Raw genomic sequence first — 90890 nt, 5'->3', positions numbered from 1 at the left:
TGCCTCGAGCGCCTGGACGTCGAGCTCTACAACCTCTACGGCCCCACCGAGGCCGCCGTCGACGTGACCGCGTGGGAATGCCGGCGCGACGATCCGCACCGCATCGTGCCGATCGGCCGGCCCATCGCCAACACCCGCCTCTATATCGTCGACGCGCAGATGCAGCCCACGCCGATCGGCGTGGCCGGCGAATTGCTGATCGGCGGCACCCCGGTCGGGCGTGGCTACCACGGCGAACCCGAACTGAGCGCCGAGAAGTTCATCGCCGATCCGTTCTCGGCCGACCCGCTCGCGCGCCTCTACCGCACCGGCGACCTCGCACGCTACCGGCACGACGGCAACATCGAGTTCCTCGGCCGCATCGATCACCAGATCAAGCTGCGCGGCCTGCGCATCGAACCCGGTGAAATCGAGGCGGCGCTGCGCGCGCATCCGTCGGTCGACGACTGCGTCGTGATCGCGAAAACCGAAGGAGCCCGAACGTTCCTGATCGCCTATGTCGCGACCGCCGCGCCGGACATCGCCGGTCTGCGCGGCTATCTGGGCGGCAAGCTCGCCGACTACATGGTGCCGTCGCAGTTCGTCGCCCTTGAATCCTTGCCGATGCTGCCCAACGGCAAGATCAACCGCAAGGCGCTGCCGCTTCCGGCGGATCGGGGCGACGCGGCCCAGCCGCACGCGCCTGCCGTCACGCCGCGGGAAATCCTGCTGGCGTCGATCTGGCAAGACGTGCTGCAGCTGCCTTCCGTCGGCATTCACGACAATTTCTTCGAACTCGGCGGCGACTCGATCCTGAGCATCCAGGTGATCGCGCGCGCCAATCAGGCAGGGCTGCGCGTGACGGCGAAGCAGCTGTTCCAGTATCAGACGATCGCGCAGCTGGCCGCCGCGCCCGAGGAGCGGGCAACCTGCGCGCCGACCTTGAGCCCGCTGGGCGATGCGCCGCTCACGCCGGTGCAGCACTGGTTCTTCGAACAGGAAATCGATGCGCCGTCGCACTACAACCAGACGGTCCTGATCCAGGTGCCGGCGGATATCGACGCGTCGAGGCTGGCCGACGCGTTCCAGCAGGTCTACGACCATCACGACGCGTTGCGACTGCGTTTCTCGCGCGATGCGGGCCGCTGGACCCAGCAGGTCGTCGCCGGCGGCGAGATGCCGGCGCTCTTCGAGAAGCAGGTGATCGCCGGCGACGCCGGCGAGCGCCTGGCGGCGATGCGTGCCGCCGCCGCTGACGCGGAGCGCGGCATCGACATCACGCATGGCCCGTTGCTGGCGGCCCGGCTCTTCTGCCTGGCCGATGAACCGCTCGCCCGCCTGTTCGTGTCGATCCATCACCTCGCGGTGGACGGCGTGTCATGGCGCGTGCTCCTCGAGGACCTGCATGCCGCCTACCACGGCCAGCCGCTGCCCGGGAAGACGACTTCGTTCCGCGAATGGGCGTTGCATCTGCAGCAACTGGCCCGGTCGCCCGCGATCGGCGACGAAGCGCGGCTGTGGCAAGCCCTCCTCGCGCAGCCCGTCGAGCCGATGCCGGTGGACTATCCGGGCACGGGCGCGGCCAACAACGCGGTCGACGACGCGTCGTCCGTTTCATTCGAGCTGGACGAAGCCGATACCACCGCGTTGCTGCGCCGGCTGCCGCGGGCCTACGACACCCGCATCAACGACGTCCTGCTCGTCGCGCTCGCACAAGCCTGCAGCATGGTCACGGGCAACACCCGCACGCGGATCGATCTCGAGAGTCACGGCCGCCACGTGTCGGATGCGCCGCTCGACCTCACCCGGACGGTGGGCTGGTTCACGTCCATCTACCCCGTCGTGCTCGACGCCGACGCGATGCACGCGCCGGAGCAAGCGCTGCGTGCCGCGCGGCAGCAGCTGCGCCGGATTCCGGCCGACGGTCTCGGTTATTCGCTGCTCCGCTACCAGAGCCCCGACGCCGCCGTGCGCGACAGTCTCGCCGCGTTGCCGAAGGCCGATATTCTCTTCAACTATCACGGGCAGCTCGATACCGTATTGCGGCAATCCGATGGCTGGCGCCCGGCGGCCGAAGACCTCGGTTCGCTGCGCGCCGGGCGGTCGCAGCGCACGCACGCCTTCGAGATCGTTGCGGCCGTTGCCGACGGCAAGCTCCAGGTGGACTGGCGCTACGGCGAGCGGCTCCACCGGCGGCAGACGGTCGAGAACCTGGCCGCGCACTTCAGGGACCGGTTGCTCGACTTCGCGGCGTCGGTCCCCGACACCGCAGCGAACGATATCGAGGACAGCTACCCGCTCTCGTCGCTGCAGCAGGGCATCCTGTTCCATTCGCTGTACGACCTCGATCCTGCCGCCTATTTCCAGCAGTTCAGCTTTGTCGTCAGCGGCCCGCTCCAGGTGCCGGCGCTCCGGCAGGCGTGGGCCCATGCGCTCGCGCGCCATGCCGTGCTGCGCACCGCGTTCGCGTGGGCCGATCGCGACCATCCCGTCCAGACCGTGCAGCACACGGTCGACCTGCCATGGACGTTCCTTGACTGGCGGCACCGCGATGCGTCCCGCCGCGCGCAGGATTTCGATGCGTTCCTCGCCGACGACCGGAAGCGCGGCTTCGATCTGCAGCGCGCGCCGTTGTTCCGCTGCACGCTGATCCAGGAAACGGACACCCGCCATCGCTTCTGCTGGAGCGCGCATCACATCATCCTCGACGGCTGGAGCACCGCGACCGTGATGAAAGAGGTGTTCGACGACTACCTGTCGCTCGCCCGCACCGGCATGCCCGCGGTCGCGGCGTCGGCGCCGGGATACCGCGCGTACATCGACTGGCTCGCGCGTCATCCTCGCTCGGCCGACGAAACCTGGTGGCGCGCCGAGCTGGCCGGCTTCCGGGCCGCCACGCCGATCGCGGCCAGTCCGGCCCGGCAGGCGACCGGCGACGCCGCGCGGCAGGACAAGCGCCGGACCCAGCAATTCCTGCTCGACGAGGCGCTGGCCGCGCGGCTGCAAACGCTCACGCGCACGCATCGCGTCACCCTCAACGTGCTGATCCGCGCGGTCTGGGCATTGGTGCTGCGGCGCCACGCCGGAACGGACGACGTCGTCTTCGGCGTCACCGTGTCCGGTCGCCCGCCGATGCTCGACGGCGTCGAGTCGATCGTGGGGCTGTTCATCAATACGCTGCCGCTGCGCCTGCGGATCGCGCCCGAGCGCCCGTTCATCGAATGGCTGGCAGAGGTCCACGCAGCCCAGACGGCGATGGAGCCGCATTCGTACAGCTCGCTGGTCGATATCCAGTCGTGGAGCGAACTGCCCGCCGGCGACAGTCTGTTCGACAGCCTGCTGGTCTTCGAGAACTTCCCGGTTGCCGCCGCGCCCGATCTCGGGCCGGACGACATCGAGATCCTCGACACCCGCGCGTTCGCGGAATCGAACTACCCGCTGACCCTGACCGTGCACCCGAACGAGCGCATCGGCTTCCATATTTCGCACGATGCCCACCGCATCGCGCCGGAGGTCGTGCGGCAGATGCTCGATACCCTCCGCACGTTGCTCGAGCGATTCGCCGAGAACCCGGGCCAGCTGACCGGCCAGCTCGCCGCTCCGCCGGCCGCCGACGGCCAGCCGAGCGCGCCGCGCGGTGCGGCCGGACCGGCAATCGAAGCCGCTGCCGGTGCGGCCACGGCGGCACGCGCCGTCGCCCATACGGCGGACGAAAGCACGTTGCTGGAGATCTGGCGGCGGATCTTCAAAAGAGACGACATTGCGGTCAGCGACAACTATTTCGACCTGGGCGGCCACTCGATCATCGCGATCCAGCTGATGGCCCATGTCGAGAAGGCGTTCGATCGCCGGCTGCCGATTTCCTGTCTCTTCGAGAATCCGACGATCGAGAAACTGGCGGCGGCGCTGGCCGCGAAAGAGCCGTCCGCGCCCGCCGGCGGACTCGTGCCGATTCGCGACGGCGGCCCCGCCGCGCCGCTCTTCCTGCTGCCGGGCGCCGGCGGGAACGTGGTCTACTTCCACCCGCTCGCGAACCACCTGAGCGGGGCTCACGCGATTCACGGGCTGGAAGCGCTCGGCCTCGACGGCGCGTGCGAGCCGCTCACCCGCGTGGAAGACATCGCGGCCCGTCATATCGAACGCATCTGGCCGCTGGTGGGCGCGGGTCCGTACTACCTCGCGGGCCACTCGTTCGGCGCGCACGTGGCGCTCGAAATGAGCCGGCAACTGGTCGCCAAGGGCGCCGACGTAAAACTGCTGGCGATCTTCGACGCGTCCGCGCCCATCGACAGCTCGGCCGCCACTTACTGGCAGGACTGGGACGACACCGAATGGCTGGTCGCGATCGCCCACGAAATCGGCACCTTCCTCGGGACCGACCTCCAGGTGACGCGAGCAGACCTCGTCCATCTCGATCCCGACGCCCAGGCCGGCCTGATCCTCGAACGGATCGGCGACCGCGGCAGCTGGTTCGCGGACGCCGGGTCCGACCGCCTGCGCGCCTACCTGCGCGTCTATCAGGCCAACTTCAAGTCGCACTACGCGCCGCAAGCCACCCGGCTGCCCGTGCCGATCGCGTTGTTCCGCAGCACCGAGCGCGATCCCGGCGACTACGCGCCGTCGCCCGAGATCGCGCAGCTTCGCCTGGACGCGACCTGGGGATGGTCCCGCTTCTCGGCGCACCCCGTCGCGGTAACGGACGTCCCAGGCGACCACCTGACCATGCTGCTCGATCCGCATGCCGGTGTCCTCGCCGCCCATGTCAATTCGTTTCTGGAAAAAACGCCCTCATGAAATCAACGCCGACGATCGACAATACCTTTGCCCGCAAGGTCTGCATCAACCTGGACCGGCGCCCCGACCGCTGGGAAGCGATGCAACGAAAATTCGCAGAGCAGAACATCCTCACGGTGGAACGGCTGCCTGCCGTCGATGCAAGGCTGGTGAGCGTGCCGGAATCGTTGAGCCATATGCGTGCGCAGGACTACGGCTGCACGATGAGCCATCTCGCCGCGGTGAAACAGGCGAAGGCCGCCTGTGCGAGCGAAGTCCTGATCTTCGAGGACGACGCGTTCTTCGACGCCGATTTCGCCGCGCGCTTTCCCGAGTTCATCGCGCAAGTGCCGGACGACTGGCACATGCTGTTCCTGGGCGCGTATCACTTCACGCCGCCGATTCCCGTCGCGCCGAACATCGTCAAGGCCGTGGAGACGCTCACCGCGCACGCGTACGTCGTCAGGGCCTCGCTTTACGACGCCTTCATCGCGATCAACGAAAACCCGCCGGCGATCAACGACCGCAACAACCTCGTCCTGCAGCAGACGTTCAATTGCTACTGCTTCGAGCCGAACCTGGTCGGACAGGAGTCCGGCTACTCCGACATCATGGACGAAGTGATGCCGGAGAAGCCGCTGACCTATTCCATGCCCATTCCGGACGGCTGGTAACACCTGCCGCCCGTGCTCGCCGCGATCCATCACTCGACAGGCCATTGAACATCATGCAACTCACCACCGTTGACCTCGAAGCGGCGTTCGTGCAGGCCGCGCTGGATGCGCTTCACCGGGACTGCAAGCTCGGCGACGCGATTTCACTGGCTTACGGGAAATGCGAATCGACCGCCGGCGTGATCGACCTGATCTTTCCGCTGATCACGAAGAAACTGCGGATCGATTACATCCTCATGTACAGCATCGAAAGCAATCCCCGCACGCTCCTGCAATTTCTCCGGCAGACCGAGTCGGGGCTGGCACGGAGCGAAAACTGGACGGCCGCCTCGGTCGAGGCCGCGTTGCGAAGCGTGGCCGATTCACCGGACGGCGTCGGCTGGGAGCGTGCGCAGCGCCTGCTGAAGTGCTGCATCCTGTTTTCCGATTCGCCGCTGGGAATCGTGGAAAGCATCACGTTCCTGGGCAAGCCAGAAACCTCGTCGAGGTTGAGATCAGCGGCAAGCAATGTCGAACTCAGCCACCTGATCAACTGAGACCTATTGGCCACTCATGGATTCCGCTCAAAGCAAATCGCCGCCATGGCATTCCGCCGCCACCCTGATGTGGCGCAGTCATCCCTGGCTGACGCTGGGCACGGTCGTGACGGGCCTCGTCAGCGGCATCGCGTCGATCGTGGGCGTCGGGTTGATCAGCACCGTGCTGCACGACCAGTCTGATCGACGGACGCTGTTGCTGCTGTTCATCGCGGTGAATGTCATCGCGGTGGTCTGCAGGAGCTGCGCTGCCGTGATGCCCTCCTATGCCTGCATGAAAGTCATGACGCGATTGCGCGTCAACCTGTGCAAAAGGATCCTGGCGACCCCACTGGATGAAATCGACAGACGCGGCGCCCCCAACGTGCTGACCATGCTGACACAGGATATTCCGCAGCTGAGCCAGACCCTGCTGACCATCCCGACGATCATCGTTCAATCAGTCGTCCTGATCTGCAGCATCGCCTATCTCGCCTATCTCTCGTGGATCGTGTTCGCGTCGACGATCATCCTGACCCTCGTCGGCCTGGTGCTTTATCTGTTTTTCTATCGAAAGGCGGTCAATTTCACGGAGCGGGTTCGCGATGAATTCGTCCAGTTCAACGAATACACACATGGCCTCGTGTTCGGCATCAAGGAGCTCAAGCTCAACCGGGCCCGGCGACGCTGGTTTACCCGCGCCGCGATCGAATTGTCATCGAAGCGCGTGGCGGGATTCAATTACATCGAACGTTTCTGGTTCATGAGCGGCGACAGCATCGGCCAGATCACGGTAGCGGTCCTGCTCGGATGCCTGCTGTTCGGCGTACCTTCGCTGGGCGTCGTGGATCCCTCCGTCCTCACGGCGAGCATCCTGGCCGTGCTCTACATGATGGGGCCCTTGACCATGCTGATCAATATTCTGCCGGTGGTGGCCGAAGGCAAGACAGCGCTCGCCCGGCTGGCGGAATTCGGCTTTCTGATCGACGACACGCAGGCTTCGCACGAGGAACCGCGCGCTGCCGGCAACGTGGAATCCCTGTCGGCCAAGTCATGGAAGGTCATCGAGTTGAAAGACGTGACGATGAACTACCGTGACAACGAAGCGTCGGTCGACTTCGTGCTCGGCCCCATCGACATGACGATTCATGCCGGAGAACTCGTCTACGTGATCGGCGGAAACGGCAGCGGCAAGAGCACGTTGGGCAAGGTCCTCAGCGGCCTCTATGCGCCTACCGGCGGCACGATTTCCCTCGACGGGAAAGTCGTTGACGACGCTGCCAGGGAACGGTACCGAAACCTGTTTTCCGCCGTCTTCACCGATTTCCATTTGTTCAATCGCATCATCGGACCGGATCGGGGCAATGAAAGCATCGAGCTTGCCCGGAAATACCTCGACACTCTGAAACTGGCGGACAAGATCGAGATTTCCGGCCGGACCTACTCGACCACCCGCGCGTTGTCGACAGGGCAACGCAAGCGCCTGGCGTTGCTTTGCGCGTACATCGAGGATCGTCCGATTTATATCCTGGACGAATGGGCCGCCGATCAGGATCCGGTGTTCAAGCGATTCTTCTATGAAGTGCTGGTTCCCGATCTGAAATCCCGCGGGAAATGCGTCGTCATCATCACCCACGACGATCAGTACTTCAAGCTGGCGGATCGGGTCATTCGCCTGGATAGCGGCCGCATCTTCTCCGATACGGCCTTGTGTGCCGTGCGGGCCGAGGCTGCCGGATGAGCAGCGATCCGGATGCAGAGAAGGTGCGCACCGTCTGTCGCAGACGCGCGGAACGGTCGCCGTGCGCCGTACCGGCTTCGACGGCCGGCGATGTAGCGTCTGTCCCGGCAATCCGTTACAGACGCGTTCGCATCCGGGTGTTTAAATCATGTCGGCATTCATGCGCACAAGCGCAGCTTCAACGTCTCATCAGGAATCCCTTCATGGAGTTCAGCAGATTGTTCGCACACGTCGGCGAAGCGATCTCGAGCAGCGGGAGCCGACGTTTTCCCCGGATGATGTACAACCTGATCGCCGCGGCGGTCCCCGTCGACGAGATCCGCATTTCGGAGCTGGCGGTCGACGACGCGCCTGACGGCCATCCCGAGGTGCGCAGCCTCGGCGCGGTCGGCGCGGCGCTCGCGAAGGCCGGCGCGGCCGCTGTCCGTTGCGGGCCGCAGATGCCGCCGCGCGCGGGCGCGAGCCCCCTGCACGTCGACGACACGCTCGCCGGCCACGGCCCGATCCACGCGCAGCTCGACCGCTTCATCCTCATGCAGGCGGCGATCGTGTCGCCGCGTTACGCGCAATTCCACCTCGTGACCCGCAAGCGGGGCCACTGTTATGTGATCTCGTTGTATCGCACCTGTACGTTCGACGATTTCTCGCCGCAGGAGCGGACCTTCCTCAAGGAACTCTCGCACGTGCTGTTTCCGATCGTCGAGAGCCATGTCGCGGCGCTCGATTCGGCTCCGCCGTCCGCCCGCGTGACAGCCGCCGCGCCGCCGGCGACGCAATCGGGCCGGGAGCGCGTGGCGCGGCGGTTCGCCGATCGCCTGCAGCAAGCCGGCGTCAAGCTGTCGACGCGCGAGATCGAGGCATGCACCGCACTGCTGGCCGGTGACACGGTGCCCGCCATCGCCATGCGCTTCGCGCTGCGCGAAAGCACCGTCGAAACCTACCTGAAGCGGGCGGCCGTCAAGCTGGGCTTCAGCGGGCGTCATGGGCTGACGCGCTGGATGCTCGACGAGACGGCCGGGGCCGCGACGGAAGCTGGCGGGGGCGAGATGAGAAGCGTGCGGCGCGACTACGTGGCGCCGCGCATCGGAACCTGAGGGCCCGCGGCCCGAACGCGCATGCCCGGCGGCGTGCGTCGCGCGTCCGCGGCGTGATGGCGTGACGGTGTCACGCCGCCGACGCGCACGGAACGGAATCGTCGATCATCCATTTCGTGAGCCCGTGCCGGCCGCTGATGCCGAGCTTCACCGCGGCGCGCTTGATGTACGTCTCGATCGTGCTCTCCTTCACACCGAGCTCGCCGGCCATTTCGCGCAGCATCTTGCCCGCGAGCAGGCCGAGGCACACTTCGTTTTCACGCGCGGACAGCACGACCCTCGCGCGCGCGAGTCGCGATTCGAACTCGTGGCGCAGCGCCTCGACGCCAGGCATGCCTGCCGTCGCACCGGGTGCCGTCGCGCCTTCACGCTCGCCGTGCCGGCACGTCGACGCATGCCACTCGACGAGCGGCAGCAGCGTATCGGCGAAGTTCTTCAGGAACGACATCTCCTGCAACGAGAAGTCGCGATGCGATGCCGTGCGATGCAGCGAGATCACGTAGCGGCGATTCGCCTTGCCCGACACGAGATGGCACTGAAATCCGCCGCCCGGCCCGCGCGGCGGCGCGACTTCGCCGCCATTGCCGCGCCGCATCAGCGGATTGATGTGAATGAGCTGCCGGTCGCAGGCCGCCAGGATCCGGTTCAACGGCGGATGCGCTGCCGGTTCCCGCTCGCCGTGCGCGGCCGGCGCGCCGCGCCCGTCATCGCCCGGCGCGCCGGCCGCGCCGAGCGATTGCACGCGGACGACTTCGCCCGCCGGCTCGTCGAGCGTCCATTCAGTCATCCGGGTGATCGCGAGCGGAATCGACTCGACCAGCAATGCATGCATGTCGGATGCGAACCGCTCACTGCCTGCGCTCGAAATCACCTTCCCGAGCTTCGCGAACATCTGACTCTCCTTGTTGTGCGTGCTTGAGGACCTGACGCAACGCAAGCGCCGGCGAACCGGCACGGCTTGCGCGGCGCGCGTCGGGTCGCGCTGCGTCGCGCGCCTTCTCAGGCGGGCAACGCGCCGCCGCCAGCGCGCGCCGATGCGTCCGGCTCATGCGAGACGACGGCGCGCCGCTCCCTGTTCAGCCCGATGCGAGCGACTCGCGAAGCCGCAAAAGGCTGAAACGTTCATTTCGGCCGATTCGCGTTGCCGGATGAAAACGCGCCGCCGCCGGACGTGCCGAAAACCTGAATCGGAAAACCCGGCGCCGGCTCGACGCGGGCGCGTTCCCGGCGAATTCAACGAAAAATCTCGATCAAAAAGCGAAACGATTCTTTCCATTGAATTTGATCCACGTATATCCCAGCCGCGTATGATAGCGACGATTCAAGACATTTGCAGTCAACCCGACATCTATTTTTTAAAAAACATCATTCATAAACTGGAAATCAATCAATTCGCGAGCCGTTCATTGGCATTATTACGGATACAAGGAAAAATCGACATCCGTTTACCACGAACTTTTGTAATAATCACCCAGGCGACGCATACCACGAATTTTCATCCGGGCGCCTTATTCGAGAGAATAATTACCGGATTTCACCATACCCCCGCCCATCGACCCGGTTTCAGGTATTGTCTTCCGGGCGTCATTTCGATTCACTCAACAATCGATTCTATATACGCGGCGGCAAAGCATAATTTGCGCTCCAAGCCCACGGCGGCGCGGCGCCGGCACCCGCGTTGCAAAATACCCACAAAGGACGAAGCCATTTCCCGTCATAAAATTTCCATATTAAATGACGCGAAATTCATCAACTCCGCCGCTTGTCACCCGATAGATAAATTGCTACGCTTCCGACCGAAATATACTACGTATCGTCAATCAACCTTGAACTGCGGCCGGGTTTATTTTAAAAATCGAAACATGAAGATTAATATTCACGTGAAATCATTTTTTATCGATCGTCTCGGCTAGCGCTTCGCCACACGCGATTCCGTCGAATCTCCCTATCTGCTTGCCGACAGAACAGGCCGACGGCCAATTGAAGCAATCGCCAGGCGGTTTTCCGATTTCCTATTAGACGTCCGTGGTGATGTGCGGCCGCGCATTGCCGAACGCACCGTCTTTTTCAATTCTGGCCCACCCACGCGCAACGCTTCCCGCGCGTCGCACCTGCTCGAATTGCCACACGAGTCTCAACGCGTCATTTGTCGTCTTTCCAATCTGCAAAACAATTCCGAAAAATTGGAGCACACCATGAGTCACGACTTCAGAGACGAACCTGCGCCGCGTCGCGCCTTCCTGGCCGACATGGCGAAGCTCGCGGCGGCCGGCATCGTCACCGGCTGGACACCGCTCTACCAGGTTGCGGCGCACGCGCGGACACCCGGCGACACACCGCCCGGCTTCCCGGCCGACATCCCGCTTTACAAGCAGGCGTTCCTGAACTGGAGCGGCGAGATCGCCGTGCAGGACGTATGGACCGCCGCGCCGCGCTCCGCCGACGACGTCGTCGCAACCGTCAACTGGGCGCGCGCAAACGGCTACCGGATACGCCCGCGCGGCTACACGCACAACTGGTCGCCGCTGACGCTGGACCCGGGCGCCGGCGCCGCGAACCTCGTGCTGCTCGATACGACGAAGTCGCTGACGGCCGTCTCCGTCGACACGTCGGCGCGTCCGGCGCGCGTCACCGCCCAAACGGGCGTCTCGCTGGAGTCGCTGCTCGCAACGCTCGAGCAGTACGGCCTCGGCGTGATTGCCGCGCCGGCACCGGGCGACATCACGCTCGGCGGCGCGCTCGCGATCGATGCACACGGCACCGCCGTGCCGGCGGCCGGTGAAACCTTGCAGCCGGGCCATACCTACGGCTCGCTGAGCAATCTCGTGGTCGCGCTCACGGCGGTCGTGTTCGATCCGGCCCGGCAGCAATACGTGCTGCGCCGGTTCGAGCGCACCGATCCCGAGATCGGCGCGTTTCTCGCGCACATCGGGCGGGCGCTCGTCGTCGAGGTCACGCTGACGGCAGGCCCGAACCAGCGGCTACGCTGCCAGAGCTACGTCGATATTCCGGCATCCGAACTGTTCGCCGCGGCCGGCGCGACAGGCCGCACGATCGCGTCGTTTCTCGACAGCTCGGGCCGGGTGGAAGCCATCTGGTTCCCGTTCACGACCAAGCCGTGGCTCAAGGTCTGGACGCCGACGCCCAGCAAGCCGTTCCTGTCGCGCGCCGTCACGCAGCCGTACAACTATCCGTTCTCCGATTCGATCTCGCAGTCCATCTCGGATCTCGTCAAGCGGATCGTGATCGGCGGCGAAGGCGCATTGACACCGCTGTTCGGCCAGACGCAGCTGGCCATCACGACGGCCGGTCTCGCACTCACGCTCAGCGGGGACATCTGGGGCTGGTCGCGCACCGTGCTGCAGTACATTCGGCCAACGACGCTGCGCGTCACCGCGAACGGCTACGCGGTACTGGCGCGGCGCGCCGACGTGCAGCGCGTGATCAGCGAATTCGTGCAGTTCTATCAGAACCGCGTCGACACGTACAAGGCGCGCGGCGAGTATCCGATGAACGGTCCCGTCGAGATCCGCGTCACCGGTCTCGACAAGCCGGCCGATGCCGGCCCGGGCGCGGCCGTACCCGCCTTGTCCGCGCTCAAGCCGCGCCCCGACCGGCCGGAATGGGATACCGCCGTATGGTTCGACATCCTGACGTTGCCGGGCACGCCGGCCGCCGATCGCTTCTATCGCGAGATCGAGCAATGGATGCTCGCGAACTACACCGGCTCGTATGCGACGGTGCGCCCGGAATGGTCGAAGGGCTGGGCCTATACCGACACGGCCGCCTGGCAGGACGACACGATGCTCACCACCACGATTCCGAACCTGCATCGTGAGGGCCAGCCGCCGTCGAGCAGCTGGGATACGGCGCGCGCGACGCTCGAGCGCTACGATCCGCACCGGATCTTCCGGTCGCCGCTGCTCGACCGGCTGATGCCGTAGCGATCCCGGCGCAAGCCGTCCGCCACGGCGGCCAGGCGCCACGACGCACGCATCACGCGGCGCCGTCGCGCCCCTTCGGAAACACGCCGTGGCTCATCGCATCGAGCTGCCGGCCGATCTCCGCGCGCAATTCGGCGGATATCTCGAGGCTGTCGAGCAGTTTCGAAATCCACAGCCCGTCGGCGGCGAGCCGGCAGATCATCAGCGTCGCGGCCTGCTCGAGCGGCACGGGATCAGGCCGCGTCCATTCCCGCATCGGCACCGACCAGCGCGCGCGCGTGTCCTGGTCGGTAATCATCGACGCGACCAGCACGCGCAGCACATCGGTACTCGCGACCGCGTGCGACTCGTCGAGCACCGCATGCATGTAGGCCCGCGCCACCGCGCCGGCGCCGTCGCCGTCCGCCGCCACCCGCGCGGCCATCTGCGCGGTGAACCGCTCGGTCGCCTGACCGAACAGCGCATCCAGCAACCCCTGCTTGTTCGCGAAGTGATATTGCAGCGCGCCTTTCGTCACGCCGGCCCGCTCGGCCACAGCATCGAGGGTCAGCGCGGCCACGCCGTGATGTGTCGCGATTTCCGATGCAGCCGCCAGCAACTGCGCACGCACCTGATCCGGCGCTTTTTTCCGACGCACGCCGGCGGTGGGGACGGCCGGCGCCGATGATGCTTCAGGCGCCTGCGCACCGGCCGTTCCAGCCGGTTCGACGAGCGCGGGCGCACCGAGCGGCGCGGGGTCGAGGTGTTTTTTCATGGTGCCGATGGTAGCACCCGGCGTCTCGATATAAACATTCCGGCCGGATGGTATGATCCGCCGCATGACTACAGCCACCCCCTCCCCCTGGTCCGCGCTCGACACCGCGATCGCCCGTGGACGCGACGCCCTCGTGCGTCTCCAGCAGCCCGACGGCAGCTGGTGTTTCGAACTCGAATCCGACGCGACGATCACCGCGGAATACATCCTGATGATGCATTTCATGGACAAGATCGACGACATCCGCCAGGAGAAGATGGCGCGCTACCTGCGCGCGAACCAGCGGCTCGACACGCATGGCGGCTGGGCGTTGTACGTCGACGGCGATCCGGACGTGTCGTGCAGCGTGAAGGCGTACTTCGCGCTGAAGGCGGCCGGCGACAGCGAACATGCGCCGCACATGGTCCGCGCGCGCGACGCGATCCTGAAGCTCGGCGGCGCGGCCCGCGCGAACGTGTTCACGCGGATCCTGCTCGCGACGTTCGGCCAGGTGCCGTGGCGCGCGACGCCGTTCATGCCGATCGAATTCGTGCTGTTCCCGAAGTGGGTGCCGATCTCGATGTACAAGGTCGCGTACTGGGCGCGCACGACGATGGTGCCGCTGCTCGTGCTGTGCTCGCTGAAGGCGCGCGCGCGCAATCCGCGCAACATTTCGATCCGCGAGCTGTTCGTCACGCCGCCGGACGAGGAGCGCCGGTACTTCCCGCCCGCGCGCGGCATGCGCAGGCTGTTCCTCGCGCTCGACCGCACGGTGCGCCATGTCGAGCCGCTGATGCCGAAGGGCCTGCGGCAGCGCGCGATCCGCCATGCCGAGGCGTGGTGCGCGGAGCGCATGAACGGCGAGGACGGGCTCGGCGGCATCTTCCCGCCGATCGTGTACGCCAACCAGATGATGCAGGTGCTCGGCTATCCGGACGATCACCCGCTGCGGCGGGATTGCGACAATGCGCTGGAGAAGCTGCTGGTCACGCGGCCGGACGGCAGCATGTATTGCCAGCCGTGCCTGTCGCCGGTGTGGGACACCGCGTGGAGCACGATGGCTCTCGAGCAGGCGCGTGGCGTGGCGGCGGCGGAAGACGGCGAGCCGGGCGACGCACGGCGCGCACTCGACGAACGCATCGCACGCGCTTACGACTGGCTGGCCGAACGCCAGGTGAACGACCTGCGCGGCGACTGGATCGAGAACGCGCCGGCCGATGTCCAGCCGGGCGGATGGGCGTTCCAGTACGCGAACCCGTACTACCCCGACATCGACGACACGGCGGTCGTCACCGCGATGCTCGATCGCCGCGGCCGCACGCATGCGAACGCGGACGGCACGAACCCGTATGCGCCGCGCGTCGCGCGCGCGCTCGACTGGATGCGCGGGCTGCAATCGCGCAACGGCGGCTTCGCGGCATTCGACGCCGACTGCGACCGCATGTACCTGAACGCGATTCCGTTCGCCGACCACGGCGCGCTGCTCGATCCGCCGACCGAGGACGTGTCGGGTCGCGTGCTGCTGTGCTTCGGCGTGACGAAACGCGCGGAAGAACGCGCATCGGTCGCGCGCTGCATCGACTACGTGAAGCGTACGCAGCAGCCCGACGGCAGCTGGTGGGGCCGCTGGGGCACGAACTACATCTACGGTACGTGGAGCGTGCTGGCCGGCCTCGCGCTCGCCGGCGAGGACAAGTCGCAGCCTTATATCGCACGCGCGATCGAATGGCTGCGCTCACGGCAGCACGCGGACGGCGGCTGGGGCGAGACGAACGACAGCTACATCGACCCGAAGCTGGGCGGCACCAATGGCGGCGAGAGCACGTCGAACTTCACCGCGTGGGCGCTGCTCGCGCAGATGGCGTTCGGCGACTGCGAATCCGATTCGGTGAAGCGCGGCATCGCGTATCTGCAGTCGGTCCAGCAGGAAGACGGCTTCTGGTGGCACCGCTCGCACAATGCGCCGGGCTTTCCGCGCATCTTCTACCTGAAGTATCACGGCTATACCGCGTACTTCCCGCTATGGGCGCTCGCGCGCTATCGGCGGCTGGCGGGTGCGGCGGCAGCGCGGGCGTCGGCCGCGCACGGTGCGACGGCCGTCAAGGCAGCGGACTCGGTTATCGCCTGAGCGGTAACGTGACGGCGCGAGGCCGTCACACGAAGCCCTCTTCGACCAGCGTGCAGCCGTGCGCCGTGATCTCGTGCCGCTGGCCCGAGCCGCCGACCACGCGGCTCCAGCTTTCGGACACGAGCACGGCCGCGGCGCCGTCGGTGCGCAGCGCATAGCCGAATCCGCCGTACATGCCCGGCACCCCGAACCACACGCGTTCGGCTTGCGCGTCGAGTTCAAGCAGCGGTTCGAGTTCGGGCAGGCGCAGCGCGTCGGCGCGCAGATGCGCGATGCGGCCGAGAATCATCTCGTGGAAGTGGCGCTGGATGTCGCGCAGCGTTTCGTCGGGCACGACGCGTCGCGGCTGCGGCGTCAGCAGATCGATCAGGTGCCGATGCCCGCGCTGCGCGGCGATATCGACCGGGCGCGCGCCGTGTGCATCGCGCAACATGCGCCACGCGCCGCGCTGCAACAGTTCGACGACGACCGCTTGCGGCGCGCCGCCGTAGGCGGCCTGGTGCAGCGGGGTATGAAGCGACGTCCCGCCGAGCCGAGTCGCGTTGACGAGCTTGTACTCTTTTGCAATGCAGTCGAGCATCGTCGCCCAGTCGCCCTTGCGCGCCGCGTCGGCCAACGCGTGCCGGCTCGCGACCTGCGCGTCGTCGAGCACGTCGGCGCCCGTGATTCCATCCCATGCGATGCTCAATCGCTTCTCCTTTCGTCTCTCGCGCATCCAGCTGCCGCGTCGTCCGCTCATCATAAGCGCTCGTCACGGCCGTGCGCTCGCGACACGGGAAGCGACGCCGGTAACCGCCAATATCGCCCTCAAGTATGGAATCATGCGAACGCGCCGTCGGCGCGTTCATTTCACTTCGACGAAGGATGCCAGCCGTGCTCGACATTACCGCCATCACCGATGCCCTCACCCCCAGCGGCGAACCCGTGCAATACTGCGTGCCGCCCGAGAAGCTGATTGCCGGCGACCCGCTGCAGACGCTCACGCCCGGCTTCACGAGCCCGTGCGGCCGCTTCTCGACCGGCATCTGGGAAAGCACGCCCGGCCGCTGGCGGGTCGCCTACACCGAAGCGGAATACTGCGAGATCCTGGCAGGCACGTCGGTGATCACCGATGAGGAAGGCAACGCGAAAACCCTTCGCGCCGGCCATCGCTTCGTCATTCCGCCGGGCTTTCGCGGCACGTGGGAAGTCGTCGAGCGCACGCGGAAGATCTTCGTCGCGTACGAAGAGCAGGCGCCGGAGTAAGCCGCACCGGCTCCGGCGCCGGAAGCGTTACCGCCGGCCGTCGAGCGCGCCGAGGATCCCGTACGCGGCCTTCACGCGGTCCTCGTTCGGATAGCTGCGGTTCGCGAGCATCACGATCGCGATCCGCTTCGACGGGACGAACGCGACATAGGTACTGAAGCCGTTGGTCGAGCCCGTCTTGTTGATCCACGTATCCGCGCTCGGCGCGAGCGGCGGCTTGATCGCGGTGGCCTGTATCCCGTCGCGCAGCATCTTCATCGAGTTGCCTTCGAGCAGCGTCGGCAGCGCGACCGGATACGGATACTGTTCCCAGATCAGGTCCTGGGTCAGCGGCCCCGCGCGGAAATAGCCGGTGTGCGTGCGTTCGAGCGCGCGCTGCAGGCGCGGTGCGGTTTCGATCAGCCCCATGTTCGCCTGCACGAAGCGCAGCAGGTCGGCCGCCGTGGTCCGCACGCCGTAGGCCGGCTGCCACAGCATGCCGCCCGTCATCCGGATCGGCTTGCCGTCCTGCGTGTAGCCCTGTGCATAGTCGGCCTGGCGTGCTTCCGGCACGTTGATGTACGTGTGCGTCATGCCGAGCGCGGGAAAGAGCCGCTGCTCCATCAGCGCCGCGAAATCCTTGTGCATCGCCTTCGCGGTGAGCCACCCGAGCATGCCGATCGCGACGTTCGAATACGTGCGATACGTGCCCGGCGCATACGCGGGCCGCCATGCTTCCAGATAGCGGATCAGGCCCGCGTCGTCGCGGATGCTGTCGGGCACCTGCAGCGGCATGCCGCCGGGCGTGTGCGTGCCGAGATTGAGCAGCGTCACGACGCCGAACGGCTTGCCCTGCACCGCGGGCAGATACTTGCCCGCGGGGTCGGCCAGCGACAGTTCGCCGCCCTCCTGCGCGTCGGCCGCGAGTGTCGCGGTCAGCGTCTTGCTGACGGAGCCGATTTCGAACAGCGTATCGCCGGTGACGGGCTTGCCGGTCTGCGTCGACATCACGCCGTAGTCGAACACGTAGGGCTTGCCGTCGGCGACGATGCCGATCGCCATGCCGGGAATCGCGTACTGCTTCATCAGCGGCGCGATGTGGCGGGTGACGGTGTCGTGGAGGTCGTCCTGCGTGGCGGCGGCCGCGCGGCCGGCCGTGGCGGTGACGCACGCGGCGACGAACAGGGTCGCGGCGAAGCGTGTCGCGTTGAATCGCATGGTTGCGGTTCCTTCGATTTCTGGTGGTTGCGTGGACAACGGTTCCGGCCGCACCGTGCGCAAAGCACGGCGGCCGGGCTGCCGAAGCAGGACTATCCGCTGTCGCCGCATCGCCAACAATCGACGATATGTTGCGCGAGCCTAAAGAAAAACTTTTGGCGCCGCCCCGGGCCGAACGGCGGGGGGATGCCCACGCCTGACGATGCACGTCCGCATCGGAAGATGTTCAACGCAGCGCGGGTATCTCGATCATGCGAGACACCGCATTCCCGTCAGGCGCACGCTCTTGTTCGCAGCCCAGCGATACTTTTCGGCCGCATCGCGCTGTCTTTCGCCCCGCACGCCGCACGGGACCGGGTAGAACCGCTTTCGTCGAACTGATGAAATCGGCAATGCGGTGGAGAACGCGGCCGCCGGCGGGCCGCGCGACGGTCACCCCGGCAGCCGCTCGAGAAACGCCAGCATCGCCGCGTTGAACCGCTCGGGCCGCTGCAGCGGCGCGAAATGGCTCACACCGGGCAGGGTCGTCAGCGTCGCGCCCGGAATCGTGCGCGCCAGGTACGCCGCGTGCTCGGGCCGGATGAATTCGTCGTGCTCGCCCAGCACGATGGTCACCGGCACGGCAATCGCCGCGAGATCCTGCTCACGGTAATCCGGTTGCGTGCGCATCATTTCGCTGACCGCCGCGACGAATGCGTCGAACTGGTCCGGCGTCGCCGACAGTGCTGCGTAGTCCTTGCGGTGCCGCGCGAAGCAGCGGTCGAGCAGCGGGCTCGGCACGATCTCCTTCGTACCGCTCGGGTCCATGTTGCACGCGAAGAAGAACACGCCGGCCGCCCGTTCCGGCGCGCGAGCGGCCAGCACGAGCGCGATGCACGCGCCGTCGCTCCAGCCGACGAAGCGTGCACGCTCGACGTGCAGCGCATCGAGCACCGCCAGCACGTCCGAGGCCATGCGTTCGTAGGAATAGGGTCGGGCGTCGCGCGTGCTGCGGCCGTGGCCGCGGCTGTCGATCACGATCGCGCGGTAGCCGGCCGCGAGCAGCGCCGGCACCTGGTTGCCCCAGTTGCCGCTGTGGCCGAGCCCGCCGTGCAGCAGCACGACCGCCGGGCCCTGGCCGAACGACGCGTGCCAGATGCGCGCGCCGTCGTGTTCCAGCCACCCTTGCTCGTCGGCCGCCGGCAGCGGCGTGCCGCCTTGCGATTCGAAGCGGGCGAGGTCGTCGTCGTTGAATTCCGCATTCATCGTTCAACCGTCCTGTCGAGGGAGACGAGCTTGCGATTGTAATGCGGGCGGCCGACACGGCCGCGACCGGTCAGGCCTGCGTCGACACCAGCCCGCCCGCCTGCGAGCCGCCCGATTTCGCGATCGCCGCCGCGAGTTGCGAAATCGCGGTCGAAAGCGCCGCCGAGATCGTGCTGGCTTGCGCGCTCAGCGACTGCTGCTGGATCGCCGCGGCCGGGTCGTCCTTCGCGCGCTGGCCCGCGCTCGCCATCTGCTGCTCCAGTGCCGCGAGCTGCTTCTGCAGCCGCTCGATCAGCGCCTTCAACTGGCTGACCGCCGGGTCGTCCGACGACGCGCCCGATGCGCCGAGCGTTTGGCCGCTGGCGCCGGTCGCATCCTTCGTGCCGGAAGTGGCGGTCGCGTCAGCCGTGCTGGTGCCGGTGGTGCCGGTGGTGCTCGTGGCGTCGCCGGTAGACGGCGTCGCGGCGGCCTTGGTTGCGGTCGCGCTGCTGTCGGCCAGCGGGGATCGCGTCGTCGTGGAGAAATCGATCTGCATGATGTCGGTCCGTGTGTCAGGAGGCGTCGTGACGGAGTAGGAAACGCCTTCCAGATTGTTTACGGCATTCGTCATACGAAACTTGAGTATCGGGGACGGACTGATTTGCCCGAAGATCGACGGGTTTAACCGCGAAAGGGCCAGATTGGGGGCACCGCGGCGCTGATAAAATCGCGGCTTCGCCAGCGGCATTCGCGCGCCGACCGCCTCCAGGCGCGAGCGCGCAATGCCGCCGGTCTCGACTCCCGCCCTTCCGGGCACGGCACGCAGCACGTGCCGGCGCCGCGGTCGCGGCCGCGCGGGTCGCCTTTCCCGTCTGCATGCGCGCCCCGCTCGCCGTTTCGAGCGGCGGACGCCATGCGGCGCACACACTTCTCACGCATTCGAGGAACACACGATGGCCCGCATCGGCGCCTTCTGCATCACGACGTGGCTTGCCGCCGCGATTCTCTACTTCGGCCAGCACTCCGTCGCGATGATCGTATTGAGCGGTGTCGTCGTATTCGGCGGGTTCGACCTGCTGCGCCCGTAAGCGCGCCTGGCGACGCCACCGCGCACGGCCGCGCTGGCCGATGCGATTGTGATAGCCTCTCCCGCACCATCCGTCAGACGCACGCGTCGCTGGCGAGAACAGGAGAACGGGAATTGAGTCACGACCTGAATCGCCACCCGGCGGCCCTTGCCTGCAAAGTGTGTGCTGCCCCCGCGCCCATCTGCGGCCTGGTCGATTTTTCGCGCTGCGGCGCCGACTTCATTGCCGGGAAAAAGGTCGACCCGTATGCGGGGGTGCCGGTCTACTACCATGCGTGCGAGCAATGCGGCTTCACGTGGGCCCCGATGTTCGACAGCTGGACCCACGACGATTTCGCGCAGCATGTGTATAACGCCGACTACCCGCGCCACGACCCCGAGTATCTCGAGATCCGTCCGCAACAGCATGCCGACCTGATCTGCACCAGCTTTCCGGAAATGCGGGAAGGCCGCGTGCTCGATTTCGGCTCGGGGCTGGGCTTGCTGGAACGGAAACTGGTATCGCGCGGCTTCACCGACGTGACGTCGTACGATCCGTTCTCGCACCCGGTTCCGCCCGAAGGCCGCTTCGATACGATCCTGTCATTCGAGGTGTTCGAGCATCACCCGGCGCCGGTCGATCTCTTCGACCAGATCATGCGCTATCGGAAGCCCGACGGCGCGCTGCTGTTCCAGACGTCGCTGATCACCCGGGACATCCTCGACCAAGGCATCGATCAGTGGTGGTACTGCGTGCCGCGCAACGGGCACATCTCGTTTCACACCGCCCAGTCCCTGACGCTGCTTGCCCAACGCCACGGGCTCGAATATGGCGCATTCGGTCCGTCGCTGCACGTCGTCTTCGATCGCGCAGCGACACCGCGCTGGCTCGACAAATTCCTCAAGCAGTAGCAGCCGGCGAGCCAGCTCGTACCGGCGAGTGCTGCGCTGTAAGACAGGCATTTCCGGCGCGATTTCGATTGCATGTTGTCGTTCTCCCGGATGGCATCGTCTCGACGCGCACGCACGGTGGCCGTTGCGCGTGCCCGCTGGCGTTCATCGCGCGCCGGCCTGGCGCATGCGTGTCGCGGCTGACGCTCCGCCGGCCGTCATCTGCGTGTAGTCCGCGTTCGGCCCGGACGGCGGTGTCAGGTTGTCGGCCGCCGCCCACTGCGTCGGCGTCGCGGACAGCGCGTAGCTCATCGTGCCGCCGTTGGCGATCTTGCCCAGCGGCAACCATGACCCCGCGTAATCCGCGCCGTTGACCTTCAGCGACTGGATGTATGCAAACGACGGGCGCCCCGCGCTGTCCATCGCGACCTGCTTGTCGCTTTCGAGCCGCAGCGTCTTGCCGTTGCCGAACCAGACGGTGATCCCGCTGAACTGCGGCGTGGACAGCGCCAGCCCCGCTTCCGACGGAATGACCGGGAACATCCCGAGCGCCGCCCACACGTACCAGCTCGACGTCGCGCCCATGTCGTCGTTGCCCGGCAGCCCGTCGCGGGCGGTCGTGAACGACTTCGACATGATGATCGGGAGAACGTACTGTGCGCCACTCGGCTGCCCGGCCCAGTTGTATCCCCACGGCGACTGGAACGACGGTTCGTTGCCGATGTACAGGTTGTTCGACGATTCGCCGCCGTTCAGGCTGCCGGAGGATGGCACGGTCGAGAACGGCGTCGTGATCGCGAACAGGGTGTTCAGCCGCGTGACGGCTGCCTGCTTGCCGCCGATCGCATCGATCAGCGCGCTCCAGTCCTGCGCGAAGGTCCAGAAGTAGTTCGGCTCCGTCGATTCGTGGAACGAACCCTGCACGAGCGTGCCCAGCGTGCCGGGCGCCGAGCCGGCCGGCGGCGCGTTGCGCGCGGCGATCACCTTGTTCGTGTAGTCGAAGATGTTGCGCCACCAGCCGGCTCGCGTGTACAGCGTGCCGATGTTGTCGGTCGTCACGCCGACCGACGGCGCGGTCAGCACGCTGGCGGGCAGCGCCTGCAGGAACGCGGCCGCGGAACGGTCGCTCAGCACGCGCTCGATGGTCGCCGACGACGAGTGACCGTCGTCGCTCTGCGACAGGTAGTGGGCCGTCAGGAAATTGGCGAGGCCCGCTGCGCTCGTGCGGTCGTTGCACGCGCTCGACGGATCGAACGCCGACTGCTTCGTCAGGCGGGCGGCCGATACCAGGTCGAAATCGGTCGCGCCGAACTTGTACGCGCCGGCAATCACGTTCAGTGCGTTGTCGCCCGCCATCGGCGTCGAGTCGTCGCTGCCGTCGACCCAGTGCGGGAATGCGCCGCACTGCAACCCGTCGACGACGAGCGACTGCATCATGTCGCTCGATTCCTTCGGCGCCAGCAGCGCCAGCAACTGCGCCTGCGACCGATACGTATCCCACAGCGAGAAACCCGTGTAGTGGTTGCCCGCACCGCCCTGCGATCCGTCGGCGCGCCGGAACGCGTAATCGCCAACCCTGGCCGTCGCGCGCGGCGGAATCGTGCCGGTCTGGTCGACCGACTTCGGATAGCTGCCGTCCGCGTTCCTGGGCTGGCGCATGCTGCGGAATTCTCCGTTCGTGTCGCTGTAGAGCGTCGGCGTGCCGAACACGCGATAGAGCGCGGTATAGAACTTCGTCAGGTTCGCCTTCTGCGTCGCATTCAGCGCGGCGGGTGTCGCGGCCTGGTCGATCTGGATCGTGTTGAGCCGGTCGTTCCACAGACCGGACGCGTTCTTGCGTGCATCGTCGAATGCGAGCGTCTCGCCCTCGGCTTTCAGGTTCGCCTGCGCATTCCGGACGCTGACGGACGACACCCCGACTTTCACGGTGACGGTCCGGTCCGCGTCGGTCAGGTCGAACTGCAGCGTCGCCGCGCCGTTGCTGGCGGTATTCACCGCCGAGGTGCCCGCCTGCTTGCGCAGCGGCTTGTCGAAGGTCGCGTAGAAATACACGGGCGCATTCCATACCGTGCCGTATGGCGTGCAGAACGCCGGCGCCACGGCTTGCCCGCTCATCGACTTGCCGTCGCTCGCGAGCGCCAGCGCGACGTTGTTCGCGGTGACCTTCGTGCTGCCCGAATCGCTGTTGCCGTTCAGCTTCGCGTCGATCGAGAAAAAGCCCTTGTCCTTGTTCGCGTACGTGAAGCGCGCGATGCCGGAGCGCGCGGTCGCGCTCAGCTCCGTCACGATGCCGTTTGCGAGACGCACCTTGTAGTACCCGGGTTCGGCCGTTTCATCCGCGTAGCTGTACCCGACGCCGATCGGCCGGCCGCCCGATGCCACGGTCGTCGCCGCATCGGTCGGCAGCATCGCGACCGCGCCCTGCCCCGGGCACCCGACACCGCTCAGGTGCGTCACGCTGAAGAAGTCGATCGTGCCGCCCGACCCGCCCGACGACAGGTAGCCGCCCGAGCCGTTGAAGTCGTAGCGCGGCGTGTTCGGCCCGAAATTCACCATCCCGAACGGCACCATCGCACCGGGGCTCACGTTGCCCGCGTAGCCGGAATCCGCATTGACCTGCGTGCCGATCAACGGATTGACGAACTGCGTCAACGCCATGTCGGTGCGCTTCGGCGGAGCCGGCTGATCCGGCTGATCCGGCTGACCCGGCTGATCCGGCTGATCCGGCTGCGAAGGTTGTGACGGTTGCGACGGCCCCGAGGTCGGCGGCACGGTCGACGGCGTCTCTCCTGCGCCGTTGCTGCCCGTCTGGACACCGTTCATGTCGTCGCCGCCGCACGCGGTCAGTGCCGCGCAAGTCAGTGCGGCGATGAGCAAGAGTCGTGGATTTTTCATTTTATCGCTTAGTACCATTAATTAAAACGATCGGTCCGGCGCCGACGATCATCCGGCACGCCGCCCGGCTTGCGGCCCTGCGCGGCACATCGATGCCGCGCGGCGTGACTTCGGCTGCCCCCCCCTAGCGACGTCACGCTGACCTTCACATGCGACTACCCGCCGACGATCGTTGCCACCGCAACCGTCGCCTCCTCCGCCCTGCCTCCGGGAACGTCACCCGCTTCCCGAGGGCTTACAGTGCCGCAACGACTGTTTATTCACTACAGGAAGTTTCCCGAATTTTCAGTTTGTTTAACTAAACAATTCGGCGTTAAGTGGCTTGGGGTACACATTCCCGCCATTGTTGCGTTGCAACGGCGGCGCACGGGGAGTGCATCGACAGGCGCCCGGCGAACCCGGGCGCCGCATGAACCTACGAAACTGAACGGGTCAATGCCGTGCGCATCAGCGCGGCAACGTGCGCAACGACGACGGCCCACCCGTCAGCGCGATCCGCTTGCCCGTATCGTGCAGCTTGCCGCCTTCGACCGAATAGAGCGCCAGTTGCCGTTCGACGTTGAACTGCACGATCACGTGCCGGCTGTCGGCGGTGAACACGATGCCTTGCGCGGCTTCGCCGCCGGCCAGCTCGCTCACCTTCACGGCCTGCCCGTTGCGGATTTCGAACAGCAGCACCTTGCCGATCTTGTGGCGGCCCGGGTTGTCGGCCGTCAGGTTCGAGCCGTCCATCGCCTGCACGGCGATCCACTTGCCGTTCGGCGAGATCGCGACGCCTTCCGGCAGCGACGGCACCGTCAGGTACTGGACCGTGCGGAACGGCACGCGCGACACGTCGATCAGCGCAACGGTATCCGCGTCGCCCGCGAGCGTGCCCGTATAGCCCGGCAGCCCCGCGAGCCCGACGTTGCTGACGACGGCCCAGCGGTTGTCGCTCGACACGTCGATCGTGTAAGGCGCGACGCCGGTGCTCAGGCGCGACCCGCTGTCGGTCACCTTGCCGTCGTCGACGTTCAGCACCGCGATGCCCTGCTCGTCGCGCAGCGACACGAGCGCATGCTTGCCGTCATGGGTGAAGCTGATCCCGGCCAGCCGCTTCTTGCCGATCTTCAGGCTGCCGTCGAGCGTCACGTTCGTGCCGTCGATGCGCAGGATCGACACGCTGCCGTCGACGTTCGCGACCAGCGCGAGCTTGCCCGCGCGGTCGATCGCGATCCCTTGCGGATGCGTGCCAAGCTCGATGCGCGTGATCGACGGCGGCGCGGCATCGAGATTCACGACCTGCAGGAACGTGTCGAACACGAGCTGCTTCGCGGCCGTGTCGTAGCGCGTCGGCGCGCCGACGAGCGCGAGCTTCGCGTCGGGCGTGATCGCGACGGCCTGCGGCGGCCCCTGGATGCCGTTCTCGACGTCGACCTGCAGCGCGACCTTCGGCGGGAACGTGCTGGCGTCGAGCAGCGTCAGCGTGTCGGCGGGCGGCGAAGCCAGATAGGTGTCGCGGCCCTCGACGCGCTGGTACTTGCCGTCGTTGCCGGACACGATCCAGTCGGCGGCGTGGGCGGCAACGGCCGTCGTGGCGAGGGTCAGCGCGGCGAGCAGGCGCGCGCTGCGCGGGCGAAAAGGATTCGAATGCATGTCGGTCGATTCTCCGGATCGGTTGCGGACACAAGGGATGGCATCGACCCTGCTGCTCGACGGGTCGGCGCCATCGCATGATGCCCGAAAGCCGGCCAATCCGGCGTCTCGCGCCCGGTTCGTTTCCGTCAATCCATCCGTCGTGCGCCGGACGACGACCACTCGCCCACATCGTCGAGCGGATACACGGGCCGCGCAAGACGCTCGTAATGGAACAACCCATAGTCCGAACCCGTCACGCCACGGCTGTCGCACTCGACCAGCGCGGCCGCGATCGGCACGAACACCGGCCGGCAATACATCCGCGACTTCAGCAGCAGGAAGCGGGCGCGGCGCGGATCGACACCGACGCTCTCGAATACGCCGAGATCCCACGGCTCCTGCGTACGCTCGGTGATGACCAGCACGGCCGCGCCGATGTCGAGCACGGCCGTGCGGCCCATGTACGCACGCTGGCCCGTGTAAGTGGGCCCCGTGATCACGTATTCGCCGTCGGTGAGCGCGCGCACGATGCCGGTCGCGCGAAACGGTGCGCGCCGCACGCCGCCGTGTGACGGCAGGCGGTTGCCGACCGGTACCGTGACGGTCGCGCCGACACCCGCGTCGATCAGCGCCGCGACGGCTTCCGGGTCGCACAACGGCCCGCTGACGATGCCGTCCAGCCCGTGCGCGAGCGCGGCTTCGAGCAGGTCCATCGTGTCGCACGGGCCGCCCGACATGCAGTTGTCGCCGTGATCGAGCATCAGCACCGGGCGATCCGCGCCGCGCGCGAGCGCCGCGGCCTGCGCCACCGATTCGGCGAGCGGCGCGCTGCGATACACGAAGTCGTCGCGCGCGTCCCAGATCTGCCGTGCAATACGCTCGGCCACCGCGTCGGCCGCGGCCCGGTCGCCATCGGCTACGACCACCACGCTGATGCACGGTGCGGGAATGTCCGCGAGCGAGAAGCCGGGCAGCACCGATACCGCGAGCATCCCGTCGGCCTCGGCCGCACGCGCGGCCTCCACCGCGCGCCGCATCGCGCCTTCCGCGCTCGCGCTGCGCAGCGTCGACGTCATCAGCGGCGGTTGCCGCCACGCGAGCACGGGCCGCGTGCGGCCGTGCAGCCGGTCGAGCAGCACGCGCGCCGCATGCTCACCGGTCTCGTACATATCGACGTGCGGATAAGTCTTGAAGCTGACGATCACGTCCGCGTGATCGACCATCTTCTGCGTGACGTTCCCGTGCAGGTCGAGCGCGACCGCGATCGGCGCGCCGGGCAACGCCGCGCGCACGCGTTCGAGCAGGTCACCCTCGCCGTCCGCGCTCTGCTCGGCGACCATCGCGCCGTGCAGGTCGAGCATCACCGCGTCGCAGCCGGGCGCGGCCGCGACGATCGCGTCGCAGATCGCCGCATACGCGTCGGCCGCGACCGGCCCGCTCGGATTCGCGGCCGCGGATACGGGCGTCACGATGTCGGCGCCTTCGCGCTCGGCGGCGTCGAGGAACGCGGCCATCGCGGTACGCATCCCGCGATTCGCGCGATACGCGTCCTCGCCCCAGTCGGGGCCGTTGCGGCCGAACGCGGCTAGCGGCGTCGGCACGGGCGAGAACGTGTTGGTCTCGTGGTTCATCCGGGCGATCAGGATTTTCATCGTGCCGAGCCCTCCGCGATCCCGGCAGCGCCCAGCATCGCATGCAACAACACGTTGCAGCCGGCTTCCAGGTGGGCCGGATCGGCGTCTTCGATCTCGTTGTGGCTGATTCCGTCCTTGCACGGCACGAAGATCATCGCGGTCGGCGCCACGCGCGCGAGATACACGGCGTCATGGCCTGCGCCGCTGATCACGTTCATCGACGACAGTCCGAGTGCGCCCGCGCCGGCCCGCACCTGCTCGACCAGCGCCGGATCGAACGGCTGCGGCGGGAAGCACACGACTGCAGCGATGTCGATCTGCATCCCGGCTGCCGCCCCCAGGTTCGCACATGTCGAGCGCAATTCCGCATCCATCGCCGCCAGCGTCGCGTCGTCGGCCGCGCGCAGGTCGACGGTCAGCGTCACGCGGCCGGGAATCACGTTGCGCGAATTCGGGTGCACGTCGACCCAGCCGACCGTGCCGCGTCCATGCGGCGGATGCGCGCACGCGATGTCGTTCACCTTGCGCACGAGATCGGACGCGACGAGCAGCGCGTCACGCCGCAGCGCCATCGGCGTCGGGCCGGCGTGCGCCTCCATGCCGTGCACGGTCACGTCATACCAGCGCTGCCCGAGCGCACCCTCGACCACGCCGATCGTCGTGTCGTGCGCCTCCAGCACCGGGCCCTGCTCGATATGCGCTTCGAAATACGCGCCGACCGGATGCGCGCCGCGCCCGTCGTTCGCATCGCCCGCATAGCCGATCGCGGCCAGCGCATCGCGCACCGACACGCCGTCGCGGTCGCGTTGCGCGAGCGCATGGTCGAGTGTGAACGCGCCCGCGAACACGCCGGAACCCATCATCACCGGAACGAAGCGAGACCCTTCCTCGTTAGTCCACACCGCGACCTCGAGCGGCGCCAGCGTGCGCACCCCGGCGTCGTCGAGCGTACGCAGCACCTCGAGGCCGGCCAGCACGCCGTAGTTGCCGTCGAACTTGCCGCCAGTCGGCTGCGTATCGATATGGCTGCCCGTCGCCACGGGCGGCAGGTCGTCCCGTTCGCCCGCGCGCCGCGCAAAGATATTGCCGATCGCGTCGACACGCACCGTACAGCCGATTTCCCTCGCCCATGCGACGAACAGGTCGCGCGCCTCGCGATCGAGTTCGGTGAGCGCGAGGCGGCACACGCCCCCTTTGTCGGTCGCGCCGATCCGCGCGAGACGCATCAGGCTGTCCCACAGCCGCGCGCCGTCGACGCGCAAGCCGGACGCCGCGACGCCCGGTGTCGAATCCTGAACTTGCATCGATGGAATTCCTCGCATTGAAAGGGCGCGGCGCTTACGCGACGCCGACACCCAGGTAACGGTCCTTCACCTCGTGATCGGCCGCGAACGCCGCGTTGCTGCCCTCGTAGACGATCACGCCCTGCTCGATCACGAAGTGGCGATCCGCGAGCTGCGTGCACACTTCGAGGTTCTGTTCGACGAGCAGGATCGCGACGCCGGCCGCCTTGATCTGCTTCAGCTGCTCGACGATCTCCTCGACGATCACCGGCGCGAGCCCTTCCACCGGCTCGTCGAGCATCAGCAGCCGCGGGTGGTTCATCAGCGCGCGGCCGATCGCGAGCATCTGCTGCTCGCCGCCCGACAACTGCGCGCCGCCGTTGCGGCGGCGCTCCTTCAGGCGCGGGAAGATCCGGTAGATGTCGTCGAGCTGCCACGGTGAATCGCGGCGCGCGCCGAGCCGCAGGTTCTCCTCGACCGACAGCAGCCGGAAAATGCCGCGATGCTCCGGCACGAAGCACAGGCCGCGCGCGGCGATCCGGTGCGCGGGCTGCCCGGACACCGGCCGTCCCGCGAACGTCACCGCGCCGCCGGTCGGCGCGACGACGCCCGCGATCGTCTTGAGCGTCGTCGACTTGCCCGCGCCGTTGCGGCCGAGCAGCGTCACCGTCTCGCCTTCGTTCACGTTCAGCGAAATGCCCTGCAGGATGTGGCTCTTGCCGTAGCAGGCATGAACTTCCTTCACGTCGAGCATCATGCGCGGCCTCCCGTGATCATGTTGCCGAGATATGCGCTGCGCACGCGCTCGTCGCCGCGAATCGCGTCCGGCTTGCCTTCGACCAGCACACGGCCCTGCTGCATCACCGTGATCGTGTCCGAGATATCCATCACGATGCCCATGTTGTGTTCGATCAGCACGACGGTGTAGTCGTCGCGCAGGCCGCGAATCAGTGCCTTCATGTCGTCGAGATCGTCGATCCCCATGCCCGACGTCGGCTCGTCGAGAAAGATCGCGCGCGGTCGCGCCGCCAGCGCCATCCCGACCTCGAGCCGGCGCTGCTGGCCGTGCGACAGCACGCCGGCCGCCGTATCGGCGAAGCGCTGCAGGCCGAGCCGCTCGAGCACGTCGTCGACGATGCCGTCGTGCGCAAGCGCTCCGCGCGGAGGCGCCCACGGATTCAGCGCGCGCCGCGATTCGACGCCCTGCGCGGCGACGCGCAGGTTCTCGCGCACGCTCAGGTTCGGAAACAGGCTCGTCACCTGGAACGAGCGCGCAATGCCACGCCGCACGCGCTTGTGATCGGGTTCGCGCGACACGTCGTGACCGTCGAACAGGATCGAACCCGACGTGATCGGCAGCGTGCCCGTCAACGTATGGAACAGCGTCGTCTTGCCGGCGCCGTTCGGCCCGATCACCGAATGCACGGTGCGCGGCATGATCCTCAGATCGACGCCGCCCAGCGCCGTGAACTTGCCGTAGCGCTTGACGATGCCGCGCGCCTCGAGAATCGCTTCGCTCATTGCCGCTCCCCGGTCGTCGTCGCCGTCCGTCCGCCGCGCCGCAGCGACGCCACGACGCGTTCCCCCAATCCCCACAACCCGCGCTGCATGAACAGGCTGACCGCGATCAGCACGAGGCCGAGCAGCAGCAGCCAGCGCGGCCACAACGTCGACAGCCAGTCCGCGAACAGCACGTAGAATGCCGCGCCGAGCACCGACGCGAACAGGTTGCCCGTGCCGCCGATCACCGTCATCACGAGGATCATCTCGCTCGTGTGATAGTCGATGTTCGACAGCGGCGCGATGCCCGTCATCAAGGCATGCAGCGCACCGGCGAACCCCGTGACCGCACCCGACAGCACGAACGCCGCGAGCTTGAAGCGCTTCACGTCGTAGCCGGCCGCCGCCGCACGCGCCTCGTTGTCGCGGATCGCGAGCAGCGTGCGGCCGAACACGGAGCGCGACACGCGCAACAGCAGCCAGAACACCGCGACGAACAGCACCGCGACGAAGCCGTAGTAGCGCCACGGCGAATCGAGTGAAACGAGCGGATGCCCGAACAGGGACAGCGCTGGGCGCGGGATGTCGAGCAGCCCGTTGTCGCCGCCCGTGACGTTCGGCGTCGTGTAGGCGAGAAAGTAGAACAGTTGCCCGAACGCGAGCGTCAGCATCACGAAGTAAGTGCCGCGCTGCCGGATCGAGAACCAGCCGACGAGCGCGGCCGCGACGGCACCGAGCACGGTGGCCGCAACCAGCGCGGCAGTCACCGATGCGACGCCGTGCGTCAGCACCAGCCCCGCCGCGTAGCTGCCGAGCCCGAAGAAGATGCCCTGCCCGAACGACAGCAGCCCCGTGTAGCCGAGCAGCAGGTTGCAGCCGAGCGCGGCGAGCGCGAACACCAGCACCTCGGTCGCGAGCGAGCCCGAGCTCAGCGCAACCGGCAGCGCGCACACGACGGCCACCGCGAGCCAGCCTTCCGGCCGCTGCAATGCGCCGCGCCACGGCTGCGGGTGTGACGCGGCCGCCGTCCCGGGCGGCAGCGGTTTCGACGATTCGATCATGCAGCCCTCCCCAGCAACCCGTTCGGACGCAACAGCAGCACGGCCGCCATCGCGACATAGATCATCAGCCGCGCACCTTCCGGCCACAGCGTGCTCATCAGGCTCTGCACGATGCCGACCAGCAGCCCGCCGACCAGCGCCCCGAGAAAATTCCCCATCCCGCCGACGACGACCACGACGAACGCGACGCCGAGCGCCTCGATGCCCATGAACGGGTCGACGCCGCGGATCGGCGCGGCGAGCACGCCCGCAAGCGCGGCCGTCGCCGCGCCGAGCGCGAACACGAGGCTGAACACGCGCGTCACGTTGATGCCGAGCAGCGACACCATCTCCGACGATTCGCTGCCCGCGCGCACCGTGCTGCCGAGCCGCGTGCCTTCCAGCACCCACCACAGCAGCGCGGCGAGCACGGCCGTGAACGCGATCACGAACAGCCGGTATTTCGGGTAGACGAAGCCGCCCCAGATCACGACGCCGTTCAGCGCATCGGGCGGCGGCACGTTGTCGCCGAGCGGGCCCCACGCGAGGATCGCGCACTCCTGCAGCACGAGCGCGAGCCCGACCGTCGCGAGGATGTGGAATTCGTGCTGCTGCGCGTACACATGACGCAGCACGAGCTTTTCGACGCTCCACGCGAACGCGCCGACGACGAGCGGCACGACCGCGAGCGCGACCCAGAAATTCGCCGACCATTGCAGCGCCTGGTAGCAGAGATACGCACCGAGCAGGTAGAACGCGCCGTGAGCGAAGTTCACGAAGCGCAGCAGGCCGAACACGATCGACAGGCCGACGGCGAGCAGGAAATACAGCATGCCCACGCCGATGCCGTTGACGATCTGCAGCAGATAGACGTTCATGGCTTCCGTGTCAGAAAGGAAGGTAACGGACGTCCGCGGCGCGCGACGGCCGCGGACGCGTGCACTGCGTCACGCGAGCTTGCAGCTCGTCTTGTCGACCGGCAGGAACGACTGGCCCGAGCTGACGATGTCGGCGTAGTCGTCCGCGTTCTTCATCCGGCTCTTCGGCTTGCCCTTCAGCAGGTAGTAGTTCTTCAGCACCTGATGGTCGCCCTTGCGGATTTCCTCCGGGCCGGTGAGGCCGTCGTACTTCATGCCCTCCATCGCCGCGACCACCTTCTTCGGATCGGCGCTGCCGGCCTTCACCATCGCGTCGACCAGGATCTTCGAGCAGATGTACGAACCCGCGAGGCTGTAGTTCGGGTTCGCCTTGAACGTGGCGTTCGCGCGCTTCACGAGGTCGCGGTTCAGCGGCGAATCGATGGCGTGCCAGTACTGCGCGCCGAAATACACGCCGTCGCAGATGTCGGGCCCGAGCGCCTCGAACTGCTCGAGGCCCGACGCCCAGGCGAGCAGGATCGTGCAGTTGCGCTTCATCCCGAAGCTGACGGCCTGGCGCAGCGTGTCCGACGACTGCGAGCCGAAGTTCAGGATCAGCAGCACGTCCGGCTGCGCGGCCGCCGCGTTCGTCAGGTAGCCGCTGAACTCCTTCTCGGCGAGCGAGTGGTAGCTGTTGCCGACATGCTCGATGCCCTTTTCCTTGAAGATCGCCTTCGCGGCCGACAGCAGGCCGTCGCCGAACACGTATTGCGGCGTGATCGTGTACCAGCGCTTCGCCTTCGGCAGCATCTGGGTCAACGGGCGCACCGTCTGCTCGATCGCGCCGAAGGTCGGCACCGACCAGCGAAACGTCGCGGCATTGCAATCCTTGCCGGTGATCTCGTCCGCGCCGGCCGTCGTGATGAACACGCCGCCCGCCTTCTGGACTTCCTTGCCCATCGCCAGCGATTCGGACGACAGGATGCCGCCCGCGAAGAAGCGCACGCCCTTCTGCTGCGCGATCTCCTGCACGCGCCGCACGGCGGTCGCGGGCTTGCCCTCGGTGTCGAGCGCCGTGTAGGCAAGCGGCGCGCCGAGCACCTTGCCGTACTGCTGGACGACGAGCTGCATGCCGAGATCGGCGTACTTGCCGTTGGCGGCGAACGGCCCCGACATCGGCACCGGGCACGCCAGCTGGATGGATGAACCCTGCGCGAACGCGGCTCGGGACGACATGCTGCCGAGCGCGCCCGGCACGGCCGACAGCGCGGCCAGTTTCAACAGTTCTCGGCGATTCAAGTTGACGCTCCTGATAAAGGGGGACACACGCGATGCGACCGACTGCCAAACCGTGCCCACGCCCTGCAGGATGCGCGCCGCCGGTTGATCCTATTTATCATGATAAATAGAATGAACCTGATGCTAGAGTTGATCAAAATTGGTGTCAATCAGGCAAAATTCCGTACCCGCGCCGGCACGGATCGTCGACGATGACGCGGCGCGCAGTCAGACAAAGGAGTCGTAAAGATGGTCATGGACCGAGCCAGGGCGGGCCTCGCGGTCGAAATCAAGCAGCCGAAGCGGGCCGATCTCGTCGCCGAGGAGATCAAGCGGCTGATCACCGAGAAGGACCTGAAGCCGGGCGATCGCCTGCCGCGCGAAGCCGAGCTGCAGCAGCTCTATGCTGTGAGCAAGAGTACGATCCGCGAGGCGCTGAAGTCGCTCGAGGTGCAGGGGCTGATCAAGGTCACGACGGGGCCGTCGGGCGGCGGGATGGTCGTCGAGGTGCCGCTCGACCGCACGCTGCAGCTCCTGCAGAACTACCTGTTCTTCAAGGACGTGACGATCGACGACATCTACACCGTGCGCAAGCTGCTCGAACCCGAGCTGGCGGCCGGTGCCGTGCCGCATCTGAGCGAGCGCGACTTCGCGGCGCTGGAGGCGAACATCGCGTGCTGCGACGGCGCATCGGGCGTGCACGACCGCGGGCACATGCTGCGCCAGCGCCAGGAGGACACGACATTCCACGACATCCTCGCGGCCGCGAACCCGAACCCGTTCCTGCGCTTCAGCTGCGAGCTGATCAACGAGATGATCCGGCAACTGATCGAGTTCCGGAACGATACGCCGCTCGTGGAGCACAAGCGCTTCGGCGAAGCGAACGTGTCGATCCACAAGGCGATCCTGCAGGCCGCGCGCGAGCGCGACACCGAGCGCGTCCGGGCGCTGATGGTCGAGCACATGACCGAGGCGCCCAAGCATGTGAAGCGGATGAAGGGCAAGCTGCGCGGGCGGTTGATCCTCGATTCCGAGATCCGCCGGCGGGCCGCCGCGCCCGTTGCGGGATCCGATGCGGGCGCAACGGATCCCGACGAGGATTGATTGCCGGCGAGCGCGGCGTCGGCTCGACGCCGCGTGCTTCGCAGCGCACGGGAAGTATCCGCCACGCCGCAACTGCCGACACTGTGCGTGGCCGTGGCGGCCAGCCGCCGCGAGCGGCGCAGGTAACGGCGCATGCGCGTCGCGACTCGCCCGTGCGGGCGCAGCATCGTACGTACGCTCAAGCGTACCCCGTCGTCCCCTTCGTCTCCAGATACTCGACCAAGCCGAACTCCGCATACTCGCGGCCGTTGCCCGAGCGCTTGTAGCCGCCGAACGGCGCGGCCGGGTTCCATGCCGGGTAGTTGATGTGGACGTTGCCCACCCGCAACCGCGCCGCCACCCTGCGCGCACGCTCGATATCCTTCGACTGCACGTACGCCGCGAGCCCGTAGACCGAATCGTTCGCGAGCGCGACGGCTTCTTCTTCGGTCCGGTAGGTCATGATCGACAGCACCGGTCCGAAGATCTCCTCGCGCGCGATCGTCATCGCCGGCGTGACGTTCGAGAAAACCGTCGGCCGCACGTAGAACCCGTCGCCGAGCCCGTCCGGCCGCCCCGGCCCGCCGGCGACGAGCGTCGCACCCTCTTCGATCCCGAGCCGGATGAAGTGCTGGATGCGGTCGAACTGCGTGCGGCTGACCACCGGCCCGATGCCGGTTTCCGGTGAACGCGGATCGCCGACGACCGTACGCTCCGCCTCCCGCCGCGCCGCTTGCTCGGCAAGCGCGAGATGGTCGGCGTGCACGAGCATGCGCGTCGGCGCATTGCATGACTGGCCACTGTTGCTGAAACAGCTGCGCGCGCCGCGCATGACCGCATCCTCGATATCGGCGTCGGGCAGGATCAGGTTCGGGCTCTTGCTGCCGAGCTCCTGGTGCACGCGCTTCACGGTGTCGGCGGCCGCCTTCGCGACTTCGACGCCCGCGCGCGTCGACCCGGTAAACGACACCATGTCGACATCCGGATGCCGCGACAGCGCGTCCCCCACGTCATGCCCGTAACCATGCACGAGATTGAACACGCCGGGCGGCACGCCGGCCTCGTGCAGGATCTCCGCGAACAGGATCGCGCTGAACGGCGCGATCTCGCTCGGCTTGAGCACCATCGTGCAGCCGGCCGCGAGCGCCGGCGCGACCTTGCACACGATCTGGTTGATCGGCCAGTTCCACGGCGTGATCAGCGCGCATACGCCGATCGGCTCGTGCGACACCAGCAGCGAATCGGTCTGCGTGCTGAAGCGGAACGACTGCAACGCGCGGATCGTCTGCTCGAGGTGCGCGGTGCCGACCGCGGCCTGCGCCGCGCGCGCAAATGCAATCGGCGCGCCCATCTCCTGGCTGATCGTCTGCGCGACCTCCTCATGGCGGCGTTGGTAAATGTCGAGCACGCGCCGCAGCAGCGCGACGCGCTCGTCCACCGGCCAGCGCGAATACGTGTCGAAGGCCTGCTTCGCCGCGCCGACCGCGCGATCGACGTCGGCCGTGCCGCCGATCCTGAGCTGCGCATACGGCCGTGCCGTGCTCGGGTCGATCACGTCGATCGGCTTCGCATCGGCCGGGTCGAGCCACTGGCCATCGATATAGGACTGTCGTGACGTTCTCATCGAATTCTCCTGGAATGAAGGACGCCGCGCTCAGCGCGTCGCCCGCGCATAGGTGTCGACGAGGATGTCGCGAATCTTCGCGACGAACCACACGATCTCGTCGCGCGACATCACGAGCGGCGGCGAGAACTGCACGATCGGCGTGCCTTCGTGATCGACGCCCGCGCGGCACAGCAGCCCTGCGTCGAAGATCGCGGGTGCGAGCAGCGTCGACACGAATGCCTGCGCGCTGATGCCGGCCACCCAGCGGCGCGCGGCCTTGTCGGTCACGAGTTCGAGCGAGTAGTGGTAGCCGTCGCCGCGCACGTCGCCGACGCACGGCAGTTCGAGCAGGCCGTCGAGCGCCTGGCGGAACACGGCCTCATTGCTGCGGACGCTCTCCAGTACGCCTTCGCGCTCCATGATCGCGAGGTTCGCGAGCGCGGCCGTGCACGCGACCGGGTGGCCGCCGTAGGTCGCGCCGTGCAGGAACATCTGCTGCGGGCCGTCGAGCACCGTGTCGACCACCGCGTCGCTCGCGATCACGCCGCCGAGCGGCACGTAGCCCGATGCGATGCCTTTCGCGAACGTGATGATGTCCGGCTTCAGCCCGTAACGCGCGGAGCCGAAATATTCCCCGAGCCGACCGAACCCGCAGATCACTTCATCGGCCACCAGCAGCACGCCGTGCCGGTCGCAGATGTCGCGCAACCCGGCCGCGTAACCGGCCGGCGGCGTCAGGCTGCCGCCCGCATTCTGCAGCGGCTCGACGACGATCGCGGCGACGGTATCCGGCCCCTCCTGCACGATCAGCGATTCGATCTCGTCGAGCAGGTGACGCGTGAACTCCGCTTCCGTCTCGCCCATCGGGCGGCCGTAGCGCTTCGTGTTGCCCACGTGCCGCACGCCCGACATCAGCGGCTCGAAATGCTTGCGGAAGTTCGTCATCCCGTTCAGCGCGAGCGCGCCGAACGACGTGCCGTGATACGCGACCCGCCGCGCGATGAACTTGCGCCGCTGCGGCTCGCCGCGCGACTGGTGATACTGGCGCACCAGCTTGATCGCCGATTCGTTCGACTCCGAGCCGCTCGACGTGAAGAACACGCGGTTCAGCCCCTCCGGCGCGAGCGCGGCGAGCTTGTGCGCAAGCTTGATCGCCGGCTCGTGGCCCACACCCCAGTTGGTCGCGAACGGCAACCGCACCATCTGCTCGCGGATCGCGTCGCCGATTTCCGCGCCGTGGCTGTAGCCGACCTGCACGCAGTACAACCCCGCCAGCCCGTCGAAGTAGCGCTTGCCGTTGCGATCGACGAGCCAGCAGCCTTCGCCGCGGTCGAACACGGTGAGCGCGTTGTCGCGATACGCATCGGCATGCGTGAAATGCATCAGCAGGTGGCGTTTGCCGATGGCCTGCAGGTCCGCATCGAGATTGACGTCAACAGCGTTCATGGATGATTCCTCCTTCAGGGTTTCAGAGCCGGCGGCCGGCGGTCGGCCGCCGGTCATTCAATTCATCGACAGCGTCGGCGCCGGGCGCGTGAAGCCGCGCGTCAGCCACACGAGCTGGCAGAGTCCGAGCACGAGCCAGCCGATGCCGACGTAGAACGTCTGGCGCGACAGGCCCGACCAGAGCCACACGTTCATCGCGAAGCCGATCGCCGGCATCACGCCGAACGTGATCCAGCCCGCGAAGCGGCGATGCTCGGGGCGGCACAGATAGCTGCGCATCACGCACAGGTTCACGACCGCGAACGCGACGAGCGCACCGAAGCTGATCATTGTCGACGCGAGGTCGAGCGTGATGAACAATGCCGACAGCGACACGATGCCGACCGCGAGCGTCGCGCGCACCGGCGTACGCAGCCGCGCATGCAGATGGCCGAATACGCGTTCGGGCAGCACCCGGTCGCGGCCCATCGCGAACAGCACGCGCGTCACGCTTGCCTGGCCCGCCATCGCGCTCGCGAAGCAGCCGGCCACGTACACCGCGACGAAGAACGCCGACAGCGTGCCGCCGCCGATGCGCCGCATCAGTTCGAGGCTGGCCGAATCGAGATCCTTGAATGCGTGCCAGTCGGGAAACACCACTTGCCCGACGTAGGCGACCAGCATGAACAGCACGCCGCTCGCCAGCGTGCAGAGCAGGATCGCGCGCGGCACGGTACGCTTCGGCTCACGCGTTTCCTCCGACAGCGTGGTGACCGCATCGAAACCGAGGAACGACAGGCACAGGATCGCGGAGCCGGCGAAGATCGCGCGCGCATCGCCCGACGACGGCAGCGCGACGGCCATCGACAGCCCTTCTCCCGATGCGACTCGCGCGGATGCGATGAAGAAGATCGCGATGAACACGAACTGGCTCGCGATCAGGATCAGGTTCACGCGATTGACGAGCCGGATGCCGACGATGTTCAGCCCGGTGATCAGCACGATGCTGCCGACGATCCACACGCTGGCCGGCACGCCGGGGAAAATCTGCTTCATGTAGATGCCGATCGCGAGGTAGCTGATCATCGGGATGAACAGGTAGTCCATCAGTAACGCCCAGCCGACCATGAAGCCGGCCGACGTGCCGAAGTTGCGGCTCGCGAACGTGTAGGCCGACCCGGCGCTCGGCATCAGCCGCGCCATGTGGCCGTAGCTACGCGCGGTGAACAGCATCGCGACCAGCGTGACTGCGTACGCGGCCGTCAGATGCCCGTTCGTCTCGCTCGTGACGATCCCGTAGGTCGTGAATACCGTCATCGGCAGCATGTACGCGAGGCCGAAGATCACCAGCGTCGCGAGCCCGAGCAGGTGCGGCTTGCGGCGTTCGTCCGCGTCGCCTCGCATCGCGTGCGCGCCGAAGTCATGCGTCGCGGCGGCTAATGCATATCGACCTGGGCTGTCGTTGTCCATGCTGTCCTCACGTGGGTGGCGTTCACGGCTTCAACACTCGTTCGCCCGGCATGGCCGGCGGCGCACGACTGGGAGAAAGTGTGGTGCGCCAAAAAATCGGCCACGAATGAGAAAAGCGGACGTAATCGGGGGATATTTCCGGACACATCGCCGCGTGTCGCGCCGACGAGCCATGCATGCTGCTGTGCGGCACTGGCGTTTTGCGGACATTCCGGCTATGTTCTACGCGACCCGTCGCCCCGTCAGCACCATGAACAGCCGCTCCCATCCCGACCAGAGCCGGGCCGAACGCAGCCTGCGTTCGTCGCTCGGCCTCGCGCGCCCGGCCGGGCGCCAGGAGGACATTCCCGCCACCGTCCACGCGATCGCGGTCGCGCTGGACGAGTGCCGCGTGCGGCATATCGACGGCGCCGCGCTGCTCGAAGGCACGGGGCTCGGCGCGGAAGAAGTCGCGTCGCCGAACCTGCACGTGAATCGCGGCCAGGAGCAGCGCTGCTTCCACAACCTGCTGCAGCGCAGCGGCGTGCCGTCGATCGGGCTGTCGATCGGTGCGCGGCTGCACGTGTCGACGCTCGGCCTCGCTGGCTATGCAATGCTGATCAGCGGCTCGGTGATGCAGGCATTCCGGTGCATGGGCCAGTTTCCGCTGTTCATGGGGCTGTATTTCGATGTGCGTATCGATGCGCATGCGGACGGCATGAGCGTGACGATCAGCCGCTACAACGGCGAGCCCGATCTCGAGGTGTTCCAGGTCGACATGTGCCTGTCGAGCCTGCGGCTGATCGTGTCCGATCTCGTCGGCAAGCCCGTCTGGCCCGAGCAGGTGCAGCTCGCGCGCCGCACGCCGCGCAACGCGGCCGACTACACGCGCCACTTCGGCTGCAAGGTCACGTTCAATGCATCCGACAACCGGCTCGTGTTCACGTCGGTGAACGGCACGGAGAGGCCGCTGCTCGCGAACGAAGTCAGCTTCAATGCGCTGCACGGCCAGTGCGAGGCACTCGAACGGCAGTGGGCCGCGTCGGTCGGCACGCGCTTCGCCGATCGCGCGAAGGAGCTGATGGCGCGCGATCTCGCGCGCTTCAAGTCGATGACGTCGCTCGCGGATGCACTGCACCTGACCGAGCGCACGCTGCGCCGGCGGCTCGACAAGGACGGCCTCACGTTTCAGTCGCTGCTCGACGACGTGCGCCGCGACGAAGCGGTGCGGATGCTCGACGATCCCGCGCTGACGGTCGCCGCCATCGCGGAACGTCTCGGCTACAGCGAGCCGCGCAGTTTCCGTCATGCGTATCGACGCTGGACCGGCAGGACGCCGCGCGCCGATCAGGATGCTGACGCGTAACGCGCAATCGACGCCCGCTCGGCAGACCTGCAGCAGAAGCCTTCCCGACGCACGTCGGCAAGCCGGTTTCATCGCCGACATCGACACTTCGCGCACACGCCGTTCATGGCCGGCGCCTGAACGGCGTCGCGCTCGACATGGCTGCAGTCATCCGAGTCTTCTCGCGTAGAATGCCCGCAACAATCAAATCAAGCATCAAGCCGAGCGGGCCGCCCTTCCATTCCACTCGCACCGGCGCAACGCGAACACGACAACACGAACAAGACCCGCGGCATCCACCGGCGGCGCCGACCCGACCGGGCGTGTGCCGCCACGACGATCGCCCGCCGACGACGCCACCATGAGCAAACCGATCCTGTACCTCCTCGCCGGCAACGGCAGCGCGGCCGACTGGTGGGACGATGCACTGCCCCACTTCCGGCATTACCGGCCCGTGCCGCTGGAACTGCCGGGCTTCGGCGACAACCCGGCGCCGCCCTGCGAGGATCTCGCCGCGTATGCGCAAGCGCTGCTGGACCTGACCGAGGCGGGCCACGCGATCATGGCGGTCGGCGTGAATGCACTGCTGGTGCTGCACGCATTGCAGCGACGCCCCGGCCACTTCAGCCGCAGCGTGCTGCTCGCGCCCGTCGGTGCGTTCCTGTGGGAACGGCGCCTGCCGAAACTGATGGCGCCGAAGCCGCTGCGCAAGACCATCCACTGGCTGCTCGCGCACTACCCGACGCTGTTCGCCCGCAAGTTCTCGAACCTGACCTGGACGCGCGCACAATACCGCCGCATGGGCGCCGGCTATGCGCGCTGCCGTGCGTTCCTGCCGCACTGGGATCTCGTGCGCGCCGATACCGCGCTGCCGCTGCTCGAGTGGGTCGCCGACCGCATCGAACTCGTGTGGGGTGACCAGGACAACGTGCTCGGCGTGCGCCAGGCCGCCGCGTGGTCGGCCATCCTCGCACGCGCCGACCTCACCGTCACGCTGCAGGCCGGCTGGGGACACTATCCGTGGATCGACACACCGGCGGCATTCGTGCACTGGCTCGAAGCGGGCGGTGCCGGCTTCGTCGCGCATACCAAGGGCGGGCGCCTCGCACTGGCCACGATGGCCGGCCTGCCCGTGCCGCCCGCGCTGTCGCTGACCCGCGCCGACGATCCGCGCCTTCCCGGTTTTCTCGCGAGCCAGCCCGACGCCGAGTGGGCGATCCGCTCGTCGAGCCACGGCGAAGACCAGGCCGATGCGGCCAACGCCGGCCTGCATACGACGTTCCTGCGCGTACCGGCAGCGCAGGCGGCCGCGCGCGTGGCCGAGCTGCTCGATGGCGGCCTCGAGGAAGCGGTCGTGCAGCGCTTCATCACGCCCGTGCTGTCCGGCATTGCGTTCGTGCGCCATCTGGCAGTCGAAGTCGAATGGGTGGAAGGCCACCTCGAAACGCTCGCCGACGGGCAGGCCAGCCCGCAACGCGCGATCCTGTCGCGGCTCGGCGAACCCTGGCAGCGCGGCACGTTCCCGACCGCACACGGCTTGAGCGCGACGCAGCTGTGGGCCTTCCTGCAGCGCGTGCTGCGCGCGTTCCACTACGTGCCGGGCGACGTCGAATGGGCGTGGGACGGCAAGCAGCTGTGGCTGCTGCAGTACCGTCCGATCAGCAGCTACGGCTGGCACCGGCACCTGACCGCCGCGAACATCGCCGAGATCCTGCCGCCGCAGCCGAGCCGGCTGGTCGAGTATGCGCAACGACGCGCGGCCGGCAGCATCCCGGCGATCATGGCGCGCTGGGATGCACGCGTACTGCAGGACAACGAACCATTTACCGCACTCTATGGCGGCGCGTCGTACATCAACAACGACCTGTTCCTCGCCCGCCTCGCCGACTGGGGCGTGTCGGCCGGCAACTACAGCGGCGAGATCGGCGGCGCGACACCGCCGCTGCGCTGGCGCCCGCTGCGGCTGCTGCGTTCGCTGCCGGTGTTCTGGCGCATGCTGCGTGTCGCGCGCGGGCACCTGCCGACGCTCGAGCGCGGCTTGCAGCGCTTCGACCAGGAACTCGCGACGCTCGTCGAGCGACGCGCCGACGGCCAGCAACTGGCCGACTGGTTCACGCGCTTCTACGTGTTCGTCGTGCAGGGCAACCTGTGCATCGCGTCGTCGCTGGCCAGCAGCGGCGGCGCACTGTGGGGCCGTCCGCCGACCGCATACGGCCAGCTCGACGACAGCCCGCACCGGCTGCCGTGGGAAACCGATCCGGGCACCGCACGGCCCGCGCCCACCCGCCTGCCGCTGCAGGCGTTTCCCGACTGGCCGCTGCCGGTACGCGTGCTCCATACGCTCGGCGCGCCCGGCATGCGCGGCTGGTATCTTCAGGTGCGCGAGTGGTATCGCGACAACCTGATGCGCGTGTTCTTCCGCCTGCATCATGCGATGCCGGCCGCCGATCGCGACACGTGGTTCGCGCCCCATCCCGATCGCCGCGAACGCAACGGCAGCTTCTGGCAGGACGGCGGCGAAGGCACCGACGAGGCAGCCGGCTTCATGATCTATCCGGGCCACACGCAAGGCGTGCTCGGCCACGACATCCTGCTGGAAGACACACTCGACCCGGGCCGGCACGCGCAGTACCAGGCCGCGCGCGCCGTGATCGCGCGCATGGGCGGCCGGCTGTCGCACGGCGCGACGCTGCTGCGCGAGCTGCGCAAGCCGTCGGCCGTGCTGCCGCGCGTCGATGCAGCGTGGATCGGGCGCGAGGTGCGGCTCAGCGACGGCCAGCTGACGCTCGTCGAATGAACGCGATGCGGTTGCCGCGCACCCGAGCACGGGCCCGGGCCTGAACTGCTGGTCAGCGTACCGGCGTGCGGACGACTCCGTCGACCTTCAGCGTGCGCCGGTCGTGCGCGGCTTCGTATTCGACCGTCTGCGCGGGCGTGACGGCGCCGTACGAACGGCCGTTCACATAGACGGTGCCGTCCCGCAGCTCGACCCGGTCGCCGTTGACCGTCGCGGTGGCACGTTCGCCCTGCAGCACCGCGCCCGAACAACCTGCAGTCGAAAAACTGCGGACCGACGTGCCCGGCATCGCGGCGATCCCGCCCTGGTCCGCCGCATGCGCCGCGCTGCACGGCGGCGCATCCATGCTGCCGGCAGCGTGGACCGCGCCGGCGCTGATGCCGCATCCGGCAAGCAACGCAATCGTCATCGGCTTCAGATGGTTCATGGTGAGCTCCATTGTCCGCCGCCGCGGATCGATGACCGGCCGACGCCCGTGCTCGCATGGCAGGCCGGCCGGCCGGCCGGATGCATCCAGTATGCGTCCGGTTCGCGGCATTCCGCCATCGTCGCCGGTACCGCTCATCGCCGCCCTGGTTCGCTCCGACACCGGCCTTTGGAAGCACCTCCCGCGGGGCAACCCGTCCCCATGAAGATCCACCTTGATCAAGTTGCGACCCGCAACTATTATTGATTGCGATCCGCAACCTTTCCGGACCCGCAATGGACCTCATCGACGCTCCCGCCAAGCCCCGCGAAGCCACGATCCTCGAGCTGCGCGACTTCTCCCGCAAACTGGTTCGCGAGCTCGGCTTCATGCGTGCGACGCTGGCCGACAGCGACTGGGCGCCTTCGGCCGTCCACGCGATCCTCGAGATCGGGATGGCGCCCGGCATCAACGCCCGCGATCTGGGCAACATCCTGCGGCTGGACAAATCGAACACGAGCCGGCAACTCGCGCGACTCGAGGCCGCCGGTGTCGTCGAGCGGCGCGTGTCGAGCGACGATGCACGCGCGATCGAGCTGTACCTGACCGCCGACGGGAAAAAGCTCCAGAAAAGAATCGATACGTTCGCGACGGACCAGGTATCGAATGCGCTGCGCCGCATGGTGCCTGCCGACCAGCAGGCACTGCTGCGCTCGCTCGCGCTGTATGCCGATGCGCTCGCGCAGGACAACGCCGCGAAAGCGCCCGTCGCAACACTCGATGCGCCGGCGATCCGCGAAGGTTACCAACCGGGCTGCATCGGCGATATCGCGAGCCTTCACGCGCGCTTTTATTCGGAACACTGGGGCTTCGGCGCGTTTTTCGAAAAGCGGGTGGCGACCGAGCTGGCCGAGTTCGTGGGGGCGCTGCCGGCCGACGGCAAGGCGCTTTGGCTATGCCAGGAAGACGGGCGGACCCTCGCGTCGCTCGCGATCGACGGCGACCCGGCAACCGGCGTCGCGCACCTGCGCTGGTTCATCGTGAACGATGCGCTGCGCGGGTCGGGCATCGGGCGCCGGCTCATGACGGAAGCCATGCGCTTCGTCGACGCGCAGCGGTTTCGCGAAACCTACCTGTGGACGTTCAAGGGGCTGGACTCGGCACGCCATCTGTACGAGTCGTTCGGCTTCGCGTTGACCAGCGAATCCGCGGGCACGCATTGGGGAACCGAGGTGGTCGAGCAGCGCTTCAGCCGACCGGGGCCGTCGGGCGATTGAGGGTCAGCAAGCGTCGAAGTAGCGGGCGTCGGACGACGTGCAGGGTCGCGCGCCCGTTCTACTTCGAACACCGCAGGACTGCGCCGGGCAGTATGCGGTGGGCAAGTTCACGGCTCCACGCGACTCGCGAGGAATTCGAAGAGCAAGGCGACCGGCCGGCCAGTCCCGCCTTTCGTCGTGCCGCTTCGCCATGCGGTGCCTGCGATATCGAGATGCGCCCACGAATATGCCTGCGCGAAACGTGACGGAGAACGGGCCGCGGTAATACTGCCCGCCACGGGTCCGCCAATATTCGCCAGACCGACGAAATTCGATTTCAGCTGCTCGCCGCCCTCGTTCGGCACGTCGCCTCATAACGATTCGACGATTCATTGGTTCCCTCGATCACGCGGCGCTCGTATCGTCCACGATTCATCCGACTTATCGGCCGATGGCAGCATGGCTGATCGTCGGCGAAATGACAATGCGGAATATTGCGTTGGTTTCAAGCCACTTCGAGTCTGGCGTTTTTTGTAATGGCATACTCAAGCTGAGACGCTGCGCAGAGGCGTTGTTACTTCCAGAGGTGTGGCGGCGCAAATAATGTGCGCCTCCTCATGTGCTGTTTTCGTGCACGCTTTCGTGCCTTGACGCCCCTCGTCCAGGAATCAGTTTCAGATGAATTACAGTTCACCGATCAGTGGCGCCCCCACAGGATGCGATGTCGACGAACGCACGCGCTCGCGCGCGGCGTGGTTGACAAGTGAATTCCGCACGAGCTATGCGTGGCTGAAGTCGAAACTGCAAAGACGTGTCGGCTCGCCGGCCGACGCGGAAGATCTCGCATCGTCGTCGTTCGCCGAACTTGCGGATGTGCAGGACGTGACAGCCGTGCGCGATGCGCGGGCCTTTCTGACGGTCATCGCACAGCGCCTCACCTACGAAATGTGGCGGCGCCGCGACCTGGAACGCTCGTACCTTGAATCGCTCGCCCATCGGGAAGAAGCAGTCGCGCCGTCGGCAGAAAGCCTCGCGGAAGTCACGCAGGCACTCCTGCTCGTGGATCAGGCGTTGAACGGCCTGTCATCTAACGCAAAAAGCGCCTTCGTCATGAGTCAGATAGACGGCCTCACGCACGCCGAAATCGCCGAGCGGCTCGGCGTGTCGGCGAGCATGGTGCGGAAATATATCGCGCAGGCGTTGACTCAGTGCTATCTGATGACGTGAACCGGCTGCACCAGCGTCGGTGCTCGGCTGCCGGCTGGCATCCTCCGATGCCGATCGTTGTCGCGAATACGTCTCTTTCACTGGGCCGCGCTGGGGCGCTCCAGTTGCCGTGCGACGATGTCGATCACTCGGACGGGCGCTATCTCGAGTTGTAAATCATGATCCGTCACGAGCGCCGAAAAGGTGAGAAAAGCGGCGGGATCGAATCCGTAGCGGCCTACCTCGCCCGATTCATATGCGTTGCCGGCGATGCGCTCGTACTCGTCGGCTGTATGCAGGCGTCGTCCGCCGTAGCCGAGCTCGCGCAGCAGCGCGGCGGCCATCGCCACGCGCAACAGGATGCGCAGCGCAGTCAGCGAGCCGGCGCCGGCGCGCAGCGCTTCGAGCTGAAGGTGATACTCCAGTGAGAGTGCATCGCGAATGGCCTTCGGTAAAGGCTGGAGTTCCGTCTTGTCCGCCCGCGACCGGACTCTCGACTGGTCGAGACGCTGCGCCCAGCCTCTCATCTTCGGCTCACCACCCGTCCGCACGCGTTCATCACGCCGTTCCGCCCACCGTCATGTCGTCCACGCGAACGGTAGGCTGCCCCACGCTCACCGGCACCGACTGGCCGGCCTTGCCGCACACGGCACGGCCCGTGTCGAGTTCGAGGTTGTTGCCGACCATGCCGATTTTCTGGATCGTTTCGAGCCCGTTGCCGGTGATCGTCGCGCCTTTCACCGGTGCGCAGAGCCTGCCGTTTTCGATCAGGAATGCTTCTGATGCCTCGAACACGAACTGCCCGCTCGTGATGTCGACCTGCCCGCCCTCGAGCCCCGCCACGTATATCCCGCGCTTCACCGACGCAATGATCTCCTCGTGTTCGCAATCGCCGTTGAGCATGAACGTATTGGTCATGCGGGGCATCGGCAACACCGCATAGCCCTCGCGCCGGCCATTGCCCGTCGGCTTCATGTTCATCAGGCGCGCACTGAGCGCGTCCTGCATGCAGCCGCGCAACACGCCGTCCTCGATCAACACCGTGCGTTGCGTCGGACAGCCCTCGTCGTCGAAATTGAGCGAACCCCGGCGGCCTTCGAGCGTGCCGTCGTCGACGATGGTGACGTTACGCGCCGCCACGCGCTCGCCGATGCGGCCGGCGAACACCGAGGTCCTGCGGCGGATGCCGTCGGCCTCGAGACCATGGCCCACGGCTTCGTGCAACAGCACGCCGTTCCAGCCCGGCCCGACGACGACGGTCATTTTTCCCGCCGGGGCGGCCCGTGCATCCAGTTTCGTCAGCGCGGCGTCGACGCGGTCGCACACCAGCGTGCGGATGTCGTCATCCGACCACGAAGCGATCCCGTAGCGACCGCCGATTCCCCCGCTCGCGCTTTCGATCCGGTCGCCGGATTTGACCCGAACGTTGATCGCCAACCGCAGCATGGGCCGCACGTCGCCGACGCTGAGCCCGTCGCAACGCGCGACCCACACCGTCTCGTGCGTCGCGGCGAGCATCGCGTTGACCTCGACCACGCGCGGATCCTTCGAACGCGCCAGTTCGTCCACGCGCTTGAGCAGCGCGAGTTTCCGCTCCGCGCCGATCGCGCCGAGCGGGGCTCGCGGGACATAGATCGATCGCGCCGCCGCGAGACCGGCCGGTTCGCCGCGGGGCGCTGCGTGGGAGAGCTCGTCCGGTCCCGAACGAATCTGCCGCGCGATCGTGCGCAACGCTTCCGCCCCAATCCTTTGCGAACTCGCGAACGTCGCTTCCTCGCCGTTCAGCACGCGCATGCCGAATCCCGAATCGCACTGCCAGGCGCCGCCCCGCACAGCGCCGCCTTCGAGCGACCACGATTCCGCGATCGACTCCTTCAGATAGATGTCGGCGAAGTCGCCGGACTGCCCGAGCGCGCTGTTCAGCGCGGCGAACAAGTGCGTTTCGTCGATGCCGTGTTTGTCCAGCAGCCCCGCATACGCCGCGCGACGCATGTCGTGGAGCGAGGGGCCGCGGGTGTCGGTCAGGGTTTGGTTCGTGTCCAGCATAGTGTCGTACCGGTGTGTGACGGAAAAGGATGGTCGCGCGCACCGAGCGCGTCAGCTCCCGCCGATTCGCATTTCATCGATCAGCCACGAGCCCGTGCGGAAGCTTCCTCTGGTCGCGGTGTCGGCCCCCACGGCGAGCAGGCCGGAAAACATCGCATCCAGATTCGACGCGATCGTGATGCCGGTGACCGGAAAACTGATCTGGCCGTTCTCCACCCAGAACCCTTTAGCGGCACGCGAGAAATCGCCGGTCAGCCGATTCACGCCGCCGCCCGCCATCTCGGTGACGAACAAGCCTCGACCAAGCCTTTCCAGCATCGTGTCGATCCCGTCCGAGTTGGCGGTTTTCGCGCTACGCACTTCGAGGTTGTGCGGGCCCCGGCCGTTTCCGGTCGGTGCCATGCCGAGGCGCCGGGCGGCATACAAGCCCAGAAAATAGCCGCGCAACACACCTGCCTCGACGACCGATCGCCGGGACACGGCAACACCGTCCGAGTCGAAGCAGCGACTCGCCATGCCTTTCGGGACGAACGGATCTTCGTACACCTGAATGTGATCGGCAAAGATGCGAGTACCGAGACGGTGGCTCAGGTATGAGCCCGTCCGATAAAGCGCATCGCCGGATGCCGCGTTGACGAACTCGCCGAGTAGCGACATTGCGGCCAACGGCTCGAACAACACGGAGCAACGCTGCGTTTCGACCTGCGTGCTGCCCAGCAGCGCGAGCGCGCGCGTCGCGGCTTGCGTGCCGATCCGTGCGGGTGCGTCCAGGTCGGCATAGGCGCGCGCGCCGTCGCTCCAGAATCCCATCTGCTTCTCGCTGGTGCCTGCCGCGACAGGCATGCACGACAAAAAATGCGTGGACCACGGCACGCTGTGCCCAAACCCCTCGCTGGTCGCAAGCAGCGACAACCCCGCGGAAGTCCCGACGCTGGCACCGTTGGTCGTCACGATGGCCGGGCTCGTGGAGAACGCGGCCTCTTCCGCGCAACGGGCGTCTTCGAGCATGTCATCGAGCGACAGATCGAGCGGATGATACAAGTCCAGATCGATGAAGTCCGTCGCGAGCAAGTCCGCCTGAGCCAGGCCGGCGGCGGCATCGGCGTCCGTGACCGACGCGATGTCGATGGCCGCCGCGACCGCGCCGGCGAGACCGTCGGCGGACAAATCGGACGAGGTCGTCGCACCGCGTCGGCCATTGCGATAGACCACGAGCGAGACAGCCGAAGACAGTCGAAGGCTTCGTTCGGCCGGCACCCGGTTGCGCACGGTGGCTGTCCGTGATTCGACATGATCGATCTCCACACGGACGCCGTCGGCCCCTGCGCGTCGGGCAAGATCGAGCGCACATTCGGCCGCCGCCTCCAGATTGGATTTCACGTTGCGCCACTGCGTACCGCCGTCATGCATGGAAATCACTCCGAGTGTTGAATTGCCGTGTGCCCGTGAATCCGACTTTCCGTCGGGACGTTTTCGCGTCGCTTCGAGCGGAAGCACATTGAAAACAGTGTATCGAGGGCGATCGAAATTTTTTTATGAAACAAATCGCCGTATCGCGGAATCGTGGAATCGTTTTGCGCGCGCGCCAGCGCATCCGGAATTTACGTTCGACGCGCGCCTTTTCGACGATGATTCACGCGCAGCGCTTCGTCAGCCCGATCAAACGATCGCCGATGCTCGCGCCGACCTTTTTCAGGGCCTGCGTGCCATTGCCGTAGTGCGATCGAAACCGCGCAATGAGTTCGGCATCCACCAACCCAATTCGCTCGAGAGTCTTGTCGCCTTGCGAAGCCTCTTCGCCGCGCTCCACCGCGCGATTCGACGTTTCTTCCGCGAGCTGCATGAAGCGTCGGTCGTCATCGCGCGTCCAGTTGCAGGCCGCGCGCAACAACTCCCAATGCGCGCCCGCAAGGCCGAACATGAAATCGGTGACGATTGCGGCATCGCCGAGCGGTTGAGCGACCAACACGAGAAGCCGTGTCGCCAACGCGTGCGCAGCGCCAGCCGGGGTGGCATCGGCCTTCGCGAGCGCCTGCTTGATCGCGGCCAGCTCCGAATCGAGCGGCCCTTCCGCCCGAGCGGGGTCATGCTGCGCGGCAAGCCGATCTCGAATCGATAGCAACGTGGCGTCGCCGCGGATCAACTCGGTCATCTCGCCGCCGGACAGCAGATCCGTGAGCAGCATTTGCGGCAGCCGCGCGAGATTCGCACCCACCGGAACGGCATCCAGCCAGTGCGCGATGAACTCCGCGCCGTTCAGATGCGTGCTGCGATAGCTCGACAGTGATTCCACCACGGCCAGCACGTTCGCCGGAATGCCCAGCATCCTTGCGCAATCGTCCACGTCCGCGGTATTGCAGACGAACTGAATGGCGCTGCCGATTTCACCATCCCACATCGCTTCCGACGGCGCGGCCCGCTTGCGGTCCAGCCACGTGCGCAATGCGGCAAGGCGCTCCGCCTTGAGCTGGGCGTCGCCGCCGAACGCGTTCGGCGCAACGGCGATCGCCGCCGGCAACGGCGTGACGGAGCCGAGGTGATTGTCGATGAAGCCGGCCAGTTGCGTGGCGGAGCGATTACCGACCACGCGGCCGAGCTCCTTGCCGCCGCGCAGCAGGATCAGCGTCGGAATACCGCGGACACCGAATCGTTCGCGCACGCCGGCATTCTCGTCCACGTCGATCTTCACGAACGCCACGTTGCCTTCAAACTGCTCGCTCAATTTCGACAACGTCGGCGCGAGTGCCTTGCACGGACCGCACCACGGCGCCCAGAAGTCAATCAGCACGGGCAGCGGGTTGTTGATCACGTCGGCTTCGATTGTTTCCAGCGTCACTGATTTCAGATTGCTCATGGATCGACCTTGTCCTGTTTCACGTGTTGGCGCGCCGTGCATTGTTCAAATGCACGGCGTCGGTTGGGATCGTGGCGCTCAGCACAGCTGCGTTCCCGCGTATGCTCCGCTGCTGGTGTGTGCGCCCTCTGCTTCGTCGGCCGCATCCCGTCGTGCTTCCGGTGCGGGGAAATCGAGCGTCGTGTCGTGAAACGCCAGCAGTTCCTTGCGATGCGCGACGCTGACGACCGTGGCCTGAGGCAAACGCTCGATCAAAAGACCGTAAAGTTCCTTCTCGCTTTGGCTATCGAGCGCAGACGTGCACTCGTCGAGGAACACCGCGGAAGGTCTGGCGAGCAGCACGCGCGCAAATGCCACGCGCTGTTGCTCGCCGCCGGACAGCCGTGTGCTCCAGCGATCCTCGACATGGAGCTGGGAGGCATAGGCCGACAATCCGCACGCGCGCAGCAGTTCCTCGCACTCGCTGTCCGGGTACGCCGCAGCGTCGCGCGGATAGGTCACGGCCGCCTTCAGCGAGCCCGACGGGATATAGCTGCGTTGCGGCAAGAAGAACGTGCCGGCCGCCGGCCGCAGGATCGTGCCTTCGCCGTAGGGCCATAGGCCGGCCAGCGCCCGCAGCAACGTGCTTTTCCCGCATCCCGAGCGACCGCGCACGAGGCACCTCCGGCCGGCTGGGAGCACGAAGTCGGGCACGCGCGACAGCGTGTCGCCGGACGCGTCGCGCAAGACGAGCCCGCTCGCGGCGACCGCTCCTGTGCGGCTTTCGTGAAGCGCGATGTCCTGCCGCGGCTCATGCTCGCTCACGTGCAGGAATTCGCGCAAACGGTTGGCCTCCGCACGCCACGACGTAAACCCCGGATAGGCTTGCCAAAAAAATGCCAGCGACCCCGTGACTGAATTAAATGCGCTGTTCGATTTCATTAACCCGCCGAGCGTCAGTCCACCCGACATCAGTTGCGGCAGCATCAGCAAAGTCGGAATGATCGGAATGACCGAGCTCAACTGACCGACGATATTGTTAAAGAACGAGACGCGCGTCCTCACCCACAGCGTCGCGTAGAGATTCGATACCACGAAGCGAAACGATGCCTGCAGACGCCCATGCTCGGCCGTCCGCCCCTGAAAGAACGCGATCTGTTCCGCGAATTCACGCACGCCCACCATGAGCACGCGAAAATCGCCCTCGAGACGATGCTGTCTGGCCGTCAGCGTAATGAGCCGGCGGCCCAGATAATGCGTCGCCACGAAAATGACGCTGGTGTAGGCAAATGCGGCGAACACCAGATAACCGTGCAATACGTACGACGATCCGCCGACATCGACCTGCAACGGGCCACCCATGCGCCACAGCACGATGCTGAACGACACGACGCTGACCGGTACCGAAAGAAACCCAAGCCCCAGCAGCAGCGTGTCGTTGACGAACAGTTTCACGTCCTCCGCGATACGCTGGTCGACGTTCTCGAGTTCCCGGTCGCGTTCGATCCGGTAGTAGTTGTTGCGTGCGAGCCATTTTTCGGCGAGCCATGTCGTGAGCCACCGGCGCCAGCGGATCTGCACGATCTCCTGCAACACACCCCCCGTAATATGCACGGCCGCGCCGGCCATCGCCACGAGCAGGAAACGTACGAGCAGCTCCGGCAGCACCTTGAATCGGGACGCGCCGATCGCATCGTAGAACGTGCCGGTCCAGTTGTTGTTCCATAGCATCACGTACGTCGTGGCCCAACTCGACCCGATCACGAGCATCAGCAATATCAGCGAGAACACGCCTTCGCGCGTACGCCAGTACGGCAGCAGGAGACGCCACACCGGTGGAAAGCGGCGGCGTGCTTCCGCGTCTTCCGCGCGATCAATCGGGAAAGCGCGATTCACCGTCATTGGTGCGCCTCGGGCGGTTGCATCACGAAGTTGATCTTGTTGAGGCCGCCGCCCTGGAGCGCCGCGAGAATGGTCGCGACCTTGCCGTACTCGACGTGCTGATCCGCGTTGATGTTGACCGCCGGCGGCTCGCCCTTCGCCGCGGCCTCGGCCACGCGCGCCTTCAACGCCTCCGCATCGACCGGCTGCTTGTTCCACAGCACCGTCTTGTCCGCCGTGATCGACAGATCGATGTCCTGCGTCTTCGACACGGCCGGCTGCGCCGCCGCCTGCGGAAGATCGACTTTCACCGCCTTGTTGATGACGGGCAACGTCACGATGAAGATGATCAGCAACACGAGCATCACGTCGATCAGGGGCGTCATGTTGATGTCGTTCATGACGCCTTCGTCGCCGCCGCCCTCGGTAATCATTGACATGGCGGGCTCCTTCAGGCGGCGAGGTTGGGCGTCGCGCGCTTGGTCGCTGCCGGCGCGCCGACCGGCCGGCTGGCGTCGGCACGGGCCTTCGCGCCGGTGACGAAATACACGTGCAGCTCGTGCGCAAAGCGGTTCAGTCGATGGCTCACGCGCTTGTTGCCGCGGTTCACGTAGTTGAAGCCGAGCACCGCCGGAATGGCGACAAACAGCCCGATCGCCGTCATCACGAGCGACTCGCCCACCGGGCCTGCAACGTGATCGAGGCTGGCCTGCCCCGACATGCCGATCGCCATGAGTGCGTGATAGATGCCCCATACCGTGCCGAACAGCCCCACGAACGGCGCCGTGCTGCCGATCGAGCCAAGCACGGCCAGGCCGTTTTGCAACCGCGCGACTTCGTCGTCGAATGCATTGCGCAACCCGCGCGCCACCCATTCGCTCGCGCTCAGGCTTCCCTGCATCGACGGTTCATTACCTGAATGCTGCTCATTCGCTTCGCGCCCGGCAAGCACTAGCGCACGATAGGGATTGTCGCCGCCCTCGCCCAGCGCCTCGATGCCCTCGCTGATCGACGAGCTGGACCAGAAACGCGTTTGCGCGCGCTTGCCGAGCGATTCGAGGCGCCGATTGGCAAATCCTTTCGTTAGTATTACGAACCATGAGACGACCGACATCCCGATCAGGAAAACGAAGATGAAGCGGGTGACGAAGTCACCCTGTTGCCAGACGTTGGCGATGCCATACTGTTCCATGTGTTGCTCCGATTGGTGCGGGTTCAGTCGTTCAGGTTGAATGCGATGGGTTGGGTAGCTTCTACCGAGCGCGCGATGCCCGCCGTCTCGTACGGATGACAGCGCCCGGCACGGATCGCCGCGACGGCGGCCGCGTCGAGCAGCGGCGAGCCGCTGCTCTGCGCCACGCGCGCGGACGTCACCGCGCCGTCGGCGCCGATGCTCAGATGCACGACCACGGTGCCCTCCTGTTGCAGCCGCCGCGCTTTCGCCGGATAGTCGGGTCGCGGCATCTGGCATCCCAACTGCTTCAACTCGCCCGCGCTGATTTGCTTCGGCGCGTCCAGCAGGTTCGGCCCCGGCGCGGCTTGCGCGACAGGTTGGGCCGGCGCCGCTTCGGGTGCAGGATGGGGCGCCGGCGCCGGCGCGACCGGCTGCGTTTCGGCTGGTTTCGGCGTCTCCTGGGGCGCCGCTTCCACCGTGCGCGGGCTCGGCGCGTGCGACGCCAGCACGTGCGCCTTTTCCGGCTTTGCCGGCGCCACGGGTTTCGGCGGCTCGGTGCGCGGCTTGGGCGGCGCCGGCGGGGTTGGCGCAGGCCGCGGTGCCGGCGCGGCAACCAGTTGCACCTGCACCGTGCCGCCCGCGGGACGCCCGGCCTCGAGCCTGAGCGTCACCGCACTCTGGTGGACTGCAACGTACAGTCCCAGCGCATGCGCGAGCAGCACCCCTGCGGCACACGCGAGGCGGCGTGTGCGCGCATAAGGCGCCTGGGACGTGTTCTCGCGCACGGCGATGTCGTCCCAGGGGCGGGCGGGCAAGGAATCAGAAGTCATAGGTTCCGGTCAGCATGACCGTCCGCTCCGGACCCATCGGGATCAGGCTGGACGTCGTGCTGCTGTAGTAGAGCTTGCGATTGAACACGTTCTTGATCGAAAGATTCAGGCCGTACCCCTTCTTCCGATAGAACACGCCGAGGTCCGTCTCCACCTGGCTCGGGATGCGGTAGGCCGAGCCCGATTCGACGTACTGCCCGCTTGCAAAGAACAGCCCTGTGCCGACCCCGAAGCCCTGGAGTGCTTCGGTCTGGAAGTTGTAAGTCGCCCACAGGCTGGCGCTGTTCTTGGGTAGGTTCACCGCAAGCTTGGTGCCGGCGGGCTGCACGAAGTCGTTGTACGTGTAGGTACCGACCACGTTGACGCCGGGCAGCGGCTGGCCGTTGATCTCCGCTTCGAATCCGCGGCTGACGGCGCCGCCGGCAGGAAGATAGAAGCCGCGATGACGCGGATCGGCGACGTTGTAATTGCTGAACGAGGTGCGGTAAGCCGAGGTCGTGATGGCCAGCTTGTCGTCGAGCAGATTGAACTTCATGCCCACTTCGACTTGCTGGCTGATCTGCGGAGGCAGGATGCCGCCACCGAACTGAGGCGCCGAGCCAGGCCGGAAGCCACGGTTGTAGCTGGCATAAGCCGAAACCTCGGAGGTCAGTTCATAGAGCAGGCCGAGACTTGGGCTATAGGCGTTCTGATGGTTTCCCGGCGACGCCGTGCCGCCGATCGTACCCGTCAGGTAAGTGTCCCGCCTCACCGAAGCGAGCGCATGGAAATTCCTGTAGGAAAACTGATCCTGAAGATACAAACCCGTTTCCGTGTACCGACTGGCGGATGTCGGCGCAAGGTTACCCGTATCGGACGAGGGCAACGAAGGGGGGCCGAAAACGTTCGGAACGGAAATGAATTTCGAGGTCGTGGTATCGACCTGATACCGGTTGTAATGATTGAAATCCCACCCTGCTATCACGGTGTTCTTCACACCGCCGATATCGAACTTGGCTCGCAGGTAATTCTGGAAGCTCCAGCTGTAGTAATCCGAAATAGAATCGAAGTTGAAGAACGCCGCGCCGTTGGTCGGCGAGAGCGTCGTCGCCGTCGCCCAAGCCTGCTGCGTTTGCTGGGTACGCGTATAGGAACCCTTGCTCACGAAGGTCAGCGCCTTGCCGAGCTTCTGTTCGAGGTGAAAGAAAATACTGTCGGTTTGCGCGCCGAAGTGGTCGGACGGTGAGCCGAGCGGACGGTCGATATAGTTTCGGTAGATGTCGCCCGCGGCATAGCCGACCGTGAACTGCGGAACCGGCTGGCGATCGACCGTGCGCTCATAGCCGACCGTCAGGTCCGTGGTCGAATCCTTCCATTGCACGGTCGGCGCAAAGTAGAAATTTCTCTGGCCGTCATACCCCATGGCATTCTGGCCGACCCGCTCCCCCGAGATGATGAAGCGATACCGGAGCTTCTTGTCGTCGGTAATCGCGCCCGTGGTGTCCAGCGCGATCTGCGTGTCACCGTACGTGCCATAACCCAGTTTGATTTCGTGAAACGGGTCAGCCTGCGGCGTCTTCTTGACGATATTGATCACGCCTCCCGGCGGGCTGTTGCCGTTCACGATCGCCGACGGCCCCTTGATCACTTCCACGCTCGAGATCGCTATCGTCGGCGTGACGTTGGGCGCGGACCCGACAGTCGCAAGCCCGTCCGAAGTCAGATTTTCCGCTGCAAACCCGCGAATCATGTACTGCGGCACACCAAGCGGCCCCGGCCGCGTGACGACACCGGACGCATTCCTCAGCACATCGGAGAGCGACTGAGCGGCCTGGCTCTGGATCACCGCCGCGTTGATGACGCTGACCGATTTCGGCGTCTCGCTCAGCGGCACGTCCGAGCGCGCATAGGTGGACGACGATTCCGCGACGAAGCCGGTGCCGCCGGAGTCCCGGCTGGCCGCCACGCTGATGAGCGGAAGCGTGGTATCGACAGGCCCCACGGAGGCCGCCGCGGCCGACGCCGCAACGGGCGCCGCGGCAGCCGGCTTCGCAACCGCCTTCTGGATGGTCAGGCCACCGCTGCCCGTCGCGACGAGATCGAGACCGGTGCCCCGGAGCGCTTGTCGAATCGCGGCCTCGGCGGTATAGCTGCCCTCGACGGGCGACGATTTCAACGATTGCACGAGGCCCGCGTCGTAGCTCAACCTCACGTTGGCCGCCTGGGCGATTTCGACCAGCGTGCGATCCAGCGGACCGCTTGCGAGATGCCACGACTGCTGGGCAGCCTGTTGTGCATGCGCCGACGCCGCCATGAAAACCTGTGCAACGGCGACCGCGATGGCAACCCCTGATGCCTGGCTCGAGATAGCCCGGCGTGTTCCGATATTGAGCTTCACGTTTGAACCGCTCCCTTGTCGAATGTATTGGCTCTTCGTCCGTTCTATCAGTATTCCTACGCGTGACCACGTCATCATCGTGTCGCAAAGTACCGTCATGCTTTCAATCGGGCTTCGGTCAGCCTCTTGCCCGAACGCGTCATCGATGAAACAAGTCTATCGTCCGGGCCTGGAATGTTTTTTTAAAACAATTCGCTTGCGCTGCCCGTTTTGGAATTCCATTCCGCGGTTTCCGCCGCGCCGGTGAAATTCCGTCCTTCTCCGTTCCTGTCGATACACTGCCCGGCCCGTGCGGTCACAGCATGTAATCGAGCGGTAATACGGTGGTCTGTTTAATGGTCTCCATCGCGAAGCTCGAACTGACGTCGAAGATGTCGACGGCGCCGATCAAACGCCTGTATACGCTGTCGTACGCGTCGATATGCGGCACCACCACCTTGAGCATGTAGTCGATGTGTCCGCTCATGCGATGGACCTCCACCACCTCGGGGATCGTCTCCACGACGTCGCAGAAACGCCGCAACCATGCGGCGGTATGTTCCGCGGTCTTGATCTCCACCAGAACGGTCACGCCCACGTTGAGCTTCTTCGCATCCAGAAGCGCCACGCGACGCGCTATCACGCCGTCCTGCTCGAGCTTCTGAATGCGTCGCCAGCATGGCGTGGTCGAAAGATTCACGCGGTCGGCGATCTCGGCCACCGAGAGCGTGCTGTCCTGCTGCAGCACGGACAATATGGCCTTGTCGATAGCGTCGAACACAATGCCTCCACTCGAGTGCACGGGTTGATGTCGAGCGATTGATGCGCTCTTGATTACCTTGTGCAACGAGCGGCGAAAAGTGACACCGCAAATCGAAAAAAATCTGGAGGGGGGACTGGAGGGGCTGCCTGCGGTTTCAGGCAGGTGTGGCGACGGCGAGCATCTTGCCGTACAGATTCAGGGAAAACCCGAGGCTTTCGGCCAGTTGCCGGAGCGCGGCCGGCGCGTCGTCGAGCGGAAAGACGCCGCTCACGCGGCGCGACAGCGCGGCCTCCGGAAAACGGATATAGCCGCCGAAGTAACGGCCCAGCGTTTCGATCACGTCCGGCACCGCGCGGTCGAGCACGACCAGCGTGCCGCGTGTCCACGAGAAGATGTCGGCCGACGTTTCGGGCATGCGTGCGATCTGTCCGCCCGACAGGGACCACGCCGATCCATCAGGTACCCGCAAGCGGCGCCCGTGAGGCACGGCAAGGACCGCGTCGCCGCCTTGCACGGCCACGACGGTATGCAGCCGCAGGACGTCCACGCTCACGCGCGCGCGCTCGGTGCGGACCGTGCCGTCGCGGGTGGTCACGACGACAGACAGATGGCCCGCGCGATTCGGATCGGTTGCAACCTGACCGGCGGCAAGATAGAGGTCGGCTTGCTCACGTGCACGGGTATACACCCGCGTGGCCGCGCCGGCCGTGACCGAAACGTTGCCGTCGAACTGGACTCTTTGTGGGACCACATCGCCATTGTGGTAGTCCGCGTCGAGCGAAAACGTCGAAACGAGCTGGCGCGTGGCGATCCCCGCAAGCACGATGCCCCCCAAGCCAGCGCCGGCTTTCAGCAATCGTCTGCGGTGACGCGACGGCTCGTCGAGCGCCCGCCGCACCGCCTCACTCGACGTGCCCTGCAACGGACCCAGCCTGCCGAGCCGCTGCTGCAGCCGCGCCCACGCTTCTTCGTGGGCCGGATCCGCGCGCCGCCATGCCGCGAATGCGTCGCGCTCCTCCTGCGAAATCTCGCCGGAGCGCAGCCTCACTTCCCAGTCAATCGCCTCTTGCGCCACCGGATCGAGCGTGGAGTTACCGTTCATGAGCATCAATCAATCGCGGGCGAACGGCCGTGCCGCAAACGCGGCCCGTTGCCGAGCGGATAATTCCGGAACATGTGTTTCGCGCGGAGCATATCACGCTCTCGCGTTGGCATGCGGCTCCTCAATGTCTGCCGACAGCCACGCACGACATCGCTCACACCAGCCCGTCAGGTACGAGCGGCCCCGATTGGCCAGCCCTCGTCAAGACGTGCTCGAGCGTCATCGAACTTGTCGTCGCACTGCCATCCATCGACCGTTCCATGCGCGATCCCTGGATAACCACTTCATTCCCGACGCCACCGCGGAAGGTGAACCTGCTCGTCTTCACGGCATCCCTCCTGGTCTTGATGAAAACGTCACGCCGGAATTCTCGATTTCCAAATGGGACGGTTTCACAAATCAGGGGCACATGCAGATGCCCGACCCTTCACATTTTGGAAACGGTGCGTACACCGAAACGCTCAACGCGTGCCTCGTCACCTGATCACAATGACCTCATGGCGCACGGGCTTCTCTTATTCCAGATATCCGGGCGCACAGCATAGGCAAACGAGATAGTGGTAATGGAGACGATGCAGGCCCTGAATATTCTTTTCTCCGATGTGGCCGCGCGCCACTTCGACGGCGAGATCGCGCGAACGCTTGGCGCAACGCCTTTCCGCCTGCTGTCGCCTGGCGACGCATCGAGCGCCGAAGCGCATGTCGCATTCGTGAGCCGCGACGTGACGGGCCGCTCGACCAAGCACGACTTGACGCCGGAAACCCGCCACTTCTACGACGCGCTGCGCGCCGCACCGAACCTGCGCTGGGTGCATGCTCATTCCGCGGGCGTCGATCGTCCGATCTTCATCGAGATGCGGCAACGCGGCGTGCAGGTGACGTCGTCTTCCGGCGCAAACGCTCGCACGGTCGCGCATACGGCGCTGGCCGGTCTGATGGCGCTGGCACGCCGCCTGCCGCTGCTGCACGAAGCGCAGCGCGAACACGCATGGCGCCCCTTGCTGCTCGACGCCGCCCCGCGCGATCTCGCCACTCAGACCGCGGTGATCGTGGGCTACGGTGCAATCGGTCAAAGGCTCGCCCGCTTGCTGGATGCGCTGGAAATGACCGTCATCGTCGTACGCCGCGAGGCACAGGGCGAAAGCGTCATCGATTTCTCGATGCTCGATGACGTGCTGCCGCGCGCCGACTGGCTTGTGCTCGCCTGCCCGCTCACGCCGCAGACGACGAAGCTGATCGACGCAAGCCGTCTCGCGCGTCTGCCGAAGCAGGCGCATCTGGTCAACGTCGCGCGCGGCGAGGTCGTGGTCGAAGCGGATCTGATCGCCGCGCTGCGTAACGGTGCGCTGGCAGGCGCCTACCTCGACGTGTTCGAGCACGAACCCCTGAGTGCGGCATCGCCCTTGTGGGATATGCCGAACGTGATTCTCACTCCGCATATGGCGGGACAGTCAGACAGTCAGTACGCAGCCGTCGGCCGCATCTGGCTCGACAACCTCGCGCGCTGGCATCGAGGCGAACCGCTGCTCAACCTCGCGCGCTGAAACAGCGACCGGACGATGGCGCGCCGCTGGCACGCGACACCGGCGTGGATCTGACGCATACGCCATTCCCACAATACAAGGAGACAACCATGCACGAAACGATACCCGCCGACCTCGATGCCGCAACGCGTCCGCTACGTCGCCGCAGCGCGCTGCGATCGATTGCGGGCGGTTCCATCGGCAATCTGATCGAATGGTACGACTTTCACGTTTATACGACTTTCTCCATCTTCTTCGCCGCCTCGTTTTTTCCCCGCGAGAACCGCACCATTCAGTTGCTTTCGACGGCGGCGATCTTCGCCATCGGCTTTCTGCTGCGGCCGGTCGGAAGCTGGCTGATCGGCCTGTATGCCGACCGGCGCGGACGCCGCTCCGCGCTCACGCTGTCCGTCATCCTGATGTGCGCGGGCTCGCTCGCCATCGGCCTGTGTCCGACCTATCCGCAGATCGGCATGGCCGCGCCGCTCGTCTTGCTGCTCGCGCGGCTCGTGCAGGGCTTTTCCCTCGGCGGCGAGTACGGCGCGAGTTCGGTGTACCTGAGCGAGATCGCGAAGCCCGGCCATCGCGGCTTCTACAGCAGCTTCCACTACGTCACGCTGATTCTCGGCCAGTTGCTCGCCACGCTCGTGCAGGTCGTATTGCAGGCGCTGATTCCGCGTGCGGAACTGATTGACTGGGGCTGGCGCGTGCCGTTCATCACCGGCGCGGCGCTCGCGCTGGTGGCGTGGTGGGTGCGCCGCAATATCGATGAAACCCCGGACTTCCGCGCGCTCGGCGAGAAGGACAAGCGCGGCGCGTCGCTGTCGGCGCTGCGCGAGCACTGGCGGCCCGTTTTGCTCGTGTTCGGGCTCACCACGGGCGGCACGCTCGCATTCTTCACCTACACGGTTTATATGCACAACTATCTCGTCAATACGGTCGGACTGAGCCCGCAGACGAGCGCGTGGCTTTCGCTGTCCACGCTGACGCTGTTCATGGTCATGCAGCCGTTCTTCGGCGCGCTGTCGGATCGTATCGGGCGACGCGCACTGCTGCTGTGGTTCGGAATTGGCGGCACGTTCGCCACCTGGCCGCTGCTCACGGCGCTTGCGCGCACACACAGCGCAACAACCGCGTTCCTGCTGCTCACGCTCGCACTGATGATCGTGTCCGGCTACACGTCCGTGTGCTCCGTCATGAAAGCCGAGTTGTTTCCCGCGCGGTTGCGGGCGCTGGGCGTGGGCGTGCCGTATGCCATCGCGACGGCCATATTCGGCGGCACGGCCGGTTACGTCGGACTCTGGTTCAAGAGCATCGGCCATGAAAGCGGTTTCTACCTGTATGCGTCGGCATGCATCGGCTGCACGCTGATCGCCACCTTGAGCCTGCGCCGCAGCGACATGCAAATGCAGTCGTAGGCGACGCACGGCCTGCTCTTTCCGATCAACTTCGACGAGGAATCTCGAATGACCACGCTCCCCGAATTCTCCATTCCATCGATGCGCGAGCAATGCTCCGAAGCCGAATGGAAAACGCGCGTCGATCTGGCCGCCTGCTACCGGCTGACCGAGCTATACGGCATGTCGGACATGGCCGCGAACCACATCTCGGCGCGCGTGCCGGGCGAGGAAGGCGCGTATCTCATCAACGCTTACGGCATGCTGTACGAGGAAGTCACGGCATCGAGCCTGATCAAGATCGACATCGATGGAAATATTCTCAGCAAGCCCGTGTTCGTCGGCATGGACTACGGCATCAATCGCGCGGGCTACGTGATCCACGGCGCCATCCACGAAGCGAACCCCGAACTCGAATGCGTGATTCATACGCACAGCTGGCCGGGCATGGCCATATCGGCGCTCAAGTGCGGGCTGCTGCCGCTCACGCAGACTTCCATGCGCTTCTACAAGATCGGCTACCACGATTACTGCGGCGTGGTGCTGGATGTCTCGGAGCGCGAATCGCTGGTGCGCGATCTCGGCGAGAACAACGCGCTCATTCTGCGCAATCACGGCCTGCTCACCGTCGGCAAGACCATTCCCGAAGCGTTCAACGCCATGCATCGGCTGGAGTTGTCGTGCAGGACGCAGCTCGCGGCCATGGCGTGCAATACCGAACTGAACGCGGTTCCGCACGACGTGCTCGAAGAGACGTACATGAACTATCAGCCGCAGACACGCCGCCCTTATGGTGTGATGGAATGGCCCGCGCTGCTGCGCAAGCTGGATCGCATCGACCCTTCCTATCGACGATGAAAACAACGAAGCCCGACGCAAGGCCGGGCTTCGGTCGCGACGCATCGAAACGGCGTCCATCAGGCCGACGCCGACGCCGACGCCGAAGCATTACGTGCGGCGCCGCGCCGGTATAACCCAGGCTTTCGCACAAAAGGCCGCGAACCGCAGCGAAACCCCTGCCAGTAGCCAGACGCGGCCCAGTCATGCATCACCTGAGTGAGACAGGTGGACACGGCCGGCGTGAAACCGCCAAGCAGCGCCGTCGCAAGACCGAACGCTGGCGAAATACCCGCGACGCGCACTTCCCCCGGCATCACTTCGGTCAGCGCGGCGACCAGCTTTGCCCGCGTCCGCGAAGTTGCCATTGCGAATTTTTCGGGATCTCACCCCCCTTGCAATCGCCGAGCACCGGTCCGAAGGGGCGACCATGGCAAGCGAACGGTTCGTACAGGTGAGCGACAGAAGACGTATCTTCCCTATTGGCCGGCGTCCAGCTGTTCAAACCATGCTCAAGGAAGTTGCAGGCGACTCACTTCGTCGCCGTCTCAACAACCCTGTCCCGGATTGTTATAGTGCCGGGTCAGCAGCTGAACGATTCAACAGCGATGAAAGAGGCCCTACCGCCTCCGACAAATGGCTTCCGATCAACAGTCTCGCGACCGAATATGATGAAACTTGATCTTCAGAGTCTTCGCATCTTTGTTTCGGCTATCGAGTCAAAAAGCTTGACCAAGGCGGCAGAAGATAATGCCCTCGTAACGTCAGGAGCCAGCAAGCGGATCGCCGACCTCGAGAGCCGGCTCGGCGTGGATCTCCTGATCCGCCATGCGCGCGGCGTTCAGGGCACGCCGGCGGGTTTGTCGCTGTATCATCATGCGAAAGCGATCTTGCGCCGCGTCGAAATAGCGCAAGACGTTGTGGCTGAATTTGGAAAGGCAGGAAATCCAAAAGTCAGATTGGCCGCGAATCCGTCATCAATCATCGCGTATATACCTCCGATAACACGGAGATATCTTGCGGAGTCTCCTGCCGCTCGCATCGATCTGCAAGAGCGCTACAGCTACGACATTCCGCGGCTGGTCGCGGAAAATGAAGCGGATGTCGGGATTTATCACGCATTGTCGCCGGCGCCCGGCGTGACGTCCTATCCATTCCGGCGGGACCGCATTGTCCTGGTTACACGCCGAGATCACGCGCTCGCGGTTTTTGATGAGCTGTTCCTGGAAGCTGCCAATTCCTACCCGTTCGTCGGGTATTTTCCTCGGCACACCTATGACGCATTCTCATCGCTTGCCGGACGAGGCTTGTCACGTCCGCTCGATGTCAAAATCGAAGTTGGAAATTACGAGGCAAGATGCCGCCTCATCCAGGAAGGAATAGGAATTGGCGTAATTCCAGAACCAAACGCCTCCCCATATCTGAATCTTTACAATCTGAAGGCGATAAGACTGCTGGACGAGTGGGCGGAACGACAACTTTACGTGTGCGTCGCGAATGATCGAGATTTTTCGGATTATCCGGAGACGAAACGATTTCTTGAATGCCTGTTGGATAAATCCGATTAAAGCGTAAAATCCCGCCCGCAAGCCGTCATTCATGACGGCGCGCCACCATGCCCGTTCATCACGATCGGCCCCGAAAAGTCGGTAGCCGCGCCTTACCGCGCCAAAACCCGCTCCACCAACCTCACGAAATAACTCGCTCCCACCGGCAGCAACGCATCGTTGAAGTCGTAACTGGCGTTATGCAGCAGGCAAGGCCCGCCGCCATGCCCATGCAGGCGATGATCGCCGACCCCGTTCCCGAGGAATGCATAACAACCCGGCTTCTCGCGCAGCATGAACGAGAAATCCTCCGCCGCCATGGTCGGATCGACGGCCGCGTTCACATGCGCGTCGCCCACCAGCTCGCGCATCACCGCCACCGCCACCGCTGTCTGCCCGGCGTCGTTCACGGTAGCCGGATACTGGCGCTGGAAATCCACCTCGCTCTCGCAATCGAAGGCCGCGGCCGTCGCGGCCACCACGGCGCGCATGCGCGTCTCGATCAGGTCGAGCGTCGCATCGGAGAAAGTCCGCACCGTGCCGCCGAGCCAGGCATCGGTCGGCACCACGTTCATCGCCTCGCCCGCATGCACTTGCGTGACCGACAGCACTGCGCCGTCGATCGGATTGCGGTTGCGCGTGACGATCCCCTGCAGCGCACTCGGTACTCGGTGAGGGCTTCGTCTCGGATCTAAAGGCCGGGCCGATGCCGCAGTTCTGCCGGCAGTTCCCCGGGATCCGCGTCAACCTCGACGTGGGCAGCACCAACGATGTAATCCGCAAAATCTCGAACGACGAGGGCGAGATCGGCCTGGTCTACAACCCGCCCGCCGAACCCAAGCTGGTGTCGCGCGCCTCGAAGCGGCAGCCGATGATGGCGATCGTCGGCCCCGGCTTCCCGCGCCGCAGCCACAAGGTGCTGACGGTGCAGCAGCTCGCCGCCTACCCGCTGGCGGCCACCCACCCGTCCTACGGTACGCGGCAGATGATGGAGGCCGTGGAATACGCCGAACGCGTATGGCTCACGCCGAGCGTCACCACCAATTCCTTTGCTATCCTGAATGAGTTCGTGAAATCGGGGCTTGGCATCGCGCTGATGCCAGCCTTCGCGGTGGCGACCGAACTGCAGGCCAAGGAACTGTTTGCGATCGAGATCGCGCATCCGATTCTCGAGAACGCCGAGGCGCACATGGTCACGCGCGTGGGCCGCAAGCTCTCGGTGGCCGCCAACAAGATGCTGCAGATGATGAAGGGGCAGATGCAGGCGTTCCGCCAGGAGCCCTGCCCCGGCTCGCAGCCCTGCTCCTGCCCGCGACGCGAGGCCGCCGCGGACGCAGCCGGGCGCGATCGTTGCGATCCCAATCCAGGCCAGCGTGACGAGCCGGCCGACGCGCACGCCCCGGATCGACGAACTGCCTTTCGAAGGCGGCGCTTGCCTCGCTGCGCTCAATTCCGCAGGAAGTCGACCACCATCCGGTTGAATGCATCCGCATGCTCCCACTGCGCCCAGTGCCCGCACCGGTTGAACACATGCAGTTGAGCGTTCTGCATGCCGGCGATCAGCCGCAGGCCGGTATCCATCGGTACGAACCGATCGTCGCGCCCCCAGATCACGAGCGTCGGCGCCGCGATCTCGCCCAACCGCGGGCCGTAATCGGTGAACTGCTTCGGATTGGCCGCGAGGCTCTTCACGAAGTTCTCGAGGTGATCGCGCCGCGCGAGCATGTTGTCGAGGCGCGCCTTCATCAGCTCGTCGGTGAGCGCGCTCGCATCGTAGACGAACACGTTCATCATCCGCTTCAGGTTCTCGATCGTCGGTTCCCGATACAGGCCCTGCAGCAGCTTGATGCCCTCGGTCGGCATCGGCGCGAAGTTGCTCGGCCCGCCCGTGCCGCCGCCCATCAGTACCAGCTTGCCGACACGCTCCGGGTTGCCGAGCGCGAACGCAACCGCGCTATGCCCGCCCATCGAGTTGCCGAGAATATGCACACGCTCGATATCGAGCACGTCGAGCAGCCCCTTCAGCACGCGGCCGTTGAGTTCCGAGCGCGACGACGTACAGACGATCGGATCGCTCTTGCTCCAGCCCGGGCAGTCCATCAGGATCACGCGATAGCCTGCCGCGACCAGCGGCTCGACGTTGCGGTTGAAGTTCGCCCAGCCGCTCGCGCCAGGCCCCGAACCATGCAGCATCACGACCGTCTCGCCGGTTGGTCCGGCGCCCGTGTCGTTATAGTGGATCCGCAGTTCGAGGTCGCCGTCCTTCACGCGTGCAAACCGGCTCGTCGACGCTTCCGTGATCGGTGATGTCGTCGCAGTCATGATGATGTCCTTTCCGAAAAAATGAATGATCTCGATCGCGGGCCGCGCTCGCGCAGCCCGCCCGAATCGCTACGCGCGCTGCGGCTCGCCCGTGCGCTGCCGCGCAAACGCGCCCACCACCGTCAACGCCGCCACCGCGGCGATCACGATCAGCGGGATGCTCGCCGACACCAGCATCGACGGGCTCTGACCGAGCGCGAACAACTGTCCTGCCACCAGCGGCCCGAGAATCGAACCGAGCCGCCCCACCGCGACGGCCGCACCCACGTCCGTGCCGCGCACCTCGGTCGGATACGCATGGCCGGCCAGCGCATACAGCACCGACTGGCCGCCGACGAGGAACAACCCGCACAGCAAGCCGCCGATCGCCATCGACGTCGCGCCACCCGCGCTCGCCAGCGCGATCAGCGCGACAGCGACGCCGACATACATGCCGATCACCGTGCCGCGCCGTCCGAAGCGGTCCATCAGCGTCGCGATCGCGACGGCCCCGATACCGCCGCCGATGTTGAACATCATCAGCACGACGTTGGCCTGCACGCGTGTCAGCCCCCGCGACAGCACCATCGACGGCAGCCAGTTCATCAGGAAATACAGCACGACCAGCGTGCCGAGATAGCTGATCCACAGCGCGATGGTCGTACGCGCGCGGCCGTGTCGCCACAGCGCGTCACGCACGCCGGGCAGGCCCGCGACATGGGCCGCCACGGTCGACCGGGTCGCCACGAACTGCCGCGACTCGTGCAGGAACATCCCGAGCAGCGGCACCATGACGAGCGGCCCGACTCCGCCGACGTAAAACACGTGACGCCAATTCGCATCGCCTGCGCTCGCGATGCCGATCACCGCGGCGATCGCCGCGCCGAACGGCATCCCGCAGTACATCGCGCCGACCGCCGTGCCGCGCTGCCGCGGGCCCGCCGCCTCCGAGCACAGCGCGATCAGGTTCGGCATCGCGGCGCCGAGCCCGCAGCCCGTCATCAATCGCGCAACGAGCAGGCTCTCGAAGCTCCAGACCTGCGTCGTCGCGAGCGAGAACAGGCCGAACATCGCGACCGACCACATCAGCACGCGCTTGCGGCCGAACCGGTCGGCCAGCCGGCCGCCGAGCGCGGCACCCGGCAGCAGGCCGAGCGCGCCCGCGCTGAACGCCCAGCCCATCTGCGCGACGGCGAGCGAAAATTCCTTCGCCATGCGCGGGCCGGCCACCCCCGCCGATTGCAGGTCCAGCCCTTCGAGCAACGCAATCGCGAGGCACAACATGATCGTCGCGTGTCCCGTGCGTCCATGTCGCGCGGTATCGCCTTCCGTTCGTGACGTATTCATCCAAAGTCTCCAATGATTGATAGGCAGGCCGCTCTTGCCGGCGGCTGTCATGTATCGGACCGCGACGTGTGCGGTCCTGCCGTGCGTTCCTATGCGGCCTCGCCACGCTTCTTCAGATCGAGCGCGACGTCGACGATCATGTCTTCCTGGCCGCCCACCATCCGGCGCTTGCCCAGTTCGACGAGGATGTCCACGGTGCTGATGTCGTACTTCTTCGCGGCCGCCTCCGAGTGACGCAGGAAGCTCGAATACACGCCCGCATAGCCGAGCGCGAGCGTTTCGCGGTCGACGCGCACTGGACGGTCCTGCAACGGCCGTACGATGTCGTCGGCGGCATCCATGAGCGTGTAGAGATCGGTGCCGTGGTTCCAGCCCATCCGCTCGGCCGCCGCGATGAACACTTCGAGCGGCGCATTGCCGGCGCCCGCCCCCATTCCTGCGAGCGACGCATCGATCCGGTCGCAGCCTTCTTCCACCGCGACGATCGAGTTCGCGACGCCGAGCGACAGGTTGTGGTGCGCATGCATGCCGGTTTCCGTTTCGGGCTTCAACACCGCCTTCACCGCACGGAACCGATCGCGCACGTCCGACATCGTCAGCGCGCCGCCGGAATCGACGACGTAGATGCAGGTCGCGCCGTAGCTTTCCATCTTCTTCGCCTCGACGGCCAGATTCTCCGGCGTCGTCATGTGGCTCATCATCAGGAAGCCGACCGTGTCCATGCCGAGTTCGCGCGCATATTCGATGTGCTGCTTCGAGATATCCGCCTCGGTGCAGTGCGTCGCGACACGCACGATGCGCGCGCCGGCGTCGTATGCGGCCTTGAGGTCGTGAATCGTGCCGATGCCCGGCAGGAGCAGCGTCGCGATCCGCGCGTGTTCGACGACGTCCGCCACCGCCTCGATCCATTCGAGATCGGTATGCGCGCCGAAGCCGTAGTTGAAGCTCGACCCTTGCAGGCCGTCACCGTGCGCGACCTCGATGCTGTCCACTCTCGCACGATCCAGCGCACGTGCGATGTCCTGCACGTTCGCGATCGAATACCGGTGTCGAATGGCGTGACTGCCGTCGCGCAGCGTCACGTCGGAGATATACAGTTTCTTGCTCATCGCCGTTTGCTCCTTACGCGCTCACGCGCGCCTGCGCCATGCGTTCGGCGGTCGCGAGCGCGGCGGAAGTCATGATGTCGAGATTGCCCGCGTAGGCAGGCAGGTAGTGTGCGGCGCCCTCCACTTCGACGAACACCGACGTTTTCAGGCCGCTGAATGTTCCCAGGCCCGGAATACGGATCGGTGCGCTCGCCGGAATCTCGTCGAATTGCACTTTCTGCTTGAGCCGATAGCCAGGCACGTACGCGTGTACCTTCGCGACGGTGTCCTCGATCGACGCCTCGATCTCCGCGCGAGACGCGAGGTCGGACAGCGTATAGACCGTGTCGCGCATCATCAGCGGCGGCTCGGCCGGGTTCAGCACGATGATCGCCTTGCCCTTCGCGGCGCCGCCGACCACCTCGATCGCCTTCGACGTCGTTTCGGTGAATTCGTCGATGTTCGCGCGCGTACCGGGGCCCGCGGACTTGCTGCTGATCGACGCGACAATCTCCGCGTAGTGCACCTTCGCGACGCGCGACACAGCCGCGACGATCGGAATCGTCGCCTGGCCGCCGCACGTGACCATGTTCACGTTCGGCGCGTCGATGTGCGCGTCGAGGTTGACGACCGGCACGCAGTACGGGCCGATCGCGGCGGGTGTCAGATCGATCATGCGAATCGACGGCTTGAGCGTGCGCAGCAGCGCTGCGTTGCGAACGTGCGCGCCTGCGGACGTCGCGTCGAACACGAAATCGATCTGGTCGAATACCGGCAGACGCGTGAGCCCTTCGACGCCTTCGTGCGTGGTCGCGACACCCAGTCGCGCGGCACGCGCGAGACCGTCCGAGTTCGCGTCGATACCGACCATCGCCGCGATTTCCAGATGCCTGCCGTGACGGAGGATCTTGATCATCAGGTCCGTGCCGATGTTGCCGGAGCCGATGATCGCAGCCTTGAGTTTTTCGGAAGCCATGCGAGTTCCTGAGTTAAGCCGTAAAAGTTGCCCGGACGCTGCCGAGCCCGTCGATCTGCGCGACATAGGTGCCGGCCTCGCGGACGGCGACCATCGGACCGAGCGCGCCGGTCAGCACCACGTCGCCGGCGCGCAGCGGCGTGCCGAGTTGCACCATCCGGTCGGCCAGCCACACGGCAGCGTTGAGTGGATTGCCGAGGCAGGCGGCGCCGCTGCCCTTCGACAGCACTTCGCCATCGCGGGCGAGCGTCATTGCGCAGCTCGTCAGATCGAGCTGCGAAAGCGGCACCGGACGGCTGCCGACCACGAAGCGCGCGCTCGATGCGTTGTCGGCGACCGTGTCGACGAAGCGGATGTCCCAGTCCCGGATGCGGCTGTCCACCACCTCGATCGCGGCGAGCGCATAAGCGCTTGCGCGCAGGATGTCGACGAACGTGTGCCTGTCAAGCGTGAGGTCGCGATCGAGCACGAGCGCGATCTCCGCTTCGACCTTGGGCTGGATCAGTTGCGCGAGCGAAATCGGCGCGCCGTCGCCGCAAGCCATGCTCGCGAACAACGCACCGAAATCGGGCTGGTCGACGCCCAGCTGGGTCTGCACCGCGAGCGACGTCAGGCCGATCTTGCGGCCGACGATGCGCTCGCCGTTCGCGACGCGCCGGTCGACGTTGGCCTGCTGCACCGCGTAGGCCAGCGTCATCGCGTCGAGCGGGATGCCGCCCGCGGCGGCTTCGCCGCGCAGCGGCGCGATCGTGCTGCGCGACGCCTCGGCTTCGCGCAGTCGCGCGGCCAGTGTCGTCACAAGGTTCGAATCGGACATCGAGGTCTCCTGGAGTTCGGTCACGCCGCCGCCGCGACGGCGGTCGACGACGTGGCGTGCATGGTGGCGAAACCCGCGATCCACTCGGGAATCGCGCGGTAGTAGTCGAGTGACGCGTGATACGGGCCATATGCGGCGAGCGCGGCGAATGCGGCGACCCACGTGCGGATCTCGTGCGCGGACTTGCCGCCGTCGCGCGTGATCGCGTCATTGGTCATGCCGTCCAGTGCGGTCAGTTCGCCGGATGCGAGTCTGGCAAGGAATGCGCGATCCCATTCGGGATTGAGCGGATGCAGCGGACTGTCGCCGGCGGCAAACGAACGGGCGGCGGCCACGGTACGCGCCTGGCGCGCCGCGCGCGACTCGGCTGACGGATGGCGACCGGCGATCAGCCGCTCCGCCACTTCGGCGGTCGCGCCGATCAGTTCCGGTACAGGCGGCTCGTGCGAGATGCCGCCCGAGCCGACCACCAGCACGCGGCGGTCGGTACGCGCGAGATGGCGGCCGATCGCATCGCCCAGCAAACGCGCGCGGCGCAGCGTCGCCATCGGCGGCGCGACAGAGTTGATGAATACCGGGATCACCGGATAGCGATCGAGTCCGCCGGTGAGCACTTCAAGTGCCTGCGCACAGCCGTGGTCGACCTGCATCCGGTACGACAGCGCGACATCGACGTCGGCGGCCAGCACGCCTTCCGCCAGCCCGTGCGCGAGATCGCCCGGCACCGGCAACGTGCCGGCCAGGCTCTTGAAATCACCGATCGCGTCGGCGCGTGCGCCGATGCAGAACGGCGGCATCATGTCGTAGAAGAATCCGTTGAAATGATCGGGGGCGAAAACGACGATCAGGTCGGGCCGGAAACGCTCGACACGTTCGCGCGCGGCCCGGCCGATGCGCTCGACTTCGGCAACCACGTCGGGCGCCGGATCGACGTAACCGTGCAGCGGCGTATGGGACAGACATTCGAGATGAATCGGCATGCTCATGCTCCTGCCACGTGTGTGAGGACATCGCGATCGCACACCGGGCGCGGCGAAGATGGCGCAACGTCGCCGTGCTCGTGCCGCGCGCCTGCCGTCATGCCGAGCTTTTCCGCGAGCGCGACAATCGCCGAGGACACCTGCTGCGGCGCACATACACCCGCGACGAAACGATCGGGACGCAGCAGCACGACCGACTCCGGCAGACGGCTGAACCAGTCCTTCAACCGCCCCGTCACGTCACCGATCGCGAGCACGTCCGACGGCACGTCGTCGGCGTAAGCGAGCTGCGCGTCCGGCTTCGCAACCACGAAGCGGCCGCCGAGCCGTGCCCACGACGCACGCGCCTGCGGCGTCATGCCGAAGGTCGGATCCGCGCCCCAGCCCAGCAGGACGAAACCGGTGCCGATCGCGTCGTCGAGCAGCACGGTGCGGCCGTCGGTCAGCCGCACGCGCGGCTGGATGAACATGCGACCGACCGGTGACGCGGCAAACGGATCGCGACCGTATGCGAGCCGGCCGATCAAGGAATCGCGCTTTTCGCTCATCAGGCCAAGCAGCCGGCCCGGCGCGGAATTGCCCGATCGTTCGAGCACGCGTGCAAACCAGCCGTGCCTGCATGCATGCGCGGGCAGCAGTACCGCGCCCGCCTCGTAACGCGGCATCGGCTTGAAGCGCATTTCGACGAAGTAGCGCTTCACCATCGGGAACAGGTTCAGCGCACGCACGAAGGTGTCGCGAAAGCGCGCGCCGAAACGTGTCGTCGGCGCGAATATATCGCCCGCCACTTCGGAAAGATGGATCATCGAACGCGCATGCGCGCGACGCTCGACGGTATAGGTTTCGAGCAAGCGGCTGTCTGCCAGCCCCCGCGCGACCATCGCGAGCTTCCAGCCGAGATTGTTCGCGTCGCGGATTCCGCTGTTGTAACCCTGCCCCTGCCACACCGGCATGATGTGCGCGGCGTCTCCGGCGAGCAGGACGCGGCCCACGTGAAACGTCGACGCGAGACGCGCATTGTGCGTATAGACGCGCTTGCGGATGTAGTCGACCGCATCCGGATCCGCGACCACCTTGCGGATCAGCGCAGCCATGTTTTCGGGTTTCGACAGTTCTTCCTCGGTCTCGCCCGGCATCACCATGAACTCGAAGCGGCGAATGCCGTGCGGCAGCGCCGCCGACACGTACGGCCGTTCGTGATCGCAATGCATGTAGATGTGCGGCGAGCCGATCGGGTCGTTGCGCACGTCCACGACGATCCACTGGTTCGGCTTCGTGCGCCCTTCGAACGGCACGTTCAGCACGCGGCGCACGAAGCTGTTGCCGCCGTCCGCGCCGACCATGTACGCTGCGCGCACGGTCCGGCGTTCGCCATCCGCATCGTCCACGTCGATGCTGACGCCGTCGGCGTCCTGCGTGAACGATGCAACGCTGTGCCCGAACAGCACCTGGACATGCGGGAAACGCGCGAGGCCTTCGTGGAGCACGCGATCCGCGAGCGGCTGGATGAACGCGTTGCGGCGCGGCCAGCCGAATTCGTCGGTGCGCGGCTCGATCGATGCGAAACAGTGACCGTCCTTCGTCACGAAACGCATCCAGTGATCGGGCGTCGTGTGCGGCACGAGTTCGTCGGCCAGGCCGATCGACTGGAACACGCGCAATGCTTCGTCGTCCAGACCAATTGCGCGCGGGTAATCGATGATCTGTTCGAGCTTCTCGATCAGCGTGACACGCACGCCCTGAAGGCCCAGAATGTTGGCGATCATCAAGCCGACCGGGCCTGCGCCAATGATTGCGATGTCGGTGGAAAGCCGGTCGCGCGGGTCGCGATGCGCGGCTGGACTGGGTGTGGGATTCATGTGTCTCCTTCCTCGCGCGACTCGGTGGTCGCTGCGTATGCCGATGGATACCGGCCGGGGCACGTCGCGGGTTCCGTGTCGCGTCGTGTGGCGGCGGGATGGAGGCAAGTCTAGGGAGCGGCAGATACGCACTCAACAATTTCAACCAAATGTGCAAGGAATGCACGTCGTTGATTTTTAATACATTTTCCGATGAGCAAGTACGCAAATGTCCGAGGATTGTCGCGTGGCCTGCAGGTGCTGCAGGCCCTCAATGCGCTGGAGAACGGTCGCGCGACGAGCCAGCAGCTGAGCGAAGTCACGGGGCTGCACCGCACGACCGTGCGGCGGTTGCTGGAAACGCTGGTGGAAGGCGGATTCGTGCGACGCAGCGAGTCGGACGACACGTTCCGACTGACGCTGCGTGTGCGCACGCTGAGCGAAGGGTTCACCGACGACGAACACATTGCGACGGTCGCGCCGCCGATCATGGCCACGTTGCTGCAGCGTATCGTGTGGCCGTCGGACCTGACGACGCCGGACGGCGATTCGATGATCATTCGCGAGACGACTCATCGGTTCAGCCCGCTGTCATTTCATCGTTCGATGGTCGGGCGCCGACTCCCGATGCTGCTGACGGCGTCGGGCCGCATCTACTTCGCGTCGTGCCAGGACGCGGAGCGCGAAGATATTCTCGACCTGCTGCGCACCGGTGCCGGCGGAGAACAACAACAGCGACTCGCATCGGACGATGCATTCATTCGCAATCTTGTAAGGCGGACACGCGCCGACGGTTTCGGATCGAACCATGGCGACTGGACCGAACAACGCAAAATCGGCTCGCTCGCCGTCGCGGTCAGCGCGCATGATCGAGTGATGGCGGCGCTGAACGTGATCTACCTCGAACACGCGATCAATCCGGCGGACGCCGTGAGACGCTTTCTGCCTTCGCTGCAACACGCCGCGCAGGAGATGACGAGCGCGCTCGATGCACCAGGGAATTAGCCGGGATGGATGGCCGGGCGATATGCCACCGCGATCCCAGCCCGCAGGAATGTCGCAGATCACGTGGAAAACCGGCATGACGCTGCACCCAGGATCAAACGGCCATGCCATCAAGCAACGGCGCCAGGCGCGAAATCGACGTCCGGCGCGAGCACTTGACGATGCTCCCTGTCATCGGGGTACGGGTACGGTCTAAGCCCCCAGGTGCGATCCTTTTTGCAGGTCTACGCGTTCTGCCGCTCCCACATCGCGACCTGCGCGAGTTCGGTCGCGAACGCGTTCGTGTCGAATCCAGGTCTTTCAACCGGCTTTCCGACGATCATTCGGTAGCGATCCGGGCTGCAAGCCGTCGAATATTCTCATCACTTCGTGCGGTTGCTGACCACCCGAAGCAGCGTTGCCGACGCGATTTTCCCGTCATCACCACCGCGCCGAACACGCTCATCGGCCCTCCGGTCCCTAGGGAAAATCCCGAGACATCCTTACAGCGATTTACCTGATGATTCATGGAAGCGTCACGTTTCGGCGATTCAGGTGTCCGCCAAGCTTTCAATTCGCGTCTCGAAGCCGATGCCGCCGCGCGGCAATTGCGATGACCGAAACCTGGAACGGCAGCCGCTGGCGAATCGTCAGGTGTTCAATACTTTCAACAACCCGGTCGAGAGTAATCGTGAGATTCCGTGGCCCGCTGGTGCGGTGGAGACGAGGCGATGCGCGAAACCTGCGCGCTACGATCGCATCCCCCGACGACAGTGGCGGCGGGCAAAGCCCTCGCCTGCCGCTGTCGATCTACACCATCCTGTCCCGCCGCTCCGTTCGCCGCCACAACGCCGTCGCCGCGCGTGCATACCTCGCGATCCATACCGACGACGTGGCATCGCTGCTGCCTTAGCGCCCCGCCGCTTTCCCTGATTCCGTTCGACCCACTCGCCGTGTCACCAGACCGGTGACGAGATCGGCTCGCGCTTCGTTTCCGCACGACCCGGCCTGAAATCAAACGGACTCCTGATCGACGTGCACCACGCTCGCTCGCCGCGGGCGGCGGTCACGCACGTCTGCTTCATCCGATGAACCATCGCGCCTTGACCCGCCCCTCGCGGATCGACACGCGCACCGAAATGGAAAACCACGTCATGCGAATCCGCACGCTTCGCCGCGCCCTTGCAACCGCCGCCATCCTGTCGGCCGCCGCGGCTGCCGGCACGACCGCCCACGCGGCCGGCGAACTGAACATCTACAACTGGTCCGACTACATCGCGCCGGACACGATCCCGACCTTCCAGAAGCAGACAGGCCTCCACGTCCGCTACGACAACTACGACAGCGACGACACGCTGCAGGCAAAACTGATGTCGGGGAATTCCGGCTACGACATCGTCGTGCCGACATCGAACTACATGGCCAAGCAGATCCAGGCGAGCGTCTACCAGCCGCTCGACAAGTCGAAGCTGCCGAACCTGGCGAACCTCGATCCGCTGTTGATGAAGATGGTCGCCGATGCCGACCCGGGCAACCAGTACGGCGTGCCGTGGGCGTATGGCACCGACGGCATCGGCTACAACGTGCAGGCCGTGAAGAAGGTGCTCGGCGACAAGGCGCCGGTCGACAGCTGGGCGCTGGTGTTCGATCCGGCCAACATGGCGAAGCTGAAGAGTTGCGGCGTGTCGTTCCTCGACCAGGCCGTCGACGTGTTCGCGGCCACGCTGCAGTACATGGGCAAGGATCCGAACAGCACGAACCCGGCCGACTACCGCGTGGCGTACGACGTGCTGAAGAAGGTGCGCCCGTACATCACGCAGTTCAACTCGTCGGGCTACATCAACGATCTCGCGAACAACGACCTGTGCGTGGCGTTCGGCTATTCGGGCGACGTCGGCATCGCGCACCGTCGTGCCGCCGAAGCAAAGCGCCCGTACGAGATCGGCTTCGCGAACCCGAAGGAAGGCGGGCTGCTGTGGTTCGACATGATGGTGATTCCGAAGGACGCGCCGAATCGCGACGCCGCGCTGAAGTGGATCAACTACGTGCAGGATCCGAAGGTCAACGCCGGCATCACCAACGCGGTGTTCTATCCGACCGCGAACAAGGCCGCACGCCAGTACGTGAAGCCCGCAATCGCGCGCGATTCGTCGGTGTATCCGTCCGATGAAGTACTGAGCAGGATGACGCTGCTCAAGCCGATGCCGCCCGAGATCCGCCGGCTGCAGAACCGGCTGTGGGCGCAGTTGAAGACGGGCCGCTGAACCGCGCGCCGAGGTAACGAATCGTGCCGCCGGCGGCTTGCGCGCGCCGGCGGTACGTCGTCGCACCGAAACCGGTGACATCGTGTGCCAGCGTCGCAACGACAGTAGTCGAACCGGCCGCGCGAATTATCGGAGCGGCAGCTCCGCCGAAAACGCGTGTTCCACAAAGCGGATCACGTCGTCGAGCGACGACGTGCACGTGGCGCCCGCCGCGAGCTCGCGAAACGCACCTTCCGGCCCGAAACAGATGAGCGGCTTGCGCCAGCGCCGCGCGAGCGCGATCTCCTCGGCCGTGCCGTGCCCGCCCGGCAGCGCGACGATCAGGTCGCTGCTCAGCACGTTCACGTAGTTGCGGTTGATCGTATCCGGCGCGGCGCCCGGCTCGCGGCGCGGCAGCGGCGTGAGGATCGGGACGTCCACGAACGGATGCGGATAGCCGTCGAGCGGCGCGAAGCCCGCGAGCGGATCGGCCCGCGTCGGCAGGATGCCGATCGATCGGCCCGCCCGCCCCGGCACGCCGGCGAACGCACGCGCGACCGCCAGCATCACGCCCTGCCCGCCGCCCGTCAGCAGGTTGAAACCCGCCTGCGCAAGCCAGGCGCCGAGCGGCTCCGAAAACGCGAGCCACGGCTCCTTGCCCGAGCCCATCACGCCGATCGTCTTGTTCTTCCGTTGCATCGTGGTCATGAGTGAGGTCGTTGGATGGCGCGCGATGGCCGCGCTCATTCGAGTTCTACGCCCTTGAGTTCGGGAATCAGGAACAGCGTCGCGACCATGTCCAGCACGTAGAGGCCGGCGAGCAGCGCGATGGCCGTCTGGAACGAGTAGTGCGCGGCCAGCGCGCCGACCGCGACCGGGCCGAAGCCGCCGACCGCGCGGCCGATGTTCCACAGCACGTTCTGCGCGGTGGCGCGTGCGGCCGTCGGATAGCCTTCCGACATCAGCGTCCCGTAGCCGCCGACCATCCCGTTGACGAACATGCCCATCAGCGCACCGGCCCACAGCATCGCGGTCGGGTCCGACAGCCGCGCATACGCGAGAACCGTCACGACCGCGCCGAGCTGGTACAGCAGGAACGTCGGCTTGCGCCCGATGCGGTCGGCCAGTTGCCCGAACACCCAGACGCCGATCATCATCCCGACGACCGTCGCCGCCGTCCACAGCCCCGACTTCGTCAGCGAGAAGCCCATCTGTTTCGACAGGAACGTCGGCAGCCAGATCATGATCCCGTAGTAGCCGAAGTTCTGGACCGAACACAGAATCACGATGCCGAGGCTCGTGCGCGCGGTACGGCCGTCCGCGACGAGCAGGCGGAATGCGTTGGCCTTCGGCTGCGCTGCGCGCTGCACGAACGCTTCAGGCTCGTGCAGCGTGTTGCGCATCGCCCACGCGAGCACTGCCGGCAGCACGCCGACCAGGAACATCCCGCGCCAGCCGATGTGCATCAGCAGGAACGGCGTCAGCAGCGCGGCCAGCAGCACACCGGCCTGCCAGCCGAGCGCGACATAGCACGACACGCGTGCGCGCTTGCTCGCCGGCCACGCTTCCGCCGCGAGCGCCATGCCGATCCCGAATTCGCCGCCCAGCCCGATGCCCGCGATGGTGCGGTACACGAGCAGATCCTCGAAGCCCTGCGCGAACGCGCACAACCCGGTGAAGATCGCGAACAGCAGGATCGTCCAGGTCAGCACGCGCACCCGCCCGTAACGGTCGCTCAATGCACCGAACAGGATGCCGCCCGCCACGGCGCCGATCAGCGTCCACGTGACCAGCGCGCCGCCCTGCCCGGGCGTCAATTGCAGCGCCGACGTGATCGCCGGCAGCATGAAGCCGAGGATCAGCAGGTCGAAGCCGTCCATCGCATAGCCGATCGCCGATCCGGCCAGCGCTTTCCACGCGTACGCGCCGACCTGCTCCACGCGCGGGGCCGACGGGCCCTCGAGCGACGAAGATTTCATGTTTGCTGCCATGGTGTCCTGCCACGATTGTCCGGCGACATTCTAAGGCCTGTGCCGGTGCCCGACGGGCCGGCAGACCTGCCGGCGGCGGCGGTGCGCGCACGGCGGCATCCGCTTGCAGGACGTCGAGCGGGAATCCGCTGGCAATGTACGGGAGGGGAATATAAGCGATCCGGTGTCGGCGGCGAAGCCGGTGATGTCGCGGTCAGGCCGGACACCGGATGAAAGACAGCATGCTGGCGGAGTGTTACCGGCCGGTTCGCGCCAGCGGACCGGCCGGCGCCGGGCGGCCTCGCGGCCCGGCCGGCTTCAGCCTTGGTCGTCTCCGGGCCACCAGGTCTTGGCCTCGCGGTCGACGGCGAGCGCGGCGAGATCCTTGCCTTCGAGCCATTTCGGGCGCGGGCCGCGGCCCGACCATGAGCGGCCGGTCGTCGGATCGTAGTACTTGGCAGGCGCCTTGCGTTTTCGCTGGACGATGTAGCCAAGCGCGCTCAGCACTTCCTGCTGCGAAATTCCCAAAAGCTCGACCTGTTCCTTGAATGCCGCGAGCGCGGCCTGCTTCTCCTTCTGCTTCGCATCCGACAGCTTGATATTCAGGTCCCGAAGTTGTGCTTCGAGTTCCTGCAGGGCCTGGGTCATGTATTCATCCTCTTTGGGCATGTTTTCGCAAAAAGCTCCGATGGCGGAACCTACCACGAAGTTCCACCGATGGGGGCTGTCAAATCGGTGCATCGTTTGCCTGAGCCGGCATGGCTTGCGCGATACGCACTAAACGACGTCGCGCGTCAATCAATGAGACAAGACCGGCCGGCAACGCGCAGCCCGCCATGTATGAGGCACGGCGAACGGCTGCAGCAAGTAAGCGCCGCACCTGACACGGGCGCGGCATGGCGCGAATGATAGCAGTGCTCGGCGTCGTGTTACAGAAGGCGTCGATGCGGATACGTCCGATTACAGGCCGACGTCGCGGGCGTCCCACGCGATCCGGTCGAACAGCGCGCGCAGCTTCGCGCCGCGCGCCGCGTTCAGCGCGGCCGCATGCGCGACGCGCCCGGCGAGATGCGCGCGGAAATCCGGATGCGCGTCGCGATTCTGCGACGCCGGGCCGTGGCGGATGCAGTTGGTCAGGATGGCCTTCAGGAGATCGAACGCATCGCGCGCCAGGTTCGGATGACGATTGACGACCACGCCGGCCAGTTGCTGCCGCACGCCGCGCCGCATCACGCGGGTTTTGCGCAGTTGCAGCGCAAAGCCCTCTTCGAGCGCGATCGCGGCAACGCGGACCTGCAGCCGCTCGACGTCGCGCGCCAGCGCGCCGCCGCCGGAAAAGGCGAGATCGTCGGCATAGCGCGTGTAGGTTGCGCCGAGCGAACGCGCGAGCGCGGCGAGCCGCATGTCGAACCGGAACGCGCACAGGTTCGCCAGCGCCGGCGACGTCGGCGCGCCCTGCGGCAGATGTCGTTCGCGATAACGCTGGCGGCCGATCCAGTCGAACCGGTCGCGCAGGTCCGGCGCGAGCAGCCGCGCGGACGGCACGCGGTTGGTGCACAGCCCGGTGAGCGTGCGCGCGACTTCGGCCGGATACCCGAGCGTGACGAACAGCGCGTGCACGCGGGCGGCGCGTATCGACACGAAGAAATCCGCGAGATCGAAACGGACGACGACCTCGCGATCCGCATGGGGCGCGGCGAACGACACGATCCCGTGCCCCTTGCGAAAGCCGTGTACCGCACCGTGCGGCGCGATGCGATCGAGCAGCCCGTGCAGGATGCGGCGCTGCGCTTCGCGCAGCCGGCCTTTCGGAATTTCGACGAGGCGGCTGCCGCCGCTGCGCTTGTCGTGCGCCACGTACGTGTAGTGATGCAACGGCGTGGCGCTGCTGCGCGCGTCGACGCGCCAGTGGTCGGACAGCCAGTCGAGCTCCGGCGCGCTCACGCCGAGCCAGCCGGCAAGATCGCCGGGCGTCGCCCATTGCGGCACGTCGCAGCCGGCGAGCGGCGCCGGCAACGGCCGCTGGACGGGCGGACGCCGCACGACGCGGATCACGTTCGGCCGATCATCGCGATACCAGGCGCGCACGAACGCGGCCGCATCGGCCAGCACCGCCGCAAGCACGTCGATGTCGACGTCGTCCCAGTTCGCGCCGAAACGGGCGAGCGCGGCGTCCGCACATTCGTGCACCCACGGTTGCGCATCGCCGAGCACGGCCGCCATACGCGCGATGACGCCGCCGCGCTCGGGCGGCCCGGCGAGCATCGCCTCGGCAATCGTGCGGGTGGTATCGCGCAGGGATGAATGCATGGAGAAAGATGGGCGGGACGATGAGCCAACGTGACTGGTGCTGCGAGGAGTCGCGTTGCGCAACGCGCAACCGTGCTCCTTGCGACGCATCGGGGTGTCAATCTGATCCACGGGGTAGCCCCGTAGTCCTGGAACATCGGCTGCCTGTTCCGGGCGTGTGCTTGACCCACCGGCCCGCGATGCGACTTTAATGGCCGCGAACGCGGCGTGTCAAACCGGGCGGCGATCCGGCGCCGCCGGGGTGCGCCGGATCGCGGCGAACGACCTACGCGTGCCGGGAAAACAGTTCGCGGTACGCGATCGGCGCGACGCCGACGCCGGCCATGTTGTTCAGCATCGTGGCCCACGTCGCGTTGTCGACGCTGACCGGAAACGATCGCACACGGTTGGCGAGCAGCCAGAAGGTGCGCGTCATGCCGTTGCTCATCGCGACTTCGTACCCGCTTCCCTCGAGCCAGTAACCGACCGGCGGCAGCGCCACCGGCTCGAGGCGGCCGGCCCGGAACGCGGCGGCGGCTGACGCGTATTTGCTGTCGAGCGGCATGACGCGGCGCGGCACGCAGTCCTGCGAATTCAGTTGCGGAAACGCCGGGCTCGTGCCGAGCCACAGGCCATAGAACTTCTGCGCGTCGAGATGCACGACGAAGCGCTCCGTTTCGGCGGGCATCGCCGCCATGTAGCAGTCGGCCTGGCCGGGAACGACCACGCGCCATGTCGCGCGCTGCGCGCTCAGGTCGACCAGCTCGCTCGGCAGCGGCCGCGGCTGGATGGGAGACGGACGTCCCGCTTCGCGCAGGTCGCGTGCGCGATCGAGTCCGATACGAAGACGTGTCAGCATGGGCCCTCTCTTTCTCTCGTGATTTGTTCGAATGTGTCAGGGGGCGGGCGATTACATCGTCACCTGTTTGCAATACGCGGGCCCGGTGTCCTGATGCTCCCTGTGTGGTCGGGAACTGGCGCAGTGTAGCGTCTTTCCGGGGCGGCACGAATCAATTCGGCCGGCGCCGGCTGCAGTATCGACGGATATGCGCTGCGCAGTCCGCGCGCCAGGCGAACCACGCACCCGAACGCTCGATCCCACATGAACGCCCATGCGCTTCGCCCGCCACACCATCAACCGTCGAATCAATATTCGCCGTCGATTATTTAAATATCGAAACAATCAAAAACAAAACAACATCCCGCATAATTCAATAAAATCAAATTCAAACAAAAATTATCGAATTTTATTAACGATAAATTAATACGATTGGCGCACTCAAAATCAACTAAATAATCTGTGTTGTGCGCCGCAACACCGTGATTCAAAGATCAACGAGATACGGAGGCGCAGCACGAATCGCTTCATTCGTGCTTTGTCGCAAAAGTTTCCACCTTGTCAGGCCACCGTTGATTTCCACGCATTTGTGAATCAGCAATCCGGAAAGGCATACCTGTCTTCCCGGACGTGACCGATGTCGTCAAATCGCATAAATCATTCAATATCAAAGGAAAGTCATGAAGAAGATTGCAACCGTGCTGTTTTCAGCACTGATGCTCGCCTCCACGTGCGCGTCCGCCCAGGCGCTTTGCAAGGCCGGCAAGATCGACAAGATCGAAACCGACGCCACCGGCAACCTGCTGGTGACCATTAACGACGGCATCTACTCGTTCAGCGCGAAGGAAGTTTATTCAATTATTTACCAAGCGTATTCGGAAAACAGGAATCTGTTTATCTACGGAAACAATTGTTCGAATGGCTCGCCGGCAACCCGCTTTGCCATTCGTTAATCGACCTTAAACGCTCGACGATTATCAATACGTGGAGCACGGGGCTGGATTGACTTCCGAATCCAGCCCCGTCGCGGGCTGTGGTGTCGGCGCTGCGCGTCATGACATCCCAGCCCGCGGCCCGCCGCACTCCCGTTCCGGTATCCATCGAGCAGCCGTGCTTGCCGCTACGAGCCAAACGTTGCCGGGTATTTTTCATCCCGACCACCTCCGGCGCCTGCAAGGACAGCGCCGACCCGCATCGCGACGGCCTTCGTGCTCAATCGGCGAACGCGGGCCGAATCGAACGTCTTCACGCGCCACCCCGACGAACGCAGAAAGCCTGCGATCGCGGGAAACTACCGCAGAAACGGCGCCAGCGCGTCGGAAGCTTCGGAGAACCGCTGCTCGAGGAAATCGAGCAATGTACGCACGCGCGGCGCCATATAAAGCGTTCTTTGAAACAGCGCGTTCACCGGCACGTCCGGGCAGCGCCATTCCTGCAGGAGCAGTTTGAGCCGCCCGGCCTGAAGATCGGCGCCGATGTCCCAGATCGATTTCATTGCCACCCCGCGCCCCTCGATCGCCCATTCGCGGGCAAGGGAACCATCATTGGTCTGACGGGAACGGTCGAGCGGCGCGGTGAACGACGCGGTCTCCCCGTCGCGCGCGAAACGCCAGTTGTTCGCGGCGCCAGCCGCCGAAGAAAGGACGATGCATCGATGCTCGCGCAAATCGTCGGGATGGTTCGGCATCCCGTGCTCGGCGATGTAGTCCGGCGACGCGCATAGCGCGCGGCGATTGTCGGCCATGCGCTTGGCGACCATCGAGCTGTCCGCCGGCACGCCGAACCGGATCGCGAGATCGATATCGTCCTGCAGCAAGTGTGACAGTGAATCCGAGAGCACGAGCGTCAGCGTGACGTTCGGATGGCGTTCGTTGAATTCGTCGAGCCATCGACGCAGCACGGTGCGCCCGAAATCGGAGGTGGCCGATACGCGCAACGCCCCGCTCACCGATGCGCGCCCGGCCTGCAACGCGGCACGCGCATCTTCGAGCGTTTGCAGCGCATGCTGGCAATGTACGAGATACAGACGACCTTCATCCGTGAGCCGCAGCTTGCGGGTCGAACGCTCGAACAGCTGAATGTGGAGCTCTCCCTCGAGCTTGACGAGCCGGGCGCTCGCCGCTGCGGGGGACAGTCCGAGCTTTCTGCCGGCCGCCGAAAGACTGCCCAGGCTTGCTGCTTCGACGAAAAGGCGAATGTCACCGAGATTGTCCATGGTCGCGTCGCGCGAAAGGGATGTTGGATTGTGCCGCGCGATGCGCCGCGAAGACCGGGCATGGTAACGCGATGCGGACCGGCGAGGAAAAGGCCGATCGGCAGGATCGGCCCCCGCCCGCTTACTTGGCGACCACACCGAGCTGTTGCAGGAACGTCAGGTTGTCTTCGAGATGCCAGTTGTCGGTGATCTTGCCGTCGCGAATGCGATAGATGTCCGTGGCGATGAAGTCGACCGCCTGCCCCTTGCCCTGCACGCCGTTGAAGGTGCCGGTGAAATGACCGGTGAAGTGCAGATGGGTGACGACGCGGTCGCCGGCGACGATCATCTGTTCGACGTCGGCGTGGACGTCCGGCACGGCGCGATGGAAGCCTTGCGATGCAGCCAACGGCCCGGCGATGCCCTGCGGCCGACCGGCGGGCAAGGTGCGGTCGGTGAAATCGGCCGCCAGCGCTTCGCGGGCCTGGGCCTCGTCGCCCGTGCTCCAGAAGGTACCGTAAAGGCGTGCCGCGCGGATCTGTTGCTCGGCCTGCCGCTTCGAGAGGCTCTTGTCGACGATCAGCGTTTTCGGCTGCACGAGATCGTCGCCGGTCGCGGCGACGGCAGGCAACGCGGCAGCGGAGGTGGCTGCGGCCAGCGCGATGCGGGAAACGGCGGAAAGGAAGGTGCGGGTTTTCATGACGTGCTCCTTGAGTGAATACTCGATGCTCGATGAACGGATTGAATCCGACAGTGGTGCGACTTGGGTCATTCAGGCTTGAAAGCGGGCGGGGCGATTCGCTTGTGCCGTCTCGCGTCGATCAAGCCGGGACGCGAAAGCGTTCACCGCAATCGCCATCAGCGTCACTGCGGCGGCCACGAGCGTGCCGCTGCGCAGGTGGCTTCTGGCGAGAAACTCGGGGGAACCGTGCGAGGCCCGCGCCAGGCGCGGCAGCTTCGGCGAGCGCTTCACCGTGGTTGATGCGGAAGCGGGACTCGATGGTCAGCGCGACCGTTTGCCCGTGTTCGACGAACTCGAGTGGCAGGTCGCGGCCCGTGGTCGGCATGCGAAACGCCATGAGGCGATGCTTCCGTCAATCGTCAAGCGCACGAATGGTCGGATTGGCCGCTAGGTAATCCGGATGCGTGCACAGGATCAGCGCCCCTTCGCCCCTTAGCCCCTTCGCCGATGCGACGGGCGACAAGCGAAGCGTCGTCCAGCGCATTCGCACGCTCGAACCGGTGCGAAGGCGCCGGCGCAACCCGCTAGATCGTCTCGCTTTCGCGTACCGTAATCGGGCTTTGCAGGACGAACCGCGCGATGTCGTCCTTGCGCATGAACACAACGCCGGGATGGCTCTTTGCATGACGCAGGAACGCATCCCATGCACGCGTCATCTGCGGCGTGCCGCTGATGCGGTCATGCGCGCTGATCGACATCATGCGCCGACGCGTTCCCGCTTCCTCGTACAACTGATCAAAATCGAACTTGATCTGTTCGAGGAATTTCTCAGGCGAGTAATTCCGCCCCTCCACCAGCAGGATGTCGTTGTTGCGCAGCGTATACGGAATCACGACGAAATCCTTGCCGTTGACCTTTTCGATGAACGGCTCGTCGCGGCTCGTATCATCGATGTGATAGACGTAGCCCAGCTCCTGCAGCAGCGACAGCGTGTTCGGCCCGCGTCGCAGCCAGTTCGCGTTGTAGCCGATCGGACGTTGGCCCGTCACGTCCTCGACCATCGATCGCGCCTGGATCAGAAACTCGCGTTCCTGCGGTCGCGACATCGCGTACTGCGAGTTCCACGTCGGCCCATGACCCGCCGCTTCGTGGCCGCGCGCCACGATTTCGCGCGCCACCTGCGGATGCCGCTTCGCCGCCTCGCCGATCATGTGACTCGTCACCTTCACGTCATGACGATCCCACAGATCCAGCATTCGGGGAATTCCCTCGCGATACCCGTACGCAAACCACGCTTGCGCGGCAAGATCGGCGGGAACGCTCGCCGGGAAATCGACTTTCGGAAACGGATTGTCGGCACCCTTAGGCGGCTGCCCGCCCGCCTCGAACTGCATCGAGATCGAAATGACCAGCCGTGCACCGTTCGGCCAGAATTCCCCCTGCGCGGGCGCGGCTACCGGCTTCGATCCGGTGCTGCCCGTTTGCGCACCGACCCCGGTGGATTGAAGCATCGCACCGACGGCGAACGCGCCCGTGCCGATTCCGGCCTTGGTCAGGAAGGAACGGCGCGCCGGTTGATCGGGCGCCTGCTCGGCCGGATCACGATCCACATGATCGACTTGAATTGCCATGGACAATCTCCTCATGACGCGCAAGCGCGTCTCTCGCACCGCAACGCGATGCATGATGACGAATGAACGGGTTTGGAATGTCACGCAGATTGATGCGCGTACAACCAATTCTCGGAAATCGGTCCCGCTTTGAAAATGGGCCTTGAAATGAATAGACTTTCAATCCAGACCAAAAAATCGGTGTTCCGTCCGGATACGGCAAGCCTGCTCGGCCTGCCGCGCTTCAATGCGTCGATGCCCTTCGGTACGCGACGGTGAGCGCCATCGCCGCCGAGGCGCTCAGCGCCAGCAGCAAGGTCGGCGCCGTCGCATCGTGATGGCGATCCTTCAACCATCCGAACACGATCGGCCCCGCGAATCCCGCCAGGTTTCCGAAACAATTGATCGTTGCGATCCCCGCCGCCGCGGCCGCGCCGGTCAATCGCATGGTCGGCAGGTGCCAGAACAGCGGCAGCGCCGTCAGCGTGCCCGCAGCGGCCAGCGAGAGCCCCGCGATCACGGCGGGCAGAACGCCGCTGAACAACGCGCTCACGACGAAACCGGCCGACGCCATGCAAGCGCCCCCCGCAACATAGGCCGCCCAGTTGCCACCGCGGTCCGCGCGACGGGCGCCCATATTCATCACCAGCACCGCGATCAGATAGGGAATTGCACTGCAAAAGCCGATCCACGACAGTTTCGTCAGCCCCGTTTCCTTGACAAGCGTCGGGAGCCAGAAGCCGATCCCGTACAGACCGACGAGAAGCAGGAAATAGATCGTCGTCAGCAACGCCATCTCCGATGCCGGCAACCGGGGTGCGCGCCGCGCATCCACGGTATGACCCGCATCGACCTCGAGGCTTCGCAATACCGCGTCCGTCTCGTCCGGCGACAGCCAGCGCGCATCCGTCGGACGGCTCGGCAACAGATAGTGCACCGCGAGCCCCACGCCGACCGTCGGCAGGCCTTCGATCACGAACGTCCATTGCCATCCGGACAGCGCACCGAAGCCGTCGAGATGCGTCATGATCCAGCCCGACAACGTATTGCCGACAATGCCTGCGACCGCTGTCGCGCTCATGAACAGTGTCGTCATCCGACCGCGCCGGTGAGCAGGAAACCAGTAGGTCAGATACAGCACGATGCCGGGGAAAAATCCGGCCTCCGCCACGCCGAGCAGCAGCCGCTGCAAATAGAACGTGCCGGGAGAATGTACCCATGCCGCAGCCGCCGAGACGATGCCCCAGGTCACCATGATGCGGGCGATCCACACGCGCGCACCCACCCGATGCAGCAGAAGGTTGCTCGGCACTTCGAACAAAAAGTAGCCGATGAAGAATAAACCGGCGCCGAGACCGTAGACGGTGTCGCTCAATCCGAGCTCGCCCGCCATCTGCAGTTTCGCGGCCCCGACGTTGACCCGGTCGAGATATGCAAGAACCTGTGCCACCAGAAGCAGCGGCATCAGCTTCCAACCGATGCGCCGATACAGTGCGTCGAGATACTCCGGCGACCTGTCTGCCGGCATTGCCTTTCGTTCGTCGGGCGTATCGCACCCGGTGCTGCGCGTGATGTCCATTGCTGTCTCCATGAATTATTGTCGACGCGCGCCGCGTCATGCAGACGCGCCGGTGTCGGAGCGGGTGCCGTCACGGACCGTCTTGATGTAAGGCGCACCGCTGAAATCGCAGACGAGTACGCAGCACTGCCAGCCGAACGCCGGTTCGACCCGCTCGACGGCATCTCGCACGACGTCGTGAATCAGTCTCCCCATGTCGTTCAGTACCGGCTCGCTCCTCGGCTTCGTCAGCAATAGCCTGACGACGATGAATTCGTGTGTCGGGTCATTGCCTGACAGGAATTGATCGGCCGTATGAACGCGACTCTTCAATTCGGCGAGTAACGCGTGTCCTTGCGCGGCGAGCTGTTCGTGCAACGCGCCCATCAATGACCGGAAATCGAGCAGGCGCGCAATGTGGGGCGTGGCTTCGATGATCAGATGCGGCATCTCTTCACCTCCGTTGAAAGAATGCATCGACGGGAGGTTAGGATTCGGTGTGCCTGATGTAAATTAATGTTTTGCGTGTTGATTCATCAGGATCCGTTATGCATTCAGCGATCGATCTTCGCCTGCTGCGCAGCTTCATTGCAGTCGCTCGCGCCGGCAGCGTGACGCGAGCCGCAGCTCGGCTGCACCTCACTCAACCCGCACTGTCCCAGCATCTGCGCGAGTTGGCGGATCTGCTCGACGTGACGTTGTTCGATCGGGTGGGCCGCGGGATCCTGTTGACGCAAGCGGGGGCGGATCTGTTCGCGGAAGTCGAGCCGATCCTGTCGAAACTCGACGTGACGCTGGCCAATGTCCGAAACCGCTCGCGCGAAGTTCACGGCGCGTTGCGCATCGGCGCGATCGACACGTACGCACGATCGCTCGTCATGCCGACGATATCGGCCCTGCTCGCACGACACCCGCAGTTATACGTGTCCGTTCAGGAACTTCCGGCTGCGGCGATCGACCAGGGGCTGGTGGAAAATGAACTGGACATCGGCGTGTCGTTCTCCCATCTGTCGCATGCGGACATCGAGCAGAGAACGTTGTTCATCGAACGGCTGGCGCTGGTGCAACGATCCGCCGGTCGCAAGATCCGGAAGACCGTCAGCCTGCGGGAAGTGGCGACGCATCCGCTTGCGCTGCTGAATCGGACGTTCGCCATGCGCGGGCAGATCGACACCGCATGTGCTGGCGCAAACGTTACGCTGAACGTGCGGGTCGAGGCGGCCAATGTCGACTCGCTGATACGGCTCGTCGAGCGCGCCGACTACGCGACCATCGCGAGTCCGCTCGCGATTCCGCACCGCTCGAGGATCGTGGCGGCGACGATCGCGGACGATGGCCTGTCGCGCATCGCCGCGTTGCGCTGGCGTCGCGGCAAGACGTTCACGCCTGCCATGGAGCGTTTTGAAGAAGCGTTGTCGCACACGATCCGCTCGTCCGGCCTCGACATGCCGGACAACGATTCGGTACGGACATCGAAACGATCGCCGCCTGCGGGCACCAGAAAGCGCTGATGGCATCCCGAATATGCCGGCGCCCAAAAACGGTTGCGGCGCAGACGCTCATGCTCGCCCGCGCGCCCGAGATCATCCGGCGCCGCACACGGCGCGCAGAATCCGGGCACGCGCGCACGGTCAACCGGCGACGCGTCTCGATTCGAACTTCAACCGACCGGGCCGCTACGCGATCGCACCGCCACCGTCGACCAGCACCGTCGAGCCGGTCGCGTACGGGGTCGACGCGAGGTAGAGCACGGCGTTCGCAACGTCCTCGGGTTGACCGACACGGCCGGCCGGCAAGCGCGCCGCAGCGCCTTCGTACATCCTGTCCCGCGCCTGCGCATCGAGCTTCGACCAGAGCGGCGTCGCGATCAGGCCCGGGGATACCGTATTCACCCGCACGGGCGACAGCTCGAGCGCAAGCCCGCGCGCCAGCGATTCAAGCGCCGCGTTGATCGCGCCTTGCAGGACCGAGGTCTTGCTCGGCCGCACGCTCAGGAAGCCCGACACGAACGTCAGCGACCCGCCCTGTCGAATACGTACGGCCCGCGCGACGCGATAGGCTCCCCAGAACTTGCTGTCCATCGCCGCGTACGCATCGGCGAGCGCGAGACCACGCATCGGACCCGTGGGTGTCTGCGCGGCCGACACGACAACGTGGTCGAATTCGCCCGTCGAATCGAAAAATGCACGTACGCTGGTGTCGTCGGTCGTGTCCATCACACCGGTTCGCACGCCGTGACCGATCCTCGCTGCGCTCGCCGCCAGCCTGGCCGCGTCGCGCGACGCGATCGTCACGCTCGCCCCGCCCGCCGCAAAGGCCCGCGCGGCCGCTTCGCCGATCCCGGAACTTCCGCCAACCACCAGCACGTTTTGTCCATCGAATTGCATCGCTCGTTTCCTCCGATCAAAAGCGTGTTCCCGAGCGTGAAGCAGTGCCCGTCGCACGCGTCAAATGTTCTGAATACCGCTTGCGGCCAAGGGTTGTCGGCCGCCCGTGCCGAATCGCCGCTGTCGCGGCCTGTCGCCGGCGAAGTCGGCAAGCGCCATGTGTTTCGCAAGACGATTCGGCAGATCCGGTCATCCGTTCGGAATCCCGTACCGCTTGTCGGCACCGAGCGTCGTCACGAATTCGACGGAAACCCCCGGCGCAATGGACACGAACAACTGCAGCTCGTTGGACAACGGTACTTCGCTCAACGAGTAGTCGATCCGCCTGCTGGACAGTCGATCGATCAACGTCGCCCATTCGCGGTGCGTGTCGACGCGAAGCGCAATGTGATCGATGCGCGGCGTGCTGCGGCCTTCGCGCGCAGGCAGCGTTGCGCGCGTGACATGAATCATCGGGCGGCTATCGAGGTACAACCAATAGCCGTCGACCCTGAACGGCGGTCGAGGCCCGGTATCGAGACCGACGACCTCATCGAAAAAGCGGCGTGTACCGTCAATGTCATCGGTAACGATGGTGGCGTGGTCGAAATGCATGCTTCGTGTCCATGCTGGAAAGCC

Annotated in this window: 77 protein-coding genes and 5 pseudogenes; 27 read left to right on the top strand and 55 right to left on the bottom strand. The window is 65.7% G+C overall.

All coding sequences use genetic code 11. The features are described from left to right. The 5 genes from FFS49_RS20705 to FFS49_RS20685 all read left to right on the top strand — a co-directional run. A partial coding sequence (locus FFS49_RS20705) for a condensation domain-containing protein (RefSeq protein WP_171026800.1) occupies positions 1–4773 on the top strand: 4773 nt, incomplete at its 5' end. Continuing rightward, a complete protein-coding gene (locus FFS49_RS20700) occupies positions 4770–5426 on the top strand; it encodes a glycosyltransferase family 25 protein (protein ID WP_105818473.1) in 657 nt (218 codons plus the stop codon). The genes FFS49_RS20705 and FFS49_RS20700, both read left to right, overlap by 4 nt. Before the next feature lie 53 nt (positions 5427–5479). Further along, positions 5480–5962: a hypothetical protein gene (locus FFS49_RS20695; RefSeq protein WP_105818472.1), complete on the top strand. Its 483-nt coding sequence runs from the start codon at positions 5480–5482 to the stop codon at positions 5960–5962. Between the two features lie 16 nt (positions 5963–5978). Continuing rightward, positions 5979–7682: a cyclic peptide export ABC transporter gene (locus FFS49_RS20690; protein ID WP_105818471.1), complete on the top strand. Its 1704-nt coding sequence runs from the start codon at positions 5979–5981 to the stop codon at positions 7680–7682. Continuing rightward, positions 7679–8776 (top strand): LuxR C-terminal-related transcriptional regulator, encoded by a 1098-nt coding sequence (locus tag FFS49_RS20685; protein ID WP_224755627.1) that lies wholly within the window; start codon positions 7679–7681, stop codon positions 8774–8776. The genes FFS49_RS20690 and FFS49_RS20685 overlap by 4 nt, the downstream gene beginning before the upstream one ends. 70 nt (positions 8777–8846) lie before the next feature. Here FFS49_RS20685 and FFS49_RS20680 read toward each other — a convergent pair whose 3' ends face one another. Beyond that, positions 8847–9668, bottom strand: coding sequence for a helix-turn-helix transcriptional regulator (locus tag FFS49_RS20680; RefSeq protein WP_039355071.1), 822 nt, complete (start codon positions 9666–9668; stop codon positions 8847–8849). A gap of 19 nt (positions 9669–9687) precedes the next feature. On the opposite strand from FFS49_RS20680, the gene FFS49_RS20675 reads away from it, so the two are divergent. Together FFS49_RS20675 and FFS49_RS20670 are read left to right on the top strand one after the other, a co-directional pair. Then, on the top strand, positions 9688–10689 hold the full coding sequence (locus FFS49_RS20675) for a hypothetical protein (RefSeq protein WP_137910109.1): 1002 nt from the start codon (positions 9688–9690) through the stop codon (positions 10687–10689). A 282-nt stretch (positions 10690–10971) separates the two neighbouring features. After that, positions 10972–12720 carry a cholesterol oxidase substrate-binding domain-containing protein gene (locus FFS49_RS20670; protein ID WP_105818469.1) on the top strand — a complete coding sequence of 583 codons (1749 nt, stop codon included), beginning with the start codon at positions 10972–10974 and terminating at the stop codon, positions 12718–12720. 52 nt (positions 12721–12772) lie between these two features. Here FFS49_RS20670 and FFS49_RS20665 read toward each other — a convergent pair whose 3' ends face one another. Beyond that, a complete protein-coding gene (locus tag FFS49_RS20665; RefSeq protein ID WP_105818468.1) occupies positions 12773–13474 on the bottom strand; it encodes a TetR/AcrR family transcriptional regulator in 702 nt (233 codons plus the stop codon). A 52-nt stretch (positions 13475–13526) separates the two neighbouring features. Between FFS49_RS20665 and shc the strand changes: the two genes are divergently transcribed. Then, on the top strand, positions 13527–15581 hold the full coding sequence (gene shc / locus FFS49_RS20660; protein WP_105818467.1) for a squalene--hopene cyclase: 2055 nt from the start codon (positions 13527–13529) through the stop codon (positions 15579–15581). A 25-nt stretch (positions 15582–15606) separates the two neighbouring features. On the opposite strand, the gene FFS49_RS20655 is transcribed toward shc, so the two are convergent. Continuing rightward, complete coding sequence (locus tag FFS49_RS20655) at positions 15607–16269, bottom strand: ankyrin repeat domain-containing protein (protein WP_105818466.1); 663 nt, start codon at positions 16267–16269, stop codon at positions 15607–15609. Positions 16270–16445: 176 nt separating this feature from the next. Here FFS49_RS20655 and FFS49_RS20650 point away from each other — a divergent pair, with 176 nt between their 5' ends. Continuing rightward, a complete protein-coding gene (locus FFS49_RS20650; RefSeq protein WP_105818465.1) occupies positions 16446–16826 on the top strand; it encodes a cupin domain-containing protein in 381 nt (126 codons plus the stop codon). Between the two features lie 27 nt (positions 16827–16853). Here FFS49_RS20650 and ampC read toward each other — a convergent pair whose 3' ends face one another. From ampC to FFS49_RS20630, 4 genes and pseudogenes are all read right to left on the bottom strand, one after another. Continuing rightward, entirely contained in the window at positions 16854–18023 is a 1170-nt protein-coding gene (ampC, locus tag FFS49_RS20645; RefSeq protein ID WP_105818464.1) for a class C beta-lactamase, read from the bottom strand. 92 nt (positions 18024–18115) lie between these two features. Then, positions 18116–18409: pseudogene (locus FFS49_RS42640) on the bottom strand (hypothetical protein); the annotation flags it as partial. 46 nt (positions 18410–18455) lie between these two features. Continuing rightward, the gene (locus tag FFS49_RS20635; RefSeq protein ID WP_105818463.1) at positions 18456–19268 is read right to left on the bottom strand and encodes an alpha/beta hydrolase; all 813 of its coding nucleotides are present in this window, start codon (positions 19266–19268) and stop codon (positions 18456–18458) included. A 70-nt stretch (positions 19269–19338) separates the two neighbouring features. Further along, entirely contained in the window at positions 19339–19803 is a 465-nt protein-coding gene (locus FFS49_RS20630; RefSeq protein WP_105818462.1) for a hypothetical protein, read from the bottom strand. Positions 19804–20200: 397 nt separating this feature from the next. Between FFS49_RS20630 and FFS49_RS42955 the strand changes: the two genes are divergently transcribed. Then, positions 20201–20335, top strand: coding sequence for a hypothetical protein (locus tag FFS49_RS42955; protein ID WP_006767081.1), 135 nt, complete (start codon positions 20201–20203; stop codon positions 20333–20335). A gap of 113 nt (positions 20336–20448) precedes the next feature. After that, positions 20449–21225, top strand: a complete 777-nt coding sequence (locus FFS49_RS20620; RefSeq protein WP_039355109.1) for a class I SAM-dependent methyltransferase — start codon at positions 20449–20451, stop codon at positions 21223–21225. A 144-nt stretch (positions 21226–21369) separates the two neighbouring features. On the opposite strand, the gene FFS49_RS20615 is transcribed toward FFS49_RS20620, so the two are convergent. From FFS49_RS20615 to FFS49_RS20575, 9 genes are all read right to left on the bottom strand, one after another. After that, a complete protein-coding gene (locus FFS49_RS20615; RefSeq protein ID WP_105818461.1) occupies positions 21370–24099 on the bottom strand; it encodes a glycoside hydrolase domain-containing protein in 2730 nt (909 codons plus the stop codon). Positions 24100–24546: 447 nt separating this feature from the next. Then, positions 24547–25734, bottom strand: coding sequence for a beta-propeller fold lactonase family protein (locus FFS49_RS20610; protein ID WP_105818460.1), 1188 nt, complete (start codon positions 25732–25734; stop codon positions 24547–24549). Positions 25735–25862: 128 nt separating this feature from the next. Then, on the bottom strand, positions 25863–27368 hold the full coding sequence (locus tag FFS49_RS20605; RefSeq protein WP_105818459.1) for a M81 family metallopeptidase: 1506 nt from the start codon (positions 27366–27368) through the stop codon (positions 25863–25865). Continuing rightward, positions 27365–28654, bottom strand: coding sequence for a Zn-dependent hydrolase (locus FFS49_RS20600; RefSeq protein WP_105818458.1), 1290 nt, complete (start codon positions 28652–28654; stop codon positions 27365–27367). Before FFS49_RS20600 ends, FFS49_RS20605 begins: the two co-directional genes overlap by 4 nt. A 34-nt stretch (positions 28655–28688) precedes the next feature. Beyond that, positions 28689–29390 carry an ABC transporter ATP-binding protein gene (locus FFS49_RS20595; RefSeq protein ID WP_039355122.1) on the bottom strand — a complete coding sequence of 234 codons (702 nt, stop codon included), beginning with the start codon at positions 29388–29390 and terminating at the stop codon, positions 28689–28691. Beyond that, positions 29387–30154, bottom strand: coding sequence for an ABC transporter ATP-binding protein (locus FFS49_RS20590; RefSeq protein ID WP_021160139.1), 768 nt, complete (start codon positions 30152–30154; stop codon positions 29387–29389). Before FFS49_RS20590 ends, FFS49_RS20595 begins: the two co-directional genes overlap by 4 nt. Next, the gene (locus FFS49_RS20585) at positions 30151–31194 is read right to left on the bottom strand and encodes a branched-chain amino acid ABC transporter permease (protein WP_105818457.1); all 1044 of its coding nucleotides are present in this window, start codon (positions 31192–31194) and stop codon (positions 30151–30153) included. Before FFS49_RS20585 ends, FFS49_RS20590 begins: the two co-directional genes overlap by 4 nt. Next, complete coding sequence (locus tag FFS49_RS20580; RefSeq protein ID WP_039355129.1) at positions 31191–32051, bottom strand: branched-chain amino acid ABC transporter permease; 861 nt, start codon at positions 32049–32051, stop codon at positions 31191–31193. The genes FFS49_RS20585 and FFS49_RS20580 overlap by 4 nt, the downstream gene beginning before the upstream one ends. 69 nt (positions 32052–32120) lie before the next feature. Continuing rightward, positions 32121–33329 (bottom strand): ABC transporter substrate-binding protein, encoded by a 1209-nt coding sequence (locus FFS49_RS20575; protein ID WP_046547136.1) that lies wholly within the window; start codon positions 33327–33329, stop codon positions 32121–32123. Between the two features lie 228 nt (positions 33330–33557). Here FFS49_RS20575 and FFS49_RS20570 point away from each other — a divergent pair, with 228 nt between their 5' ends. Beyond that, positions 33558–34412: an FCD domain-containing protein gene (locus tag FFS49_RS20570; RefSeq protein WP_039355135.1), complete on the top strand. Its 855-nt coding sequence runs from the start codon at positions 33558–33560 to the stop codon at positions 34410–34412. Positions 34413–34590: 178 nt separating this feature from the next. Here FFS49_RS20570 and FFS49_RS20565 read toward each other — a convergent pair whose 3' ends face one another. From FFS49_RS20565 to FFS49_RS20555, 3 genes are read right to left on the bottom strand one after another with little or no spacing between them, the layout of a single operon-like run. After that, the gene (locus tag FFS49_RS20565) at positions 34591–36015 is read right to left on the bottom strand and encodes an aldehyde dehydrogenase family protein (protein WP_105818456.1); all 1425 of its coding nucleotides are present in this window, start codon (positions 36013–36015) and stop codon (positions 34591–34593) included. 30 nt (positions 36016–36045) lie between these two features. Further along, positions 36046–37443: an aspartate aminotransferase family protein gene (locus FFS49_RS20560; RefSeq protein WP_105818455.1), complete on the bottom strand. Its 1398-nt coding sequence runs from the start codon at positions 37441–37443 to the stop codon at positions 36046–36048. Positions 37444–37500: 57 nt separating this feature from the next. Further along, positions 37501–38892 carry an APC family permease gene (locus tag FFS49_RS20555; protein WP_105818454.1) on the bottom strand — a complete coding sequence of 464 codons (1392 nt, stop codon included), beginning with the start codon at positions 38890–38892 and terminating at the stop codon, positions 37501–37503. Positions 38893–39142: 250 nt separating this feature from the next. Between FFS49_RS20555 and FFS49_RS20550 the strand changes: the two genes are divergently transcribed. Together FFS49_RS20550 and FFS49_RS20545 are read left to right on the top strand one after the other, a co-directional pair. Further along, a complete protein-coding gene (locus tag FFS49_RS20550; RefSeq protein ID WP_105818527.1) occupies positions 39143–40237 on the top strand; it encodes an AraC family transcriptional regulator in 1095 nt (364 codons plus the stop codon). 340 nt (positions 40238–40577) lie between these two features. Further along, complete coding sequence (locus tag FFS49_RS20545; protein ID WP_171026798.1) at positions 40578–43013, top strand: PEP-utilizing enzyme; 2436 nt, start codon at positions 40578–40580, stop codon at positions 43011–43013. A 52-nt stretch (positions 43014–43065) separates the two neighbouring features. Here the strand turns inward: FFS49_RS20545 and FFS49_RS20540 are convergent, their stop codons facing one another. Further along, positions 43066–43440: a sugar ABC transporter ATPase gene (locus tag FFS49_RS20540; RefSeq protein ID WP_071335775.1), complete on the bottom strand. Its 375-nt coding sequence runs from the start codon at positions 43438–43440 to the stop codon at positions 43066–43068. Between the two features lie 275 nt (positions 43441–43715). On the opposite strand from FFS49_RS20540, the gene FFS49_RS20535 reads away from it, so the two are divergent. Further along, complete coding sequence (locus FFS49_RS20535; RefSeq protein WP_105818453.1) at positions 43716–44696, top strand: helix-turn-helix domain-containing GNAT family N-acetyltransferase; 981 nt, start codon at positions 43716–43718, stop codon at positions 44694–44696. 107 nt (positions 44697–44803) lie between these two features. Here FFS49_RS20535 and FFS49_RS20530 read toward each other — a convergent pair. Further along, a pseudogene (locus tag FFS49_RS20530) lies at positions 44804–45022 on the bottom strand (leucyl aminopeptidase); the annotation flags it as partial. Positions 45023–45353: 331 nt separating this feature from the next. Here FFS49_RS20530 and FFS49_RS20525 point away from each other — a divergent pair. Beyond that, entirely contained in the window at positions 45354–45902 is a 549-nt protein-coding gene (locus FFS49_RS20525; RefSeq protein ID WP_105818451.1) for a sigma-70 family RNA polymerase sigma factor, read from the top strand. A 77-nt stretch (positions 45903–45979) separates the two neighbouring features. Here the strand turns inward: FFS49_RS20525 and FFS49_RS20520 are convergent, their stop codons facing one another. From FFS49_RS20520 to FFS49_RS20470, 11 genes are all read right to left on the bottom strand, one after another. After that, positions 45980–46408 (bottom strand): Fis family transcriptional regulator, encoded by a 429-nt coding sequence (locus FFS49_RS20520; RefSeq protein WP_105818450.1) that lies wholly within the window; start codon positions 46406–46408, stop codon positions 45980–45982. 31 nt (positions 46409–46439) lie between these two features. Further along, entirely contained in the window at positions 46440–47927 is a 1488-nt protein-coding gene (gene tldD / locus FFS49_RS20515) for a metalloprotease TldD (RefSeq protein WP_105818449.1), read from the bottom strand. A gap of 51 nt (positions 47928–47978) precedes the next feature. After that, a complete protein-coding gene (locus FFS49_RS20510; RefSeq protein ID WP_105818448.1) occupies positions 47979–49337 on the bottom strand; it encodes a metallopeptidase TldD-related protein in 1359 nt (452 codons plus the stop codon). Positions 49338–49560: 223 nt separating this feature from the next. Next, a complete protein-coding gene (gene trxA, locus FFS49_RS20505) occupies positions 49561–50823 on the bottom strand; it encodes a thioredoxin (RefSeq protein WP_226285413.1) in 1263 nt (420 codons plus the stop codon). Positions 50824–50859: 36 nt separating this feature from the next. Further along, positions 50860–52662, bottom strand: a complete 1803-nt coding sequence (locus FFS49_RS20500; RefSeq protein ID WP_105818446.1) for an ABC transporter ATP-binding protein/permease — start codon at positions 52660–52662, stop codon at positions 50860–50862. Beyond that, positions 52659–53081, bottom strand: coding sequence for a biopolymer transporter ExbD (locus FFS49_RS20495; RefSeq protein WP_105818445.1), 423 nt, complete (start codon positions 53079–53081; stop codon positions 52659–52661). Before FFS49_RS20495 ends, FFS49_RS20500 begins: the two co-directional genes overlap by 4 nt. A gap of 11 nt (positions 53082–53092) precedes the next feature. Continuing rightward, positions 53093–53833, bottom strand: coding sequence for a MotA/TolQ/ExbB proton channel family protein (locus FFS49_RS20490; protein WP_105818444.1), 741 nt, complete (start codon positions 53831–53833; stop codon positions 53093–53095). A gap of 23 nt (positions 53834–53856) precedes the next feature. Then, positions 53857–54645: an energy transducer TonB gene (locus tag FFS49_RS20485; protein WP_105818443.1), complete on the bottom strand. Its 789-nt coding sequence runs from the start codon at positions 54643–54645 to the stop codon at positions 53857–53859. Further along, on the bottom strand, positions 54635–57022 hold the full coding sequence (locus FFS49_RS20480) for a TonB-dependent receptor (protein WP_226285412.1): 2388 nt from the start codon (positions 57020–57022) through the stop codon (positions 54635–54637). Before FFS49_RS20480 ends, FFS49_RS20485 begins: the two co-directional genes overlap by 11 nt. A gap of 295 nt (positions 57023–57317) precedes the next feature. After that, positions 57318–57782, bottom strand: coding sequence for an Lrp/AsnC family transcriptional regulator (locus tag FFS49_RS20475; protein WP_105818442.1), 465 nt, complete (start codon positions 57780–57782; stop codon positions 57318–57320). A gap of 136 nt (positions 57783–57918) precedes the next feature. Continuing rightward, on the bottom strand, positions 57919–58872 hold the full coding sequence (locus FFS49_RS20470) for a DUF4880 domain-containing protein (protein WP_071335764.1): 954 nt from the start codon (positions 58870–58872) through the stop codon (positions 57919–57921). 181 nt (positions 58873–59053) lie between these two features. Here FFS49_RS20470 and FFS49_RS20465 point away from each other — a divergent pair, with 181 nt between their 5' ends. From FFS49_RS20465 to FFS49_RS20450, 4 genes are all read left to right on the top strand, one after another. After that, complete coding sequence (locus FFS49_RS20465; protein WP_137910110.1) at positions 59054–59350, top strand: hypothetical protein; 297 nt, start codon at positions 59054–59056, stop codon at positions 59348–59350. 226 nt (positions 59351–59576) lie between these two features. Beyond that, positions 59577–60410: a D-2-hydroxyacid dehydrogenase gene (locus tag FFS49_RS20460; protein ID WP_308728602.1), complete on the top strand. Its 834-nt coding sequence runs from the start codon at positions 59577–59579 to the stop codon at positions 60408–60410. Positions 60411–60499: 89 nt separating this feature from the next. Then, the gene (locus FFS49_RS20455) at positions 60500–61807 is read left to right on the top strand and encodes an MFS transporter (protein ID WP_105818440.1); all 1308 of its coding nucleotides are present in this window, start codon (positions 60500–60502) and stop codon (positions 61805–61807) included. A gap of 48 nt (positions 61808–61855) precedes the next feature. Beyond that, the gene (locus tag FFS49_RS20450) at positions 61856–62644 is read left to right on the top strand and encodes a class II aldolase/adducin family protein (RefSeq protein WP_039355186.1); all 789 of its coding nucleotides are present in this window, start codon (positions 61856–61858) and stop codon (positions 62642–62644) included. Positions 62645–62703: 59 nt separating this feature from the next. Here the strand turns inward: FFS49_RS20450 and FFS49_RS20445 are convergent. Beyond that, a pseudogene (locus FFS49_RS20445) lies at positions 62704–62964 on the bottom strand (citrate-proton symporter); the annotation flags it as partial. Between the two features lie 327 nt (positions 62965–63291). Here FFS49_RS20445 and FFS49_RS20440 point away from each other — a divergent pair. Further along, complete coding sequence (locus FFS49_RS20440; protein ID WP_105818438.1) at positions 63292–64191, top strand: LysR family transcriptional regulator; 900 nt, start codon at positions 63292–63294, stop codon at positions 64189–64191. 92 nt (positions 64192–64283) lie between these two features. Here FFS49_RS20440 and FFS49_RS20435 read toward each other — a convergent pair. Further along, positions 64284–64841, bottom strand: a pseudogene (locus FFS49_RS20435) (M20/M25/M40 family metallo-hydrolase); the annotation flags it as partial. Between FFS49_RS20435 and FFS49_RS20430 the strand changes: the two are divergent. Continuing rightward, positions 64835–65443, top strand: a pseudogene (locus FFS49_RS20430) (LysR substrate-binding domain-containing protein); the annotation flags it as partial. The pseudogenes FFS49_RS20435 and FFS49_RS20430 overlap by 7 nt on opposite strands. Positions 65444–65616: 173 nt before the next feature. Here the strand turns inward: FFS49_RS20430 and FFS49_RS20425 are convergent. The 7 genes from FFS49_RS20425 to FFS49_RS20395 form a co-directional block, all read right to left on the bottom strand. Further along, complete coding sequence (locus FFS49_RS20425) at positions 65617–66492, bottom strand: alpha/beta fold hydrolase (RefSeq protein ID WP_105818437.1); 876 nt, start codon at positions 66490–66492, stop codon at positions 65617–65619. 69 nt (positions 66493–66561) lie between these two features. Continuing rightward, positions 66562–67818, bottom strand: a complete 1257-nt coding sequence (mhpT, locus tag FFS49_RS20420) for a 3-(3-hydroxy-phenyl)propionate transporter MhpT (RefSeq protein ID WP_137910111.1) — start codon at positions 67816–67818, stop codon at positions 66562–66564. 89 nt (positions 67819–67907) lie between these two features. Beyond that, positions 67908–68927, bottom strand: a complete 1020-nt coding sequence (gene dmpG, locus FFS49_RS20415; RefSeq protein WP_105818435.1) for a 4-hydroxy-2-oxovalerate aldolase — start codon at positions 68925–68927, stop codon at positions 67908–67910. A 13-nt stretch (positions 68928–68940) separates the two neighbouring features. Then, entirely contained in the window at positions 68941–69882 is a 942-nt protein-coding gene (locus FFS49_RS20410) for an acetaldehyde dehydrogenase (acetylating) (RefSeq protein ID WP_105818434.1), read from the bottom strand. 13 nt (positions 69883–69895) lie between these two features. Beyond that, entirely contained in the window at positions 69896–70699 is an 804-nt protein-coding gene (locus tag FFS49_RS20405; protein WP_105818524.1) for a fumarylacetoacetate hydrolase family protein, read from the bottom strand. Between the two features lie 20 nt (positions 70700–70719). Beyond that, entirely contained in the window at positions 70720–71679 is a 960-nt protein-coding gene (locus tag FFS49_RS20400; RefSeq protein WP_105818433.1) for a 3-carboxyethylcatechol 2,3-dioxygenase, read from the bottom strand. Between the two features lie 2 nt (positions 71680–71681). After that, a complete protein-coding gene (locus FFS49_RS20395; protein ID WP_105818432.1) occupies positions 71682–73538 on the bottom strand; it encodes a bifunctional 3-(3-hydroxy-phenyl)propionate/3-hydroxycinnamic acid hydroxylase in 1857 nt (618 codons plus the stop codon). Between the two features lie 192 nt (positions 73539–73730). Here FFS49_RS20395 and FFS49_RS20390 point away from each other — a divergent pair, with 192 nt between their 5' ends. From FFS49_RS20390 to FFS49_RS20380, 3 genes are all read left to right on the top strand, one after another. Continuing rightward, positions 73731–74522 carry a DNA-binding transcriptional regulator gene (locus FFS49_RS20390; protein ID WP_039355201.1) on the top strand — a complete coding sequence of 264 codons (792 nt, stop codon included), beginning with the start codon at positions 73731–73733 and terminating at the stop codon, positions 74520–74522. Positions 74523–75192: 670 nt separating this feature from the next. Next, entirely contained in the window at positions 75193–75414 is a 222-nt protein-coding gene (locus FFS49_RS20385) for a hypothetical protein (RefSeq protein ID WP_105818431.1), read from the top strand. Between the two features lie 241 nt (positions 75415–75655). Continuing rightward, complete coding sequence (locus FFS49_RS20380) at positions 75656–76765, top strand: polyamine ABC transporter substrate-binding protein (protein WP_105818523.1); 1110 nt, start codon at positions 75656–75658, stop codon at positions 76763–76765. Positions 76766–76891: 126 nt separating this feature from the next. Here FFS49_RS20380 and FFS49_RS20375 read toward each other — a convergent pair whose 3' ends face one another. The 5 genes from FFS49_RS20375 to FFS49_RS20355 form a co-directional block, all read right to left on the bottom strand. Then, positions 76892–77443 (bottom strand): DNA-binding protein, encoded by a 552-nt coding sequence (locus tag FFS49_RS20375; protein ID WP_171026802.1) that lies wholly within the window; start codon positions 77441–77443, stop codon positions 76892–76894. Between the two features lie 44 nt (positions 77444–77487). Continuing rightward, positions 77488–78735, bottom strand: coding sequence for an MFS transporter (locus tag FFS49_RS20370; protein ID WP_039355203.1), 1248 nt, complete (start codon positions 78733–78735; stop codon positions 77488–77490). A gap of 297 nt (positions 78736–79032) precedes the next feature. Continuing rightward, positions 79033–79362, bottom strand: coding sequence for an H-NS histone family protein (locus FFS49_RS20365; RefSeq protein WP_039355204.1), 330 nt, complete (start codon positions 79360–79362; stop codon positions 79033–79035). A gap of 312 nt (positions 79363–79674) precedes the next feature. Beyond that, the gene (locus tag FFS49_RS20360) at positions 79675–81024 is read right to left on the bottom strand and encodes a reverse transcriptase family protein (RefSeq protein WP_039355207.1); all 1350 of its coding nucleotides are present in this window, start codon (positions 81022–81024) and stop codon (positions 79675–79677) included. A 265-nt stretch (positions 81025–81289) separates the two neighbouring features. Continuing rightward, entirely contained in the window at positions 81290–81862 is a 573-nt protein-coding gene (locus FFS49_RS20355; protein ID WP_046547169.1) for a hypothetical protein, read from the bottom strand. A 659-nt stretch (positions 81863–82521) separates the two neighbouring features. On the opposite strand from FFS49_RS20355, the gene FFS49_RS20350 reads away from it, so the two are divergent. Beyond that, on the top strand, positions 82522–82794 hold the full coding sequence (locus FFS49_RS20350; RefSeq protein WP_039355209.1) for a hypothetical protein: 273 nt from the start codon (positions 82522–82524) through the stop codon (positions 82792–82794). Positions 82795–83132: 338 nt separating this feature from the next. On the opposite strand, the gene FFS49_RS20345 is transcribed toward FFS49_RS20350, so the two are convergent. The 7 genes from FFS49_RS20345 to FFS49_RS42635 form a co-directional block, all read right to left on the bottom strand. Next, positions 83133–84056 (bottom strand): LysR family transcriptional regulator, encoded by a 924-nt coding sequence (locus tag FFS49_RS20345; protein WP_105818429.1) that lies wholly within the window; start codon positions 84054–84056, stop codon positions 83133–83135. Positions 84057–84177: 121 nt separating this feature from the next. Beyond that, the gene (locus tag FFS49_RS20340; RefSeq protein ID WP_105818428.1) at positions 84178–84735 is read right to left on the bottom strand and encodes an ester cyclase; all 558 of its coding nucleotides are present in this window, start codon (positions 84733–84735) and stop codon (positions 84178–84180) included. 72 nt (positions 84736–84807) lie between these two features. Then, positions 84808–85008, bottom strand: coding sequence for a hypothetical protein (locus FFS49_RS20335; protein WP_137910144.1), 201 nt, complete (start codon positions 85006–85008; stop codon positions 84808–84810). A 293-nt stretch (positions 85009–85301) separates the two neighbouring features. Continuing rightward, a complete protein-coding gene (locus FFS49_RS20330; RefSeq protein WP_105818426.1) occupies positions 85302–86348 on the bottom strand; it encodes a polysaccharide deacetylase family protein in 1047 nt (348 codons plus the stop codon). Positions 86349–86571: 223 nt separating this feature from the next. Next, positions 86572–87906: an MFS transporter gene (locus FFS49_RS20325; RefSeq protein WP_224755630.1), complete on the bottom strand. Its 1335-nt coding sequence runs from the start codon at positions 87904–87906 to the stop codon at positions 86572–86574. A gap of 36 nt (positions 87907–87942) precedes the next feature. Further along, positions 87943–88335, bottom strand: coding sequence for a hypothetical protein (locus FFS49_RS20320; RefSeq protein ID WP_105818425.1), 393 nt, complete (start codon positions 88333–88335; stop codon positions 87943–87945). Between the two features lie 104 nt (positions 88336–88439). Next, complete coding sequence (locus tag FFS49_RS42635) at positions 88440–88715, bottom strand: hypothetical protein (protein WP_239170778.1); 276 nt, start codon at positions 88713–88715, stop codon at positions 88440–88442. Positions 88716–88721: 6 nt separating this feature from the next. Here FFS49_RS42635 and FFS49_RS20315 point away from each other — a divergent pair, with 6 nt between their 5' ends. Next, positions 88722–89396 carry a LysR family transcriptional regulator substrate-binding protein gene (locus tag FFS49_RS20315; protein ID WP_239170777.1) on the top strand — a complete coding sequence of 225 codons (675 nt, stop codon included), beginning with the start codon at positions 88722–88724 and terminating at the stop codon, positions 89394–89396. A gap of 165 nt (positions 89397–89561) precedes the next feature. Here the strand turns inward: FFS49_RS20315 and FFS49_RS20310 are convergent, their stop codons facing one another. Both FFS49_RS20310 and FFS49_RS20305 read right to left on the bottom strand, forming a co-directional pair. Continuing rightward, entirely contained in the window at positions 89562–90272 is a 711-nt protein-coding gene (locus FFS49_RS20310) for an SDR family oxidoreductase (RefSeq protein WP_105818424.1), read from the bottom strand. A 189-nt stretch (positions 90273–90461) separates the two neighbouring features. Continuing rightward, a complete protein-coding gene (locus FFS49_RS20305; protein WP_105818423.1) occupies positions 90462–90866 on the bottom strand; it encodes an extradiol dioxygenase in 405 nt (134 codons plus the stop codon). Positions 90867–90890 lie beyond the last annotated feature (24 nt).

The organism is Burkholderia sp. 4NA327C6, assembly GCF_005502655.1.
Classification (GTDB): domain Bacteria; phylum Pseudomonadota; class Gammaproteobacteria; order Burkholderiales; family Burkholderiaceae; genus Burkholderia; species Burkholderia contaminans.
This window is presented reverse-complemented; position numbering and strand designations above follow the sequence as displayed.

Coding starts and splice junctions, on each gene's coding strand:
- FFS49_RS20700 (WP_105818473.1), top strand. CDS start 4,770: ATGAAATCAACGCCGACGATCGACAATACCTTTGCCCGCAAGGTCTGC.
- FFS49_RS20695 (WP_105818472.1), top strand. CDS start 5,480: ATGCAACTCACCACCGTTGACCTCGAAGCGGCGTTCGTGCAGGCCGCG.
- FFS49_RS20690 (WP_105818471.1), top strand. CDS start 5,979: ATGGATTCCGCTCAAAGCAAATCGCCGCCATGGCATTCCGCCGCCACC.
- FFS49_RS20685 (WP_224755627.1), top strand. CDS start 7,679: ATGAGCAGCGATCCGGATGCAGAGAAGGTGCGCACCGTCTGTCGCAGA.
- FFS49_RS20680 (WP_039355071.1), bottom strand. CDS start 9,668: ATGTTCGCGAAGCTCGGGAAGGTGATTTCGAGCGCAGGCAGTGAGCGG.
- FFS49_RS20670 (WP_105818469.1), top strand. CDS start 10,972: ATGAGTCACGACTTCAGAGACGAACCTGCGCCGCGTCGCGCCTTCCTG.
- FFS49_RS20665 (WP_105818468.1), bottom strand. CDS start 13,474: ATGAAAAAACACCTCGACCCCGCGCCGCTCGGTGCGCCCGCGCTCGTC.
- shc (WP_105818467.1), top strand. CDS start 13,527: ATGATCCGCCGCATGACTACAGCCACCCCCTCCCCCTGGTCCGCGCTC.
- FFS49_RS20650 (WP_105818465.1), top strand. CDS start 16,446: ATGCCAGCCGTGCTCGACATTACCGCCATCACCGATGCCCTCACCCCC.
- ampC (WP_105818464.1), bottom strand. CDS start 18,023: ATGCGATTCAACGCGACACGCTTCGCCGCGACCCTGTTCGTCGCCGCG.
- FFS49_RS20635 (WP_105818463.1), bottom strand. CDS start 19,268: ATGAATGCGGAATTCAACGACGACGACCTCGCCCGCTTCGAATCGCAA.
- FFS49_RS20630 (WP_105818462.1), bottom strand. CDS start 19,803: ATGCAGATCGATTTCTCCACGACGACGCGATCCCCGCTGGCCGACAGC.
- FFS49_RS42955 (WP_006767081.1), top strand. CDS start 20,201: ATGGCCCGCATCGGCGCCTTCTGCATCACGACGTGGCTTGCCGCCGCG.
- FFS49_RS20615 (WP_105818461.1), bottom strand. CDS start 24,099: ATGAAAAATCCACGACTCTTGCTCATCGCCGCACTGACTTGCGCGGCA.
- FFS49_RS20610 (WP_105818460.1), bottom strand. CDS start 25,734: ATGCATTCGAATCCTTTTCGCCCGCGCAGCGCGCGCCTGCTCGCCGCG.
- FFS49_RS20605 (WP_105818459.1), bottom strand. CDS start 27,368: ATGAAAATCCTGATCGCCCGGATGAACCACGAGACCAACACGTTCTCG.
- FFS49_RS20600 (WP_105818458.1), bottom strand. CDS start 28,654: ATGCAAGTTCAGGATTCGACACCGGGCGTCGCGGCGTCCGGCTTGCGC.
- FFS49_RS20595 (WP_039355122.1), bottom strand. CDS start 29,390: ATGATGCTCGACGTGAAGGAAGTTCATGCCTGCTACGGCAAGAGCCAC.
- FFS49_RS20590 (WP_021160139.1), bottom strand. CDS start 30,154: ATGAGCGAAGCGATTCTCGAGGCGCGCGGCATCGTCAAGCGCTACGGC.
- FFS49_RS20585 (WP_105818457.1), bottom strand. CDS start 31,194: ATGATCGAATCGTCGAAACCGCTGCCGCCCGGGACGGCGGCCGCGTCA.
- FFS49_RS20580 (WP_039355129.1), bottom strand. CDS start 32,051: ATGAACGTCTATCTGCTGCAGATCGTCAACGGCATCGGCGTGGGCATG.
- FFS49_RS20570 (WP_039355135.1), top strand. CDS start 33,558: ATGGTCATGGACCGAGCCAGGGCGGGCCTCGCGGTCGAAATCAAGCAG.
- FFS49_RS20565 (WP_105818456.1), bottom strand. CDS start 36,015: ATGAGAACGTCACGACAGTCCTATATCGATGGCCAGTGGCTCGACCCG.
- FFS49_RS20560 (WP_105818455.1), bottom strand. CDS start 37,443: ATGAACGCTGTTGACGTCAATCTCGATGCGGACCTGCAGGCCATCGGC.
- FFS49_RS20555 (WP_105818454.1), bottom strand. CDS start 38,892: ATGGACAACGACAGCCCAGGTCGATATGCATTAGCCGCCGCGACGCAT.
- FFS49_RS20550 (WP_105818527.1), top strand. CDS start 39,143: ATGAACAGCCGCTCCCATCCCGACCAGAGCCGGGCCGAACGCAGCCTG.
- FFS49_RS20545 (WP_171026798.1), top strand. CDS start 40,578: ATGAGCAAACCGATCCTGTACCTCCTCGCCGGCAACGGCAGCGCGGCC.
- FFS49_RS20540 (WP_071335775.1), bottom strand. CDS start 43,440: ATGAACCATCTGAAGCCGATGACGATTGCGTTGCTTGCCGGATGCGGC.
- FFS49_RS20535 (WP_105818453.1), top strand. CDS start 43,716: ATGGACCTCATCGACGCTCCCGCCAAGCCCCGCGAAGCCACGATCCTC.
- FFS49_RS20525 (WP_105818451.1), top strand. CDS start 45,354: ATGAATTACAGTTCACCGATCAGTGGCGCCCCCACAGGATGCGATGTC.
- FFS49_RS20520 (WP_105818450.1), bottom strand. CDS start 46,408: ATGAGAGGCTGGGCGCAGCGTCTCGACCAGTCGAGAGTCCGGTCGCGG.
- tldD (WP_105818449.1), bottom strand. CDS start 47,927: ATGCTGGACACGAACCAAACCCTGACCGACACCCGCGGCCCCTCGCTC.
- FFS49_RS20510 (WP_105818448.1), bottom strand. CDS start 49,337: ATGCATGACGGCGGTACGCAGTGGCGCAACGTGAAATCCAATCTGGAG.
- trxA (WP_226285413.1), bottom strand. CDS start 50,823: ATGCACGGCGCGCCAACACGTGAAACAGGACAAGGTCGATCCATGAGC.
- FFS49_RS20500 (WP_105818446.1), bottom strand. CDS start 52,662: ATGACGGTGAATCGCGCTTTCCCGATTGATCGCGCGGAAGACGCGGAA.
- FFS49_RS20495 (WP_105818445.1), bottom strand. CDS start 53,081: ATGTCAATGATTACCGAGGGCGGCGGCGACGAAGGCGTCATGAACGAC.
- FFS49_RS20490 (WP_105818444.1), bottom strand. CDS start 53,833: ATGGAACAGTATGGCATCGCCAACGTCTGGCAACAGGGTGACTTCGTC.
- FFS49_RS20485 (WP_105818443.1), bottom strand. CDS start 54,645: ATGACTTCTGATTCCTTGCCCGCCCGCCCCTGGGACGACATCGCCGTG.
- FFS49_RS20470 (WP_071335764.1), bottom strand. CDS start 58,872: ATGCTCATGAACGGTAACTCCACGCTCGATCCGGTGGCGCAAGAGGCG.
- FFS49_RS20455 (WP_105818440.1), top strand. CDS start 60,500: ATGCACGAAACGATACCCGCCGACCTCGATGCCGCAACGCGTCCGCTA.
- FFS49_RS20450 (WP_039355186.1), top strand. CDS start 61,856: ATGACCACGCTCCCCGAATTCTCCATTCCATCGATGCGCGAGCAATGC.
- FFS49_RS20440 (WP_105818438.1), top strand. CDS start 63,292: ATGATGAAACTTGATCTTCAGAGTCTTCGCATCTTTGTTTCGGCTATC.
- FFS49_RS20425 (WP_105818437.1), bottom strand. CDS start 66,492: ATGACTGCGACGACATCACCGATCACGGAAGCGTCGACGAGCCGGTTT.
- mhpT (WP_137910111.1), bottom strand. CDS start 67,818: ATGAATACGTCACGAACGGAAGGCGATACCGCGCGACATGGACGCACG.
- dmpG (WP_105818435.1), bottom strand. CDS start 68,927: ATGAGCAAGAAACTGTATATCTCCGACGTGACGCTGCGCGACGGCAGT.
- FFS49_RS20410 (WP_105818434.1), bottom strand. CDS start 69,882: ATGGCTTCCGAAAAACTCAAGGCTGCGATCATCGGCTCCGGCAACATC.
- FFS49_RS20405 (WP_105818524.1), bottom strand. CDS start 70,699: ATGTCCGATTCGAACCTTGTGACGACACTGGCCGCGCGACTGCGCGAA.
- FFS49_RS20400 (WP_105818433.1), bottom strand. CDS start 71,679: ATGCCGATTCATCTCGAATGTCTGTCCCATACGCCGCTGCACGGTTAC.
- FFS49_RS20395 (WP_105818432.1), bottom strand. CDS start 73,538: ATGAATCCCACACCCAGTCCAGCCGCGCATCGCGACCCGCGCGACCGG.
- FFS49_RS20390 (WP_039355201.1), top strand. CDS start 73,731: ATGAGCAAGTACGCAAATGTCCGAGGATTGTCGCGTGGCCTGCAGGTG.
- FFS49_RS20380 (WP_105818523.1), top strand. CDS start 75,656: ATGCGAATCCGCACGCTTCGCCGCGCCCTTGCAACCGCCGCCATCCTG.
- FFS49_RS20375 (WP_171026802.1), bottom strand. CDS start 77,443: ATGCAACGGAAGAACAAGACGATCGGCGTGATGGGCTCGGGCAAGGAG.
- FFS49_RS20370 (WP_039355203.1), bottom strand. CDS start 78,735: ATGGCAGCAAACATGAAATCTTCGTCGCTCGAGGGCCCGTCGGCCCCG.
- FFS49_RS20365 (WP_039355204.1), bottom strand. CDS start 79,362: ATGACCCAGGCCCTGCAGGAACTCGAAGCACAACTTCGGGACCTGAAT.
- FFS49_RS20360 (WP_039355207.1), bottom strand. CDS start 81,024: ATGCATTCATCCCTGCGCGATACCACCCGCACGATTGCCGAGGCGATG.
- FFS49_RS20355 (WP_046547169.1), bottom strand. CDS start 81,862: ATGCTGACACGTCTTCGTATCGGACTCGATCGCGCACGCGACCTGCGC.
- FFS49_RS20350 (WP_039355209.1), top strand. CDS start 82,522: ATGAAGAAGATTGCAACCGTGCTGTTTTCAGCACTGATGCTCGCCTCC.
- FFS49_RS20345 (WP_105818429.1), bottom strand. CDS start 84,056: ATGGACAATCTCGGTGACATTCGCCTTTTCGTCGAAGCAGCAAGCCTG.
- FFS49_RS20340 (WP_105818428.1), bottom strand. CDS start 84,735: ATGAAAACCCGCACCTTCCTTTCCGCCGTTTCCCGCATCGCGCTGGCC.
- FFS49_RS20330 (WP_105818426.1), bottom strand. CDS start 86,348: ATGGCAATTCAAGTCGATCATGTGGATCGTGATCCGGCCGAGCAGGCG.
- FFS49_RS20325 (WP_224755630.1), bottom strand. CDS start 87,906: ATGGACATCACGCGCAGCACCGGGTGCGATACGCCCGACGAACGAAAG.
- FFS49_RS20320 (WP_105818425.1), bottom strand. CDS start 88,335: ATGCCGCATCTGATCATCGAAGCCACGCCCCACATTGCGCGCCTGCTC.
- FFS49_RS20310 (WP_105818424.1), bottom strand. CDS start 90,272: ATGCAATTCGATGGACAAAACGTGCTGGTGGTTGGCGGAAGTTCCGGG.
- FFS49_RS20305 (WP_105818423.1), bottom strand. CDS start 90,866: ATGCATTTCGACCACGCCACCATCGTTACCGATGACATTGACGGTACA.